Origin of the sequence: Mailhella massiliensis, assembly GCF_900155525.1 — a bacterium.
Lineage (GTDB): Bacteria > Desulfobacterota > Desulfovibrionia > Desulfovibrionales > Desulfovibrionaceae > Mailhella > Mailhella massiliensis.
The window spans coordinates 113,060-207,477 of sequence record NZ_LT706937.1 but is presented as its reverse complement, the minus strand read 5'-3'; the positions used below and the strand labels follow the sequence as shown (position 1 = coordinate 207,477).

General features: G+C 59.3%; 61 protein-coding genes, 1 CRISPR repeat array and 1 riboswitch (1 of these 63 cut by a window edge). Of the genes, 40 read left to right on the top strand and 21 right to left on the bottom strand.

Annotated elements, in window-relative coordinates; translation table 11 throughout:
* Positions 1–970: 970 nt before the first annotated feature.
* Complete coding sequence (locus CZ345_RS01390) at positions 971–1,261, bottom strand: hypothetical protein (RefSeq protein WP_077071408.1); 291 nt, start codon at positions 1,259–1,261, stop codon at positions 971–973.
* 190 nt (positions 1,262–1,451) lie between these two features.
* On the opposite strand from CZ345_RS01390, the gene CZ345_RS01385 reads away from it, so the two are divergent.
* Both CZ345_RS01385 and CZ345_RS01380 read left to right on the top strand, forming a co-directional pair.
* The gene (locus tag CZ345_RS01385) at positions 1,452–1,853 is read left to right on the top strand and encodes a winged helix-turn-helix transcriptional regulator (RefSeq protein WP_077071407.1); all 402 of its coding nucleotides are present in this window, start codon (positions 1,452–1,454) and stop codon (positions 1,851–1,853) included.
* A gap of 626 nt (positions 1,854–2,479) precedes the next feature.
* Positions 2,480–2,680, top strand: coding sequence for a hypothetical protein (locus CZ345_RS01380; protein WP_077071406.1), 201 nt, complete (start codon positions 2,480–2,482; stop codon positions 2,678–2,680).
* Between the two features lie 622 nt (positions 2,681–3,302).
* Here the strand turns inward: CZ345_RS01380 and acpP are convergent.
* A complete protein-coding gene (gene acpP / locus CZ345_RS01375; RefSeq protein WP_077071405.1) occupies positions 3,303–3,539 on the bottom strand; it encodes an acyl carrier protein in 237 nt (78 codons plus the stop codon).
* A 444-nt stretch (positions 3,540–3,983) separates the two neighbouring features.
* Here acpP and CZ345_RS01365 point away from each other — a divergent pair, with 444 nt between their 5' ends.
* The 23 genes from CZ345_RS01365 (at position 3,984) to CZ345_RS01255 (ending at position 43,732) form a co-directional block, all read left to right on the top strand.
* The gene (locus CZ345_RS01365; RefSeq protein ID WP_077071403.1) at positions 3,984–4,706 is read left to right on the top strand and encodes a thioesterase II family protein; all 723 of its coding nucleotides are present in this window, start codon (positions 3,984–3,986) and stop codon (positions 4,704–4,706) included.
* Positions 4,707–4,753: 47 nt separating this feature from the next.
* Positions 4,754–5,458 carry a 4'-phosphopantetheinyl transferase family protein gene (locus CZ345_RS01360; protein ID WP_162274905.1) on the top strand — a complete coding sequence of 235 codons (705 nt, stop codon included), beginning with the start codon at positions 4,754–4,756 and terminating at the stop codon, positions 5,456–5,458.
* Positions 5,459–5,606: 148 nt separating this feature from the next.
* The gene (locus CZ345_RS01355; protein WP_077071401.1) at positions 5,607–6,038 is read left to right on the top strand and encodes an HIT family protein; all 432 of its coding nucleotides are present in this window, start codon (positions 5,607–5,609) and stop codon (positions 6,036–6,038) included.
* Between the two features lie 118 nt (positions 6,039–6,156).
* Positions 6,157–7,191: a TRAP transporter substrate-binding protein DctP gene (gene dctP, locus CZ345_RS01350; protein ID WP_077071400.1), complete on the top strand. Its 1,035-nt coding sequence runs from the start codon at positions 6,157–6,159 to the stop codon at positions 7,189–7,191.
* 12 nt (positions 7,192–7,203) lie between these two features.
* Positions 7,204–7,716, top strand: a complete 513-nt coding sequence (locus CZ345_RS01345) for a TRAP transporter small permease (RefSeq protein ID WP_083717050.1) — start codon at positions 7,204–7,206, stop codon at positions 7,714–7,716.
* Positions 7,706–9,007, top strand: coding sequence for a TRAP transporter large permease (locus CZ345_RS01340; protein WP_077071398.1), 1,302 nt, complete (start codon positions 7,706–7,708; stop codon positions 9,005–9,007). Before CZ345_RS01345 ends, CZ345_RS01340 begins: the two co-directional genes overlap by 11 nt.
* A 255-nt stretch (positions 9,008–9,262) precedes the next feature.
* Positions 9,263–10,864, top strand: coding sequence for a (2,3-dihydroxybenzoyl)adenylate synthase (locus tag CZ345_RS01335; protein WP_077071397.1), 1,602 nt, complete (start codon positions 9,263–9,265; stop codon positions 10,862–10,864).
* Between the two features lie 39 nt (positions 10,865–10,903).
* Positions 10,904–17,560 (top strand): non-ribosomal peptide synthetase, encoded by a 6,657-nt coding sequence (locus tag CZ345_RS01330; RefSeq protein WP_077071396.1) that lies wholly within the window; start codon positions 10,904–10,906, stop codon positions 17,558–17,560.
* 28 nt (positions 17,561–17,588) lie between these two features.
* Positions 17,589–22,259: a type I polyketide synthase gene (locus CZ345_RS01325; protein WP_077071395.1), complete on the top strand. Its 4,671-nt coding sequence runs from the start codon at positions 17,589–17,591 to the stop codon at positions 22,257–22,259.
* Positions 22,260–22,289: 30 nt separating this feature from the next.
* A complete protein-coding gene (locus CZ345_RS01320) occupies positions 22,290–27,572 on the top strand; it encodes a non-ribosomal peptide synthetase (protein ID WP_077071394.1) in 5,283 nt (1,760 codons plus the stop codon).
* 81 nt (positions 27,573–27,653) lie between these two features.
* Positions 27,654–28,412 carry a thioesterase II family protein gene (locus tag CZ345_RS01315; RefSeq protein ID WP_162274904.1) on the top strand — a complete coding sequence of 253 codons (759 nt, stop codon included), beginning with the start codon at positions 27,654–27,656 and terminating at the stop codon, positions 28,410–28,412.
* A gap of 34 nt (positions 28,413–28,446) precedes the next feature.
* Positions 28,447–29,841 (top strand): crotonyl-CoA carboxylase/reductase, encoded by a 1,395-nt coding sequence (ccrA, locus tag CZ345_RS01310; protein WP_077071392.1) that lies wholly within the window; start codon positions 28,447–28,449, stop codon positions 29,839–29,841.
* A gap of 103 nt (positions 29,842–29,944) precedes the next feature.
* Positions 29,945–30,733 (top strand): outer membrane lipoprotein-sorting protein, encoded by a 789-nt coding sequence (locus CZ345_RS01305; RefSeq protein WP_077071391.1) that lies wholly within the window; start codon positions 29,945–29,947, stop codon positions 30,731–30,733.
* Positions 30,734–30,906: 173 nt separating this feature from the next.
* Positions 30,907–32,043: a DUF1302 family protein gene (locus CZ345_RS01300; RefSeq protein WP_144277198.1), complete on the top strand. Its 1,137-nt coding sequence runs from the start codon at positions 30,907–30,909 to the stop codon at positions 32,041–32,043.
* A 158-nt stretch (positions 32,044–32,201) separates the two neighbouring features.
* A complete protein-coding gene (locus CZ345_RS01295; protein WP_239446579.1) occupies positions 32,202–34,481 on the top strand; it encodes an efflux RND transporter permease subunit in 2,280 nt (759 codons plus the stop codon).
* A gap of 102 nt (positions 34,482–34,583) precedes the next feature.
* On the top strand, positions 34,584–34,910 hold the full coding sequence (locus CZ345_RS01290) for an acyl carrier protein (protein WP_077071389.1): 327 nt from the start codon (positions 34,584–34,586) through the stop codon (positions 34,908–34,910).
* The gene (locus CZ345_RS01285) at positions 34,903–36,648 is read left to right on the top strand and encodes an ABC transporter ATP-binding protein (RefSeq protein ID WP_077071388.1); all 1,746 of its coding nucleotides are present in this window, start codon (positions 34,903–34,905) and stop codon (positions 36,646–36,648) included. The genes CZ345_RS01290 and CZ345_RS01285 overlap by 8 nt, the downstream gene beginning before the upstream one ends.
* Positions 36,641–38,401 carry an ABC transporter ATP-binding protein gene (locus tag CZ345_RS01280; protein WP_077071387.1) on the top strand — a complete coding sequence of 587 codons (1,761 nt, stop codon included), beginning with the start codon at positions 36,641–36,643 and terminating at the stop codon, positions 38,399–38,401. The genes CZ345_RS01285 and CZ345_RS01280 overlap by 8 nt, the downstream gene beginning before the upstream one ends.
* A 211-nt stretch (positions 38,402–38,612) precedes the next feature.
* Complete coding sequence (locus CZ345_RS01275; protein WP_077071386.1) at positions 38,613–39,500, top strand: helix-turn-helix domain-containing protein; 888 nt, start codon at positions 38,613–38,615, stop codon at positions 39,498–39,500.
* 99 nt (positions 39,501–39,599) lie between these two features.
* Positions 39,600–41,723: a TonB-dependent receptor gene (locus tag CZ345_RS01270; protein WP_077071385.1), complete on the top strand. Its 2,124-nt coding sequence runs from the start codon at positions 39,600–39,602 to the stop codon at positions 41,721–41,723.
* Positions 41,724–41,866: 143 nt separating this feature from the next.
* Positions 41,867–42,547 (top strand): MotA/TolQ/ExbB proton channel family protein, encoded by a 681-nt coding sequence (locus tag CZ345_RS01265; protein ID WP_077071422.1) that lies wholly within the window; start codon positions 41,867–41,869, stop codon positions 42,545–42,547.
* Between the two features lies 1 nt (position 42,548).
* Positions 42,549–43,001: an ExbD/TolR family protein gene (locus tag CZ345_RS01260; RefSeq protein ID WP_083717047.1), complete on the top strand. Its 453-nt coding sequence runs from the start codon at positions 42,549–42,551 to the stop codon at positions 42,999–43,001.
* Between the two features lie 2 nt (positions 43,002–43,003).
* Positions 43,004–43,732: an energy transducer TonB gene (locus tag CZ345_RS01255; RefSeq protein ID WP_077071421.1), complete on the top strand. Its 729-nt coding sequence runs from the start codon at positions 43,004–43,006 to the stop codon at positions 43,730–43,732.
* A gap of 292 nt (positions 43,733–44,024) precedes the next feature.
* On the opposite strand, the gene CZ345_RS01250 is transcribed toward CZ345_RS01255, so the two are convergent.
* The 7 genes from CZ345_RS01250 to CZ345_RS01210 form a co-directional block, all read right to left on the bottom strand.
* Positions 44,025–44,831 carry a 2-amino-3,7-dideoxy-D-threo-hept-6-ulosonate synthase gene (locus CZ345_RS01250; protein WP_077071420.1) on the bottom strand — a complete coding sequence of 269 codons (807 nt, stop codon included), beginning with the start codon at positions 44,829–44,831 and terminating at the stop codon, positions 44,025–44,027.
* A gap of 166 nt (positions 44,832–44,997) precedes the next feature.
* Positions 44,998–46,134 (bottom strand): isochorismate synthase, encoded by a 1,137-nt coding sequence (locus CZ345_RS16085; RefSeq protein ID WP_239446578.1) that lies wholly within the window; start codon positions 46,132–46,134, stop codon positions 44,998–45,000.
* A 259-nt stretch (positions 46,135–46,393) separates the two neighbouring features.
* Complete coding sequence (locus tag CZ345_RS01230) at positions 46,394–46,711, bottom strand: isochorismate lyase (protein ID WP_077071380.1); 318 nt, start codon at positions 46,709–46,711, stop codon at positions 46,394–46,396.
* Between the two features lie 635 nt (positions 46,712–47,346).
* Entirely contained in the window at positions 47,347–47,652 is a 306-nt protein-coding gene (locus CZ345_RS01225; protein WP_077071379.1) for a hypothetical protein, read from the bottom strand.
* Positions 47,637–48,599: a hypothetical protein gene (locus CZ345_RS01220; protein WP_077071378.1), complete on the bottom strand. Its 963-nt coding sequence runs from the start codon at positions 48,597–48,599 to the stop codon at positions 47,637–47,639. The genes CZ345_RS01225 and CZ345_RS01220 overlap by 16 nt, the downstream gene beginning before the upstream one ends.
* A gap of 392 nt (positions 48,600–48,991) precedes the next feature.
* Complete coding sequence (locus CZ345_RS01215; RefSeq protein ID WP_077071377.1) at positions 48,992–49,951, bottom strand: DUF362 domain-containing protein; 960 nt, start codon at positions 49,949–49,951, stop codon at positions 48,992–48,994.
* A gap of 323 nt (positions 49,952–50,274) precedes the next feature.
* Complete coding sequence (locus CZ345_RS01210) at positions 50,275–51,654, bottom strand: MATE family efflux transporter (protein WP_204224190.1); 1,380 nt, start codon at positions 51,652–51,654, stop codon at positions 50,275–50,277.
* 636 nt (positions 51,655–52,290) lie between these two features.
* Between CZ345_RS01210 and CZ345_RS01205 the strand changes: the two genes are divergently transcribed.
* From CZ345_RS01205 to cas1f, 6 genes are all read left to right on the top strand, one after another.
* Positions 52,291–55,497 carry a CRISPR-associated endonuclease Cas3'' gene (locus tag CZ345_RS01205; RefSeq protein WP_077071376.1) on the top strand — a complete coding sequence of 1,069 codons (3,207 nt, stop codon included), beginning with the start codon at positions 52,291–52,293 and terminating at the stop codon, positions 55,495–55,497.
* A gap of 350 nt (positions 55,498–55,847) precedes the next feature.
* Positions 55,848–56,714, top strand: coding sequence for a hypothetical protein (locus CZ345_RS01200; protein WP_239446575.1), 867 nt, complete (start codon positions 55,848–55,850; stop codon positions 56,712–56,714).
* On the top strand, positions 56,711–57,544 hold the full coding sequence (locus tag CZ345_RS01195) for a type I-F CRISPR-associated protein Csy2 (protein WP_077071374.1): 834 nt from the start codon (positions 56,711–56,713) through the stop codon (positions 57,542–57,544). The genes CZ345_RS01200 and CZ345_RS01195 overlap by 4 nt, the downstream gene beginning before the upstream one ends.
* Positions 57,545–57,553: 9 nt before the next feature.
* Positions 57,554–58,612 (top strand): type I-F CRISPR-associated protein Csy3, encoded by a 1,059-nt coding sequence (gene csy3 / locus CZ345_RS01190; RefSeq protein WP_077071373.1) that lies wholly within the window; start codon positions 57,554–57,556, stop codon positions 58,610–58,612.
* A 59-nt stretch (positions 58,613–58,671) separates the two neighbouring features.
* Positions 58,672–59,196, top strand: coding sequence for a type I-F CRISPR-associated endoribonuclease Cas6/Csy4 (locus tag CZ345_RS01185; protein ID WP_239446573.1), 525 nt, complete (start codon positions 58,672–58,674; stop codon positions 59,194–59,196).
* Positions 59,187–60,140 (top strand): type I-F CRISPR-associated endonuclease Cas1f, encoded by a 954-nt coding sequence (cas1f, locus tag CZ345_RS01180; RefSeq protein WP_077071371.1) that lies wholly within the window; start codon positions 59,187–59,189, stop codon positions 60,138–60,140. The genes CZ345_RS01185 and cas1f overlap by 10 nt, the downstream gene beginning before the upstream one ends.
* A 98-nt stretch (positions 60,141–60,238) precedes the next feature.
* Positions 60,239–61,646: a CRISPR direct-repeat array (repeat unit 28 nt; unit sequence GTTATCCGCCGCGCAGGCGGTTTAGAAG).
* Here cas1f and CZ345_RS01175 read toward each other — a convergent pair.
* Positions 61,647–62,576 (bottom strand): LysR family transcriptional regulator, encoded by a 930-nt coding sequence (locus tag CZ345_RS01175; RefSeq protein ID WP_077071370.1) that lies wholly within the window; start codon positions 62,574–62,576, stop codon positions 61,647–61,649.
* Between the two features lie 229 nt (positions 62,577–62,805).
* Here CZ345_RS01175 and CZ345_RS01170 point away from each other — a divergent pair, with 229 nt between their 5' ends.
* The 6 genes from CZ345_RS01170 (at position 62,806) to CZ345_RS01145 (ending at position 71,932) form a co-directional block, all read left to right on the top strand.
* Entirely contained in the window at positions 62,806–63,789 is a 984-nt protein-coding gene (locus CZ345_RS01170; RefSeq protein WP_077071369.1) for a TAXI family TRAP transporter solute-binding subunit, read from the top strand.
* A gap of 175 nt (positions 63,790–63,964) precedes the next feature.
* A complete protein-coding gene (locus CZ345_RS01165; RefSeq protein ID WP_077071368.1) occupies positions 63,965–65,914 on the top strand; it encodes a TRAP transporter permease in 1,950 nt (649 codons plus the stop codon).
* Positions 65,911–67,548, top strand: a complete 1,638-nt coding sequence (locus CZ345_RS01160; protein ID WP_077071367.1) for an FAD-binding protein — start codon at positions 65,911–65,913, stop codon at positions 67,546–67,548. The genes CZ345_RS01165 and CZ345_RS01160 overlap by 4 nt, the downstream gene beginning before the upstream one ends.
* 20 nt (positions 67,549–67,568) lie before the next feature.
* Positions 67,569–69,245, top strand: coding sequence for an FAD-dependent oxidoreductase (locus tag CZ345_RS01155; RefSeq protein WP_077071366.1), 1,677 nt, complete (start codon positions 67,569–67,571; stop codon positions 69,243–69,245).
* A gap of 92 nt (positions 69,246–69,337) precedes the next feature.
* The gene (locus CZ345_RS01150) at positions 69,338–70,138 is read left to right on the top strand and encodes a sulfite exporter TauE/SafE family protein (protein WP_077071365.1); all 801 of its coding nucleotides are present in this window, start codon (positions 69,338–69,340) and stop codon (positions 70,136–70,138) included.
* A gap of 168 nt (positions 70,139–70,306) precedes the next feature.
* Entirely contained in the window at positions 70,307–71,932 is a 1,626-nt protein-coding gene (locus tag CZ345_RS01145; RefSeq protein WP_239446571.1) for a bifunctional metallophosphatase/5'-nucleotidase, read from the top strand.
* A gap of 127 nt (positions 71,933–72,059) precedes the next feature.
* Here the strand turns inward: CZ345_RS01145 and CZ345_RS01140 are convergent, their stop codons facing one another.
* The 8 genes from CZ345_RS01140 to gcvT all read right to left on the bottom strand — a co-directional run bounded on the left by CZ345_RS01140 (position 72,060) and on the right by gcvT (position 83,948).
* A complete protein-coding gene (locus CZ345_RS01140) occupies positions 72,060–75,740 on the bottom strand; it encodes a phosphoribosylformylglycinamidine synthase (protein WP_077071364.1) in 3,681 nt (1,226 codons plus the stop codon).
* Positions 75,741–75,827: 87 nt separating this feature from the next.
* Entirely contained in the window at positions 75,828–76,865 is a 1,038-nt protein-coding gene (gene purM / locus CZ345_RS01135) for a phosphoribosylformylglycinamidine cyclo-ligase (RefSeq protein ID WP_077071363.1), read from the bottom strand.
* 3 nt (positions 76,866–76,868) lie between these two features.
* The gene (locus CZ345_RS01130; RefSeq protein ID WP_077071362.1) at positions 76,869–78,290 is read right to left on the bottom strand and encodes an amidophosphoribosyltransferase; all 1,422 of its coding nucleotides are present in this window, start codon (positions 78,288–78,290) and stop codon (positions 76,869–76,871) included.
* A 13-nt stretch (positions 78,291–78,303) separates the two neighbouring features.
* Positions 78,304–78,984: a phosphoribosylaminoimidazolesuccinocarboxamide synthase gene (locus CZ345_RS01125; protein WP_077071361.1), complete on the bottom strand. Its 681-nt coding sequence runs from the start codon at positions 78,982–78,984 to the stop codon at positions 78,304–78,306.
* 686 nt (positions 78,985–79,670) lie between these two features.
* Positions 79,671–81,110 (bottom strand): aminomethyl-transferring glycine dehydrogenase subunit GcvPB, encoded by a 1,440-nt coding sequence (gcvPB, locus tag CZ345_RS01120; RefSeq protein WP_077071360.1) that lies wholly within the window; start codon positions 81,108–81,110, stop codon positions 79,671–79,673.
* Positions 81,107–82,426 carry an aminomethyl-transferring glycine dehydrogenase subunit GcvPA gene (gcvPA, locus tag CZ345_RS01115; protein ID WP_077071359.1) on the bottom strand — a complete coding sequence of 440 codons (1,320 nt, stop codon included), beginning with the start codon at positions 82,424–82,426 and terminating at the stop codon, positions 81,107–81,109. Before gcvPA ends, gcvPB begins: the two co-directional genes overlap by 4 nt.
* Before the next feature lies 1 nt (position 82,427).
* Entirely contained in the window at positions 82,428–82,811 is a 384-nt protein-coding gene (gene gcvH / locus CZ345_RS01110) for a glycine cleavage system protein GcvH (protein ID WP_077071358.1), read from the bottom strand.
* A gap of 54 nt (positions 82,812–82,865) precedes the next feature.
* On the bottom strand, positions 82,866–83,948 hold the full coding sequence (gcvT, locus tag CZ345_RS01105) for a glycine cleavage system aminomethyltransferase GcvT (protein WP_077071357.1): 1,083 nt from the start codon (positions 83,946–83,948) through the stop codon (positions 82,866–82,868).
* Positions 83,949–84,085: 137 nt separating this feature from the next.
* Positions 84,086–84,167, bottom strand: a riboswitch (glycine riboswitch).
* 329 nt (positions 84,168–84,496) lie between these two features.
* Here gcvT and CZ345_RS01100 point away from each other — a divergent pair.
* Positions 84,497–84,970, top strand: coding sequence for a GNAT family N-acetyltransferase (locus CZ345_RS01100; protein WP_077071356.1), 474 nt, complete (start codon positions 84,497–84,499; stop codon positions 84,968–84,970).
* A gap of 168 nt (positions 84,971–85,138) precedes the next feature.
* On the opposite strand, the gene CZ345_RS01095 is transcribed toward CZ345_RS01100, so the two are convergent.
* Positions 85,139–86,941: a [FeFe] hydrogenase, group A gene (locus tag CZ345_RS01095; RefSeq protein ID WP_083717044.1), complete on the bottom strand. Its 1,803-nt coding sequence runs from the start codon at positions 86,939–86,941 to the stop codon at positions 85,139–85,141.
* 21 nt (positions 86,942–86,962) lie between these two features.
* Positions 86,963–88,942 carry an FAD-dependent oxidoreductase gene (locus tag CZ345_RS01090; RefSeq protein WP_077071354.1) on the bottom strand — a complete coding sequence of 660 codons (1,980 nt, stop codon included), beginning with the start codon at positions 88,940–88,942 and terminating at the stop codon, positions 86,963–86,965.
* A 967-nt stretch (positions 88,943–89,909) separates the two neighbouring features.
* On the opposite strand from CZ345_RS01090, the gene CZ345_RS01085 reads away from it, so the two are divergent.
* Entirely contained in the window at positions 89,910–90,410 is a 501-nt protein-coding gene (locus CZ345_RS01085) for an AbrB family transcriptional regulator (protein ID WP_077071353.1), read from the top strand.
* A 905-nt stretch (positions 90,411–91,315) separates the two neighbouring features.
* Here the strand turns inward: CZ345_RS01085 and CZ345_RS01075 are convergent.
* Positions 91,316–92,221 (bottom strand): TIGR00269 family protein, encoded by a 906-nt coding sequence (locus tag CZ345_RS01075; RefSeq protein ID WP_077071351.1) that lies wholly within the window; start codon positions 92,219–92,221, stop codon positions 91,316–91,318.
* Between the two features lie 140 nt (positions 92,222–92,361).
* Between CZ345_RS01075 and CZ345_RS01070 the strand changes: the two genes are divergently transcribed.
* A protein-coding gene (locus tag CZ345_RS01070; RefSeq protein ID WP_077071350.1) for a hypothetical protein crosses the window boundary here: on the top strand, positions 92,362–94,418 show its 5' portion. Its footprint extends 118 nt past the window's final position; only the first 2,057 of its 2,175 coding nucleotides appear in the window; the start codon lies at positions 92,362–92,364; the stop codon falls past the right edge of the window.

Sequence of the window (94,418 nt, the reverse complement as noted above, 5' to 3'; positions counted from 1 at the left end):
CAAGCACAGAGGTTTTTGGTGACATTTTATGTCCCTCAATGTGCTATAACTCATTGAAATATAATGGCGGTAGGCGCATGTAAAACGGCTTTCACGCCGTCAACGGCGGTTCAAATCCGCCTGGGGACGCCAAAATTTCAACGGGTTCAATTTTTCCTCAGGAGATTTTCTCTTGAGGAATTTTTGTTTTAAGCGGTCCCTCCGCAAGACGGATGAGGTTCTCGCCGATATTGCCTGGTGGCGGCTATGCCGTTGATCCATTCCCTTCAAAAGAGCTCCGGGGTTCCCGTCCTGCGGGCCTGAGAGCGCTCCGTGCCGGTATCGTCGGCGTAGAAGTCGACGGAAGGTGCCGCTGTTGTCGAGCGCGTCGGGAATATCAATGGGAATCGCATCATTCCGCATCGACGGCCGGGGGATAGGCGTCGAAGATAAGCCGCGCTCCCTGTGTCATGCCTGCCGGCAGCACGCCGGATAGTGCCGTTCTTTGTTCGATACATACCCGCTGTCATTCCGGTTTCCGTATCCTGCCTTTCTGTTTTCGCACGGACTTCGTCGTCATTATCCTTGAAGGCACGCCAACCTTTCGCATAGAGGCTCTCCGCCATGTTTGAAGGTTGTCGAAGGATACAGGCCTTTCGCTCCCTGAAAAGTCAGAAAACAGGGTACACCGGGAAATACGCCGGGTTCATGTCTGACATGGATATGTTCTGTGCCTGTGCGGATTGCACGATTCTGTCCGTCTAGGTACGCGGAGCGTTGCCGCAGCCGGCAGGTTCCGAACTGCCGTGTACACTTCGGAAACCATGCTGTATTCCTATTTCACGAGAGACTGTCGGCAGATAAGCGAATTTTTCCGCAGAAGTATCATGCATATATTGTCTATACCAACAGATGGCATCCTTTCAGGAAGAAAATACTGACGGACGAGATGGGGGAAGCGGGATTCCCGCTTTCCCCATCCTCATGACGACTATGCTGCGGTGTAGATTCGTACTTCAGGATCGGCGCTCCAGAGCGGCTTGAGGCCCTTGACCACATCGTTATTGAAGAGGCTGCTGCTCAGATAGGCAGCAGCGTGCTCGACGGAGTCGAATCCGTGAAGAACCTGCACATCTTCGTCGCGAATAAGCAGCTCCTTGGTGAGCGCCCCCCTGATGGTATTCAGAAACGGGGCACGGTAGTCGGCATAGACTTTTGCTGCTGCGGGACGGTTGGCGTTATCGATCTTCATGGTGATTTCGAGATAAGCTTTGACTTCCATGATATATCTCCTGTGACAGATAAAATGTTGTCGGCGTGTTCGCCACGGGGAAAAGAGTAGCCGGCTGTCGCCAAAAGAAAAGACATCCGCAAATTTATGAGTTACTCATAAATTTCATAGTGGCTTGCCGACGGCGGCATGTCTGCATAGAATGTGCATGTTCGATATCTGGTTCAGATAGAGGAAACACATGTATCAGGCAAAATTTGAGAAAGACATCCGCTGCCCACTGGAATACGGACTGAATGTTTTTGGAGGGAGATGGAAATCGCGCATCATCTGTGTGCTGGCTCATCAGGACACGCTGCGCTATGGCAGGCTAAAGGAAGAAATGACGAATATAACCGATGCCGTACTTGCGCAGAATCTGAAGGAACTGATTGCCGACGGCATGGTCAGGCGTACATCGTTCGACGAAATTCCGCCTCGTGTGGAATACCGTCTTACGGAGAAAGGCCTGTCCGTAGTTCCTATACTTCAAAATATATGCCGATGGTCTGGAGTATACTATAAGAAAAAGGATGAACCGCATACGGCGCAATGTAAAAAATGTGACTATGCGACAGAAATACATTTAAATGGAACGAAATGAAGTTGCAGAATGACGTTTTTTTCTCCATATATTGAATACAGAAAACAAACGGCGTGATTTGTTAAGGCAATGTTCCTCTTCCCCGACGGGACACATGAAAGGGAAACTTGAATATCCGGGTGTGGTATGGGGAAAAAGCGGGCCGGGAAGTTTTCTTTACCGGTCCTGTCGTCTTTTGGAGCATGGGGATTTTCGATAATGTGTTTCCGCTGGATTTTCCAGGGAAGAGGACGTCTTCCGCGTGCAAAAACAGCGCGGTGTGCCGGGAATATGGGAGATGGCGGGGTACTGGCATGGGGCCTTGCATATATCCCTTACCGGGCGATAACGTATGGAAATAGAATGGCGTCAGCCCCATGTAAAACGGCGTTCATGGCGTCAGATGCGGTTTCAATCCGGCGGGGAAACGCCGTATGATGCGATATGCGGCAGGAAAGGTTTTCTTCATGGGAAGCGCTTTTCTGCTGCATTTGGTTTAACATGTTTCTTCATATGAGATTTTTGGAATCCGATGCTGAACGGGCTGTTTTTTCTTGCCGCTGCCCGGACGAGAGATGCGTCGGCAGTAGAAAGGATGGATGGCAAGTCGTACTTGAAGCTGCTGTGGACGGCTGTGGAATATCACCATGAATATAGTAAGATGCATTGACTATATATGGTTTGTGGGTGAATCCTTTCACGGAAGAGAAAAGGCTCCGGGCGATGGGGAAACGCTGCTGATGTGGTGCTGGTACCTGGATGCGTTTCTGCCGCTGCTGACAGCTATCCACGAAGTGGAACCCGGATGGCCGTTCTATGTAATTGCAATGCCCATCCTGATATTTTAAGATATACGGAAAGGCGGAAGAAGGAAATTTTTTCGAGATTTCACGGCAGCTATACAGGAAAACATCTGTTATTGATATGGATGGTCATGATCAGTATCTGCAGCCTTGAAGCCTTTTTAATGCTTCGCTGGAACTGCTGGGAATAATTGCTGCGTCCTCCGTCTGTTCCCAATGCCGTTTTTTTCTTGCTGTTCATCCTTTCTGGAGACGCAGAGACATGTACTCCTTCCTCTCCATGACATGATGGTCTGAAATGTTTTTCGGGCCGAAGTCCGGAACTGTTCTGTTGCTGTTCATGGCCGGAGGGGAGTAGCCGCATTGCGGCAGTATCCGGCGGTACGATGCGGAACCGGCGGGGACACAGGCAGATTCCGCTGTGTTTTGCAGGGATGACGAACATGAGTTTGTTTTTTCCGGCCGCGGATGGACGAAGTGCCCGGAACGGAAAACAGCCGCCGGAGAGATGAGGGGGCGCACGAGGCCTCTCTGAAAAACACCTTTTCGAGAAGACGGAGCGGACTTCCGCGTGTGCTCGAAAAGGTGTTTTCTTATGAGAAGGGAATAAATTTCGCCGCGGAAGAACCGGATACCGAAGCTTCCGCAGGTTGCGCGGCGCGTCGGTTCATCGGCCTGCGGAAGCTTTTACATGGTCTACGGCATCCTGCACCGTGCGGATCATCTGCACCTCGTCATCGGCGATTTTGATGTTGAAGGCTTCTTCCATGGCGATGACCAGTTCCGTGATGTCGAGAGAGTCGGCGCCGAGATCTTCCAGAAGGGAGGCTCCGGGAACGATGGCTTCGGGGGGCGTGTCCAGCTGGTTTCTGATGATGTTGATGACCTGTTCTTCGATGGACATAGATGATCCTTTACAAGGGACGGGTAGGGATTGTGCGGCCTGTGGAATACGGCGCATACCGTACGACACGGGAAAAGCATAGGAGAGACAGGGCCGCAAAGTCAACGGATAAATTATATAACATAGTAAAATTATTAGTAAAATATGGCAAGTTTTTGGTCCGATATGGTATGGCTGTGAACTTGTCGTTTCCTATACTGGGCAAGATGCGGGAAGGAGAGTGAAGGGCGTTTCCCCCTTTCCCTCTTTCTCCGGCGGCGGGCCGGCATACCGGCAGAACAAAAATCGGAAAACGGATATTCGGTCTTCTGCTCCTTTTTCCGCCCGTGCGTCATCCGGCACGCGGCTTTTTGAGCAGCACGCTTTTCAGGAAAGGAGCAGGACCGAAAGCAGCGGATGCCGCGGACGGGCAGATCCGTCCCGCGGCATGATGAAGGAAGAACGATGTCATCCTGGTTTATGCCGGAAACGGTTCCGGCGGCGGCAATACGGCTTTTTTGTTTTTCTTACGCCGGCGGCGGCGCTTCGACGTTTCGTTCCTGGCCCCGGGACGATTCGCTCGGCGTTGTTCCCGTACAGCTTCCGGGCAGAGAAAACCGCATGGCGGAGGCTCCGCTTCTGTCCATGGACGAGATTGTGGAGCAGACTGCGCAGGCCATGCTTCCGTATGTCGATGCCCCTTATGCGCTGTTCGGACACAGTCTCGGCGCACGTGTAGGCTTTGAGGTGGCAAGGTTCATGCGGCGCAGAGGATATGCCCTCCCGGTGCATCTTTTTGTTTCCGGCAGCCGTGCGCCGGAAATTCCTGAGCCGCAACCTCTGCACGATCTGGATGAGGATGAGTTTTTCACCGCTCTTGCCCGGTACGGAGGCACTTCCCGGATTTTTCTGGAAAACAGAGAGGTACGAAAACTGTTCCTGCCCATGCTTCGGGCGGATTTCACGGTGGATGAAACCTACCGGTACAGGGAAGAGGCGGCGCTGCCTCTTCCGGTGACGGCGTTTTTCGGTTCCGAAGACAGGGAGGCCGACGCTTTCGAAGTACAGGGGTGGGAGAAGCAGACCTGTCGGAAGTTCAACTGCTGCGAAATTCCCGGAGATCATTTTTTTGTCACCCGCGCTTCCGGTCTTGTGGTTGCCCGTATCCGTGCGGAGCTTTCCTTATGAAGGAAGGGGAGGGAAACTGGGTAAGACGTTTTTTTCCCGTGCACGGTATGCTGGAGGAAAAAAAGGACGACCGGCCGGAGTGCTGGGCAATACGGCTCGATGGTTCCTATGACAGGGAGCAGGTGTTTCAGGCGCTTTCTTCCGAAGAAAGACGACGGGCGGAACGTTTCGCCACTCAGGAGCTGGTTTGGAACTTTGCCGTGGCCCACTGGAGCCTGCGTATGCTTCTCGGACGCTGGATGAAATGCCGGCCGTGCGATCTTTGTCTGACGGAGGGACGCTTCGGCAAGCCGCGGGTGTCGGGAGGGCCTTTTTTCAATATGTCCCATACCCGGAATACGGCGCTTGTGGCGATTTCCGCATCGTCCGAAGTCGGTGTCGACGTGGAGCATGTGCGCGATTTTCCGGGAAGGGATGAGATAGCCGCCTTTTTTTCCCCTCAGGAACGCCTGTGGATAAACCGGGGAGCCGGGGCGTGGAAACGTTTCTTCCGCTGCTGGGTGCTCAGGGAGGCCTTTGTCAAAGCCCTCGGTCTGGGGCTTTCGCTGCCGCTGGAAGCCTTTGCCGTACACATGCCTTCCCGGCCGGGAGAGACTCCCGGCATAGCCATGACGGACGGTCGTTTTTTCCCCGTGCGGCTGATGGAATGGCAGCCTTTTGCCGATGTCACGGCCGCCGTTGCGGAAGTGGAGGTGCGCGACGCTTCATGCCCTGATGCGCAGAGGGTATGCCATGGCATGTATCCGGGCTGACGTATGTAAAGGGCGGGCGAGTTTTCATGCGTTTTTTCGGCGCCTCCGTCACAGGAAGGGCCGGGAGAAGACGGAGGAGAGGTGCGCGCAGGAGGCGGGAATGGCGAACCGCCCGGAAACGGTATGAACCATAGAACAAGGAGCTGCCATGAAACATGCCTGCATATTCTGCCGTATCGCTGCCGGTGAGATTCCCTGTACCGTGCTTGATGAGAGCGAACATCTTCTGGCCATTCTGGATGTGAATCCCGCCTTTCCCGGCCATACGCTCATTATTCCCAGAGCGCATGAGGAAAATATCTTTCGGGCGGATACGAGTGTCGGCGCAGAACTTCTGGATATGATGCGCCGCGTCGGAGCCGCCGTGACGGAAGCGACCGGGGCAACGGGGCTGAACATCATTCAGAACAACGGACGCAGCGCCTGGCAGACGGTGGATCATCTTCACTGGCATCTTATTCCCCGGCGGGAAGGGGACGGCTTCGAGCCGTGGAAACCGGGGATTTACGACTCGCATACGCAGATGAAGACCATGGCGGAAAAGATACGCGCGGCCATGGTCCGCCGGCGGCAGGGCTGAACGCCCGGAATGCGGTACGCCGGGAGAAGAAGGATTCGACGAAGAGGATGCGGCATGGTCAGGCCTGTCGCGGACACATGGTGAAAGACGGTGGGGAGGAGGTCGAAAAGGAGAAAACATGAAAAGGCTCGTGCATTCGCTGCTCGGTGCGGTGTTGAGCTGCGCCGCGTTGTCGTTTCCGGCTTCGGCTTCGGAAACTTTTGTGTTTAATTTTGAAACGGGTCTCGGCTCCCGGTCCGTACAGCAGGTGCGCACGCTGGAGGCCTGGAGCGCGGCGGTGGAGAAGGCTTCCCGGGGCCGCATAAGAATCCATCTTTATCCCAACGGTTCTCTGGCCAGGCCCAACGTCAATCTGACGGCCTGCCAGGACGGGCTTGTGGATATCGCCTACCTGCATTCCTTCTTCTTTACGGACAGGCTGAAGGCTCTGGAAACACTTTATGTGCCGGGGCTGAATATATCCGATCCCCGGGCTGCGTCTCTGGCCGTATGGGAGCTTATGGAGAGGCATCCCGCCTTCCACGACGAGGCGAAAGGGGTGAAGATTCTCGGTGTGCACGTTTCTCCCATGGTCATAGGCAGCGTGACCGGACCGGTAATGGGGGTGGACGATTTTGACGGTCTGCGTCTGCGCACCAACGGCAAGAGTACGGCCGTGCTTGCCGAACACATGGGGGCCACGGTGATGACGGTGCCCGGACCCGATATTTTCATGAACCTTCAGAAGAAGATTGTGGAAGCGGCCGTAGCCGCGTGGGAAGGGCATCGCGGATTCGGTCTGACGAGTCTGTGCACGTCCTTTACCGAAGGCGATTTTCTTCCTCCCATCTATTTTTACCTGGTCATCAACCGGCATCGCTGGGATGCGCTGCCTCCCGACCTGAAGAAGGTGCTGGAAGAACAGAGCGGTGCACGTTTTGCGGCCCTCGGCGGCGAGACGGAGGCCTTCATTGCCGCCGACGTGAAGGCTGAACTTGCACGTGAAGGCAAAAAGGTGCTGATGCTTTCCGGTAAGGAACGGGAAAGGATGGACCGGGTATGCGCCGAGGTGCGGGAAAGGGAACTTGCCCGCATGGAAAAAGAAGGGGTGGCCGATGCGAGGCGCTACGTCGCGGAATTTCTGGAACTGATGAAGAAGTATGAAACGCGGTAGGAGCGCCTTTCTATGAAAGCTGCTGCAATGTTGCGCGGTGCCGTGAACAGTGCGGCCCGCTGGGGAAACCGGGCGGGCTGCCTTCTGCTGTTCTTCATGGCGCTTCTGATAACGTCGGACGTTGTCATCCGTTCGCTGGCGGGGACTTCCATTCCCGGAGTATTCGAGGTGGCGGAGGTGTGCATGGGGGCTCTCGTGGGCTGCGGGCTGGCCTTTACCGGGGTGACGCACAGTCATCTTGATGTGGAGATCGTCACGGAACTCATGCCGCCCGGAGCCCGGCGATATGCAAGGATATCCGGCCATGTTCTGGGCTTTCTTTTCTGTCTTGCCGCAGGCATGAAGACGTTGAGCTATGCGCTGGACGCCTTTGCAAACGGAGAATGTACGCCGACCACAAGCCTGCGGACGGGGCCGTTCATTTTTGTTTTCGGACTCGGTTTTCTGCTGCTTGCCGTCGTGTTTCTGCTCCATGCCCGCGACGTTTTTTCAGAGGGCGGAAAGGAGGCGCGGCATGACTGCTGAATCAGTCGGCGTTCTCGGCCTTGTCGCGCTGCTTGCGCTTCTTTTTCTGCGTGTGCCGGTGGCCGTTGCCATGGGCGTGGTCGGTGTGGCAGGCATGACGGCGCTGCTCGGTGCGGGCGCGGGCATGAATGTGCTGCGTACGGCTCCGTGGACCAGTGTGGCTTCCTATGACTATGCCGTCATTCCGCTGTTCATGCTCATGGGAAACATCTGCTTTCACAGCGGGATATCCGAAGAACTTTTCCGTATGCTGCACCGCTGGGTGGGGCATTTCCGGGGAGGACTGGCGCTGGCCGCGGTGGGAGCCTGTGCCGGATTCGCCGCCCTGAGCGGAACGACGCTGGCCACGGCCGTGACCATGGGGGCCGTGGCCCTGCCGGAAATGAAGAAACACGGCTACGATCCGGCATTGAGTACGGGAGTCGTGGCCGCGGGAGGAACGCTGGGCGTACTTATTCCCCCCTCTACGGTACTTGTCATCTACGGTATGCTCACGGAACAGAATATTGCCGTACTCTTCATGGCGGGCGTGATTCCCGGCCTGCTTCAGGCTCTTTTCTACGCCGTGACGGTGGCTGTCGTATGCCGGGTGAAACCGGACGCGGGACCTGCCTCCGTTCCCTTTTCCTGGAAGGAGCGTCTTGCTTCGCTGAAAGGCTGCTGGACGGTGCTGGTTCTTTTCGGGCTTGTCATGGGGGGAATATGCAGAGGCTGGTTCAGCCCTTCGGAAGCGGCGGCGGTGGGGGCTGCGGGCGCATTGCTTCTTGCGCTTCTCCGGCGCAGGCTTTCGTGGCGTGCCTTCGGCATGTCCCTTATGGATGCCGTCAAATCCACGGCCATGATCATGGTGGTCATGGTCGGCGCCATGCTGCTCGGCTATTTCTTTTCGGTGACGCGCATCCCCTTTACGCTGGCTTCCGAGGTGAGCGCCCTGAACGTCAGTCCCGTCATGATCATGGTGATGCTTGTGGCCATGTATGTTCTGCTCGGCTGCGTGATGATACCCGTCGCCATGGTCGTGCTCACCATGCCCATCGTGTTTCCCCTCATTACCTCCCTGGGCTATGATCCCGTATGGTTCGGCATCATCGTGGTGCGAATTTTCGAGATAGCGCAGATCACGCCGCCCGTGGGACTCAATGTCTTCGTCATTAAATCCGTGGCGCACGACGTCCCCCTCACGACGATATTCCGCGGGGTATCGTGGTTTCTTGTGGCCGACGTGCTTCATCTTGTGCTGCTTTTCGCCTTTCCGGCGCTGAGCCTGTGGCTTCCCTCTCGGATGAACTGACAGGGCCGGCCGTGTCCGGCGCGGAAGACACCGGGGAAAGTTCCTGGCAAGCTTTTGGTCTGATAGGGGATGTTCAGCCGTGAGGCGGCACGTTATGGTTACTGCCGTGCCTGATATTTCGGGGAAGAATGAGCGGAGCGGGCGCTCTTCGACGTACAGAAACGGCATAAAGTTGATAATGACTTTCATTTTCATAAAAGAAATGACATCCCGCATGTTCATGCCGGTCATGCCCGGAAGAAAGGAGAAGAGAGAGTGTATCAGGTTCCTGAACGGGAATATGTGGAAAAAGGATACTGGCAGCCCAGAACGCTGGGAGAAGAGTTGCGGATTTCCGCGCGCAGACATGCCGACAGAACGGCCGTGGTGGCTCCCGACGGTTCGGTGAGCTACGGCGAGCTGGACGGCATGGCGGACGAATATGCCGCAGGTATGGCAAAGCTCGGCATCATGCCCGGCGACAGGGTGCTGGTGCAGCTTCCCAACCGTCTTTCGCTCATCGTGACGGCGTTTGCGCTGTTCCGCCTCGGCGCCGTTCCCATCATGGCTCTTCCCGCCAGCCGTCAGGCTGATGTGACGGCGCTCTGCGCTCTTGCGGAACCTGTGGCCTACATTACGACCGACAGCTCCGGTTCCGTGGAATACCGTTCCACGGTGGAGGCTCTGCGGCAGGGGCACGACTATCTCAGATACATCATTACCGACAACGGGAAGATTGAAGGCACGATTCCCCTGGAGACTCTGCGCATACGGAACGGAAAACCGGAGGTCCGCGAACCTTCCTTCACGGATACTGCGCTGCTTCTGCTTTCGGGGGGGACCACGGGGACTCCCAAGCTCATTCCGCGTCGTCATACCGACTACGCCTATAACGCGAGGGCCGCATCGGAGCGCCTGCATCTTACGGAACAGGACGTCTGTCTTGTGGTGCTGCCCGCCGCACACAACTTTTCTCTTTCTGCGCCGGGCATCATCGGAACGCTGATGCACGGAGGCAAGGTGGTGCTTGCCGGAAACGCGGGGCCGGAGGAGGCCTTTGCCCTCATCGAACGGGAAAAGGTGACCTTTACGGCGCTTGTTCCGGCGCTGCTCAATCTGTGGCTGGAAGTGCGGGAGTGGGAGGAGGCCGATATTTCTTCTCTGCGCTTTATCGAAGCAGGCGGTTCGGCAGTAGATCCGGGAATGGCGGCCCGAGTGGAACCCGTGCTGGGATGCAGAATGGTCAATGTTTTCGGTACGGCGGAAGGGCTCATCTGCACCACGGCGCTGGAGGATGATGAGGAGATCATCTGCAACACGCAGGGCCGGCCCCTTTCTCCCGCCGATGAAGTGCGCATGGTGGATGAGAACGGACGGGACGTGCCCGCCGGGCAGGCCGGGGAAATGATCGTTCGGGGCCCCTATACCATTCAGGGCTATTACCGCGCTCCCGAGGTGAACCGCCATGCCGTGACGGAAGACGGCTACTACCGTACGGGCGATGTGGCCCGATTCACCCCGGAGGGCCGCATCGTGGTCTGCGGCCGCATCAAGGAACAGATCAACCGGGCAGGAGAGAAGATCGCCCCGGTGGAGGTGGAAACCGTGTTGCGGACCATGCCCGGCGTGACCGATGCCGCCGTTGTGGGCGTGGAGGATGCGGAGCTTGGGGAACGCATCTGCGCCTGGATCATGACGGACGGCGACGGGCCCGCGCTTGCGGACGTGTATGCTCATTTTGAAAAAAGCGGTATGGCGCGCTTCAAATATCCCGATCAGCTTGAAGTGGTGCAGGCCTGGCCCGTCACGAGCGTGGGCAAGGTGGACAAGCGCGCTCTGGCCGGCATGGCCGCCCGGAGAAGCTCCGCACGATCCTGATTTTTCCGGCAGACAATTTTTGGAAACAGGTAGGAATACATGGCAGTGAAGGACTCTGCAGTCATAGAGTACGGCGTTGTCCGCCGGAGTGTGGAACAACTGGTCGCAACGACGGATTTCACCGATACGGACAATCTTGTCGGGCTGGGACTGGATTCCCTGAAGATCATGCGTCTTGTGAGCCGGTGGCGCAAGGCCGGAGTGAAGGTTACCTTTGCCGAGATGATGGCGGAACCTGCGCTCGGCCGCTGGATGGAACTTCTGAAGCTCCGGGCGGGACTGGAGGTTCCGGCGCTCAGGCAGGAAGGCCCGGGAGACGGGGACGCTCCTTTTGCGCTGACGGATGTTCAGTATGCCTACTGGATAGGTCGCAGAGACGGGCAGGCTCTCGGCGGCGTGGGCTGCCATGCCTACATGGAGCTTGACGGGCGCGACGTGGACCCCGTTCGTCTGGCCGGGGCGTGGAACATCGTTCTCGGTCATCATGCCATGCTGAGAACGGCCTTCCTCGAGGACGGCAGGCAGCGCATTCTGCCGGAACCGGCTTCCGATCCTCTGATCGTTCATGACTGCGCCCATATGAACGGAGAAGAGGAATCCGCCTTTCTGGCGGAGCTGCGGGAAAGGCTTTCCTGCCGCAGGTTCGACGTGTCGGCGGGAAAGCTGGCCGGGCTTGAGCTGTGCCTGCTTTCCGGCGGCCGTACGCGCCTGTTCTTTGATATCGATCTGCTGGTGGCGGACGTGCAGAGCTTCTGTATCGTGCTGCGCGATCTGGCGGCCGCCTATGCGCGCGGCGTTGTGCCTGCGGCTCCTCCCGGCTGGCGTTTTTCCGATTATCTGGCGGAAAGGGCGGAGCGGATCCGTGCCGATGCGGAGCGCGACGAGAAGTGGTGGAAGAGCCGCCTTGCCCTGCTGCCCGGGCCGCCCGCGCTTCCGCTCAGGTGCGATCCGTCTCTGGTGGAGAAGGCTGCATACCGGCGCCGGGTCTTCCGTCTCGCTCCGGAAGCATGGAAGGCCGTGAAGGATACGGCCGGGCGCCGGGGCGTCACGCCTGCTATGGTGCTGCTTACGGCCTATGCCGAAGTGCTGGACCGCTGGAGCGCCTGTTCCCGCTTTTTCATCAATCTTCCCCTGTTCGACCGCGAGACGGGAGAAGCCGGCCTGGAAGACGTGGTGGCGGATTTCACCAGTCTTCTGCTGGTGGATGTGGACTGCACGGAAGAAAAGGACTTTTTTGCCCGGCTGAAGGACGTTCAGGCCCGGTTTTACGAAAATGCGGCGCATTCTTCCTTTTCCGGTGTGCGCGTACAGCGGGAACTTGCGAAACTCCGTCCCGGCGAAGCGTTCCTTGCTCCGGTGGTGTTCGCCTGCAATCTCGGTACGCCTCTTCTCACCTCCGAGTGCAGGGAACACCTCGGCGAGATGCACGACATGCTTTCGCAGACGCCTCAGGTCTGGCTGGATCATCAGGTCTATGAGGAAGCCGACGGGGCGCTTACTCTTGCGTGGGATACGGCCGAGGATCTTTTTGCGGAAGGCGTGGTGGAGGATATGCTTCTTGCCTGCGGAAAGCTTCTGGAATGGCTTTCCGAAGACGCCGCGCGCTGGGATATGGTGCCCGATGTGCTGCCGGAACATCAGCGCGTTGCGAGGGAAAGGGACAGGGCGCTGGCCGGGCCTGCGCCAGAACGCCTTCTTCACGCGGAGTTTTTTGCTCTTGCGCAGGAGCGCGGCGACGTTCCGGCCCTTGTGGACGGCGTGACCGGCGAGATGTTCACCTATGCGGAACTTGCGCGCGATGCCCTGTGCACGGCGGCTCTTCTTCGTGAACGAGGCGTGAAGAAAGGTATGCCCGTGGCCGTCACTCTGCCCAGGGGCAGGGAGCAGGTCGTAGCCGTGCTCGGCGTGCTTGCCGCCGGAGCGTTTTATGTTCCGGTCAGTCCTTCGCAGCCTTCGGCAAGGCGGGAGCGCATACTTCGCCGCACGGGCGGCCGCTTCGTTCTCGGTTCCGCCGACGCGGTGGAACCCTCTTCTTTTCCTGACGGGACGGAATTTGTGGATATGGCGGGACGCTTTTCCGTGCCGCCTCTGGACGCTCCCGTGGAAGCGGATGCCGCGGATCTTGCCTACGTCATTTTCACGTCCGGTTCCACGGGGGAACCCAAGGGTGTGGCCATAGAGCACAAAAGCGCGGCGAACACCATACGAGACATCAACGACAGGCTGTGTCTCGGCGAGGGAGACGCCTGCCTTGCAGTGTCCTCCCTGGATTTCGATCTTTCCGTGTACGATATTTTCGGCACGCTGTCTGCCGGGGCCAGACTGGTGACCATGGGTGAATCCATGCGGCGCAGCGCCGAGGACTGGCTCGACCTTGTCCTCCGATGGGGCGTGACGGTGTGGAATTCCGTCCCCGTACTGCTGGACATGCTCCTTGTCGCCGCCGAGGGAAGAGGGCAGAGTCTGCCCCTGCGGGCCGCGCTGCTTTCCGGCGACTGGATAGGACTGGATCTGCCCTCCCGTCTTGCGCTCCGTGCGCCGCAGGCGCGCTTCATCGCCATGGGGGGCGCGACGGAGGCCGCCGTATGGTCGAACATCATGGAAGTTTCCGTCCCCGTGCCGTCCTTCTGGAAGTCGATTCCCTACGGTCGTCCGCTTCTGCATCAGAGCTACCGCGTGGTGGACGGCAGAGGCAGGGACTGCCCGGATCTTGTCGAGGGGGAACTGTGGATCGGCGGGGCCGGGGTCGCTCGCGGCTATCTCGGCGATGCGGAGCTTTCCGCAGCACGTTTTCTCGAAGAAAAGGGCGTACGCTGGTACAGAACGGGTGATATGGGACGCTTCTGGCCGGACGGTACCATAGAGTTTCTCGGCCGGGCCGACAGTCAGGTAAAAGTGCGGGGACACCGCATCGAACTCGGCGAGATAGAGGCCGCCCTCAGGCGGCACCCCGCCGTGAAGGATGCCGTGGCCGTCATCGTTACCGGAGCCAGGGGCATACGCAGGCTCGGCGCCTATGTGGTGAGCGAGGCCTTTGAAAACGGGGATGAGGCTCTTTTTGCCGGGCTCGACGCGCATCTTGCCGGATGTCTGCCGGAATACATGATTCCTTCCGTGTACGGAAGGCTTGATCAGCTGCCTCTTTCCGCAAACGGCAAGCTCGACCGCAAGGCGCTGCCTGCTTTTGAGGAAAAGGCGCAGGAAGAGGCGGGGCCTCTTTCGGCTACGGAACAGGCACTCGCCCTTGTGTGGCGGCGCGTTCTTGATCTGCCCGAGGTGGGAACTCACGACAACTTCTTTGAGCTCGGCGGCGATTCTCTTGTGGCCACGCACCTTGTGGCGGAAATGCGCAGGGAACTGAAACGCGAGGTTTCCCTGGACATGCTGTTCCGCTGCCCGGACATATCCCGACTGGCGGCATGTCTGGACAGCGGGGAAAAGCGGCAGGAAGAGGAGCTGCCCCGCGTGGAGGAGAATGCCGACGGCAGGTTCCTTCCCTTCCCGCTGACGGACGTGCAGCACGCCTACTGGATAGGACGCATCGGGGCGTATGAGCTCGGCAATGTTTCCAGTCACGTCTATTTCGAGTTCGACAACGACGGCATGGATCTTGAACGCCTTGCCCGGGCATGGAACATGCTCATCAGGAGGCACGACATGCTGCGTGCGGTCTTTCTGCCGGACGGAACGCAGAAGGTGCTGCCTGCTGCGGAGCCGTATGCCTTCCGCGTGTACGAACTCGGCGGGGAGGAGAATGCCGGAAGCATCATGACGAAAATCCGCCGGGAGATGTCTTCCCAGATGCTTCCCGCGGACGTCTGGCCGCTTTTCGACATCCGCGCGGCGCGATACGGAGAAAGAGGGAAGGAACGGCTTCGCCTTTTCCTTGATTTCGACGCCATGATCGCCGACGCATGGAGTATTTTTCTTCTGCTTGAGGAATGGCGGAAACTGTACGCCGAACCGGAGACGGAACTTCGTCCGCTTTCCCTTTCCTTCCGCGATTATGTACTGGCGGAAGAGAAACTGGAAGGCTCGGAACGCAGGCGCAGGGACTTCGAGTACTGGAAGGCAAGGCTGGATACGCTTCCTCCTGCCCCCGAACTGCCTCTTGCCCGGCAGCCCGGGGAACTTTCCTGCGCCCGCACGATACGGTTCGCCTCTTCGCTCGAACCCGGCGTATGGACGGCTCTTCAGGCCCGCATACGGGATCTGGGCCTGTCCGCGTCCAGCGTGCTGGCGGCGGTGTATGCCGAGGTCATAGGCCGCTGGAGCGCCTCGCCCCGGTTCACGCTGAATCTCACGGTGTTCAACCGTCTGCCGCTGCACCCCGAGGTGAACGACATCGTAGGGGATTTTTCCTCCGTGGAACTTCTGGAAGTGGATATGGATGCCGAAGCCTCCTTCCTCGGCAGGGTGAGGCGCATCCAGAGCCGTCTGTGGGAAGACATGAGCCATCGCACGGTAAGCGGAGTGCGTGTTCTGCGGGAGCTTGCTGCCGCGGGGCGGCCCATGCGTATGCCCGTGGTGTTTACGGGGGCGGCGGGGTTCGGTGCGGCCGGGCGGGATGCGTCGAGCTTTTCCGGTCTGGGCACGCTCGTGACCAGCCTCACGCAGACGCCGCAGGTCTGGCTGGACCATCAGACCTATGAGCAGGACGGGGCGCTCATGCTCAACTGGGATGTGGTGGAAGGACTTTTTCCCGAGGGCATGGTGGAGGAGATGTTCTGCGCCTATGTGGATCTTCTTCAGCGCCTGTCTTCAGATGCGGAGCTGTGGACGAGGCAGAGCGTCATGACGCTGTCGGATGCGCAGCTGCGTGCCCGCGCTCTTTACAACGATACGGCCTGGGAAACGCCTGCGGGCACGCTGGCTTCTCTTGTCCGCAGGGCTGCGGTCGAACATGCGGACAGGCCTGCCGTGATAACCCCGGACCTGACGCTGACCCATGGGGAGCTGTATCGGCGGGCCTGCGCCGTGGCGGGCAGGCTTGCACAGGCCGGAGTGAAGCGCGGAGATCTTGTGGGCATAGTCATGGACAAGGGCTGGGAGCAGGTGGCGGCCGCGGAAGGCGTCGTGCTCTGCGGGGCCGCCTATGTGCCGGTGGATGTGCATGTGCCTGCCGCACGTCTTGAGCAGATCGTCCGGGAGGCGGGGCTCGGCGTACTGCTTGTGCAGCAGCGTCATGTTCCTGCGCTGAGGCTGCCCGGGGGAATCGGCGTTCTGGCCGTGGACTGCCTGGGCCCTGCCGAAGAAGCCGCGGATGCTGCCGTGACGGAAGAAGACCTTGCCTATGTCATCTATACTTCCGGTTCCACCGGACGTCCCAAGGGCGTGGCCATCGACCACCGGGGCGTGGTGAATACCGTGCTCGACATCAACGGGCGTTTTCATCTTACGCCGGAGGACAGGCTTTTCGGACTTTCCGCGCTGCAGTTCGACCTGTCCGCGTATGACATCTGGGCGGCGCTCCTTGCCGGAGCGGCGGTGGTGCTCCCGGATGCGGACCGTCTGAAGGATCCTTCCCACTGGCTGGAACTGGCGGCGGAAAAAGGCGTGACGATATGGAACTCCGTGCCCATGCTTGTACAGATGCTGGTGGAATATATGGAATTTACCGGTAAATCGGGGAGTATTCCGCTGCGCCTTGTGCTTATGAGCGGCGACTGGATTCCCCTTGATCTTCCAGAGCGGCTGCGCAGAGCGGCTCCCCGGGCGGAGCAGTACAGTCTCGGCGGCGCAACGGAAGCCTCCATCTGGTCGATTTTCTATCCCATAGAGGAGGTGGCTCCCGGATGGAAGAGCGTGCCTTACGGCAGGCCGCTGCGCAATCAGCGCTGGCATGTGCTCAATTCGCGCCTTGAGGATTGTCCCGACCATGTGCCCGGGGAACTGTACATCGCAGGCGCGGGGCTTGCCCGCGGCTACTGGAGAGACCCGGTACGTACGGCCGAGAGCTTTTTCCTCCATCCCGTGACGGGCGAGCGGATGTACCGGACGGGCGACATGGGGCGCATGATGCCGGACGGTAACGTGGAATTTCTCGGCCGCAGGGATTTTCAGGTGAAAATCCGCGGACACCGCATCGAGCTGGGAGAAATCGAGTCCGTGCTGCTTTCCCATGGAGACGTACATGAGGCGGTTGTGGAGGTCGCCGGGAAACATGCGTCGGAACGCAGGCTTGTCGCCTTCGTAGTGACCGGAGAAACGGTGGATACGGAAGAACTTCTTCTGACGGTACGGGAAAAACTTCCCGGGTACATGGTTCCTTCCGGCGTAGTGAAGCTGGAAGCCATGCCTCTTTCCTCCAACGGCAAGGTGGACAGAAAGCGCCTTCGGGATATGGCGGAGGGCTGTTCCGTTCAGGAAAGGCCCGCGGTCGAAGCTTCGTCGGAAGCGGAGAAGAGGATAGCCGACGCCTGGGCCGCCGTGCTGGGACGCAGACCTTCGGGCATCGACGAAAACTTTTTCGATGCAGGCGGCACCTCGGTGCTGGCCGTGAGACTGCACAGGGAACTGGTACGGCGTTTTGCGCGTGAGTTTCCGCTGGTGAGCGTGTTCGAATACCCGGATATCCGCACCATGGCGGCATTCCTTTCCGGTGACGGAGAAGGGGGCGGCGCGGGCCGCGAAACATCCGACCGTGCGGCCATGCGCAAAAAGCGCCTCGGCCGGATACGGCGGGCCGGAAACTGACGGCGGGGAAGAGCGCGGCGGAGAGAACATGGCGGCGGAAAACCATGGAAGAAATGAGGTGACTATGACGGAAGACAGGGACGGTCTCATAGCGGTTATCGGCATGGCCGGGCGTTTTCCCGGCGCGGATACGCTGGAGCGCTTCTGGGAAAATCTGGTATCCGGAGCCGACGTTCGCACGACGTTCACGGATGATGAGCTTGCCGGAATCATTCCCGGGCGGCTTTTGAAAAACGAGCAGTATGTGAAGAAAGGCTATGTCCTCGGCAACGTGGACGGATTCGATGCGGAATTTTTCGGCTATACGCCCAGGGAGGCCGAGGAACTGGATCCGCAGCAGCGTCTTTTTCTGGAATGCGCCTGGGAGGCTTTCGAGGATGCCGGCCATGTACCGGGGGTCGAAAGCTCGGTGGGCGTGTACGCAAGCATCACCCAGAGCAGCTATCTTGTTTCCGACAATCTCACCATGCCGGAACATCCCATGCCTTTTTTCAGCAGACTCATGGGCAACGACAAGGACTATGCCGCCGCGCGGGTAGCCTACAAGCTGGGCCTGAAGGGGCCCGCATTCAGCGTGCAGAGCGCCTGCTCCAGTTCTCTGGTGGCGGCGGCCACGGCCTGTCAGGCCCTTCTGGACTATCACTGCGACATGGCGCTTGCCGGGGGCGTGTCCGTTTCTCTGCCGGAAAAGACGGGCTACCTTGCCGGACAGGACGGCGCGATGTCGCGCGACGCCTGCTGTCATGCCTTCGATCACCGGGCCTCGGGCATGATGTACGGAAACGGCGTGGGCGTGGTGCTGCTCCGCAGACTGGAAGACGCCCTTGAGGCCGGAGATCATATTTACGGCGTAGTGCGCGGTTTCGCCGTGAACAACGACGGTTCCGACAGGGTGGGGTTTTCCGCTCCCGGGGTTCACGGTCAGCAGAGCGTGCTTCAGGAGGCGCTGGATATTTCCGGTGTCGATGCCGGAAGCGTCACCTTCATAGAGACGCACGGCACGGGCACTCCCCTGGGAGATCCCATGGAAATACGCGCGCTGGAAAAGGTGTACGGCGCATCTTCCGTGCCCTGCGCTCTCGGTTCGGTCAAGACCAACGTGGGGCACCTCAATTCCGCCGCGGGTATAGCGGGATTTATGCACGCCATGCTCTGCCTCGACAGAAGAATGCTCACCCCCACGCTGCACTTTGAGCGGGCCAACCCGGAAATAGACTTTGAGAACAGCCGGTTCCATGTGCAGCTCGAAGCCTGCCCGTGGAAGGCGGAAGGTCCGCTCCGGGCGGCCGTGAGTTCCTTCGGACTCGGGGGCACCAACTGTCATATGGTACTGGAGGAGGCACCCTGCAGGGAAGCTTCCCGATCTTCCGGCAGGTGGTGCGTGATACCTCTTTCCGCGGCGACGGAAGAGTCGCTGAACGGCGCGACGGCACGCCTTGCGGACTTTCTTGAACGTCACGCGGATATTCCGCTTCAGGATGCGGCATACACGCTTCAGCGCGGGCGCAGGCATTTTGCTCATCGCCGCGCCCTGGCGGCAGATTCCGTTTCCTCCCTGCTGACTCATCTGAAGGAAGGCCGCTGGAACGAAAACTCCCGGCCGTCTGAGGCAGGCGCGCCCGCCGTGTATTTTCTGTTCCCCGGAGCAGGGTCACAGTATGTGGGCATGGGCAGGGAACTGTACGCGGACGAACCCGTGTACCGCGAGGCCGTGGACGAGTGCGCCCGTATTCTTCTGCCGCTTCTGGGAGAGGATGTCCGCGACGTGCTCTATGCCGAAGGGGCGGCGACGGAAGAGGCCGCCCGGAAAATGGCGACTCCCACCTTCAGCTTCGCTTCGCTTTTCGCCACGGAATATGCTCTTGCCCGGCTCTGGATGCACAGAGGCATACGCCCGGCCGGCTGCGTGGGCCACAGTTTCGGCCAGTATCTTGCGGCCGTCATGGCCGGCGTGTTTTCTCTGGAGGACGCTCTTGCCGTGGCCGTCCGCCGCGGGCAGCTCATGGACAGGGTGGAAGAGGGGGCCATGCTGCTGCTCTATGCCCCGGAGGAGGCGGTACTTCCGCTTCTGGAAGGAAGTCTGTCCGTTGCCGCCGTCAATGCGGAGAAGCTCTGCACGGTATCCGGCCGTCCAGAGGATATGAATGCTCTGGAGGAAAAACTCGGTTCCCTGCGTATCCATTATCGTCGTGTGGCCGCCACAAGGGCCGGACACAGCGTACTTATGGAACCCATTCTGCAGGACTTCAGGAAGATGCTTTCCTCCGTGCACATGCAGAAACCGGTTCTGCCGCTGCTTTCCAATGTTTCCGGGACCTGGATGACCGATGAGGAGGCCGTGAGTCCCGACTGCTGGACCGCGCATATCCGTCGTCCGGTGCGCTACAGTGAGAACATAGCCGCCGTGCTGAAGGACGGGAACGCCGTGCTGCTGGAAGTAGGCCCCGGCAAGGTGCTGGGCACGCTTGCCCGCCGTCATGCCGATCTCAAGGGGCAGCCCATCGTTTTTTCCATGCGCGATGAGGGGCAGAGCATAGGCGACGGTCAGGCCTTCGCCTCGGCCTGCGCGGCGCTGTACGTCGCCGGTGCGGAACTTGTCTGGCCGGAAGAGGGGCTGCGCATTTCCATGCCGACCTACGCCTTTGCGCACAGAAGTTACTGGTCTCCCCAGGCAGGGCCGCGCAGCGCCGTTCAGACGGAAGGCACGGCTCTTGCTTCCATGATGGGCAGGTTCATGGAGAAAAAAAGCAGTATCGACGACTGGTTCGTGCTTCCTCAGTGGCGGCGGACCTTCCTGCCGCGTTTTCCCGAAAAGGCATCTGCCGGGCGTTTTCTGCTTCTTGCCGATGACAGCGGCGTGGCGGATTCCCTTGCCGGGCGCATTGCGCTGCACGGCGGCGAGGCTGCGCTTGTCCGCATGGCGCGCGGAAAGCTGCACGACGGAGAGCTTTCCGCGCGGCCCGGCGTGGAAGAAGACATGCGGGCTGTGCTGGAAACGCTGCGCGATACGGGCTTTGAGCCGGATTTCGTCATTCATGCATGGCTTGCAGGCGGTGAAGACGGGACGGAAGAGGAGATGTATGCCAGAGGGTATCAGAGTCTGGTGGGGCTGGTGCGCGCTCTCTCTTCCCTGAACATGGACGGGAGGCATGTCGGAATCGCCGTGCTTGCCGACGGCGTGCAGACGGTGACCGGGCGTGAACGGACGATGCCGGAAAAGGCCGCCGTTCTCGGACCGTGCCGCGTCATTCCGCAGGAATACAGGAACATGCAGACGTGCAGCATCGACATCGAGCTTCCCGCCGGAGGCGAAGCTCTGCCCGATGATATTCTCGACGCCGTGCTGAGCGATGTTCTTGTGCTGCGGGACATTCTGGAAGAAAAGTCGCCTGCGGCGGCCCATGCGGAAACCATAGCCTATCGCGGGCGTTCACGGCTGGAGGAAACATTTGCCCACATTCCCCTTGCTCCGGGAAGGGAAAACGGAAGTTCCGTGCTCCGCCGCGGCGGAGTCTATATGATCACGGGCGGTTTCGGCGGGGTGGCCTGCGAGCTTTCGCGTTATCTGGTCAGAGGCTGGGAGGCGCGCCTTGTGCTTGTGGGAAGAACGCCCCTTCCTCCCCGCGACAGATGGGATGCGTATCTTTCCTCCTGTGCCGACGACGCCGTCGCCTTCCGCATACGGCATGTGCGGGAGCTGGAAGCCATGGGCGGAGAATGTCTGGTGATGGCGGCCGATACTGCCGATATTGTGCAGATGACGCGCGTGTGCGACGCCGCGCTGGAGCGCTTTTCCGTCATCAACGGAGTGTTTCACGCTGCCTCTACCGTGTCTTCCGGCATGATACAGGCGCAGACCGACGAACGTGCCCGGGCCGTCATCGATACCAAGGCCCGCGGCGCCCGTGTCATCGGGAAGCTGATGGAGCGGACTGCGCCGGATTTCGTGATGCTGTTTTCCTCGCTGTGTTCATGCACGGCGCCGCTGGGCTTCACGGACTATGCGGCAGGCTGCTGCGTGATGGACGCTTTCGCCCGTGCCGCCGCGCACAGACTGCCCTATCGCGTGGTTTCCGTGAACTGGGGCTACTGGGACGGCATCGGCATCGGCATGGAACTTCTGCCGAAGATGATGGAAACCGTGGGCGCGAGTGTGGAGACGGGCGGTATTCTTGCCCATGAGGGCATGGAGTGTATACGCCGCATTCTTGAGCTTTCGGAAGCGCAGGTCATGGTTTCCCCCTCGGATTATCCCACGCTTGCGGCGGAGCTGAGAAACAGCGCCAAGAAGGTGCTCCGGGAATACGCTTCGGGCAGGGCTTCTTCAGCCTGTTCGAAACGACCGCGGCTTTCCGTGCCCTACGTTGAACCCGAAAGCGCCGTGGAAAAGGTGATAGCTGCGGTCTGGCAGGAGATACTCGGTTTCGACGCCGTGGGGCTGGACGACGCTTTTGCGGAACTCGGCGGCGATTCGCTGCATGCCATTCCCATGGTGAGCCGTCTGGAAGGCATATTCCATACCAGGGTGCCCATCCGTGCGCTGATTAAGGAAAACACGGTGAGAAAGCTTGCCGCATATCTGATGGCCGGGGAACGAAAAGCCGGTCAGACCGCCAGAATAGCGGAACTTTTCATCAAAATAAGAAACATGTCGGCCGACGAGGTCAAGGCCATGCTTGCCCGCAAAGGTCAGCTGTGATCCTTCCCCCTTCAACCCTTTGGAAAAGGTATGACGAGCATACATCACGATAAATCCCTGCTGCCCGGCGGCATCGGCCTTTCGGAAGAGCAGGAATCCCTTCTGGCGATGTTTCTGGAAAAGGACGACTTCGCCCTGGAAAAGACCGAGGACAAGGCCCCCGTCATCATTCCGCGCCCGGAAGACAGATACAAGCCCTTTCCCCTTACCGACATACAGCTTGCCTACATGATAGGCAGAGAAAACGGCTCGCTTGGTGCAAGCAATGTTTCAAGTCACGTCTATTTCGAGATGGACACCGAAGATCTGGATGTCGAGCGCTATACTAACGCCTGGCGCAAGATCGTGGCGCGACACGACATGATGCGCTGCGTTATTTATAAGACCGGTCAGCAACAAATTCTTGAGCATGTACCGCCCTTTGAGGTGAGATACTTCGACCTTTCCGGGAAGGCGGAGGAGGAGAGGCAGCGCGTGCTGATGGAAATTCGTGATGAACTGCGCCAGAAAATCAAGCCTGTGGATGTCTGGCCCATGTATGACGTCTATGTTTCCCGCATTGACGAACATACTTTTCGTATGCATGTCAGCCTTGAGGGATTGAATGCCGACGTGCTCAGCCTGCCGCTCATGATGAAGGAACTCCAGGCATTCTATAATGATCCGTCACTGACGCTGCCTGAGCTGGAACTGACTTTCCGTGACTATGTATTGTCTCTGGAGGAGCGCCGCAGTATGGAGTCCTACAGGCAGGCAAGGCAGTACTGGCTCGACCGCATTCCCACCCTTTCCCCTGGGCCCCGTATGCCGGTGCTGAAGGAGGAGCATGTGGGGGAACCCGTGAGCAAGCCGCTAGAGGGGCATCTTGATTCCGTTCGTTGGAGCAAACTGAAGGAGTACGGTACGAAGATAGGCCTGTCGCCTACGAGTATACTGTTGGCCGTATTTTCCGAAGTGCTCCGTCGATGGAATGCAGAGCGTAGCTTCTGTCTGAATCTGACACTTTTTAACAGACTTCCCCTGCACAGGGAAATCAACGACATCATCGGCGATTTTACCGACACGCTTCTTCTGGAAGTGCGCGACGACCCTGATGCGAGTTTTGAAGAACGTGCACTTGCCCTGCGAGATCGTCTCTGGAGTGATCTTGACAACAGGCAGTTCGGCGGCGTGGATGTTCTGCGGGAACTCAATCGTGGTCGTTCCGCCTCGGAACAAGTATACCTTGAGGTTGTGTTCACCAGTACCTTCCTGCTCGGCGACTACGGCGACAGTCTGGAAGGCATGATGTTCGACGGTCATCCGGTGAAAAAGATATTCACTTCCAGTCAGACGCCGCAGCTGCTGCTCGACCATCAGGTCTATGAGTCTGCGGGGCAGCTCAACATTCACTGGGACGTACGTGCGGAATATTTCCATGAAGGCTATCTGGAAAGCATGATGGATGCCTATGTGAACCTTCTTGAGCGCCTTGCCGACGACGAATCGCTCTGGAAGAGGAAGGACGTCGTGGAACTGCCGGCGCGTCAGCTTCAGGCAAGAGAGGCGTACAACGCCACGGCCTCTCCTGTGCGCGACGAATGTCTGCACGGACTTTTTGTGGAAAGCGTCAGGGCTTTTCCCGAACGGCAGGCCGTGGCTGCGCCGGGCCGTTCGCTGACCTACGGCGAACTGGCCGGGCGCGTGTCGGAAGCGGCGAAGGGTATCGACGGCCGTGTCAGACCCGGGGAGCTGGTGGCCGTCATCATGGAAAAGGGCTGGGAACAGGTGGTGGCCGTGCTGGCCGCGCAGTTCGCGGGGGCGGCGTATCTGCCTCTTGATCCCGACATGCCCATGGAAAGACTGACGGCCATCCTTGACGATGCGGACGTGCACTGTGTGTTCTCGCAGTCGCATCTTCAGGAAAAGCTCGGCCTTCTTGCCGGACGTCGTCTGATCTTTGTGGACACGCTTCCCGAAGGAAGCGCGGAGGAACTCTGTGCCCGTACGATCGTACAGAAGAGTTCCGACCTTGCCTACGTCATCTATACTTCCGGTTCCACCGGTATGCCCAAAGGCGTCATGATAAGCCACAGGGCGGCGGTGAACACCATTGCGGACATCAATGCCCGCTTCCGTGTGGGGCCGCAGGACAGGGTGCTTGCGCTGGCCAGCCTCGGCTTCGATCTGTCGGTATGGGACATCTTCGGTATGCTTGCCGCCGGCGGTACCGTGGTCATGCCCGATGCCGGACAGCTCCGTGAACCCGCACACTGGCTGGATGTCGTGGAAAGGCAGCGGGTGACGGTATGGAATACCGTTCCTGCCATGATGAAGATGTTCATGGAGTACAAGGAGGCGCTTCACGGTTCCGCAGAGGGCACGCTTCGCCTTGTACTGCTTTCCGGCGACTGGCTGCCGGTGGAGCTTCCCGGCCGCATCCGCAGGCACTACGGGGCCGAGGTGATAAGTCTGGGCGGTGCGACGGAAGCCGCCATCTGGTCCATCTTCTACCCCGTGGGCGATGTGGACGGAGATCGGGAAAGTATTCCCTACGGTTATCCTCTGGCCAATCAGAGTATTCATGTCCTTGATGAGTGCATGAGGGTCTGTCCCGAGTATGTGCCGGGTGATCTGTACATAGGCGGCGAAGGCCTGTCCGACGGCTACTGGCATGATAGGGAAAAAACGGCGCGTTCCTTCGTCAGACATCCCGTTACGGGAGAAAGGCTTTACCGTACGGGCGACAGGGGCTTTTTCCACCCCGACGGCCATGTCGTTTTCCTTGGAAGAGAAGATAATCAGATAAAAATCAATGGATTTCGTGTGGAACTCGGCGAAATTGAGCATACTCTGCTCAGGCATCCCGGTATTCGCGAGGCTGTGGTGCAGACCTACGGCGAGAAGAAAAGTCCCCGGGTTGCGGCGTACTTCACGAGTCTGGGCAACGACGGACTGCACAGCCGCCGCAAGGTGGAGTGGAACGACGCCGACGCCATGTGGGAGAAGGTTTCCCGCATGGACGAGAACATCGCGGGCATTGCGGAAGAGCGCCGGCGCAAGGATTACGCGAAGAACATGGGAGTGGGGGCGGCCCTGTATGAGGCGGCCGTGCAGGCTTCTCTCTACGAACTCGGCGTATACAGGGAAACGGGAGAAAGCCGCGACGTGGAGGAAATTCTCCGTATGACGGGCATACGCCCCCGCTATGGACGCTGGCTGAAAAGAGCGCTTCTCAATCTTGAGGAGGCGGGCTTTCTTTCCCGTCGTGGCGAGCATTTCCGCCTGGAGAAGCCCTTTGCCTTCACTTCGGCGCAGGCCGTGCAGAACGCCTTTTCCGGTTCAGGACTCGGTTTCCTCGCCTCGGAGGCGAAGAGCATGACGGATCTTCTGCTTGAGAAGCGTCATTCCGCGGAAGTCTATGCCTCGGGCAGTGTCAAAGGTCTCTATGGAGCCGTATTCCGGTATTCTTATCAGATTATCCGCGATGCGGTGGCGGCCATGGCAGAGGATCACCCTTTGAATATTCTGGAAGTCGGTGGTGGCCATGGCGGAGCGACGGGCGTGGTTCTTCCCGTCCTCCCCGATACGACGAAAGGCTTCTGCTTTACCGATATTTCGCGTTACTTTCTTCAGAATGCGGAAGAAAAATTCGGGGCACGGCCGTTTTTCCATTGTCGTCTCTTCGATCTTGACGAAGACCCCGTGGTGCAGGGATTTGAGCTTCATTCCTTTGACGCCATCATCGCTGCAAGCGTGCTGCACGACGTGAAGCGGGTAGCCCCTTCCTTGGCGGCTCTTCGTAGGTTGCTCAAGCCCGGCGGCGTGATGTTTATCATCGAGCAGACCATATTTTACAAGGATCACGACATCACTATGGGACTCCAGCAGGGCTTCGACGTGTTCGAGGATACGGAGCTCAGGCCGCTGCATCCCCTGCTCGACGGAAACCAGTGGGAAGAGCAGCTCAGACTTGCTGGTTTTGACTGTGTGAGGCAGTGCCGTACCGTGGACGGTGCGGAGCAGAATGTCATCATCGCCCGTTCACCGTTGGAGGTGTGGGAATTTGAGCCTGAAAAAATGGAAGCTTTTCTGAGAGAAAGACTGCCCTCGTACATGATTCCCTCGACCTTTGTGGAGATGGAAGCTATTCCGCGCAATCGCTCCGGCAAGACGGACCGCAAGGCCCTGCCCGTGCCGGAAGCCGGTATTGTGCAGAACAGAACGGTGCGTCCGCCGGAGAACGACGTGCAGAAGCGTCTGGCCCGCATGTGGGCCGCCGTGCTTCAGGTCGACGAACCTGGCCTGGACGACAGCTTCTTTGAACTCGGCGGCGATTCCCTGCTGGCTACCGTGCTCATAGCCCGCATTCATGAGGAATTCGGCGTGGAACTCGGCGTGCAGGAACTGTATTCGCTGAACACGCTGGAGCAGATGGCTGCATATGTGTCCGGTCCCGGCACGGCCGGACAGGTGCTGCTGCCTATGCAGGAAAACGGCAGAGAGAAAGTGTGGATAGGTATTGCCGAAGGCCGGGGCCGAGTAGGCGAGATTTTCTCCGACTTTGCCCGTGCCTGCCGGGATGAAGCGGACTTCTACGGCTGTATCCTTCCGGGGAAAGACGACAGAAGCGTTGAACCGCTGCGTACTGTGGAAGAACTTGCGGCCTACTGGGCACAAGGTGTGCTGGATCTTGTACGCCGCAGGCCGGGCATACGCATTTCTATTGCGGGCTTCTGCGTTGGCGGGATGCTGGGGTATGAACTGGCGGTGCAGCTTGAGCGGCAGGGCGTACAGGTGGAGCATCTGCTGGCTTTCGATACGGGTGCGCCGGGTGCAGCCTTTTCCCACAAGCTCAGCCTGCTGTTCATGTATCTGGGAACCTATTTTTTGCCCATGAACATCTATTCCGGTCTCGAGAACGATCCTATTCTTTGTGTACTGAAGCAACCGGACGTTGTCCCCGATGCCATGGAGCTGGAATCGCTCATGGCCATGAGCCTGGATGACTGCATAAGAACCATATTCGATTACGTCACTTCGCATAATCTGCTCTCCGACGAGATATCCTTTGAGGACTTCGTTCATCAATACAGGCTGTTTGAGGCTACCGTAGGCTCCGCCAAGACCTATACGCCGAATCCATACCAAGGGACGCTGGTGTACTTTTTTGCCACGGATCTTCTTCAGGGGATTCCCGACCCGAGGCCCTTCTGGAGAACCATGCCTGCAAAGCGTGTGGAAGTCATCGATGTGCCGGGCAATCACTTTAACTGCATATTGGGAGAACATGTTCCCGGTATCATGCGGATCATACGCGATTTGAAGCCGTAAGGTGGCAGAACCGCCACCGGCGGATGAGGGCCGTCGTTCTGGCAGTTTTGGATTTCTGGAACGACGGCCATGGAGAAAAGCGTGCTGAATAGTGAAGAGAGTTTGAGCTGGGTGCGTTTTTTCAGACAAGCTCCCGACGAAAGGGTGAGACTGTTCTGCTTTCCCTTTGCGGGAGGAGGCGCATCCGCATTTCTACCTTGGAAAAAGCTTCTGCCCGACTACATCAGTCTTGTCCCCGTACAACTTCCCGGACATGAAGACCGTTTCGAGGAGAAAGCGATAATGAATGCGGAACGGATGTACGAGGCTATGTATGAGGGACTGCGGCCGTATTTTTCCTCCGCCATGGCTTTTTTCGGGCACAGCATGGGCGGACTTCTGGCCTTCCAGTTCGCCCGATATCTGCTCCGACGCGGCGAAACGCCTCCGGTGCATCTTTTTCTTTCCGCCGCTCCCGTGCCCGTGCGGCCGCCGGAAATGACCGGACGGCCCTCGGAGGAAGAGGAGTTTCTGCGCCGCATCCTCCAGTCGGGCACGGTGCCGGAGTCCGTCTTGCTGGATGAGGAAAGCCTGCAGATCGTGAAGAGAACGCTGCTCAGTGATCACGAACTTCTGCTTTCCCTGCTCGACGGGCGGACGGAACCGCTGGCCGTGCCCGTGACGGTCATGGCCGGGGAACGGGACCTGCTCGTCCCTCTGGAAAGGGCGAGAGCGTGGCAGGACTTCACTTCCAGATCGTGCAGCATACTTACCTGGCCCGGCGGTCACTTCTATGTGCGCCGCTGGCTCGACGACGTCGTCGCGGTCATAGATCAGTCCCTTCTCATGTACGTTCTCTGAGGACGTACCGAACTTCTACCCGACGGAAACTGCCATGAAAGCAGCATTGAAACATCTTGTGGAACTTTCGGAATCGAAGTCCGCTTCTTCCGAGGACTTCGCCCATCTTCCCCTGCCCGACACCATGAGCGCCATGACGGTGCACCGGGACGAAACGGACATGTTCCGCGGTCTGGCCTTCCATGAGAAGGACCCGCGGCGTTCCCTGCATTACGACGAGGTTCCGCTGCCGGAAGTGGGGCCGGGCGAGGTGCTGGTTGCGGTGATGGCTTCGGCACTCAACTTCAACAACGTCTGGTCCTCTCTGTTCGAACCTTCTCCGGGATTCAACTACATCGGCGAATATTCCCGCTATTCTCCGGTGAACGCCAAGCACAATCTCGATTACCATATTCTCGGCACCGACGGTGCGGGAGTGGTGGTGCGCACGGGTTCTGCGGTCACGCGATGGAAGCCGGGCGACAGAGTCATGATCTTCGGGCCTACCTGCGACGTCTCCTCTCCCGAAGTCTTTGACGACGAAATACGCGACCCGCATCTCATGGCTTACGGTTTTGAAACCAATTTCGGTTCGTTTGCGGATTTCACGCTGGTGCGTGAACATCAGCTTCTGCCCAAGCCTGAACACCTTACCTGGGTGGAGGCCGCCTCCATGACGCTCGTGGCCACTACGACCTACAGAATGCTGGTGTCCAAGAACGGCGCGCAGATGAGCCAGGGCGACAACGTCCTGATCTGGGGAGCCTCGGGCGGACTCGGCACCTTCGCCATTCAGTTCGTCCTGAACGGCGGCGGTATTCCCGTGGGGGTGGTTTCCAGTGAGGAAAAGGCCGACATGGTGCGCAGAATGGGCTGCGAGAGGGTCATCGTACTGCCCCGGGGCAATGGGGAAGACCGCTTTCTCGATGAGCACGGGCACACGAAGAACCGCCAGATACTCCGGCTCAAGGCTCAGATACGGAAACTCACCGGAGGCGAGGACCCCGACATCGTATTCGAGCATACGGGCCGTTCCACCTTCGCTGCCAGCGTCGCCGTGGCCCGTCCCGGAGGCAAGGTCGTGACATGCGGTTCCACCTCCGGCTACGACCATGTGTTCGACAACCGCTATCTGTGGCAGACCGTCAAGCATATCATAGGCTCCCATGCGGCGAACTATTACGAGGCCGTGCAGACCGCAAGACTCATAGGCAAGGGCTTTCTGTATCCCACGCTTTCCAGAGTCTTTCCTCTCTCCGAAGGGGCGGAGGCCTTTTCCATGCTTCACAAGGGCACGCACATGGGCAAGCTCGGCTTTCTCAACATCGCCCCGGATGAGAATGCGGGCGTCCGGGATCATGAGCTCAGGCAGAAGGTGGGAGAGGAAAAAATACGCCTGTTCCGCCGTGGCGACGGGATTTCTCTGGAAGACCGGAGTGTCGTGGCCTGAAAAGAGCTGCCGGTAATAATTTAATTTGAAAATGATTTTCAACTTCATTATGTATGTGTGCGGAGCATGTTTTCCGCAGGTACGGAAAAACAGGAGGTTTTTTATGCGCAACCGTATCAGGAGCGCACTGGCGCTGCTTGCGTTTGTGCTGCTGGTCATACCTTCCTTCGCAGGAGCGGAGGAGCTGACCGGCGCGGACGTGATCATGAAAATGAGGATGCGCCCCGACGGCGAAGACCGGAAGGGCACCGTCAGCATGACGCTTGTCAACAGGCGCGGCGCAAAACGTGTGCGGGTCATGGAGCAGACCGCCAAAGACTACGGAATGGACAGAAAGGCGATCATCGTCTTCAAAGAACCTGCAGACGTGCGTGGTACAAAGTTTCTTTCCTGGACATACGACGCCCCCGGCAGAGATGACGACAAATGGCTCTACATTCCTTCCATGAAAAAGGTCCGCCGCATCAGCGGCTCGGCGAACAACGACTTTTTCATGGGCAGTGACTTTACTTATGACGATATAGATATGGGCAGGCGCAATGTCAGCAAAGATACCCACACCTATCTGGGAGAGGATATGCGCGGCGTTTACGAGTGCTGGAAGGTGGAATCCGTCCCCGTGGACAGGGATGATCCCGTCCGCCGCCGCGTATTGTGGGTAGATAAGAAGACCTGCATTCCTGTGTACCTGGAATATTATACGGATCAAGGACTTTCCCGAGTGTATGAGGTGCTCGAACTTCAGCAGCAGCAAGGCTTCTGGAATGTGAAAAGCGCAAGAATGCGTAATCTTGAGACAGAGCATCAGACACTTATGGAGTTCAGTCCGTTTGTCTATGATAGCGGTGTGGATGACAACCTTTTCCAGGTCGCGGTATTGCAGCGCGGCTGATGCCTGGCGTCATGTGTTGCAGAAGTATATTGTTTTCTGTTTTTTTGCTGCTGTCCCTCCTCCCCTGTCGTACGCTTGCGGATACGGCCGGGGAGGAGGGGGGATCGTCACGTCTGGATGCAATTTCTGATTTTTGGAACGAGCACTTCAGTTCTACCGGCTGGATTGAGCTTGTGCAGTCTATGCGTACCTACGCTCCGCATGATGAGGTGACCTCCCGCGTGCACGGAAGGCTTGAAGTTTCGGGAACTGCCGGTACGTTCAACGGATTTCTTTCTCTTGATGCGGAAAAGAACTGGACCATTCCGGCTCTCGACGGGCTTTCCGTCCGCGAAGCATGGCTTGAGCATGTCGGTTCCGGCTGGGATATACGGGTAGGGCGCCAGCTCATCATCTGGGGCAAAGCGGACGGCGTACGTATTACGGACAATGTCTGCCCTACGGATTTTTCCGACTATCTCAACAGAAATATCGACGAGATGCGCATTCCCGTAACCGCGGCCAAGCTCAGGTTCCTCAGTAATACGCTAATTACGGAATTTATATGGATTCCTGAGTTCAAGTCCGCAAAGCTTGCAACAGGAAACAATCCTTGGGCGCTAGAGCGTTCTTTCCCTTCTGCTTTGCCGGTAAGGACGAACAGCGCTGGGGAACCTTCCTCCTGGTCGCTGGAGGACAGTGAGTTCGCCCTGAGGGTCTCATCCTACATGGCGGGCTTCGACGTATCTCTTTCCGCCTTCTATACATGGGATGATACGGCGGCCTCTTCCGTGTCTGTGCGTGATATTAGTGGGGGAAGGTGGGAAATAGTCATGGAGCAGGATTATCATAGAATCCTGATTTACGGTTTCGACTTTGCTAAACCCTGGTCGGACTTCGTATTCCGAGGAGAGGCCGCATATTTCCAAGGAAGGTACCTTTCCACATCAACCGGAGGAAATGAAAAGCACGATGTACTCAAGTATCTGGTGGGAGTGGACTGGAGTCCCGGCGGCAACTGGAGTGTGACGGCGCAGCTGCTGGATGAGTTCATTATGAATTACGACAGGGGGCTTGTCGCAGAGGAACATAGCCCGCAGGCTACACTCAATGTCTCCAAAAATTTTTTCAACGAACAGCTTACCGTTTCCGACATGGTCTATGTGTCCCTGAATGACGGAGAGTTTTTCAACCGTCTGCAGGCGGCCTACGAGCTTGCCGACGGCATGGAACTCACCATCGGCTGGGACAAATTCTACGGAGACGACGGTTCGTATGGAGTCTACCGACGTAATTCCCAGATATGGGGAAAGCTACGCTTTAGTTTTTAACGATGTGCCGCACCGCCATCTGAATTGCAGACATGAAGTCCGCATGGACGGAGCGCGATGCAAGTGAGGGATATATGCTGAATATCGAGGCTATTAACGAAAGATTTGTTGCATTCAGCAAAGTGATTCTGAAATTCAGGGCGGTTATTCTTGTGGCTATGGTCCTGATTCTGGCGATATCCTTTTATGGGCTGAAGCAGCTCAAATCCGATACGGATGATTCTCACTACTTCAATGAGGGGGACGAGCTTCTGTTGGCCAGGGATTACATGGCCTCCATATTCGGCAACGACAACTTCTGCGCGGTGCTCGTGCATGTGGACGATGTGTTCACGCCCCGAGTTCTTGCGGGCATACGCGAGATGGGCAGGGAGCTGGAAGCCCGGGTTCCGTATGTGGACGACGTGATTTCCGTAACGGACATGGAGTTCACGCGGGGCGACGAGGAAGGACTCGAAGTTTCCGACATCGTACCTGATCCTGTTCCCGATGATCCCACACAACTTGCGGAAATACGCAAAGCCGTCATGGCGAAGCCCTCGCTCAGGAATCAGATCGTTTCCGAGGACGGACGATACGCATGGATCATGGTGCGCCTCAAGCACATACCCTCCGGTACAGTGGACGAGCATGGTGAGTTCATCGAAATGGTCATAGGCCGCACGGTCAACGAGATCGCCGGACAGGAGAAATACGCCTGGATGAACCCGGAAACCACAGGCTGGCCGGTCATTAACCTGGAAAAGCGCGACTTCATGGCCGGAGAAATGCCGAAACTCATAGGGCTTTCCCTGCTGTCCATCGTTCTTGTACTTGCGCTTGTGCTCCGTAACGTGCGGGGCGTCATTTTTCCCGTGTTTCTTGCCGGGGCCGGGCTTTCCATCGTGCTCGGCATACAGGGGCTGCTCGGTGTGGCCACGGACCCCATGGTCATGCTCATGCCCATATTCCTCTGCATTTCCATGGCGATATGCTACTCCTTGTATTTCATCAACTTTTTCCGATGGGAGTTTCAGAAGAAGGGCGACCGTCTGTGGGCGCTGGAACATGCTGTAGGGGAAACCGGCTGGCCCATATTCTTCAGCGCATTCACCACCATGGCTTCGCTGCTGTCGTTCTGCTTCGTGAACCTGCGACCCATAAGCTGGGTGGGCATGACCTCCGCCTCCATGACCATGCTGCTTTATGTGCTCACCATCGTGCTGCTGCCCGTGCTTTTCTCCTTCGGGGGCAACAGAAGGGGGAAAACGGGGCGCATCGTCGAAAGGAAAGTGCTTCTCGACAGGCTCATGGAGTGGATGGGCGGCCATGTGCTCGATCATCCCCGCATCATTTTCACCATTGCCGCGCTTGCACTGGCGGCGTCCGTCGCAGGCATTTTCCGTGTGGAGGTGGCGTTTGACCTGCGTCGTTCCTTCGGTACCGAGGTACCGTACATCGACCGTATCTGCCGCATCAGCGAAACGCCCCTCGGTTCCCTGTACTCCTTCGGCGTGGGCATAGAGTTTCCGAATCCCGACGAGGCCCGCCTGCCCGAGAACCTCAGGAAACTGGAAATTCTGACCGAGCGCATCCGCGAATTTCCGCTGACCAAGAAGGTGCACAGCGTGCTTGATGTGGTGAAGGATCTCAATCAGGTGCTGGATGCGGGTAATCCTGAAAGCTACGCCATACCCCGGACCCGCGAGGAAATAGCGCAGGTGCTGCTTCTTTACGAGAACGCCGGGGGCACCGAGGCGGAACGATGGATAGACTATGAATACCGCCGTCTCCGCGTGATGATAGAAATCGACGACTACAACTCCGGCGAGGCCGTGAGGGAGCTGGAAGCCATCCGTACATGGGGAAAGGAGCTTTTTCCCGGGGCCAGGGTCATCCTTACCGGTACGCTTTGCCAGTTCACGCAGATTCAGGATTATGTGAGCTGGGGGCAGGTGCAGTCCATTCTCATTTCCATGGTGGTCATATCCCTGCTCATGGCCGTGGTTTTCGGCAGTCTGAAAATAGGACTCATCGCCATGATTCCCAACATCCTGCCCGCGTTCTTCGTCTGTGCGGTGATGGGATTCTGCAATATTCCTCTGGACATGATGACGGTCACGGTCATTCCCATGCTGCTCGGCCTTGCCGTGGACGATACCATTCATTTCATCAACCACTGCCAGCTTGAGTTCATGCGTACAGGTTCCTACAGGGAGAGCGTGCGCATCACCTTCCTGAGCACGGGAAAGGCCATGCTGCTCACCTCGTCCATCCTGTGCCTGAGTTTTGCCGCATACATGTTCTCAAAGATGATCATTTTCGTGCACATGGGAATACTGGTGATCATCGGCATTCTGGCGGCGTTTCTTTCCGACTACTTCATTACGCCCAACCTGATCGTAAGGCTCAGAGTGTTCGGCGAGGAGCGCTGCGCCGGAAACGGGAAGGAAGGATAGCATGTCGGCCTCTGCCGCCGCACATCACTTTTTTGCCGGAAAAGGCGTGAAGCGGGCCGCAGCCCGCCCCGCGCACAACGGAAAAGCTCAAGGAGAGTTCATATGTCTGTAGAATCACGAATCAATGAGCTTATCGCCGCCCATTTCAGCGTTGGTACACAAAGCATCCGTCCGCAGACGGATTTCTATACGGATCTGGAAGCCGACGTGCTTGATCTGCCGGAACTCGCCATGGAGATGGAAACTGAGTTTGCCGTAGCGCTCGACAGCCGTGTGCTGGAAGGCGTGAAGACCGTGGAGGATCTGGTGAACCATGTGCACGACAGGCTGGAAATAAGACGGCAGGAACTGGCGCTGGCATTTTTTGAGGCCAAGGCCCGTGTGGATGCCGCCATGGCGGTCCATTGCCCGGGAGGAAGATGTGAATAACGGAATACGGATATTGTGCGAACTGCCCGATGCGGCAAGCCGCCGCAGGCTTGTGCTTTCAGGGGTGCTTGCCGTGGTCGGGGCCGCGTTCAGCCTGATGCCCATGCTGGGGCTTTACCTCATGCTGAAGGCGCTGCTTTGTGACGCAGGGAATGTCGCCGGAACCTTTACAGGCGTCGGAGTCGCGCTCATGGGCATTTTTCTGCAGGTCGTGTTTCATGGACTGTCCACCCGGCTTTCCCACAGGGCGGCCTTCGACACGCTTTACGCCGTGCGGAGGGACATACTCCACAGACTTTCCCGCGTTCCCCAGGGGGTGCTTGACGAAAATCCGGCGGGCAAGCTCAAGAGTCAGATTTTCGACGACGTGGAGAAGCTGGAAATGTTTTACGGGCATCACTACCCGGAGATCATCGGCAATCTCCTTGTTCCCGTGGGCATGATCGTGCTGGTGTTCTTCATGGACTGGCGCATCGGAATGGCGCTTCTTGCCCCCATCGTCATCTATGTGATGTGCCTGGGGACCATGGGCAGACTGGCCATGAAGAACTTTCCCCTCATGGAAGCCTCGACTCAGAAGCTGAACGCCGGACTTGTGGAATATGTGCGCGGCATGAAGGAAATACGCATGTTCGCCGGCAGCGCGCGCTGGAAGAGATTTGAACAGGCATCGGAAGAGTACTGCGACTTCATGCGGCGCTGGTTTGCCGACTGCCGCCACGGCATGACGATAAATTCCATCGTCATGAGTTCGGGCATCGTTTTCGTGTTCCCCGTGGCGGGCTGGCTCTTCGTCTCGGGAAAGGCCGATCTTCCCTCCGTGCTTTTCTATATGTTCGCCGCGCTCTGCTATGCCGCGCCCCTTACCAGGATAGGGCGCTACGGCGATGAAATGAACATCTGTATGCAGGTGGGGGCCAGACTCCGGGATCTTCTTTCCATGGAAGAACTTTCCCCCGGTACCTGCGCGGACATGCCGGAGCGTTTTGACGTGGAGTTTCGCAATGTTTCCTTTTCGTACGGGGAAAAGCGCGTTTTCCGTCGCCTCTCCTTCACGGCGGAGGCCGGAAGCGTGACCGCGCTGGTGGGCCCTTCCGGCAGCGGCAAGAGTACGGCCGCACGGCTTGTGGCCCGATTCTGGGATGTGCAGGAAGGTTCCGTGAACATAGGCGGAGTGGACATCCGTTCTCTTACGGCGGAGGCGCTCGCTTCCACGGTGGCCTTCGTCACCCAGAACAACGTGGTGTTCGAGCGCAGCGTGCTCGACAACATCCGTCTCGGAAAGCCCGACGCCACCATGGAAGAGGTGGAGCGTGCGGCCAGAGCCGCACGCTGCCATGACTTCATCCTTTCCCTTCCCGAAGGGTACGATACCGTGCTCGGCGCGGGAACGGCGCTTTCCGGGGGAGAACGCCAGCGCATCGCCATTGCCCGGGCTCTTCTGAAGGACGCTCCCGTTCTCATTCTGGACGAAGCCACCGCCTACTGTGACCCCGACAACGAGGATGAGCTGCAGAAAGCCCTTTCCGCGCTGGCGAGGGGAAAGACGGTGCTGGTTATTGCCCACAGACTCAGAAGCGTGATGGATGCGGACAGGATCATCGTACTGCGGGAAGGCCGCATAGAGGCTTCGGGCACGCATGACGGCCTTCTGAAGGATTGCGGAGTGTACCGGAATATGTGGAACGCTCTGGAATCTTCTGAAAACTGGACAGCCGGAGGAAACTGCCATGATTGAGATGATACGCCGTATTTTCGAGCTTGCAGGCCCGCAGCGCGGCAGGCTTCTGGCGGCGGCCTTGTTGAACATCGTTCAGAACTGCTGTACGGGAGGCATCTGTCTTACGGTACTTTTTGCCATGGTGAGACTGCTTGAGGGGCGCTTCGTCACGGAAACGCTCATTCACTGTACGCTCGGCATGGCGGCGCTGCTGGTCGTCCGCTATGTGCTGGAGTATGTTTCCACCTCCATGCAGTCGTCACTCGGTTATGAGATCATGCGCGATGTGCGCATCCGTGAGAGCCGTCGTCTGGCGGAACTGCCTCTCGGCGTTTTTCAGGCGGAGGAGGCGGGAGCTCTTTCTTCCGTGTTCACCAACGACATGGCCTTTGTGGAAATGCGCTGCATGGCGGCCGCGGCGAATTTCATTGCCGGCATGACGTCGGTGATCTTTCTCTCCCTCGTCATGCTGATCATGGATGTGCGTCTTGCCTTCATCGCCATGGCGGGTTTTGTTCCCGCATGGTTCGTGTACAATGCCACGAAACGGGCTTTCCATGCGGCCGGCGTGAAAAGGCAGAGCATGGAGCGCGATCTTATCGGCGCCATTCTCGAATATGTCTCGGGTATGGAAACCATACGTTCCTACCGGATGAGCGGTCATGTTTTCGGGCGGATCAACGACCGTCTGGCGGGCTACAGGGACGCCGCTGCCGCCTACGAGCTGAAGGCTCTGCCTCCCATGATGCTGTATCAGCTCTTCGTACGCATGGGGATGGGGCTGATTTTTCTCTGCGGCCTTGTCTTCTATCTCAACGACATGGTGAGCCTGCCGGTGTTTCTGTTTTTCGCCGTCATCAGCGGAACCTACTATCAGCCTGTGGAAGCGCTGCTCGGAGAGTTCGGGCTGCTCAACATCATGACGCTGAGTCTTGACCATATCGACGCCCTGCATGACCGTTCCGTCATGCCCGACAACGGGGCCGTGCATCCCCGTCATGCCGTTCCCCGGGCGGAGCATGTGGAATTTTGCCATGCTTCGGCCGAGACGCCCGCGTTGAACGATGTGAGCGCCGACTTTCTTCCCGGTACGCTCAATGCCGTGGTCGGCCGGTCGGGCAGCGGCAAGACCACGCTCCTCATGCTGCTTGCGCGTTTCTGGGATGTGAAGAAAGGCCGGGTGTGTTTGGGAGAGGCGGATGTGAGGGATGTTCCCTTTTCTCATCTCATGTCGTCCGTCACCATGGTGTTTCAGGACGTGTATCTTTTTTCCGGCAGCGTGGCCGACAATATCCGCATGGGCAGAGCCGAAGCCACCTCGGAAGACGTCGTGCGGGCAGCCCGTGCCGCGGGATGCCATGACTTCATCGTGAATCTTCCGCAGGGCTACGCCACGCCCGTGGGCGAGGGCGGATGCAACCTCTCCGGCGGAGAACGTCAGCGTATCGCCATAGCCCGGGCCATACTCAAGGATGCTCCCGTGCTGCTTCTCGACGAGGCCTTTTCCAGTGTGGACCCGGAACATGCCTGGGCCATACAGCAGGGGCTTTCGGCTCTCACTCGGAAAAGAACCGTGATCATGATAGCTCATACGCTGAACCATATCCGCCATGCGGAGAGGATACTGGTGATGGATCGGGGCAGAATTGTGGAAAGGGGAAGGCACGACGAGCTGCTGGCGCTGAACGGCATGTACCGCAGACTGTGGGAGAGGGAATGTTCCGTGAAGTCATGGAAGCTTGAAGTTTCGGATTCCGCATCCTGCCGTTGAGGCGGCAGAATGCGGGGGGCGTTTTCCCGGGCCGTACGCCGCGCCGCGGACTTTCCTCAGGAGCAGCGCATTTCATGCGCGGGGGAAGATTTCCTGCTGCCGGCATCCGGTCGGAGCCCGAGCCCCTTCGGGGCGCGGGACCGGGATGTTCGTATGATTGTCATATTATGAAAATGAATTTCTTTTTCATAATAAGGGAAAGGGTTTTTTCATGAGTTCCGTCAAGTGCCTTCTGGATGGTACCGGTCGTTTTGGTCTTGAAATACACAGGTTTGAACTCAGCGGGGGAGAATATTCCCTGTACGGAACCGAAGCCTTTCTGAACAGGCTGGGCTTCGGCTATGTGGTTGAGGGGGAAATGCTGCTTCATGCGGGAGGGGAACATGAGCTGCGTCGTCATACGCTCTGCGTGTGGGGGGGCGGGCAGGGGAACGGAGCCGTTACCGGCCGTTCCGTGGACGGGACGTGCGTTTTTCTCGGCATTACCGTTGCCTACGAAGGGATTTTTGATCTTTTCAATAGGGAAAAGGAGAGTCTCAACCGCAAGGCCGCCTTTCTTACCGTTCACAGAAGTCTTGAGCCTTTTCTCTATACCATACCGGCTTCCGTAACGGCGCAGCTTCTGCTGGGACAGCTTCTGCATGTCCCCTATCAGGGGCATCTGGGACAGATCTACCGTGAGATAAAGGGCATGGAGCTTGTGCTTGAGAATCTGCATCAGTTTTTCCTGCAGAGGGAATACAGTTGCGAAATGTGCGCCATGCACAGCAAATGCGTGCGCGTATGGCAGATGATGCGTGAAAATCTTGAGCGTCCCATGTCCATAGGAGAACTGGCGCGTTCCGTGGGCATGAGCGAAACAAGCCTGAAGCGTACCTTCCGTGCGATGTACGGCGATTCCATTTTTTCCTCCTTTCAGCGGCACAGAATGGGAGAGGCACGGAAACTCCTTGAGGAGAGCGGCTACAGCGTGGCCGAGGTTGCCTATCGCGTGGGATATGAATCGCCCGGGCATTTCTCCCGCGCCTTTTCACGCTTCTACGGATGTTCGCCCTCGGTCTGCCGCCGGGAGGGGCGCAAGAATGTCCGCGAGGGATGAGACCTGATAGGGAAAGGTTTTGGCCCTTTCGGATACTCTCTTTTATATGGTGTCTTTTTATCATTGTTCATTATCATCCAACAGAGGAGTTTTTGCATCATGGCAAAGAAGAGAACAGGAAAACTGGCGGCCTCCGCAGTATGCGGCATGTGTATGCTCGCCGGGGCATGGGGGGAAAGCCGGGCGGAAGAGCTCCTGGTTCTTCCGGAAGTCACCGTTACCGCCAACAAGATTGCGGAAGATCAGCAGAAGGTGCCTCTCAGTGTGTCCGTCATCAGCGAGGATGAGGTACGGGATGCGGGAATGGATTCCCTCGACGATCTTTCGGCACGAGTGCCCAACCTGGTCATGCCCACCGGCGGCCTGTCCATGATGAAGTTTCCCTCCATCCGTGGCTCGCAGTCCATCGCCCACTCCTATGTGCCGTCCGTCATCACCTACATAGACGACGTTCCGCTGACCAGCACCACCGCCTATGATGCGCCTCTGTACAATATTGATTCCATCGAAGTGCTGCGCGGGCCTCAGGGTACCCTGTACGGGAGGAACGCAGCGGGCGGCGTCATAAAGATTACCACCAGAAAACCTGATAATGAAATTCATGGTCAGGTTGGTGTGGAAGTCGGTACGCATAATCATGTGAAACCGAACATCGCCCTGTCCGGCCCCATCATCGACGACAGACTCTTTGCCGGCGGTTCCTTCCAGTTCTACAACCATCGCGGCAACGTGTGGAATGATCATACCGGCACCTATGTGGACGACCGCAGAAACTACAGCGGCCGCTTCAGTCTGCTTTTCACTCCCACGGAAGACTGGGAGATCCGCCTTTCCGCCGGCATGACCAAGTATGACGAAGGCACGTTCAGCATGTATTCGCCCAACGCCTTCGCCATATACGACAAGGTCTACGGCTCCGGGATGACGCAGATGTACCACGACATGAACGGCGGTACCCGGACACCGAGGCATGTGACCTCCAACGAGAACGGCTACAACAGGACCATGCTCAATGACCAGTCCCTGAGCATAAAGTATCATGTTTCTCCTGCATGGACGTTCACCTCCGTGACCACCCGCAGCGAAGCCGATATACGCTTTCTTGTGGACTACGACTTCGGCCCGAACTTTCTTCCGCTGGAATACGGCATGGCCTCGGAAGATCTCAACAACAGCGGCATGTACGACTTCGGGCAGGAATTCCGCCTGACCTACGACGAGGGCGGCGTGAACGCCGTCATCGGCGCGGCCTATTCCCATATCGACCGCCGTCAGCGCTACGACTACTACAACTCCGTGGGCGCGACCAATGCGCGTGACATTACCAATACCTATTCGCTCTTCAGCCAGGTGAAGCTGCCCTTTGCCGAACGCTGGGCCCTCACTCTTGGCGGCAGACTGGATTACTATCATACCGGCGCATGGGCGCACGCCAAGAGGGCGGGCATGGGGATGCAGGCTCCGTATTCCGGGGAGGAAAGCTGGTTCAACGTGTCTCCCAGAGTGGCGCTGGAATACGCGATTACGGACAGCAACATGCTCTACGCCAGCTTCTCCGAAGGCTACAAGGCCGGCGGTTTCGATTCCGCCTATGCCACGCCCGGCCATGAGAAATATGATGAGGAACATGTGTATTCCTTCGAGCTCGGCTCCAAGAACCAGTTCCTCGACAACAGGCTGCGTCTGAATCTCGCAGTCTTCGCCAACAAGTACAACGGGATGCAGGTGGAGAAATTCACCTCCGGCATGGGCGGCTATATCGACAACGCCGGTAATCCCTGGGCTCTGGGCGCGGAAGGGGAAATCGCCTGGATGGTGCTGCCCGGTTTCGAACTGTTTGCCGGCGTGGGCTATACGCATCTGCGCTTCGACGACATCACCGACGATTTCTACGGCAGGCTGAACGGAAACCATGTGCCCTATGTGCCGGAATGGACCTACAGCGTGGGCGCTTCCTGGCGTCATGAATCCGGTTTCTACGCCCGTGTGGACGCCACCGGCGCCACCAGGTCCTATCTCAACATCGACAACAGCGGCTACATTCCCTCGCATACGCTGGTCAACGCCCGCGCAGGCTATGAATTCGACAACAATGTCGACGTGTACGCCTATGTGAACAATATCTTCGACAAGAACTACGATTACGTCCGCAGCTTCGGCGGCGCCTACTGGGTGGCCACCGAAGGTGTGAACGGCGGTGTGGGCATTTCCTACCGGTTCTGAGCCGGGCGGCCCGTTTTCTGAAGCGCCGGGGCGGAGAGGGGGCGCCCACTCCGGCGCTTCGGGGAACGAGGCCTTTCACTTTTTTTTGTGTGTGCAGTCTCATCCGTCCCTTCCGGACGGGCAGGGAGTTTTTCGTCGTGGATATGATTTTTCATGCCGTTATGCAGGCTACGCTGGTTTCCAAGCTGGTTCTGGCGCTTCTTTTGTTCATGTCGCTGGTGAGCTGGGCCTACATGCTGGGTAAATGGCTTTGCCTGCGCGGGGTACGCAGGCAGGTGCTCCATGGCCTTGAAGTCATGGATTCGGACGATCTTCTGGAGTCTCTGGCGGAGCTGGAACGCCACGGACGTTCTCCCCTGTATGGCATCACGCGCAGGGGGGTGCGTGAATTCAACCGCATCAGCCGCACCGGAGACGCCGAGCGCCTGATGAACGACAATGTAAGAAGGGCGCTTCATTTCGGCATTGCCCATGAAATGGCCCGGCTGAGATCTTCTCTTTCCCTTCTGGCGACAACGGCGAGTACCGCTCCGTTCATAGGGCTTTTCGGTACGGTATGGGGCATCATGTATTCCTTCCAGTCCATAGCGGTGATGAAGAGCGTTTCCATCGCCACCGTGGCCCCGGGCATAGCCGAGGCGCTCATCGCCACGGCGGTGGGACTTTTTGTGGCCATTCCCGCCACATGGGGGTTCAACGTGTTCCGGGCGGGGCTTGCCGCCATTGAGAATGAGTGCATCACCTTTGCCGGGCAGCTTCTGAACCGTATGCAGCATGAGGCCGGACTCCATGCGGGAGGCATCCGTTTCGGAGAGGGCAGGTAGCATGGGCGGTCCGTCTTCCGATGATTTCGTGGCCGACATCAACGTCACTCCTCTTGTGGACGTGATGCTGGTGCTGCTCATCATTTTCATGGTTACGGCGCCCATGATGACGGAGGGGCTGGAGGTGAATCTTCCGAAGGTGGAGGTTTCGGAAACGCTGCCTGCGGACCATGAGCACGTCATGCTCACCGTCAGGGGCGACGGTTCCGTTTTTCTTGATGAATACGAGACCGCTGCGGAAGAGCTCCCTTCCCTGCTGAACGTTCATGTCGTCGCGCCGGGAAGGCGCCTTTTCATTCGTGCCGACCAGCATGTGCCCTACGGCGTGTTCATGAACATCATGGGGAAGATACGCAAGGCAGGCATTCGTGACGTGGGGCTGGTCACTCTTCCCGCGGAAGGCGCGGGCAGAGACGGCGAAGCGGCGGAGAGCTCCGGCGGGCAGGGTGCATGACCATGCATCGATGCGTCAGAGCTTCCACAATGCTGCTTTCGGCCTGTGTACATGCCGTATTGTTCGGCGGCGTATATGCGTTTTCCCGGACGGGGGATACAGCCCCGGAGGATGAACCCGTCTATCAGGTCGCACTGGCGGAATTCGCCGCTCCTGCTGCGCCTGCGGCGGAAAGCGTCGCTCCCGCTCAGGAGGCCGCGCCTGATACAGGACCTGAGCCTGTCCCGGTACCGGAGCCGGAAGCTCCGCCCGGGTCTGAGCCTGCGTCCGTCCCGGAGAAGGCCGTATCGGAAGTCGTCGGGCCGAAGAAGAAAAAGGAACCAGCGCCCCTGCGGAAAAAGGAAGCGCCGCGGCCTGCTCCTCCCGTACCCGTGCCGCCTTCGGCCCATGTGGGGCAGGGTTCCGCAGCTCCCGTTCCCGGCCGCGTGGGAGCTTTTCTGGCCTATGAAACGGATCAGGTGGATCAGCGGCCGTCCATCGTCAGACGTTCTTCCGTGGAGTATCCGTCCAGAGCCCGCCGCCGTGCGATTGAGGGCAGGGTTGTGGTGCAGCTTGTGGTGGATACGGAAGGCAGGGCGCGGGAATGCCGGATCAGAAGTGCGGAACCCGGAGGCTGGTTTGAGGATGCCGCCCTTGCCGCAGCGGAAAAAATGCGTTTCATGCCGGGCAGAATCAAGGGAAAGGCGGTCAACACCGTGGTGCTCGTTCCCTTCAGTTTTTCTCTGCGGTAGGAGGTTCCCGGCGGATGAGCCGTCAGACCGGGGAAATGACGTCCGGCTGTTTTCCTCTTACCTGATATTTTTCTTGCGGCGACACGTTGCGGCCCATCCCCGCCGCAGTTCTTGCGTTTTTCCTCCTCCCCCTTTTTGTCGTGCACGGGGCTGCATGGTACGCGTCGTTCCTGTGGGGCGGAAAGGGGACTTTAAGAAAGGCCGCGGCCGTCGGAATTTCCGCTACGGCCGCGGCTTAAGAACACGGGCGCTCATTTCCGGGGGAAGAGCGCCCGTCGTTCGTGTCCGGCGTTTATAAAGGTGTTTTTCCCTCTGCAAGGGCGAGGCTTTCCTCAACAGAGATGCCCCGGCGTATCATGCGCCCGAGCACGCGAACCAGACGACGTCTGTCGGAATGCTGAAAAACGTTTCGTCCCACGGAAAGTCCTGCGGCGCCTGCGGTGATCGCCGCATGGGCGGTCTCGAGAAACTGCCGGAGCGTTTCCGATTTCGGACCTCCCGCAATGACCACGGGAATATCGCAGCATCTGATGATGTCGGCGAAGTTTTCCGCATTTCCGGTATAGGGAATCTTGACGATGTCCGCTCCCAGCTCCATGCCGACCCGGGCACAGTGGCCCACGACATCCGGGGCGTATTCGTTGTCGATGCCGGGCCCCCGGGCGTACATCATGGCCAGAAGCGGCATTCCCCAGCGTTCGCAAGTTTCGGTCACATAGCCCAGATCGGAGAGCATACGGCTTTCCTCGGCGTTGCCGAGATTGACATGGAGGGAAACCGCATCCGCGCCCAGGCGGAGGGCTTCCTCCACCGTGGAGACCAGCACCTTGGCGTGCTGTTTCGGGGAAAGCTCCGTGGAAGCGGAAAGATGCAGTATTCTGCCGATGTCTCTGTCGGATTCCACAGGAAGGCGAAAGGCGCCCTTATGGACGATGACGGCGTTTGCACCGCCTTTTGTCATGTCTTCCATGGCGTCCGTCAGCGACCGGAGCCCTGTGATGTTGCCGCCGGTAACTCCGTGATCCATGGGAATGATAAGCGTTCGATGCGTTTTTTTATCAAAAAGACGATTGAGCCGGATGGCTTTGCCGGGATACATAGACAGTCCTTGAATGATGTCGGTATGCGCACGGGCCGGAGGGATGCGCCGTCCTGTGCTTCTTGTACAACGCGCGTTTTCCCTGCGGCGGCCTGTTCCCGGCACGGGCAGAAAGTGACCGGGGAGAGTTTTCTCACGGCTTCTTTCCGTGCCGGGAACATGTTCTTCAATCTCGGGAAGATGCGGCTGCCTGCGGGGGAAGCACGGCATCAAGCATGGTCTTCAGCTTGAGTCCGGTTTCCCGGTATTCGTTTTCGGCGTCGGAACCGGAAACGATGCCGCAGCCGGCAAAAAGGTCGGCGTGCGTTTCGCCTGCCAGGCCCGAGCGCAGAGCGACCATGAATTCGCCGTCTCCCTTCATGTCCAGCCAGCCGACGGGGCCCGCGTACCATCCCCGGTCGAACCCTTCATGTTCACGCAGAAATGCTGTGGCCTGCTCGGAAGGAAGTCCGCCTACGGCCGGAGTAGGGTGAAGCCGTTCCACGATATGCAGCAGACTCCTGCCCGGTTTCAGTTCTCCTTCGAAACGGGTGATGAGGTGCTGTACTCTGGGCAGCCTGTGCAGGGAGGGACCGGCGTCGACCCGGATGTTCCGGCAGAGCGGTTCCAGTGTTTTTTGAACTTCCCGGACAACGAATTCGTGTTCTTCTCTCTCCTTCCGGCAGGAAAGGAGGGCTTTTCCCAGGCGCTGATCTTCTTCGGGAGTCTTCCCCCGTGGAGCGCTTCCGGCAAGGGCCATGGTTCGGAAAAATCCCCCTTCCGCCCGGAAGAGTATTTCGGGAGTGGCGCCGAGAAAGCAGGATTCCGCTCTGCCGAAGGCAAAGGTGCACGCCGCCGGATTGTTCCGGTGCATACGGCGCAGGATGGACGCGAGGGGAAAGGACGGAGATGCGGTAAGGTGCAGAGGGCGGGCCGCCACCACTTTTTTCAGTTCTCCCCGGCGTATGGCATGAAGCGCCCGGGCGATGAGCGTATTCCACCGTTCTTCGGCGTCCGGGCTTTCGTGGATGTCGACAGCATAATCTTCTTTTCCGCAGGTACGGTCGGAAGCGGCATGTTCTGCAGGAACATCTCTGAAAAAGGAAGAGGCGTCTTTTTCTTCTCCCGGAGCAAGAAGACCGGCTCTGATACGGTACCAGCATTCTCCTTCCCTGAGAATCGTGTATTCGGGAAGGGTCAGCTCTCCGTCGGAAAATTCTCTCCAGAGCGGAGAGCGCGTTCCTTGTTCATCGAAACGGAAACCTCCGAGAGCAACGGGAGGATGGGCCCCGAGACGATGGCCTCCTCGGCAAGCCGATTCCAGCGGCAGGACAGGTCGTGAAAGCGTGATGCCCCTGCTGCGGAAAGCGTGCAGGCGTCTCCGGCCCCCAGCAGGGAGCGTGTGCCGGTTCCCAGCCAGAGGAAGACCTTTTCCCGGAAGGCAAGACTCTCAAAGACTGCGAGCAGGTCTGCCGGTCGTACCTGTTCCGAGATTGCGATAAGAACGGGCCTGCCGAGAAGAGCCGCCTTTTTTCCCGCCTCTGCAAGAAGTTGCGTCATGTTCTGTTCCGACGTTGCGCCGTTCATTCCGAAGCCTCCGTCAGACCATGTATGCGTTTCCAGTGAGAGGTCTGTTCCGATATGTACCAGTGTATGACGGGAAGAAAAACTTCGTCGACGAAGCGGGGAGGCAGGCCGCAGGCGGCCGCCCAGTGCTTTCTTTCCGGGAGCATGGCGGCGACTCTTTCCGGAGCAGGGATGCTTTCCAGCGTAGGCTTGAAGCGTGAGGCCGCGAGTACATAGGCAAGTCGCCTTCCGAACAGTTCCATGATGGCCTTGTCCATGGCGTCGATGCCGCAACGCACGTCGTCCAGCCCGGAGCACTCTTCAGGGGTTTTCATGAGAATATCCTTGAATGTTGTTGCTCTATGATAAGCAGTTATAAAAAGAACTGGGCGGCTGCGGATAAGGAAGCATAGGGACTTGCCTGCGAAAATCCTATGCCCGATCGGTTCTTTTTCTGAGCATAAAGTCCTTCTTCGGAGACCCAGGGCGGAAACGGCCGAAGGCGTCCGCATGGCGGCGGGAAGGCCGGAGGCGGTATGTGAAGCGGATAGTATGCGCATGTTCTCCGGCGTTCGGGCGAAAAGGCGGCAGCTCTGCGAAACTCAGCGGCGTTTTCGTGGATATGACGCCATGCCTGATGCTTTTTAACGGGCGTGATGCCGGGAATGCGGCAGAGGAAACTCCGGCCAGTCTGGAAGAACGGTACCGTTTACGGAAGAAGCGTGTTCCGTCCATGCAGGCGCCGGGGAGTCGGAAGGATATTTGCGCGCAGTTCTCCTCCTTGGAAAGGGGGCTTCGGCAATGTGCCGGGAGCAGGGCGAACGCGCTTTTTCCACGGCAGGCCTGCGGCTTGTTCCACGCCCTTCCGTCTGAAGGTCTCATTCACCGGAATGATCGACACGGCGATGACGAGGGAACCTGTTTCGGCCGCCTCACCCAGCATCCGTTTGTTTCGTCGGGCGGTAAGGGTTTACAGGTCCACGCCGTCCCCGGTCAGTTCAAGGACGCCTTCGGACGTGACGGTTGCCCTGATGCGCGTTTCATATTCGCCCACGGAAAGACACCGGGCGGCCCCCTCGGCGGTCATTTCTTCAAACGTGGTGCGAAGCTGCTGCGTCAGCAGGTCGGCAGCGTCCATGTTTTCCGACGAGCCCCTGGGAAAAACAGCCCTTACGTTGCCTTCGGCAAGAAAACTTTTCTCGTTATGGAATGTTCCGTTCAGGGTGAGAGAGGTTCCGCGCCATGCAAGTACGCATTCGTTCACGCTGCCGTGCACGGGCCCCTGCTGCAGGGCATGGAACGTTTCCCCGTTTCCGCAGCCGGGGAAGGACAGATGCCCGGTATCATCGACCAGGATGAGGAGAAAAGAAGCTGCGAAAGCGCGCAGGGAAGCCAGAAGGAGGGCGGAGAGGCGAGCGTACCGGAAAAACGGATGTCCACAGGGGGCATATCCTCGCCCGGAAGCGTGAGGTTTCTGGCATTCAGGTCGAGGGAGGCCTGATTTTCCTGACGGTTTCCTTCCCCGGAAGCGACGGCGGATAACGAGAAGCGGAGAGGCCCCGAAAGGAAGAGGGGAGGGGCATCCTGCAGAATATCGCCCCCGCTTTCATAGGAAAGTTCCATGCGCCGCGGGGCAGGCTCATACGCATAGGAGAAGTTTTTTTCGCCCAGAGAGAGGAATCCGCCGCTGTCCAGGCGGCTTTCGGAAGGCGCAAGACGACCCTTCACCCGTATGCGGGCGACGCTGTCCGCCGCAGGTTCAAGGCAGGCCGTTATGGCGCCTTCGCCCAGCGTATCGCGATCTGTGGTGGCTTTGTTCCAGCGGATGTCGGCTTTCAGGAGAGTCATCCCCATGCTGAAGTCGATACGGACTTTCGGTTCCGCCTCAAAAAATACGTCCGCTTCCGCCTTGTCCGGGGGAACGGCATGAAGCTTGAGGGAAGGGGAAAGTCCGGGTCGGAAGGAGCCCTTCAAGGTGAGAAAGGCCTCTTCCATGCCTTGTTCTCCCGGAAAGCCCAGGCGAAGTTCCAGCCCTCCGTGCAGAATGCCCTTGTCGAGAAATCGGCCTTCCAGAACAAAGGGGCCGAAGGGGCGCGTGGATACGGCTTCGGTCATGGTGCGGAACGAATGCGTCTGCCACAGAAGAAGCCCCCCGAAGAGGATGACGCAGCCGATCAGCAGTCCGAAGAGTCCCTGCGTTCTGCGGGAGATGTTCAGCGACATAAGGCGGCCTCCATGGCGGGAGCTCTGCGGGGAGGAGGCTTCCCGGGGCGGGGAAAAGAGAGTTCTGGTATCGGCATAGCGTATGCTCCTTGCGACTTCAAGACCGGATATGTCCGTTATGCCGGTCCCGGAACGGGCGGGACCATACGACTAAGGGGGGGAAAAGGGCGGGGAAAAGAAGGACGATGAGGCCGGAAAGCTCGTTTCATGGAGAAACGGCGTGTTGCCTCTCGGAAGAGACGGGCAGGCACACTCCGGGGGCGTATGCCTCTGCGGCGGAGGAAAAGGCCGGAACAGGAAAAGCCCGGGCAAAGGTGTTGCTGCCTTTCCCGGGCCTGTCTCTCGTGCAGCGCCATGTGTCCTCCTGAAGGCGTCATGCGCAGAGGCGGCGCTTATGAGACGGTGACAAGTTCATACCGCTCGCTCCCCATGCCCAGTTCCTTCATGGCGGAGAGCTGCCGCAGGCCGGAACGGGATTCGATGCGTTCCACCATGGGAGCGCGAATCTCTTCCGGCAGGGCATAGATCATGTCCACGGAAGCCTTGTCGATGGCGAGAAGATCCGTAGAGGCGAGAATCCCCAGATCGGGCAGGCGTACCGGTTCGGCGTTCACCCCCTCGCAGTCGCAGCTGACGGACATGTTTCTGAGCACGTTGATGTAGGTGATGCGGTTGCCGAAGTAGTCGGCGACAGCCTTGCCGCCTTCCGCCATACGTTCCATGAACAGCGGGCCTCCGACCCAGAGCCGGTTTCCATCGCTGTGTATCTGGCGTTTTCCCGTTTTTCCTGAGGCACAGCCTATGGAGATATTCTTGAGGGAACCGCCGAAGCCGCCCATGACATGCCCCTTGAAATGCGTGAGCACCACCATGGAGTCGTAATGGAGCAGGTGGCTCCCCACGGCCACTTCCTTGAGATGCCTGCCGCCCCGGACGGGGAGCGGGGTATCGCCGTCCTCATCCATGATGTCCACGGTGGTGAAGCCGGTCCATCCGTTCTGTTCCAGCGTTCTGCGGTGCCCTTCCGTGGTCTGTCGGGGGCTGTCGTACAGCACGTTGCATTCCACGATGGCTGCCTGCGGAACTTCGGCAAGAAAAGCCTTGACCCATTCCCGGGGCAGAATGTTGGGCCCGTCCGGTTCCCCGGTATGCAGCTTGACGGCCACCCTGCCGGTGATGCTCCGGCTGACCATGCCGTACAGCCTGAGCAGGCTTTCTGCGCTGAGTTCTCTGCTGAAATAGACTTTGGGAATGTGGGATGAACCCGGGGCGGGAGAGGGAACAAGGCCGGTAGCCACGGCTCCGGCGGCAAGAAGCCCCTGTTTGACGAAGCTTCGACGGGAAATGCTCATGGTGTTCCTCCAGAGCGCCGGAACGGAGGCGGAACGTCGTTCCGGCAGGACAGACGGTACGGAGCGCGGCGGGGAGAAGCCCCGCGTTTCGCGCACGGGAGATTCTGCCTGTGATGTTAAAAGGAGAGAAGACGGAAATAAAGGTGTGATCGCCTCAAATAGTTGCCTGATCGTGCCGTAAGAACGGACGCAGGCGTTGTGCCGGAATGGACCGGCTGCAAAATTCCCCCTGACGGAGAGCGGCGCGTTCCGGCAGGGGGAAGATGTGTTTTTACCGGGCTCGGGCTTTTTCCGGCGGCCGGCTGAGGAGAAGGGGGGACTCGCTAGAAGTCCAGAGGCTTGCAGTAACCGCCTTCGGAGCGTTCGGAGAACAGCTTTTTACGGATGAGGAAGTAGGCGACAAGCATGATGAGGCCGGTGATGGCCCACGAAACGGGGTAGACGGAGAGCAGCATTTCGTAGGTGGGAACCATGCGGAAGACGGAATAGACCCACACGATGCGCAGAATGCAGGAGCCGACGAGGGTGACGATGGCCGGGAGCATGGATATGCCCATGCCGCGCAGGGCCGCGCCGCTGATTTCATAGGTTGCCGAAAGCCACTGCATACTTTCCACGATGGAGACCCGCGTTACCGAATGGCGTATGACTTCCGGATCGCTGGTATAGAATCCGGTGAACCAGGCCGCCCCCAGAGTGAAGATGAGGCAGGTTGCGCCGGAAAGCAGAATGCCGCAGGTCATGGCTTCGCGGAAGATTTTCCTGCACCGGCTGAGGCGGCACATGGCGTAGTTCTGGCTGGTGAAGGTAACCGTTGCCTGGCAGAAGGCGTTGATGAAGAAGTAGGAGATGAATTCGAAGTTGATGGCCGTGGCGGAGCCTGCCGCCGTGCTGGAACCGAAACCGTTGATGCCGGAGAGAATGCAGACGTTGGACAGGGAGAAGATCATGCCCTGAAGGCCCGCCGGGGCGCCTATCTTGATGACTCTGACAAGGTGTACTCTGGCGATGGACAGCTTGCGCAGAGAGAGGCGGATCAGGTCGTCTTCATTCAGAAGAAAGTAGACCACGAGCCCGGAACTGACGACGTTGCCCGCCAGCGTGGCCAGACCGACACCGGCGACGCCCATGTTGAAGACCAGCACAAGAACAAGGCTCAGCGTGACGTTGACGATGCCCGCCGCGATCAGACTGTACATGGGGCGTTTCGTATCGCCCACGCTGCGCAGTACCGCCGCGCCGAAGTTGTAGACCATGATGCACGGCATACCGAGGAAGTATATCCGCAGGTACAGTACCGCCAGATCCATGACGTCTTCCGGCACATCCACGAGCTTCAGCATGAAAGGTGCGAGCACCTGCCCGGCGACAAGCAGAAAGAGACCGCTCAGTATGGAGACGGCCATGACGGTATGTACTGCCGACTGGCAGCCTTCTTCATCTTCCCGGCCGACGTACCGGGCAATGACCACGTTCGCCCCGACGGAAAGACCGAGAAAGAGGTTGATGATGAGGTTGACGATGGGGCCGTTGCCGCCCACGGCCGCCATGGCCTGGGCGCTGACGAAATGACCGACGACGGCGACATTCGCGGAAATAAATAACTGCTGCAAGATGCTGCTGAAAGCGATGGGAAGGGCAAACAGAATGAGTTTGCCCATCAGCGGGCCATGCAGCATATCCATGTGCTGGGAATGTCCCATGGTCTCCTCCACGGCAGGGGCTTGCTGTTTTTTTTGAAGCGGGTGGAAATGATGACAGAAACGTATCACTTTCTTGTGCCATGTCCAGCGTGAGCGCAGGGGGTGAGTTGTGCGCAAGTGCCCGCACTGTGTAATAAAATCAAGCTTCTTGGGAAGAAGAGGAGGCCGGTTGCACGCGCCGATGCCGTGCCCGGCATCTCCTCATGCCGGAAAAGCCTTGGGGCGGAACGGAAATGTATTGTATATTCTCGTACAGCACGGAAATCTTGAAGTAACAGCCGGGATGTTTTTTTTTTGACGTGGAAAAAAGATGGGGAAAACGTCGTCAGAGGAGGGCCGTTTTTGAGAACAGCGATATGCGGAAAGATGACCGATGCGAGATTGTGAATGTTTTGGTTCTGCGGAAGATTTTGAGAAAAGTCAGACGGGGAGCAGACTGTGCAGGAATAAGAAGATTATGGAGCACGGGGATTAAGACTTTTGTATTATGGCAATGCTTTTTCGAGTAGCGTAGATGTGTTTTCCTGTTGAAAGGGGAGAGGGGATTTTCTATGCTTGCTTGAACTCGCTAAAAGTTTTTCCAAGAAGAAAGAGGAAAAGTAACTCTATGATACTTCATATATAAAGGGGGCAAGGGTGCATGTGGTTTTTATTTCTGCATGTTGCAGGAAGGCGGTTCGCCGGACACGCAGAATCTTGGACAGTTATGCGTTGCGGGCGGGAGAGCGATGCTGGCTTTCTCCCATGACGGAGGAGGGGCTTCAGCAGGTGCGTACGGCACTTGCCTCGGAAGCCACAAGACAGACGGCGGTGGCCTGTTATCGGAATGACGGCGGGCGGCGAATGAAGCTTTTGTGGATTGTAGGGTCGCGCCGTAACTTCGGACCGGACGGCAGATTTCCCGCAGGGCGTCGCCGAAAAAAAGCGCCTGCCGGACTTTTTCCAGAGTGGCTGCGTGTGGCCGGTCTTCTGGTACGCCTTGCCGGTTTGCTGCACGATTTGGGAAAAGGCTCATGCAAATTTCAGAAAAAGCTGAGAAAACTTGCGGAAAAATCCGACGCCGTGCGCCATGAATGGATTTCCCGCATGCTATGGGGAGAACTGCGCCGAGGAAAAAGCTGGCGGCAGGCATGGGAAGGGCTGGAGAAGATACGTTATACGGAGACACGCCTTGGCGAAAGAACGCTCTGCAATGCCTCTCGCTACGGCATTTCCTCTGCCGGAGAATGTTTGGATGCCCTTATTGCTTTGCATCACGGACTTTTTTCTTCAGAACTGCCTTCGCCGGAAGGAAGACTGGTACGGAAGGGAAGTTTCATCAGCCCGGAAGAACTTAAGGATCTGTTCAGTCCATGGGGAGATGTTGAGGAAAGCCTTATGGATGAGGTGCATCGCCTGCATCGCCGTCTGGAGAACTTGGCGGAGCGGTATCAGGGAGAAGAGAATACGGCTTACTGGAGGGCTCTTTTTCTCTACGCGCGTGCTGCGCTGATTTTTGCGGATCATACCGTATCCGCCGTGAATATGCCTTCGGATACGGAACTGAAACGCATGTTTGCCAACAGCGGAAATGGGGCTGGAGGGCTGAATCAGCGCCTGGAACAGCATGTACGGATGGTGTCGACGCGCGCTGCGGATGTACTTTACCGTATGGCATTTCTTGTACGGCAGCCGGACAGGGAACTGGACGGACTTTCTCCCTCTGCTCTGGAGGCAGTGATGCACCATGCCGGACCGGGGCGTTTTTTCTGGCAGGATGTTGCGGCCGATGCTCTCGGGCAGATAAGGGAGGATTACCCGGAATGCGGCGTGCTGCTTTTCAATATGGCGGGAACCGGCAGCGGCAAGACCCGTATGAACGTACGGGCGGCATGCATTCTTTCCCGTATGGCGGAACCTCGCCTTTCCATTGCTTTGAACCTGCGCAGCCTGACACTGCAGACGGGGGCTGCGCTGAAGAAGCAGCTCGGCATAACGGATGAGGATATGGCTACGGTGGTGGGCGACGCGGTAAGTTGTGCCCTGTTCCGTGCTGCGGAAGAGAACTGCGCTGACGGCTGGAATGACGACGACGGCAACATTGCGGAAATGGAGGCAGCGACTTTCGGAGGGCACTGGACATTACCGACCTGGCTGGAGCCATTTTTTTCCCGTCCGCAGGAAAAGCGTGTACTGGGAGCACCTCTTTTAGTTTCCACCATTGACTATCTTGTCGCAGCGGGAGAACCGCAGTTGCAGGGGCATCACGTCAAAGCGCTTCTGCGCCTCATGAGCGCAGATTTGGTGCTGGATGAGGTTGATTCCTACGAACCCGAGGCGCTGGTTGCGGTACTGCGGCTGGTACAGTGGAGTGCTTTTTTCGGGCGCAATGTGATCTGTTCCACGGCTACGTTGTCCCGCCCTGTGGCTGAGGCTGTAGAGGATGCCTATGCCTCTGGTGCGGAGATGTCCAGATTGCTGAGGGGAGGGGCCGGGGAAGGAACTCTTTATGTCAGAGCATTTGTGGATAATCTGCTTGCTCCTGAAAGCAGGGCATTTCCCGCAGCCCTTGATCCCATGGAACGGGGAAAAACGGCACGACTGGATTATGAACGCCGTGTGCAGGCGCAGCTTGAGGCACTGCATCGGGAGAAAGCCTGTCGTATGGCGCGCCTGTACCGTGTGGAAGAGCATGAAAAAGGCTGGCAGGAAGCCGTGCTGCGGGCGGTACTTGATCTGCATGCCGCCCATGCTCTTGCCGACAGGAGTACAGGCACGCGCTATTCCTTCGGCCTTGTCCGTGTAGCCAACGTGGCTACCGCCGTGGACACAGCCAGGTTTCTTGCCGTCTCTCTGCCTTTTGCCCGCGTGGCCTGTTATCATGGCAACGACTGGAAAATAGCCCGTTTTTACAAAGAGCTGCGGCTTGATTTTCTTCTTTCCCGTGCAGGAGGCGAAGGCCATATCACGGAGGATGCCGAGGTTCATGCGATACTGGAGCAGGCCGCCCGCAGCGGCGAGGATGTCCCCTTTGTGGTTGTGGCCACGCCTGTGGAGGAAGTGGGGCGTGATCACGATTTCGACTGGGCAGTCATAGACGTGTCCAGTGCCCAATCTCTGGTGCAGACAGCAGGGCGTGTCAACCGGCATCGCTGCACTCCCTGTCATACGCCCAACATCGCGGTACTGCAGTTCAACTGGAGGCATTGCCGCAATGAGGAGAGAGGGCGCCATATGCTTCCGGCCTTTTGCTGGCCGGGGTACGAGAGGCCGGGCAGAAGGAGCAGGTATGAAACGCATGATCTGGGCAGACTGCTTCCGTGGAACGGCGAAACGCTTGCCGTTTCAGCAGCACTTCGCCTGAATACGGAATGGTGCGGTCTGGCGCGAAGGGACGACCGTGCCATCATGGAACGCCTGCGGGAATATTTCGCCCTGGAGGGAGGAAGGAGGCTTTTTTCCAGCAGCATTGTTCCGGCACAACTTCTTTCCGAGCGTATTTACAAGGATACTCCGCTTCGTGATAGAAGCGGAACGACGAGCGTGTGGCGTGCTCGAAGTGATGACGACGGAACCGTGTTTGAAGAATTGATCGTGCGTGCCGGACCAAAAGGTCCGAAAGAGGACTGGCTGGCAAGAGATGAACGATTCTGGACTGTTGCTTCTGCACCAGAGAATGCATGGCTTAATCTTAACGTAGATGAAATGTGTCTGTTATGTGAAAAAATGGGTGTACATGGCGAAAAATCCATGATAGTAGAATTACAAAATTATGATAATATAAAAAATGGTGAAGTCGTACATGTGAGATGGGAGTATGATGAAGGCTTTGGAATAAAAAGGATGATAACGGATATGGAGTAAAAAATATGGATGATGCCGAAGCCATTGGGCAGAATGTCGAAGAAAAGAAGCATGGGGAAAAGGGATGGAAGTCTTATTCTTTTGAAGAGTATGCCGAAGTTTCTTCTGCATTGATTCATTTTTCTTCCAAGACGGTCAATTCCAATACGAAACTCTCCGGTGTGCGGATTACGGAAAAAAAGGCATGGGATGCTCCTTATGTTTCCGTAAGGACACTTATGTCCCGTGGTGTACGGCTGGCACTCGACTATGGGGAAGGAGGTGCAAAAACAGCCGGAGTGTACGCTCAGATGCGTGCTGTGCTGAATGGAGAGGAACGTGCAAAATTGGCCTCTGCGGAAGAAAAGAACATGATTCGTGAAGAAGTGGAAAAAGCCTATGGAAACTATTTTACCGTAGGGACGGACTTTGTGGATCATCGTCTGCGGCAGGTGCTTCTTCCCTGTGAGCGTGTGGAAGAAGGCTTTGTTGCCGTGACGCCCATCACCTCCGGCGGATTGTGCGAGTTTATTTGCGGTGCGGAGAAAGGACTGGTATCCCGCCACAACAAGAAGGCGGATGACGACGGAAAGCATGAGGAAGAACAGAGCGGGCAGGCCTCGCTCCGGCGCATACGACAGGGGCAGTTCGGTATAGGCGGTTCCAATCCGCAGAATATAGGCGGGCTGGTGAGGGCCATGCAGAAACCCCTGTTTATCGACGCCCCGCGTACTGCTTTCGGCATAAGGGAAGCGCTTTTTCTTTATCATCACGGTCTGCCGCTGGATTTTTCCCGTCCCGGTTCCATGAAGGATTGCCTTCTTGACTATGCACGGTTCCGTTCTCACCATGGACTGGACAATGAGTCGGCTCAGGAAGGACGCAGTCGTCTTGATGTGAGGCAGGAGGAGGAGCGCCTTCTGAAAAAGCTGGCGGAAGCTGTACTTTCAGCAGGGGATGATGCACGCGGGCTGTTGCTGGAATGTGCGGACAGACTGCCCGAGCGTTTCGATGTAAAGACGGGGCGGCGCATTCTTGTTGCCGAAAGTGTGGCCTCGTCGGCGACGGGAGGACTGCTGGAACCGGAACTGCGCGATGGAACATGGCCCCGCCGCATGGCACTGGCCATTATGGACGCGGCGGAAAGGGCACTTTACCTGGACGGAAGCCGTATTCTGGCACTTGATGTTACGGCAGGATCTACGGTAGCCGCTGTTCTGGAGGCAGCTCTGCGATGAAATATCTTGTTTTTCCCCGTATACGCGTACAGGCTGCCAATATGATGTCGGCATCCTTTCTTATGGGCGGGCCGCCTCTGTGCGCAGCGTATGGTCTTGGCGAAGCGCTGTGCCATCATGTGGGCGGAGGTGCGAAGGTAACGGGCGTTGCCTTCATTCATCATGACCGTGAACCTCTGGGGCAGAGTTTTTTCGGCGTTTTTTCTCCGCAGCAGAGGCGGGGAGCGGCGTTTACCTTCGGCAGTTCGTCCAGAGGAAAAGATTATTCTTCCAAAAATGAACATGCGCTTTCCCTTCAGCCCGTCGCCTGCGCACACATGAGCGTCAGCATGATATGGGAGATGGAAAACATGGAGGACATGCGCGCGGCCGAGATATTTTTGCATAATGCGCATTTTGCGGGCGGCAGTATCATACGTCACGGACCTGTCGGCGAGTATCGCAGTATGGATGATGCATTGCGCTGTCTTGGCGGCGGCTATGTGCTGACGGATCGCAGGGATATGCTTGAAGGAAAGGGGAAAGATCAGGCTGCACTTCTGGTGGAGGCTCTGGGGGCAGCTCCGGATGCGGAAAAAGGGAATACCTGGCTTGCTGCAGCCTGCGTAGGGTATGCTGCCGTTACTCCGTTTGAGCACAGAGCCGGAGCCAGAAACGGTTTTCTGCATGCGTTTGCCGAGCCCCTTGTAGGTATGGTGCAGTACTGTTCCCTGAGATCGTGGCTGCGGGAAAATGATGCGGAAGACGCCCTGTGGCGTCCTCTGTGGCCGGAAGAGGCTGGCGACGTATTTGTCCTTCAGCAGGACAAGGAAGCATATAATGAGTGGTAAGGAGCAGATATGGCAAAAATAAAGAAACTTCCCGGGGTATTGTCGTTTCAGCGTTGTCTTGTGATGACGGACGGCCTTTTTTACAGTGAAATGAAGGATGGAAGTGTTGTTCCTCTGCCTGTGATGAGGCACGGCATACGGGGAACGCAGAATGTGAACAAGGCAAGTAAAAAGGGGGCGGAATCTGCCGCAAGCGCCAAGCGCGAGGAAGTTTCCAATATTCAGACTACCGACAGCGCTAAAACCGCCGCCGGATCCGTGGCTGCTCAGGTTCGTTTTTCTCTGCGCGGTGTGGATGTAGACAAGGCTCTTTTTGCCTGTGCGCCCGGACAGAAAGACGATATGAAGGAGATCCTTGCCTTCAAGGAGGAGATCCGAACCTTCCTTGCCGGGGCCAAAGCCGGGGATGCTCTGGACAGGCTGGCCCTGCGCTATGTCCGTAACATTGCCAACGGCCGTTTTTTATGGCGCAACCGTGCCGCAGCTGCCGCGGTTTCCGTGCGAGTGGATATGCCCGAAGGATCGTCCTGCATATTTGATGCGCTCAGTATCCCGCTGCATTCTTTTACCGACTTCAGCGAAGATGAGAAAAAGGCGGCATCGGTACTGGCCCGCGGCTGGAAGGGCGACACCCATGCAACGCTGCGGGTGACCGCCCGTATGGATTTCGGCATGGAGGGCCCCGTAGAGGTATTTCCTTCTCAGAACTATCTGGAGAACAAGGCTCGTGGTTTTGCACGCCCCCTGTACTGCGTGGGGGCGGTTGCCGGAGAGCAGGACAGGCATGCCGTGCGCATCATGGGGCAGGCGGCGCTGCGTGATCAGAAAATCGGCAATGCGCTGCGTACAGTAGACACATGGTATCCCGGTTTTACGGAAAGAAATATTCCCATTCCTGTAGAGCCCAACGGCGCAAGTCTGGATGCTCAACTGTTTTTCCGTAACCAGGGGGATGCTTCCGGTTTCAAGCTGCTGTTGCGTGTGGCGGAGCTTGATCCGCTTTCGGATGAAGGGCAGTTCCTGCTGGCATGTCTTATCCGTGGCGGCGTTTTTTCCGGGAGCGATTAGAGATGAAGCCGTTATGGTACTGCACGCTTTCTCCGATAGTGGAGGGCGAGGATTCCGGTATGAGCGCGGCCTTCATGCGGGGCCGTATTCTGGCCTGCCTGCACAGTGTTTTTTCTCAAAAAAAAGGGCTCTTTGCCGTAGCCGTACCCTCGCCGGGCAGCGTGGCGGAGAGGGCGGGGCAGCTGCGGGTGTTTGCGTCCGACCGTGAAGATCTTGAGCTGCTTCAGCGGGAGCTTGCCGCCTTTCCGTGGTTCAGAGATTATGGGCGCTGCGAAATCCCCCGCAGAGTACCGGAAGATTTTACCGGCCCATGGTTCAGTCATTCGCGGTTTCGCATTCCTACGCTTGCCAGTGACAGGCATGAAGGCGCGGAGCATGGCCTTTTGCGCGAGAGGCGCATGAGACAGGCAAGAGCGGAGGGGCTGGTATTCTTCATACTCAGAAGCGGCAGCAATAAGAGCCGTTTTTCTCTGCATGTGCGGCGTATGGAAGGAGAAGCTCCCACTGGGGAGTGCGTCCCCAACGGGTACGGATTCTGCGGAGCAGAACACCGGTTCTGCCTGCCGGAGCTGCCATGGCTTTGAGAAATAAAACGGAACCCCGCCCGCTTATGCTTTCCAAAAGGGCCAATGTCTTTTATTTGGAGCACGCGCGGGTAATACAGCAGGATGAACGTGTTGTTTATCTTACGGATGACGGCGGCGAGTTCGAACAGATATTCAACATTCCCGAGCGGAATACGGCCTTTCTGCTGCTGGGAAAGGGGACTTCCATTACCGATGCCGCGATGCGCAGGCTGGCGGCATCGCAGGTACTGGTGGGATTTTGCGGGTCTGGAGGTTCCCCTTTGTCGGGGGCGGTTGATCCGGTCTTTCTTGTCCCGCAAAGTGAGTATCGCCCGACTCACTATATGCAGGAGTGGAGCAGGCTCTGGTTTCAGGAAGAGAAAAGACTGGAACTGGCCCGGTATTTCCTGAAGGAGCGAGTGAGGCTGACGGCGGAAGCCTGGCGGGATAATATCTCTTTGTCTCAGCTTGGCATATCTGTTTCAGAGGCGCTTCGGCAGCAGGTGGATGCGGAGTTGAGTCGGGCAGAGGGAACGCAGGAGCTGTTGCTTGTGGAAGCTCGCTGGGCCAGACGCCTGTACGCCGATCTTGCCGGAGGGCACGGTTTTCCCTTTAAAAGAGAGGAAGGAAAAAGAGCATCTTCTTCTCTTGCAGATATCTGCAATGGTTTTCTGGATCATGGCAATTACATAGCCTATGGCTATGCGTCGGTAGTTCTTTGCGGACTGGGGATCAGCTTTGCCATGCCGGTGCTGCACGGCAAGACACGTCGGGGCGCGCTGGTGTTCGATCTGGCCGATATCATCAAGGATGCCCTGGTTATGCCGCTGGCGTTTGAATGCGCTCAGAAGGGGGCTTCTCCGCAGGAGTTCCGTCTGAGTCTTATAGATTTGTGTCAGGAAAAGGAGGTGTTGGACTTTCTTTTTGACTTCATGGAGAAAGCTTGTAAAAAAGTTCAATAATATAAGTATGATATGTGGATACCCTCAATGGGGAAGACTTTTAGGCAAAAAGTGTCGCCGTATGCTGAAATAACAGAATTTTTTAGCAGAAAGCTCTAGTTATCCGCCGCGCAGGCGGTTTAGAAGTTCCTCGCTGCCGAGCACCTGCGCCGCCTGCTGTTATCCGCCGCGCAGGCGGTTTAGAAGATGACCTTATCGACGCTGCGCTCTTCTTTGATGTTATCCGCCGCGCAGGCGGTTTAGAAGGAGGGGAAGGACAAGCGCAGTATGGACGGCTGGTTATCCGCCGCGCAGGCGGTTTAGAAGTGAAGTGTCCTGCCATGCACGAAATGGAAAACGTTATCCGCCGCGCAGGCGGTTTAGAAGTGCTCGACGTTCTGGATGCCCTGCATGGTGTAGTTATCCGCCGCGCAGGCGGTTTAGAAGGTGAACGTGCCCGTCTGGGTGGACACCACCTTGTTATCCGCCGCGCAGGCGGTTTAGAAGGCCATGCCGCGCACCACGGGCAACGTGGGAGCGTTATCCGCCGCGCAGGCGGTTTAGAAGTACTTTTGGCGACAAACACTCGAACGTAGTGAGTTATCCGCCGCGCAGGCGGTTTAGAAGGACAACGCCAACAAAGAACGGAATGGGCCCCAGTTATCCGCCGCGCAGGCGGTTTAGAAGTACAGCTTCGCACAGCGTCGCGTGCAGCTTGCGTTATCCGCCGCGCAGGCGGTTTAGAAGATCACGACAGACAGGGCCTGCCTTGCACCACCGTTATCCGCCGCGCAGGCGGTTTAGAAGGTCAGAAGCATCCCTTGTTTGCTAAAGGGGATGTTATCCGCCGCGCAGGCGGTTTAGAAGAACTCCATGCGCGATTCCATCATGGCAATGGTGTTATCCGCCGCGCAGGCGGTTTAGAAGAGTTCCCCCGGCTTCGGCTCCCACTTCGGCGTGTTATCCGCCGCGCAGGCGGTTTAGAAGAGCTGCTGGAAAACGGCTATAACGTATATGCCGTTATCCGCCGCGCAGGCGGTTTAGAAGTATGCCATCACGCCCGTGGATATGGGCGGAAAGTTATCCGCCGCGCAGGCGGTTTAGAAGTTGCCGATGAAGCGCAGACTGGGGCGGCGGGAGTTATCCGCCGCGCAGGCGGTTTAGAAGCCATTGATAACTTCGAGAGCACGCAGAAGAACGTTATCCGCCGCGCAGGCGGTTTAGAAGACGATCATACCCCGTGCGATGGTTCATCAAGAGTTATCCGCCGCGCAGGCGGTTTAGAAGGTGGTCGTGTCCACGTCGAGCCTGCCGTAGTCGTTATCCGCCGCGCAGGCGGTTTAGAAGAGTCCGCACCGCTCATTTCTGCGGCTCCTGCTGTTATCCGCCGCGCAGGCGGTTTAGAAGCCACACAGAAAACGGATGCAGGTTGCGATCACGTTATCCGCCGCGCAGGCGGTTTAGAAGTGCAGGATTGTCACTCCTGCCATGGTGAGAAAGTTATCCGCCGCGCAGGCGGTATCGAGATCATTCTTCACTGAAGAGCTGGGAGAGATGATCCTTCCTGTCTTCCGGGGAGCGGAAGCGTTCGTAGAGAAACTGGATGACACGGTACGCCGCGTGGGAAATGTACGCCTGTCTGAGCACCAGAATGACGGGCAGGGTGCACAGCTCGCTGAAGTGCACCCTCCGGCATTCCAGAGTGCAGTTCTTCGGGACTTCGCTTTCCGGCAGAATGGCGGCGGCGTTCAGCCCCCGGCTGAGAAGTTCCACCATGATGCGCACATCCTGCGTGTCGGCAAAGACCTGCGGCACGATTCCTTCCTTCTGGAAGGTTTTCATGATCTGGTTGTAGCTGCCGCCGTCGTCTCTGCGGCGGGAAAGAAGCAGCGGCACATCCTTCAGGTCGGCAGGGCGCACGCTTTTTTTGCGGGGAGCGGCAAGGCCGGAGCCGTAAAGCGCGCAGTAGTGTGAGGAACGCAGAGGAATGATCCGGTAGTTCTGATTCTTGAGCGGAAGCTGCGCCAGGCACAGATCCAGATGCACTTCCTGCATGTGCCGTTCCAGACTCTGATTGTCCATGAGCCAGAGCCTGTAGGTAAGCTGCGGGTACAGCTTCTGCAGTTCCGGCAGAGCCTCAAGCATGAAGGAATTGCAAGGCGGGCATACGCCTATGCGTACATGACCGGAAACAGGATCGCCGCTGCGCAGAAAATCTTTCTCAAAGGCGTGAATGTAGGAAAGGATGAACTGGGCGCGGTGATAGAGTTCCTCCCCCGCAGGAGTGATCTGAAAGCTCCGGCTGGTGCGGTGGATGAGCGTAACGCCGAGCTCCTCCTCCAGTTCCTTGATCCGCTGGGAAAGCGGAGGCTGCGAAATGTGAAGGGAAGTGGCCGCCTTGCTGAACGAACCGAATTCCACAAGCGAGCAGAAGTATTCCAACCTTTTGAAATCCATGACTTTCTCCAAGTTCTTACGGGGAAACTCCCGGGGCGGGGCTGTATGGCGAAGCCATGAGAAAAATAGTTTTAAGAAAGAGTTTTTTTATGCATTCTACTGAAATTATTGAAAACAATACTTTCGATCTATTTCTTTTCGATATGATTTTCGAGACTAAAAGATATTTTTCCTCCTGTCTATTTTTCATTACAAGATGATATATGAAAATTTTCACCAGGAGGGATGTATGAACTCTCTTACCAGAACATGCCTGAGTCTTTTCATGGCGGGTGTTTTCGCCCTTCCTTCCGCCGCGACCTGCCGTGCGGCAAGCCATGACATGACCATTGTGGGCGGCGGTTCCGGCGGCCTCTGGGCCATCATTACCGAAGGTGTGGGGGAAACCGTCCGCCGCAGCTTTGAGGGCGCGCGCGTGACCACGGAACCCGGCAAGGACGGCCCCAATCAGGTCATGGTCAACAAGGGCGACGTGCAGTTCGGCATCGCCAGCGATCTTCTGACCATCCGCGCTCTGAAGGGCGAGGCTCCCTTCAGGGCGAAGATGGACAAGCTCCGCCTTGTGGCCGTGCTGAACCCCATGCAGGCCCTGCAGTTCTTTGTGGATGCGAAGACCGGCATCGAGAAGGCTTCCGACATCAAGGCCAAGAAGTATCCCCTCAAGGTGACCGTGAACCGTCAGGGCACGGTGATCGACATCATGTCGGAAAAAACGCTGGAGCTGTACGGCGCCCCGTATAAGGACATCACCTCCTGGGGCGGCAAGATTTTCAAGATTCCCGGCCCGGAAGCCACGGATCTGTGGGACGCCGGCCAGATGGACGCCATCATCGAAGTCTGCCAGTACCCTTCCAGCCGTTTCTTCGAGCTGGGGCAGAAGCATGACCTGCGCCTGCTTTCTCTGGACGAGTCCGTCATTGAAGGGCTGAACCGGGAACTCGGTTCCACTTCCATCACCATTCCCGCCGGAACGTACCCCTTCCAGAAGGAAGACTGCAAAACCGTAACCACGCAGCTTCTGCTCATCACCAGTATCGATACGCCCGATGAACTGGTGGAAGGCGTGCTGAACGCCATGGAACAGAACCTCGACTACCTGCGTACCGTGCACTCCAACCTGAAGGATCTCTCGCTGGAGGCCATGGCCGCCAATACCGCCATTCCCATGCATCCTGCGGCGGAGAAGTTCTATGCCGCGAAGCTGAAGAAGTAGTCCTCCCGGCGGAAGGGATTCCAGGCTCCCTTCCGCCTCCCTTCCTGCGGGGAATTCCCCCGCAGGAAAATTCCCCCGCTCTGTTTTGTTCTTTCGGCCGCCGGAACATGTGTCCGAAGCGGTGAGGGACGTTTTTGTCCCCACATTACCAGAATTCTCTTTCCGGAGAAAAACTATGACACTCGGAATGCTTTTCAAGGAAGGACGCAGAAGGAACCTGTCTCCGCTGTGGGTGAAGATCACCGGCGTGCTTGTTCTGATATTTTCCGCCATCGAACTGTACGGCGCGCCGTTCGGGTTCATTGATTCCTATATCCTGCGCGGGCTTTTCGTTTCCTTTGCCGTGGCGCTCACCTTCATCTGCTTCACTCCGGTGAAGAGCGAGCCGAAGGAATCGGAGAATGTGCCCGTAGCGGATATCATTCTCGCCGTCGCGAGCCTCGGCATAGGCATGTACCTTACCGTGAACGGTACGGACATCATCAACCGCTGGACCGGCGTCGATCCGCTGCTGCCCGCCGACTGGGTGGTCACTTCCGCCTGTGTTCTGCTGGTGCTTGAAGTGACGCGCCGCACCGTGGGGCCCGTGCTTCTCGGCATCATCCTCGTCTTCATCGCCTACAACTTCGTAGGCAAATACCTGCCCGGCTACTGGGGGCACCGCGGCTGCTCGCTGGAAACCTTCCTCGACCGCATGGTGTTCACCTACGACGGCATTTTCAGCACTCCCCTCGGCGTGGCCTGCACCTATGTGTTCATGTTCGTGCTCTTCGGCCACACCTTCAACGCCGCAGGCGGCGGAAAGTTCTTCTTCAGCCTTGCTGCCTCCATCGCCGGACGTATGCGCGGCGGCCCCGCCAAGATCAGCGTCATCGCCTCCGCCCTGTACGGTACCGTTTCCGGTTCCCCCGTTTCCGACGTGGTGACCACCGGCAGCATCACCATTCCTCTTATGAAAAAGCTCGGCTATACGCCGGAATTTGCGGGCGCCGTGGCGGCTTCCGCCTGTTCGGGCGCGTCCATCCTGCCGCCCATCATGGGCACGGCCGCCTTCCTCATGGTGGACGTGGCGGGCATTCCCTATATCGACATCGCCATTGCCGCCGCCATTCCCGCCGTCATCTACTATGTGGCGCTCATGCTTCAGGTGCACGACCGTTCCGTGATGCAGGGAATGCGCCCCATCGCCGACGACGAACACCCTGTGGACCCCGCCGGCAAGGTGCTGCGTGAAAACTGGCTCTACCTCATTCCCATCGTGATTCTGGTCACCCTCATCGTGCAGCGCGTCAGCCCCACCGTGGTGGGCCTGTGCGCCACGCTGGCCGTCATCGTCGTCAGCTGGTTCATCCCCGGGCACCGCATGGGCATAAAGGAACTCTACGGCGTGCTGCGCAAGACCTGCCTTGGCATTCTTACCGTGGCCAACGCTTCCGCCGCTGCGGGCATGGTCATAGGCGGCATCATGCTTACCGGCCTCGGCGGCAAGTTCACGAGCCTTGTTTTTGCGGCTACGGGCGGCCAGAGCGGACTCTGCCTCGCCATGGTGGCTCTTGTGTGCATCGTGCTCGGCATGGGCATGCCCGTGCCCGCCGCCTATGTGCTCACCGCCACGCTTGCGGCTCCTGCTCTTCTGGAATTCAAGTTCTCCCTCATGGGCGCGCACCTGTTCATCGTGTACTTTGCCGCCATTTCCGCCATAACCCCGCCCGTGGCCGTGGCCGCCTACGCCGCCGCAGGCATATCGGAGGGCAACCCCAACAGCACGGGCGTGCAGGCGGTGAAGCTTTCCATTGCGGCATACCTTGTGCCCTTCGTCTTCATGTACCGCCCGGGCCTTCTCATGGACGGTTCTCTGTTCGACATCGCCTATTCCACGGTGGTGACCACCATAGGCGTGGCCTGCGTGGCTTCCGGTCTGGAAGGCTATCTGCACGGTCCCCTGCGTTCCCGCTTCTATCGCCTGCTGCTCATCGCGGGCGGGCTCATCTTCATCTGGCCCGCCGGCTGGTCCGACATCGTGGGCTTCGCCATCTTCGCCTTCATCTACGCGCATCAGTACATCATCAGAAAGAACAACCCCGACCCCGCGCTGCGGGACAGGGTCATCCGGGAGGCAGCATGACCATGAATCCTCAGATTATCCGCCTGGAAACGGATCTTCTCATCCTCGGTACGGGCGCCGCCGGCTGCGGCGCGGCTCTGGCCGCCCGAAGGGCCGGAGTCAGGACGCTCATGGTGGACAAGGGCAAGCTGGAAAGTTCCGGCTGTCTGGGCGGCGGCAACGACCATTTCGTCGCGGTGCTCGGTACCGACGAGCCGGACGACACCATCGACGACCTTGTCCGTGTGCACAACAAGCCCGGTTCCGGCGTTTCGGAAAAGCAGATACGCGACTGGGGCGAAGTCATGCCCGACATGGTGGCCTTTCTGGAAGCGGAGGGAGTGCACCTTCTGCACAATCCCGACGGGAGCTACCTGCGCACCGCGGGCCGCGGGGAACCGGCCTGGTACATCAATATCGCCGAAGGGCAGAAGATCAAGCGCCTCATCGCCCGAAGGCTGCGCGCCATGGGCGCGGACGTGCTCGACCATGTGATGATCACCCGTCTGCTCAAAAAGGACGGCTGCATCGCCGGGGCCGTGGGCTTCAACGTGCTGGACGGAACCAGATACGTCATCGCCGCATCCACCGTCATTCTCGCCCTCGGCAACAGCTGCAACCGTGCCTCCGCCAATTCCACGGGCAACCCGTACAATACCTGGCACAGCCCCTTCAACACGGGCAGCCAGTACGCTCTTGCCTACGAGGCGGGCGCGCGCATCATCAACATGGACGTGAAGCAGCAGGCCACGCTTATTCCCAAGGGCTTCGGCTGCGCGGGCATGAACGGCATCAACGGTTCCGGCGCGCACGAACTGAACGCCCTCGGCGAGAGGTTCATGCCCAGGTATCATCCGCAGATGGAAAACTGCCCCCGTCAGTTCCAGATCAACGGCACGCACAGGGAACTGGTGGAAGGCCGCGGGCCCTTCCATATGGAAATGCGCCACATCGACCCCGAGCTGCTCCATCACCTGCAGTATGTGCTCATGCCCGGCGACAAGGCCACCTTCCTCGACTACTGCGAGCAGCGCGGCGTGGACTTCGCCAAGGCCCCCATGGAAATCGAGATAGGCGAGATTGAATTCAGCGGGATGCTCGCCACGGACGATCACTATGAAACCACCGTGCCCGGCCTGTACAACGGATGCGTGTTCTACACCTTCTCCGGTTCCCTGTGCAGCGGCTACCTTGCCGGACGTTCCGCCGCAGGCCGCCTTGCCGCGCCCGTGGACCTCGGTGATCTGGAAGAGGAGATACAGGCCGAATGCGCCCGTATCGGCGCGCCTCTTGCCGTGAAGGGCGACGTGATCGACCAGGCGATGTTCGAATCCTCCATCCGGCAGGTCATGTCGTACTACATGGGATATGTGCGCAATGAGGCGGGCATGGACATCGCCCTGGAGCGCCTGGGCTTCATTGCCACCTACATGGGCCGGGTAAAGGCCTCCAACATGCACGAACTCATGATGGTGCATGAGGCGGAACACCTGCTTTCCTCCTGCGTGCTTTCCACCCTGTGCACCCGTGAGCGCAGGGAAAGCGGCAGAAGCGTGTACCGCCGCAGCGACTACCCGGAAAAAAGCGACGCCTACAACGGCAAGATTCTCGCGGTGATCAAAAAAGACGGCCAGCCCAGCACGTTCTGGCTGTAATGGCGGAAGGAGAGAGAACAATGCCCCCTATTTACAGCAAGGAATGGAAAATCCCTTTCATCCAGAACAGCGGCGACTTCCGCCAGACGCGCACTTCTCCCTGTGAGAAGGCCTGCCTTCTCGGAAATTCCATACAGAAAGTTCATACCCTTCTGGCGGAAGGCCGTGTGGACGAGGCTCTTTTGTGGCTGCATGTCCGCAACCCCTTCCCCGGGGTGACGGGCCGCGTATGTCCTCATCCCTGCGAGGGAAAGTGCAACAGAACTTCCTATGATGAGCCCATGGCCATACACAGCCTGGAGCGTTTTGCCGCCGATCACGGTCGAGGCCTCAGGCTCCGTCCGCTGCCGGAAAGCGGCCGCCGCATCGCCGTGGTGGGCGCGGGCCCTGCCGGACTTGCCGCAGCGCGTTTTGCCTCCCTTCTGGGGCATGGCGTGGACGTATATGAATCTTCGCCCGTCATGGGCGGAGCGCCCCGTCAGGTCATTCCCGACTTCCGCCTGCCCAAGGATGTGGTGGACCGTGAATGCGCCGCGGCCGTGGAAGGCGACGTGCAGGTCTTCACCAACGTCACCGCAGGACGCGACGTGATGGTGGCCGACCTTCTGGAGCGTTACGACGCCTGCCTCATGACCACGGGCCTGTGGAAGGAACGCATTCTCGATATTCCCGGCAGGGAGCACCTGAAAACGGCCGTGAACTGGCTCAGGCGCATGACGCTGGAGCGCGAGAGCCTTGAAGGGCGCGACGTGGCCATTCTCGGCGGCGGCGGCGTGGCCTTCGACTGCGCCTTCACCGCAAAGCGTCTGAAGGCCCGCTCGGTGCATCTCATCTGCCTTGAGGACGATTCTTCCATGCGCGCCCCGGCCGAGGAGGTACGGCAGGCCCGGGAAGAAGGGATATGCCTTCATCAGTCGCTGCTCAGCAGGAGCGTGGAAGAGACGGACGGACGCCTGCGTGTGAAGGCGGAAAAGGTCTCCTCCTTCCGCTTCGATGAAACGGGCCGTCTTCATGCGGAAATGGCCGATGAAGCCGCCTTCCTGCTCGACGCCGACCTTGTGATATGCGCAAGCGGTCTCAAGCTCGACGAAACGGCGCTTTGCGGCATGGATGTGGAACGCACGCCGCGCGGCATGGTGAAGGTGGACGACGACTTCCGCACCTCCGTGCCCGGCCTTTTCGCGGCGGGGGATATGGCCTCCGGTCCCGGGCTGGTGGCTTCCGCCATAGGCGCGGGCCGCAGGGCCGCCGTGGCCCTGCACTGCTTCCTGTGCGGAGAGCAGGCCCCCCTCGACATTTTCATCGACGAGGAAGGGAACGTGTGCACGCAGAAGGCGGAAAGCTGCGTGGAACCCCATGTGGTGGCCTTTGAGGAAATGATGAACATCGACTACCACGAACATGCGCCGAGGCAGGTGCAGCCGGTGAAGGACGCTGCGCCCGGCGTGGCCTTCCATGAACTGGAGGACGGGCTTTCCCCGGAACAGGCGGTGAAGGAGGCCTCGCGCTGTATGCACTGCGGCCACTGCATGGAATGCGGTTCCTGTGTGGAAAGCTGCCCCGGCCATATTCTGGAAATGACGGACGACGGTCCCGCCGTGGCCTATCCTGCCCAGTGCTGGCACTGCGGCTGCTGCCGTATTGCCTGCCCCACGGGGTCCATTGCCTACAAGTTCCCCCTGACCATGATGCTGTAGCATCTCTCTCCGTATTGCAGTGAGAAGGAGGCCCTCCGGGCGTGCGCCCGGGGGGCCTTTGACGATGAAGTTTCGGAAAAAAGGGGGGGAGAATGCTGTTTCTTGTTGCTTCATGCATGGTCGGCGGCGCGTTCATCGGCCTGCTCAACGGCCTTCTCGGCATGGGCGGCTCGTTCATCGTCATTCCGCTGCTTGATGAAGTGTTGCCGCGCCTCGGCGTTTCTCCGGGCATGGCGCATGTGATGGCCGTGGGCACGGCTCCGGCCACCATACTTCTGACCTGTGTGTCCAGCGTACTGGCCCACAGGGCGCTGGGGTCGCTGCGCGGAGATCTTCTCCGGCGCATGGGACCGTATGTGTTTGCCGGGAGCATGGCCGGGGCATTTCTGGCTCCTCACATGCCCGCGCTTTTTCTCAGGCTGCTTTTTGCCGCCGTGCTCATGCTCATGGGGGTGCACATTCTTCTTCCGCAGAAATCCCGGGAGCCCTGCAGGGAGAAAACGGCCTTTCTGGAGGTGGCGGCGGCTTTTTTCGGGCTGCTTGCCAGCATGAGCGGGCTTGCCGGAACCTTGATCTGCGTTACCTGGCTGCACTGGAGAGGCGTTCCCTGGCGTCAGGCCGTGGGAACGAGCGCGGGCATCGGCCTTGTCATTGCCGCAACCTCCACCTGCGGATACATGCTTTCCGGCTGGGGAGAGGCGAAGCTTCCCGCGTGGTCGCTGGGATATCTGTACCTTCCCGGGGCGCTGTGCCTTCTTGTTCCCTCCGTGGTGACGGCAAGGTTCGGGGCGTATCTGCTTCATGCCGAAAACATGCCGCTTGCGGCCATGAAGAAGGCCGTGGCCGTCATGAATATCGTCATGGCGCTGCATGTCGTTCTTTCCGTCTTGTGACATTGTTCTCCGGGAGAAAAAAGGAAGCGGAGATCGCGGTTTTCATTGCCGCGCTTTTCTGTTTTAATCCCCGCGGCCGTGGAAAGCGGCTTCGCGGAACGGCAGGCGCGTGCTTTTCATGGAAGAAGCGCCCCCCTGTTGCCGGGCATGAGGAAAGGAGAAAGAACCATGAAGAGAAGAATACGGAGCGGTGCAGGGCCATGCCTTGCGCTGGTTCTGGCCATGGCATCCGTTCTTGCCGGATGCGGGGAAAAATCGGTTCCGCAACGGCAGGAAGACGGTCTGGAGCTGGTGATTCTGCACACCAACGATACGCATTCCTTCCTTGCCGGTATGGACGGATACGGCAACGCCTGTCTGGAGAACGGAGACTGTGCCGGGGGGCTGGGCCGTGTGGCCTTTGCCGTGAAGGCCGCGAGGGCGCAGAAGGACAACGTCATCGCCGTGGACGCCGGAGACCAGTTTCAGGGCACGCTTTTCTACAGTGTGAACAAATGGCCCATGATTGCGGATGTGGACCGCGTGGTGCCGTGGGACGCCATGACGCTGGGCAACCATGAGTTCGACGAAGGCTGCGGGGAACTGGCCCGCTTTATGGAAAAGACGCCTGTGCCCGTGCTGGCCGCCAATCTGAATCCTGAAGAAGGCTGCCCCCTGCATGGGGGGAGAAGGCTGCCGCACATCGTCAGAAACGTGCGCGGGGAAAAGGTGGCCGTTGTGGGGCTTGCCAACGATGAGGTGACCGCCCTGGCCTCGGCCTGCGCGCAGACGCGCTTCGACAGGGCGGAGGATGCGCTTGCCCGCGAGGTGAAGGAACTTGAAGCGCAGGGCATACGGCACATCGTGGCAGTGACGCACCTCGGTCTTCCCAGGGACAGAGAACTGGCCCGCAGCGTGGACGGCGTGGATATCATTGTGGGCGGGCATACGCACAGCTATCTGGGACCCGAGCCTTCCGACGGACCGTATCCCGTGGTGGAGCATTCGCCGGACGGTTCCCCCGTTCTGGTGGTCACCGCCGGGCGCGGGGCAAAGTACCTCGGCGAGCTCAGCGTGAAGTTCGACGGAAAAGGCGTACCCGCATTCTGGAGCGGGGCCGCCGTGGAGCTTGGCGCCGACACGCCTGTGGACCCCGCGGTGAAGGAACTTGTGGACCGCTACGGGGCGACGCTCAGGGCGCTCCGTGCCGAAGTGGTGGGAGAGCATCATCTTTCCCTGCCCGACGGCATGGACCTGTGCCGGGAAAAGGACTGCCTCGGCGGCATGATCACCACGGACGCCATGCTGGAGGCGGGCCGTCCCTTCGGCGCAACCGTGGCGCTCTGCAACGGCGGAGCCGTACGCGCGGCTCTTCCCGCCGGGAAGATCACGCGGGGAGACCTGCTTTCCGTTCATCCCTTCGGCAACGTGTCCGTACTGCGTGAATATACGGGCAGGGAGATTCTTGCCGCGCTGGAACACGGCGTGGCGCAGGAAGGGGCGAAGGGGCCGCGTCTTCTCCAGACGGCGGGCCTGCGCTATGAGGTGGATTCCACCCGTCCCGCCGGTTCCCGGGTGCTGAAGGCGGAAGTGCAGGATGAAAAGGGAACGTTTTCCCCTCTTGAGCCGGACGGGCGCTATATCGTGGCGCTTGCCGATTATCTTGCCGAAGGGGGGGACGGTTATGCCGTGCTGGCCGGAGGAGGCGCGGTTCCTTCGCCCGAGAGTCTGGTGGTGGATGAGGTGGAAGCCTGGATACGGACGCATTCCCCGCTGCCCGAGCCGGAGGGCGGGCGCATCATCCGTGTAAGATAGGCCGCTTCATGTAAAAGAAAGGCTCCCGACCGTATGATGCGGCCGGGAGCCTTAGTTTTTCTGAACGCCGCAACCTCAGGCGGACCCGTGAAGCTCCGCTCGGGGGAGACGGACTCCCCCGGAGCGCTCAGATGCTGAAGTAGTCCTTCGCGGATTCGAAGAGGTGCAGGTCGTAATCGCCGGGCACGTTTTTGTAGAGGCCTGCGCCCGTGCGTTCGGAGTGGCCCATTTTGCCCAGCACGCGGCCGTCGGGCGAGGTGATGCCTTCGACGGCCCAGATGGAGCCGTTGGGGTTGAAGTCCACATCCATGGAGGGATTGCCTTCAAGGTCCACATACTGCGTGGCTATCTGCCCGCCTGCACGCAGCTTTTCCAGCAGCGCGCCGTCGCAGAGGAAGCGGCCTTCGCCGTGGGAAACGGGCACGGAAACCACATCGCCCACGTTCACCCTGCCGAGCCACGGAGACAGGCGCGAGCAGACGCGCGTACGCGCGATCTTCGACTGATGGCGGCCGATGACGTTGAAGGTGAGGGTGGGGCAGTTCTCGTCGGTATCGATGATTTCGCCGTAGGGCACGAGACCGAGCTTGATGAGCGCCTGGAAGCCGTTGCAGATGCCGAGCATGAGGCCGTCGCGGTCCTTGAGCAGGCGCATGGTGGCGTCCGCCACTTCGGGATTGCGGAAGAAGGCGGTGATGAACTTGCCGGAACCTTCCGGTTCGTCGCCGCCGGAGAAGCCGCCGGGCACGAAGATGATGTGGCTGTCGCGCGCAGCGCGGGCGAAGCGGGCGGCCGATTCCGACACTTCCGCGGCCGACTGGTTGCGGAGCACCATGATTTCCGGTTCAAGGCCTGCACGGAGCACGGCACGGGCGCTGTCGTATTCGCAGTTGGTGCCGGGGAAGACGGGAATGAGCACCCTGGGCCTTGCCGCGCCCACGCGGGGCACGGCCACCGGGCTCTTTTCAGAGGCGATCACGGGCACGGGGGCGGCTTCGGTTTCGGTACGGCTCGGATAGATATTTTCCAGCACGCCTTCGTTCAGAGCGAGAAGCTCGCTTACGGAGGCGCTGTCCTTACCGAGGCTGATCATGCCGTCGCCGGTGGTGGAGCCTATCTTCAGGCCGCAGGCGCAGTCTTCGGAAAGTTCCGCCACGATGGCGCCGGGCATGGGCCTGTGCCATGCCACGTCGGCGCAGGCGGCAAATCCCGTGCCGTTGCCGAAGGACATGTTCATGACGGCTTCCGCCACGCTGTTTTCCACGGCCCAGGCAGCCTTGACGATGCCCTTTTCCCGCAGGGCGGCAAAGCCGTCCCAGCAGGCCCTGAGAGCGGAGGCGTCTTCGCTTTCAGGGGCGAAGAGGTACACGCCGTGTCCGGCTTCCTTGAATTCGGGAGAAAGAATGTCCCCGACCTTGGCCGGAGCGATGGCGAAGGAAATGAGGGTGGGAGGCACGTCCATGTCGAGGAAGGAACCGGACATGGAGTCCTTGCCGCCTATGGCCGCCACGCCGAGACCGAGCTGGGCGTCCAGCGCGCCGAGCAGGGCGGAGAAGGGCTTGCCCCAGCGTTCGGGGTCGTCGCGCAGCTTTTCAAAATATTCCTGAAGAGAAAGGTACGCCTTGCGGTAATCGCAGCCTGCCGCGGCAAGACGGGCCACGGAGGTGACCACGGAGCGGTAGGCTCCCCTGTACGGGTCGACGCACATCTGATCCGCGTCGAAGCCCCATGCCATGACGGAGCAGTCTTCGGTTTCCTGTCCGGGCAGTACGGGCAGCAGCGCGGCCATGGCCTGTGCGGGCGTGCGCTGACGCACGCCGCCGAAGGGCATGAGCACGGAACCTGCGCCGATGGTGGAGTCGAAGCGCTCGGCAAGGCCGCGGCGGGAGGCGCATTTCAGGCTGGAAGCCGTTTCGCGCAGGCTGGAGGCCGCGGGAGCGTCAAGAGCGGAACGGTCCTTCGCGTTCACCTTGACGGTGGTGTGCTTGGACGCGCCGTTGGTATCCAGGAAGGCGCGGGAAAGGTTCACGATGGTCTGGCCCTGCCAGGTCATGACCATGCGGGCATCTTCCGTGACCTCGGCCACCTGATAGGCTTCGAGATTTTCCTTCTGCGCCGCGGCGATGAAGGCTTCCGCATCCTTGGCGGCCACCACGCAGGCCATGCGTTCCTGCGATTCGGAAATGGCGAGTTCCGTACCGTCCAGCCCTTCATACTTCTTGCGCACCGCGTCCAGGCGGATGCTCAGACCGGGGGCGAGTTCGCCTATGGCCACGGACACGCCGCCCGCGCCGAAGTCGTTGCAGCGCTTGATGAGCCGGGTGACGCTGCCGTCGCGGAACAGGCGCTGTATCTTGCGTTCTTCGGGCGCGTTGCCCTTCTGCACTTCCGAGGCCATGGTCACGAGGGACTTGCGGTTGTGGCTCTTGGAGGAGCCGGTGGCGCCGCCTATGCCGTCGCGTCCCGTGCGGCCGCCGAGGAGGATGACCACGTCGCCGGGAGCGGGGCGCTCGCGCACCACGTTCGCGGCCGGAGCCGCGGCCGCCACGGCGCCGACTTCGAGGTGCTTGGCCACATAGCCGTTATGGTAGACTTCGGAAACCATGCCCGTGGCAAGACCTATCTGGTTGCCGTAGGAGGAATAGCCTGCGGCCGCCGTCTGGGCCAGCTTGCGCTGGGGAAGCTTGCCCGGAATGGTTTCGGAAACGGGCGTGCGCGGATCGCCGCAGCCGGTGACGCGCATGGCCTGATACACATACGCGCGGCCGGAGAGCGGGTCGCGGATGCAGCCGCCGATGCAGGTGGCTGCGCCGCCGAAAGGCTCGATTTCCGTGGGGTGATTGTGCGTTTCGTTTTTGAACATGAGCAGCCAGTCCTGCTCTTCGCCGTTCACCGTGGCCGTGACGTGTATGGAGCAGGCGTTGATTTCCTCGCTCTGATCCATGTTGCCGAGCAGACCGCGCTTTTTGAGCGTCTTGGCGGCAATGGTGGCCATGTCCATGAGGGTCCGGGGCCTTACGGCCGCCTTTTCCTCGCCGTACACCTCCACACGGGCGGCAAGGTAGCGCTCGTAGGCGGCGCGGGTCTCGTCGTCCAGAATCTCCACGGAGTCGATATGCGTGGAGAAGGTGGTATGGCGGCAGTGGTCGGACCAGTAGGTGTCCACCACGCGCACTTCCGTGATGGTGGGATCGCGCTTTTCCTCGTCGCGGAAATGGGCCTGAAGAAATTTGAGGTCGTCAAGATCCATGGCGAGGCCGAGGGAATCGAGCAGTTCTTTCAGACCGGCTTCGTCCATGGAGATGAAGCCTTCCACGGTGCTCACGCTGCTGGGCACCTCGTATTCCATGCGCAGCGTTTCCACGGCGCCGAGTCCGGCTTCGCGCGCTTCCACGGGGTTGATAAGGTAGCGCTTGATTTTTTCCACATCGGCTTCGGAAAGGTCGCCCGAAAGCAGGAAGACCCGCGCCGTGCGCACGGCGGGCCTTTCTCCCTGCGTCATGAGCTGGATGCACTGACTCGCGGAGTCGGCACGCTGGTCGAACTGGCCGGGCAGATATTCCACGGCGAACGCCGTATGGTCGCCGGCGGGAAGCTGTTCGCTCACATCGTCGACCTGCGGTTCGGAAAACACGGTCTTCACCGCGCGGCGGAAGGCTTCCTCATCCAGTCCTTCCACGTCGTAGCGGTTGATGAGCCGAAGTCCGGCAAGGGAAGAGATGCCGAGCAGGGTGCGAAGCTCGGCAAGCAGCGCTCCGGCTTCATGCCGCAGGGCGGGCTTTTTCTCTACATAGATGCGTCTTACCATTCTCGAATTCCTTCGCAGCGGGCGGACCGCCGCATGTCGTGCAGGGGGCAGCCGGGCCGCGCCCGCCCGTGCGGGCGCGGCCTTGTCTCAGGCGAGGACGACCTTTTCCTCGCCGGAAACGATTTCTCCAAGAACATAGGCTTCGCAGCCCTGAGCCTTCAGGGCGGCAAGGGCCTTGTCCGCCGTATCGTTCGACACGATCACGGTCATGCCCACGCCCATGTTGTAGGTGTTGAACATATCGCGTTCGGGGATGTTTCCTTCGCGCTGCAGCATGGAGAAAATGGCCGGGGTACGCACGGCGGCCTTCTCCACTCTGGCGGCAAGCCCGTCGGGCACGCAGCGGGGGATGTTTTCATAGAATCCGCCGCCGGTGATGTGGCTTATGCCGTGCACGTCGGCGGCGGCAATGGCCGCAAGCACGGGCTTCACATAGATGACGGTGGGAGTGAGCAGCGCCTCGCCCAGCGTCATGCCGAGTTCGTCGCAGTAGCGGTGAAGGTCGGCGTTTTCCACGTCGAAGACCTTGCGTACCAGCGAGTAGCCGTTGGAATGAAGCCCGGAGGAGGGCAGCGCCAGAATGACGTCGCCTTCCCGCATACGCTTGTGGTCGATGATCTTTTCCCGATCCACCACGCCCACGGCAAAGCCCGCGAGGTCGTAGTCGTCCGCGGCCATGGTGCCGGGGTGTTCGGCCGTTTCGCCGCCGATGAGGGCGCAGCCGGCCTGCACGCAGCCTTCCGCCACTCCGGAAACGAGGGTGGCCACCTTTTCAGGTTCGTTCCTGCCTATGGCGATGTAGTCGAGGAAGAAGAGGGGCTTTGCACCGCAGCAGACGATGTCGTTCACGCACATGGCCACGCAGTCGATGCCCACGGTGTCGTGCCTGTTCATGAGCTGGGCGATGCGCTGCTTGGTGCCTACGCCGTCGGTGCCGGAAACGAGCACCGGACGCGCCATGCCGGCGGTGTCGGGCTCGAACAGGCCCCCGAAGCCGCCGAGATCGGACACCACACCGGGAATGAGGGTGCGTTCGACATGGCGCTTCATGAGGCGCACGCCTTCATAGCCGGCTTCGATATTGACGCCGGCCGCGGCATAGGAAGCGGAGTGGGAATTGTTCATGGCTTATCCTTTTCCATTCCAGCAATAGGTGCAGATCTTCTCTCTGTCGATGCCGATGGCTTCAAGCAGACCGTCCAGCGACTGATAGCCCAGCGAGTCGAAGCCCATCTTCTTGCAGATGGCGGCCAGCAGGCTTTTACCGCGCGCCGTGGAGGCGTCGGCGTATTCCTCGAGGTGGCGGTGCCCCTCGTCGCCTTCCAGTTCCTGGATGATGCGCCGGGCCAGAAGGTCCATGTCGGAATTGCCCCGGGAGAAGTTCAGGTACTTGCAGCTGTACATGATGGGCGGACAGGCGGAACGCATGTGCACTTCCGCCGCGCCGGATTCGAACAGAAAGTCCACCGTTTCCCGCAGCTGCGTACCGCGCACGATGGAATCGTCCACGAAAAGCAGCTTCTTGCCCTGAATGAGTTCGGGCACGGGGATCTGCTTCATCTTGGCCACCTGATTGCGCACGGCCTGGTTGGCGGGCATGAAGGAACGCGGCCAGGTGGGGGTGTACTTCACGAAGGGCCTTGCGAAGGGAAGCTTGCAGTGGTTGGCGAAGCCTATGGCGTGAGGCGTGCCGGAATCGGGCACGCCCGCCACATGATCGACGTCCGGCAGCGTTCCCCGCGCCATTTCATTGCGCGCCATGATCTCGCCGTTGCGGTAGCGCATGACTTCCACGTTCACCCCTTCGTAATTGGAGTTGGGGTAGCCGTAGTACGTCCAGAGGAAGGCGCATATCTTCATGGGCTTTTCCGCGGCAGAGAGCGTTTCATAGCCCCCGGCCGTGATGCGCACGATTTCGCGCGGCCCGAGCTCGTAGGCGTCCGCGTATCCCAGCTTGTGATAGGCGAAGGATTCGAAGGAAACGCTGTAGCCCGTGTCGCTTCTGCCGATATGCACCGGCAGACGCCCCATCTTGTCCCTGGCGGTGATGATGGCGTCTTCCGTGAGCAGGAGCATGGTCATCGAACCTTCGATGACGTCCTGCGCATAGCGGATGCCCGAAACGATGTCGTCCTTCTGATTGATGAGCGCCGCCACGAGCTCGGTGGGGTTCACCTTGCCGGAACTGGTGGCCATGAACTGATGGCCGCAGTTGGAAAAGTAATCCTTCACCAGCGTTTCGGCATTGTTGATGATGCCGACCGTGCAGATGGCGTACAGGCCCAGATGGGAACGCACCAGAAGCGGCTGAGGATCGATGTCGCTGATGCAGCCTATGCCGGCGCATCCTCTGAACTCGGCGAGGTCCTTTTCGAACTTGGTTCGGAAAGGCGTATTTTCAATGTTGTGGATCTGCCGCTGAAAGCCGAGTTCTCTGTCGTATATGGCCATGCCGCCCCGGCGCGTGCCGAGGTGGGAGTGGTAGTCCACGCCGAAGAAGATGTCCAGCACGCAGTCGCGCCTTGAGATGGCGCCGAAGAATCCGCCCATATGCGTTCCGCTCCTACGCGAAGAAGAGCTTGGAAAGGGTCATGGGGTCGATGTATTCCCCGTCCTTGTACACACGCATGTTGCCGGAGGCGATTTCGTCGATGAGCATGACCTTGCCGTCGGCGTCGTAGCCGTATTCGAACTTGATGTCGTAGAGGGTGAGGCCCTTTTCGGCCAGATCGTCGGCCACGATGCGGGTGATCTTCTGGGTCATTTCCTTGATGTCCTCATACTGCTGTTCGGTCATGACGCCGAGCACCACGAGGCCGTCCTTGGTGACCAGAGGATCGCCGAGATCGTCGTTCTTGAAGGTGGTTTCCACATAGGCGGGCAGATCCGCGCCGGATTCCACATAGTCGCCGTAGCGGCGCAGGAAGCTGCCCACGGCCTTGAGGCGGCAGATGACTTCGAGGCCCTTGCCGAACACCTTGGCGGGGAGCACTTCCATGGTGGTGTCGGCGAGGTTCGCGTTCACATAGTGGGTCTTGATGCCGGCGGCGTTGATCTTTTCGAAGAAGTAGATGGACATGCGCAGGTTCACGTCGCCCACGCCTTCGATGGTGAGGCCGACGGAGTTTTCGCCGGGATCGAACACGCCGTCCTTGCCGGTGCAGTCGTCCTTGAACTTCAGAAGATAGTTGCCGTTGTCCAGAGCGTAAACGTTCTTGGTTTTGCCGGTGTAGACAAGATTCATGAGAAATGCCTCCCTAGGGGTGTTGGGGTGTGAATGCGGTGAAGGGCGCACCCGTTCCGGGCCGGAGGAGCGATGCCGTGCTTCCCCCGTTCCGACGGCGTGTCGCGCCGAAAAGAACGCAAAAAGGGCAGCCCTGCGTCTGGCGTACAGGCTGCCTCTCTCCGGTCCACATGATGCACCATGCACCCGTGCCCTCTGTCGTTGCGGGAAGGATTCTTTTTGCCGAGCCTTCATGACGAAGGGCGGCATGCGTGCAGGCAGCCTCAAGGCGCGCGCGAAGGCCGCAGGAAAAGGCCGCGGTATGCGTTCCGGCGTTATGGCCGTTCGTGCAGAAGCTCCCGGTGAGGGCCGGTTGAGTGCTCATCGCGTTCATGGTGTTAGATTGAAGGAAAAACAAAGGGGCAATATAGCCTGTTTCAGGACGCTTCGCAAGAGGCGGGCGGGGGCTTCCGGCTGCAGAGGCGCTGCGGAAGCGGCCAGGGAGCCGTGTCCGCACGGCAGAGGGAGGAAAAAGCATGACTCCGGTACGCGGTCCAGAAGCGGCGGTGCGTGCGCAAGTCCGCGCCGGAGCACGCTTTTTGATGCGCTTTGCCAGGTCTGAGGGCAAAAGCGGAAAAAAGCCCGGAGAAAGGGTTGTGCCTTTTCTCCGGGCTTTCTTCATCGGGCAGAAGGGGCCTGCCCCGGCGTCAGTTCTTGTCGAACTCATAGCGCAGCACGGGGGTACGCGCGGCGCGCACTTCGTCCGGCCTGCCTATGGGGCAGCGGTGCGGCGCTGCGTGCAGGTAGGCGGCGTCGGTCTTCGCCCTGTCCAGAATGGCGATGAAGGCTTCTGCCGCATCGTCCAGGGTTTCGGGACTTTCGGTTTCCGTGGGCTCCACCATGAGCGCCTCATGCACGATGAGCGGGAAGTACATGGTCGGCGGATGGATGCCGTAGTCCAGCAGGGATTTGGCCACGTCCATGGCGGTGACGCCCATGTCGTGCTTCTGCCGTTCCAGCGACATGACGAACTCATGCATACAGAGCGTATCGTAGGCCATGTCGTAATGTCCGGCGAGCTTCTTCATGAGGTAGTTGGCGTTGAGCACGGCCACGGCCGAGGCTTCGGGAATGCCCTCGCGTCCCAGGGTGAGAATGTAGGTGAGCGCCTTCACCGCCACAAGGAAGTTGCCGTAGAAGGAACGCACCCTGCCCATGCTGTTTTCCGGCCTGAAGAAGCTGTAGCCGTCGGCCTCCTTCCGCACGCGGGGGCCGGGCAGGAAGGGTTCCAGAAAGGCCTTGCAGCCCGCCGGGCCGCAGCCGGGTCCGCCGCCGCCGTGAGGCGTGGAAAAGGTTTTGTGCAGGTTGAGGTGCACGCAGTCGAAGCCCATGTCGCCGGGACGGGCGTGCCCCATGACGGCGTTGAGGTTCGCGCCGTCGTAGTAGCACAGGCCCCCCGCTTCATGCACGATGCGCGTGATGTCGAGGATGTTGGGGTCGAAAAGGCCCACCGTGTTGGGGTTGGTGAGCATGAGGCCCGCGGTATCGGGGCCCACGGCCTTCTGCAGGGCCTCAAGATCCACGCCGCCCTCGGCATTGGAGGGCACGGAAACCACCGTGAAGCCCGCCATGGTGGCCGAGGCGGGATTGGTGCCGTGGGCGGAATCGGGCACGATGATCTTCGTGCGGGCCGTGTCGCCCCGCGAGAGGTGGTAGCGGCGGATGAGCAGAAGGCCCGTGTATTCGCCGTGCGCTCCGGCCGCAGGCTGCATGGTCATGCCGTCCATGCCGGTGATTTCGCAAAGCAGGCCTTCCACCTTGTACAGCGCTTCAAGGCAGCCCTGCACGCTTTCTTCCGGCTGGAGGGGATGAATGTCGGCAAAGCCCGGCAGGGCGGCCATTTCCTCATTCAGCCTGGGGTTGTACTTCATGGTGCAGGAGCCCAGGGGGTAGAAGCCCTTGTTCACGCCGTGGGTCTGGGAGGCAAGCTCGGTATAGTGACGGCCGAGGTCCACCTCCGCCATTTCCGGCAGGCGGGGAGCTGAGGAACGCAGCGCGGAAGAGGAGAACTGCACCTTTTCCACATCGCATTCGGGCAGGAGGCTTTCGCAGCGGCCGGGACGGCTTCTTTCAAAAAGGAGTTTCATTGTGCGCATACCTCCCGGATGGCGGTGACGAGTTCATCCATGTCGTTTTTGCTGCAGAGTTCGGTGCAGCACCACAGGATGCCGCCTTCCACGGGCAGACCGCCGAGTATGCCCTTCTTCGCGAGTTCCCGGCAGAGAAGTTCCGGGTCCACGGGGCATCCGGTGAGAAATTCGTGGAAGAATTCCCTGCCTTCATGGCGCAGGCCGAAGCCGGGAATGCGGGCAAGTTCCGCCGCCAGATAATGGGCGTGGGCGGCGGAGTTTTCCGCCGCACGGCGCAGTCCCTGCGGACCCATGGCCGCAAGGTAGACCGATGCCGTCATGGCGCAGAGCGCCTCGTTGGAACAGATGTTGGAAGAGGCCTTTTCGCGGCGGATGTGCTGTTCGCGGGCCTGCAGGGTGAGCACGAAGGCGCGGCGGCCTTCGCCGTCCACGGTTTCGCCCACAATGCGGCCGGGCAGGCGGCGCATGAGTTCCTTCTTGCAGGCCATGAAGCCGAGATAGGGCCCGCCGAAGCCGAGCGGCATGCCCAGAGGCTGGCCTTCGCCCACGGCAATGTCGGCCCCGTATTCCCCGGGCGTTTTCAGAAGGCCGAGGGAAATGGGGTTCGCCCCCATGACCACGCGGGCTCCGGCTTCATGCGCGGCGGAAACAAGGGCGTCCATGTCTTCCAGCACGCCGTAGTAGTTGGGGCTCTGCACATAAAGGCAGGCCGTGTCGTCGGAAAGGGCCGCGCGCAGATCTTCCACTGCGGTGGCGCCAGACGAGACGGGAAGCACCGTAACGGGCACGTTGCGGCTTTCGCAGTAGGTTTGCACCACCTCGCGCACCTGCGGGTCGACGGTTCCGGCAAGGATGACGCCGTTTTTGCGGCGTTCAAGGCACATGAGCACGGCTTCGGCCGCAGCCACGGCCCCGTCGTACACCGAGGCGTTGGATACGTCCATGCCGGTGAGCTCGCAGATCTGCGTCTGGTATTCAAAAATGGACTGAAGCACGCCCTGGCTTATTTCCGCCTGGTAGGGCGTGTATGCCGTGACGAAGTCCTCCTTGGAGGTCACCGTCTTCACAATGGAAGGAATGTAGTGGCGGTATGCGCCTGCGCCGCGGAACACGCTGCGGAAGCGCACGTTCTTTTCCGCAAGAGCGCTTACCTTGCGCGCCGTTTCCATTTCGCTCAGTCCGTGGGGGAGGTTGAGCTCATGCACGCGCACCTTTTCGGGCACCACGCGGAAGAGCTCCTCCTCGGACGTGAGGCCCAGGGAAGCGAGCATGGCCTTCCTTTCCTCCCCGGTCGCGGGGATGTAGCTTCCCATGCTAGGCCTCCTCGGACTTGCACACGGCCTCGTAGCCGGCCGCGTCGAGCAGTTCGCCCACGGCTTCCGCGCCGGAAACCTTGATGAGCCAGGCGTCGTAGGGGGATTCGTTCAGCAGGGCGGGGTTGTCGATGAGCGCCTCGTTCACGGCGGACACGGTGCCGGTCACCGGGCTGAACACGCCGGACACGGCCTTCACGGATTCCACGTCGGCAAAGGAGTCGCCCATGGTCACGGCGTCGCCTTCCTGCGGAAGTTCGATGAACACGATGTCGCCGAGGGCGCTCTGCGCAAAGTCGGTGAGGCCGATGACGTAAACGTCGCCTTCGGTTTTGATCCATTCATGGGAAGCGGTGTACTTGAGTTCGGCGGGAATCTTGGACATGGCTGTGCTCCGTAGGGGATAGATGGTTCAAAAAGGAGACGGAAAAGGGCCGGTTCAGCGTTTGTAGAAAGGAAGAGGAACGATTTGCGCGCTCACGCGGCGGCCGCGCACGTCCACATCCACAAGGGTGCCGGGGGCGCTGTGCGCAACGTCCACAAGGGCCATGGCCACGGCCTTGCCCACGGCCGGGCAGTGGGTGCCGGAGGTGGTTTCGCCGATGCGCTCGTCGCCCAGAAACACATCCTGATGTTCGCGCGCGATGCCGCGGCCCGTCATGACGAGCCCTACGCGCACGCGCGAAGGCTCTCCCGCCGCCGCAAGGGCGGCTTTGCCGATGAAGTCGGGCTTTTCCATCTTCACACCGAAGGAAAGCCCCGCTTCAAAGGGAGTGATGTCTTCGTTCATTTCATGGCCGTACAGGGGCATGGCGGCCTCGAGGCGCAGGGTATCGCGTGCGCCGAGTCCGCAGGGGATGAGCCCGTATTCCCTGCCGGCTTCACGCAGCATCTGCCAGAGACGGACGGCGTTTTCCGGCGCGGTATAGATTTCATAGCCCGTTTCGCCGGTGTAGCCCGTGCGGGACACCATGCACGGAATGCCGCCTACCGGAATATCGCGCACGGCGGTGTAGTACTTCTGCGGCAGCTTTTCGGCAGGGGCGAGCCTGGCGAGAATGTCGGGCGAGGCAGGGCCCTGCAGGGCGAGCTGCGCCACGGAATCGGAAATATCCTCGGCCTTCGTGCCGGGCAGAAGGTTCGCCGCCATGTGCGCGTAGTCCTTGTGCCGGTTGGCCGCGTTCACCACGGCAAGATATTCCTCCTCACCGAACTTGTAGATGACGAGGTCGTCGATGACGCCGCCTTTTTCATTGCACATGACGCTGTAGCGCACCTTGCCCACGGGCATGTTCGTGAAGTCGTTGGTGAGCAGGTGATGGAGCGTTTCCAGTGCGGAAGGGCCGGTAAAACGGATTTCTCCCATGTGGGACACGTCGAACAGGCCTGCCGCCCGGCGCACGGCCATGTGTTCCTTGATGACGCCGTCCGCATACTGGACGGGGAGCAGATAACCGGCAAAGGGGACGATCTTGCCGCCTTCCGCGATGTGCACGTCGTAAAGAGGGGTTTTCTGTTCCATGGGCCTTCTCCTCGAAAAAGGGAATAAAAAAGAGGCACAGATAACGAACGACTTCGTCATCTGTGCCTCTGTTACTGACCTGAAAGATTCTCCGCCGGGCGGATTGCCTCATTGGTGCATTGCTGCTTTCCAGAGTTTGTCCAGAACCGGTCCTTTTGCCTGAGAGTTCTCGCGGCCCCTTCGGCGTCGCCTTCCGGCGCTCTCTCCCGGTTCCTTCATCCAAATCCATGCACGGCCCTATTCGTTTGAAAGAACCACAGAAAACTGTCGTTCCAAACTGCTTGTCCAATATCACGGGCATGGAACAAGGTCAAGATATGTTGCCGGAGCGGCGCGGGAACTCTTTTTTTCCTCACCGTTCCGGCGCTCGGGGAGAAGGCGGCGTTTCGCCTTTGTTTCCGGGAAGATGGAGCAGTACCTTCTTCATGGTTTTCGTGCGGATACCTTTCGGCGTGCCGGGGAGTGAGGGCATGGCATACCGGCGGTTTCCCCGGCGGGCAAATTGCGTTAGAAGAGAACCTGCCGTACGGGCAGGGAGGAGATACGCCGTGGAATTCGGTTTCAGATTTGCGGAAAGAAAGGATACGGCCCTGATTTTGCAGTTCATCAGGGAACTTGCGGACTATGAGAAGATGCTGCACGAAGTCGTCGCGGATGAAGGAACGCTGGAAGAGTGGATTTTCGACAGAAAGAAGGCGGAAGTCATCTTTGCGCTTGAAGACGGCAGGGAAGTCGGCTTTGCCCTGTTCTTCCATAATTTTTCCACCTTCCTCGGCCGGGCGGGCATCTATCTGGAAGATTTGTACGTCCGGCCGGAATACCGCGGCAGAGGATACGGAAAGGCGCTGCTGAAGAAGCTGGCCGCCCTTGCCGTGGAGCGCGGCTGCGGCCGCCTGGAGTGGTGGTGCCTCGACTGGAACAGGCCGAGCATTGATTTTTATCTTTCCCTCGGCGCGGAATCCATGAAGGACTGGACGGTGTACAGAATCGCCGGGGAGACGCTGCAGAATCTTGCCCGGTAAGGCGATGCTCCGGCAGAGGGCCTTTTGCCGGAAGATGAGAAGCTCCCGGCATGGCCGGATTCCGCGCAAAAGGCGTAAGGAACCGCCTTGCATGCATCTCCCGGAGAGGGAGAAGAAAAAGAAGGGCCGCCCCGGAAGGGCGGCCCATGTTCATGCCGAAGAGCCGGATCAGGCCGACTGGTCGGTGAGGGTCAGCTTTTTCTTGGTGGCGGAAATGCTTTCCGTCTGCACCTTGCTGCGGTCGGTGTAGTGGGTGTGCAGCAGATCGTGGGCCTTGTGGGAATTCGGCTCGCCGAGGAAGTCCTCATACAGCCGGATGATCTGCGGGTTGTTGTGGGACTGGCGGCGCGGCATGTTCTTGTCGATGGTGAAGAGTCCCTGCCTGCGGTCGCGGGCATGGGGGTGATAGTCCTTCTTCACGCGGCAGGTGCCGCCGCCGTCCACGCAGCCGCCGGGGCAGGCCATGACCTCGATGAAGGTATAGGGGGAATTGCCCGCCACGGCCTGTTCCGCCAGCTTTCGGGCATTGGCGAGCCCGTGAACCACGGCCACCCTGATGACGCCGTTGCCTTCGCCGAGGTCCACTTCCGCCTCACGCATGCCTTCTTCGCCGCGCACGGGCACAACGTCCACACCGGGCAGTTCCTTATGATTGAGCACGGCGTACACGGTACGGACGGCGGCTTCCATCACGCCGCCCGTGGTGCCGAAGATGACGGCCGCACCGGTGGAATCGCTCATGTAGGGGTTGTCGAACTCTTCCGGTTCCATTTTCGCAAGATCAATGCCGCAGCGGCGGAAGAGGCGGGAGAGTTCGCGCACGGTAATCACCACATCGGTATCGGGCGCGCCGTTGACATGGAGCTGGGGCCGTGCGGCCTCATCCTTTTTCGCCGTGCAGGGCATGATGGATATGGCACGGATTCTCCGGGGAGAGAGGCCCATTTTTTCGGCAAGATAGCTTTTGACCAGAGAACCTGCCACCGCCTGCGGGGAACGGGTGGTGGAAACGTAGGGCAGCACGTCCGGGCAGTGCTTTTCCGCATAGTTCACCCATGCCGGGCAGCAGGAGGTGAAGAGGGGGAGCTTGCCGCCGTTTCTGATGCGGCTGAGCAGTTCCGAACCTTCCTCCATGATGACCACGTCGGCGGCGAAATCGGTGTCGATGACCACGTCGGCGCCGAGGCGGCGCAGCGCGGCCACGATTTTGCCCTGAACATTTTCACCGGGAGCAAGGCCGAACTCCTCGCCGAGCACCACGCGCACGGAAGGAGCAAAGGAAAACACGGTGGTGAGTTCCGGGTTGGCGATGTAATCGAGCACGGCGTCGTTTTCATCGCGCTCGGAAAGGGCGCCCGTGGGGCAGACCAGGGTGCACTGACCGCACTGTATGCAGGCGGAGGTGTTCTGGCTGGGGGCCATGCCCACGCCGATATGCGCGCCTACGCCCGTGCCGTCCACGGTAAGGGCGGCCACCCCCTGCACCTTGCGGCAGACCTCCACGCAGCGCAGGCAGCGCACGCATTTGGTCATGTCGCGCACCATGCCGCGCATGGTGTCGTCGAAGGGGCGCACGGAAGGCATACGCGGGGCGAAGCGGTTGGTGGAAAGGCCCACGTATTCGGCCAGATCCTGCAGCTCGCAGTTGCCGTGGCGGGCGCAGGCTCCGCAGTCCTGATCGTGGTCGGCAAAGATGAGCTCCACCTGAAGGCGCTGCATGTCGCGCACGCGGGCGGAGCGGGTGTTCACCCGCATCCCTTCTTCCATGGGAGTGTTGCAGGTGGTCATCATTTCGGTATGGCCGTTTTTGTCCGTCACTTCCGCAAGACACACGCGGCAGGTGCCGGGCTTGTGGTCGAGAGGCTGGAAGTGGCAGAGCGTGGGAATGAAGATGCCGTTGCGCCGGGCCACCTGAAGGATGGTTTCCCCGGCCTCGAAACTATAGTCACGTCCGTTGATGGATGCATTCATGGCAGATTCTCTCAGAAACGGTTAGGCTTTGAAACCGGGGATGGGGGAGCGGGTGACGACGGACATGATGCGGTAGCAGCGCATACAGCGTCTGGCTTCCTTCCACGCCTCTTCCTGACTCATGCCCAGTTCCACTTCCTTGAAGTTGCCTGCGCGTTCGGCGGGGGCGAGTTCGCTGAGCTTCACGCGGGCTTTCTTTTCCTGCCCGCATACCGGCTCGTCGCCGAGCAGGTCGGCCTTGCGGATGAGTTCGCTTATGCGTTCGCGGGCAAGGAAGGGAGGCTTGCCGTATTCAAGATAGCTCACAATGGCCTGCGCGCCGATGGAACCCTGAGCCATGCCGTGGATGAGTACGCTCGGGCCCTTGGTGCGGGGACCGGTGGTACCGTCGCCGCCGGCGAAGACGCCGGGCCGGGAGGTGGCCTGATATTCGTCGACGATGATGCAGTTCTTGCGGTCGAGGGCGATGCCGTCTTCACTGGTGAGCATGGCGGGATCGCTCTTCTGGCCGATGGCGGCGATGACGTGGTCGCAGGGAATGACGAATTCCGAACCGGGGATGGGCGTGACGCCGCGGCGGCCGCTTTCATCGGGTTCCGTCTGCTGCATGGCCACGCAGCGCAGGCCTTTGATCTTTCCGTCTTCCACCACCAGGGAATCCTGGCCGGAAAGGAAGTGGAACTGCACGCCTTCGCGCATGGCTTCCACGATTTCCTCTCTGTCGGCCGGGGCGTCGGCTTCCGTGCGGCGGTAGACGAGGTGCACCTTGCCGTTTGTCATGCGCACGGCGGAACGGCAGCAGTCCATGGCCACGTTGCCGCCGCCCACCACGACAACATCGCCTTCCATGGAGGGCGTGACGCCGGTTTCCAGCGTGTCGTGCACCTTTTCCAGAAAATCTATGCCGTTTTCATAGCCGGGGAGCGAGGTGTCTTCCCCTTCCATGCCGAGATAGCCGCCCAGCGGGCAGCCGGTGGCGATGAACACGGCCTTGTAGCCCCGGTTGAACAGGTCGTCGATGTGGAAGTCGCGCCCGAGCTTCTGCTTGAAGAAGAACATGCCGCCCATCTGCTTGACGAGTTCGTTTTCCTGCAGGAGCACGTTCTTGGGCAGGCGGTAGAAGGGTATGCCGTAGCGCACCATGCCGCCGGCCTTGTCGTGGGCTTCATAGATATCCACGGGATAGCCGGTTTCCAGAAGCTGATAGGCGCAGGTGACGCCCACGGGGCCCGCGCCGATGACGGCCACGCGCTTGTTCTTCGTGGTGGGGCAGGGTTCCGGCTTCAGAATGCCGGGCACGATGGTCTTGTCGGCGGCGAAGCGCTTGAGGTTCTTGATGTCCACGGGAGCATCCACCTGGGCGCGGCGGCAGGCCTTTTCGCAGTAGCGCACGCATACGCGGCCGCAGCTTCCCGCGAGAGGGTAGTGGTTGAGCACCACGCCTGAGGCAAGGTCGTTATGGCCGTCCTGCAGGTAGTCGATGTAGCGGGGCACGTTGACGTGGCTCGGGCAGGCTTCGATGCAGGGGCTTGTGGTGACGGAATAGAAGCCCGCGTTCCCGTGGAAGGGGAAGGGGCGCAGCTCGTCGGGGAAATGGGCAATGGCGTTGAGAAGAGGCGTCGTGCCCGTGCGGCCCACACCGCAGAGGGAGGTTTCGTGCATCTGTTCGGTGATGTCGCGCACTTCTTCCCAGTTCACCTCTCCGCCGTGGCAGGCCTTTTCCAGCTCCTGAGCGAGAATGTGCGAGCCGGCGCGGCAGGGCGAACACTTGCCGCAGGATTCGGCGGCAAGGCGTTCATGATGCTTCCACAGCGCCCAGGCGAGACTGGCCGTGCGGGAAAAGACCAGAAAGCCCCGGTTGCTGAGAAAAACCTCCGTGGGATTTCCTTCGTTGAACTGATCGAAAAGTTCCAGCGGCAAATCCTTCGGAGAGGTGGGAGCAGCGGAGCCGCGATTGTCGTACACGACATTGTCCCAGACTCCGTAAATCAGCTGCGGCATAGGGCAGAGCCTCCTTGAATGGTGCATGTGGCATGTTGGACGGTAACGGGGGCCTTCCTTTTTTCACGGAGCGGGACCTTTGCTTTTTCGGGGCCTTTTTCCGTAAAAGGGAGTTTTCCTGCCGAGAGGCGGGGAGCCGCCAACAGGTATATTGCTTGTATGTAGGGAAAAAAAAGGCGTTCGTAAAGAGAGGAGAAAAAAGCGCAGGAAGAATGTCGCCGTGTTCTGCCGCCGGGCAGGGGAGGCGGCCCTCGACGGGCCGTGTGTCCGTGGCCGTATGGGCGCTCTTCGCAATGGCGGTAAAACATTGCAGGCCGGAATGCGTATCATGCGGATTTTTCCGTCCGTCATCAGCGCCGTCATGCTTTTTTTCGCGCGGCTTCCGCGGCCGGTTCTCCCGAGGACATACGAGACGAGTTTTTCTCCGGCCCGTCGAGGGGCTGGATGCGTTCCCCGACGGGAAGGTCACGGACCCTCGCCCCTGGGGAAAGCCGTTTCTGCAGAAAAGAGAGGCCATGGCCGTTGCCCCACAGGCCATACTTCTATGAAAGAAGAATAATGCCGCGAGGTTGATGTGAAAAAAGACAGAGAGGAAATATCTTTTTTTGTAATACTGCATCTCCCGGCGGAGAATAGCTTTCTCCTGTGCGGCGGCGGGACATTGCAGGGAAAAGACATGCGATGCAAAGGGGGGAAAGAAAAGAGCGCTGTCCGCTTCTTGTCGCGCATGAGTCGGACGTCGCAGCCCTGCGGGAAAGGTTTCGTCGTGCGGAAGAATCGTCTTTTCCTTCCTTATGAGGGGTACGGAGAGCGGAAGGAGTTTCCTCCTGCGCAGGTACGGTGTTCTGCAACAGTCTGTACTGCGCGCCCGAAAATATTGCAGCGGACGCGGGCGACAGGCTGCTCATGTTTACAAAAGACATGATTTCAAGGTATCCTGCATGAATATTCAGCGAAGAGGTCCGCTATGAATCATCAGATACTTATGCTTGTTGTCAGCGGAACGGCCATGGGCTGCCTTTTTAAATACCTGAACATTCCCGGGGGCTGTATGCTCGGCGCCGTCGTGGGCAGCATGATCGTCAAGCTTCTCGGCCTTTCCGGGATGCAGATGCCCTCGCTTTTTTACAACGGCGCGCAGATAGCCATCGGTATCTGCGTCGGTTCCATGATTTCTCTGGATATGCTTTCCAGCATGAAGGATCAGATTCCCGTCATGGTGCTGAGTACGGCCATTCTGCTTCTGGCAGGACTCGGTTCGGCCTTTGTGGTGCGGCACATGACGGATCTGGACGTGACAAGCTCCATTCTCGCCACATCGCCGGGCGGACTCAACGCCGTCATCGGCCTTGCCGACGCGGCGGAACATCTGCCCAAGATCATGGCCTTTCAGATGACGCGTTTGTATGTGGTCATCCTGCTGGTGCCCGTGTTCTGCTGGTGCATGAAGTTTTTCTTCCATAAGTAGTCCCCGGCCTTGTACGGGACGGGCGGAAGAGAATCCGTTTTTTTTCGCGCCATGCCGGGTAAGCCTCCGTTCGGTCCGGTCTTTTCTGCATGAGAAGGAAAAGAGGCGTGCCTTTCGCGTGGTTGTGCCCTTCCGCAGGGATCTCCGTCGTAGAAGGAATACGCAAGGCCCCGTTTCCGCTCATGCGGAAACGGGGCCTTGCCGTGTTTTTACGGTGTCCGTCTTCTGTGCGAAGGAGAGGGGCGGGCTTTTGCCCATGCCGCTCCTGTAGCGGGCAGACGTGCAGGAGAGCTTTTCCTATCTGTGGCCGCGATGGATGAAGGTGGGCGACGTGGAACCTCCGGGACGGGCCATGGAAGGACGGGGAGGTCTTCCTCCCGCAGGGCGCGCCATGGGCGGCCGCGGACCGTGACCGCCCGGGCGCATCATGGGAGGTCTGGGGCCGCCGCGACCACCGAGATCTACACTCTTTCCCTACACGACGCTCTTCCGATCTCGGGAGGGCCGGGGGGCCGTACGCCGTGCGGAGGGCGATGCGGCGGAGGAGGCGGAAGCACTCCGTGCGGAGGCCTGTGAGGACGGGGATGCACGACGACCGGGGGCGGCAGTACGGGGAAGAGAAGGGAAGTGCCGTAGTATCTAGGCGTATAATATCCTCCCGTGCCGACGCTGACGCCTCCGGCATAAACGCCGCCCGTACCGAAGGCCACGCTGCCCGAAACATCCGGCCCGTAGGGGTCCGGGGCGCAGCCTGCAAGAAGGGCTGCAAGCATGACGGCAAGAAGTCTGCGTTTCATGGGATTCTCCTTGTAAGAGAACACTGAAAATCCTGCCTGTACGTTTAAAAAGGATAGGCGTTTTCCGGGAAAAGACAAGTTTCGTTTTCTTGCAGGTGGAAGACTTCGTTACTTTTTTGCCGCGAGGGCTTCGCGTATGCGGCAGACGCCGCATACTTCCGTGGAGGTGGGGTAGCCGCAGCGGGCGCAGGGCTGAAGGGTCTGTCCCTTTTTTTCCTCCTCCTGTCGGAAGGCGGGTTTTCCGCGTTCCAGAAAGCCGTGATAGAAGTCCATTTTTCTGCCGGGCATTTTTTCTTCCAGCTCAAGCCACAGGCCCTTCAGCGTGGAAAAGCTGGCCCCTTCGCTGTAGGGGCAGGGCGCGTAGTGGTTTTCTATGCCCATGAGGAAGGCGTAGTTGGCCGTTTCGAACTCCGTAACGCGCCAGAACGGCTTGACCTTGCGGGTGAAACCGTCGGAATCCTCCAGCAGGGGCCCCTGATCGCTGAGATAGGCTCTGTCCCAGCGCAGGGTGTTGCTGGTGAGGCGTGCCACCTCGTCGTCGAGATTGTGGCCGGTGGCGAGCACGTTGAAGCCGCCTTCGCGCGCCGTCTGATTGAAGTAGTAGCGCTTGATTTTTCCGCAGGCGGAACAGACGGGGCGGCGGAGTGCGGCCTTCACGTCGGGAATGGCCAGCCCTTCGGCGGCCATGTCGCGTATGATGAGGGGAAAATCGTACTTCTGGCAGAAGCGTTCCACCACGCCGCGGGCCGCCGGAGAGGACTGCGGAATGCCGAGATCGATATGCAGGCCCGTGACGTTGTAGCCCTGTCTGCCGAGTTCCAGCATGAGGGCGAGGGAATCCTTGCCGCCGGAAAGGGCTACCAGAACGCGGTCTTCCCTGGTCATGAGCTTATGTTCCCGTATGCCTCTGTCCACCTGGCGGGAAAAGAAATCCAGAAAGCAGTCGGGGCAGAAGGCGGTATTATGACTGGGCAGGGAAACAACGGCGCGGGCATGGCAGCGGCGGCACTTCATGGGAAAACCTCGTAACGGCGGAAAATGGCTCTGGGTACGGAGTTCCCCGGCATCCCGGCGGCATGGGCCGTGAGGGGAGCACGGGGCGCGGCACTTCACAGATGCAGAGGAATACGCTAAAAAAAAGGAAGTGTAAATTTATGCCAACCCGCCCGGCCCGCCCGGGCAAGACGGAGCTTTCTCCCATGGCCGAACCTTCCCGTTCCTCCCGTAAACTGGCCGCATGTCTTGCCGTTTTGCTCTGTGCGGGCGCAGGGGCATGGCTTTTTTTCTTTGATGGCGGAAGTCTCTCTCCCGAAGAGGCGAAACAGGCTGTTCAGAGCCTGATGGGAACGTCCCGGGAAGAGACGCAGGGTGTCCCCGTGAGGGAGGAGACTGCCTCCGAGCCCGGGAAGAGCGCCGCTCAGGAAGAGAAGAAGGGCGGAGAAGTTTCGGCCGCCATCAGTACGCAGCCGCGTCCGGCACCTTCCGATCCTGCGGCGGAGCTTCTGGCCCGTGTGGAAAAGGCCATGGAAGAGACCGGGCCTGCGCTTCCCGGCGGGGACAGCGCATCGGGAACGGTGGAGAACAGGCCGCCTGCTGTGGATGAGACCAGGCAGGATTCCGTGGTGACGGGCGCATTCGTGCGCGACCTGGCCCGCTGGCTGGCCGCAAGCTATGTTCCCTCCCGCAGGGAAGACCGTAGCGGGCGCAGTACGGCCACGCTCGTGCAGGGAAATTTCCGTTACAGCAATTCCGGTACGCTCCGCAGCGTGGAACGCGATCCGCTGAAGGGGCGTTCCGGCGTGCTGAACTATGTGTTCACGCCGGGCATGCTGGAGGCCTTGTACCGCATGTACGCGCCGCGCCTTGTGGAGGAAATGGAACTTGCCGCCCGAAGCAGGGGCAGGCAGTCTCTTTCCGACGCACAGGTGGCGGACATGTTCATGGTGTATGCCGGAGAATTTCAGCGCTTGTCCGTTTCGCTGGAGGCGGCATCTGCCGTGGATCTTCCCGCGCTGGCCGCGTCCATCCGCAGAGCTGCGGAAAAGGAAGCCGACGCCAACGACGATTTCGCCCGTGCCTATACCGCGCTTTCCATGGCGCGCGAGGCGGGAAACAGCGACGAAGTGGCCATACAGAGCCGCCGCATGGCGGAAAGTTCCCATGTGGCGGGCATGTATGCCGCAAGGCAGGAAAGAGCCCGGGACGACATGGCCTATGCGCTTCGCCGAAAGGCCGCAGGCAAGGCTCTCCCCGATGCGGAACTCGTGTTCCTCGGTGAATGGCTGAGCCGCCGTCACGCTTCCGTGGAAGCCATCCGTGCGGCGGCGGATGTGTGCGGCCGTATGGCCGGGCTTTGCGAAGAGCGCGCCCGTGCCGTGACTGCTCCCCATGACGCGGCGGCGGAAGAGCCTCAGCCCGTGCAGCAGCCTTCCGCTCCGAAAAAGACGGAGGAGCCCGCGCCTCAACCTGCCGCAGCTCCTGATCTTTCTTCCGTGAAGCCGGAGGCGGCGCCTGCCGAAGAAGGGATGGACGCCGTGCCGCAGAAGGCCGCGGAAACTCCCTCACCGGCTCCCGCAACGGAGCAGAAGAAAGCGTCTTCTTCCTCGTTTGTGAGGGAGGTGTCCGGTCCGCTTTCCTTTGAGCCTCTGCCGAAGAGCGACCGGGAAAAGCCTGCGGGCGTGGCGGCGCAGGAGCCTGCCGCAGCAGAAGAAGCGAAGCCTTCTTCCGCCGGAGAGGCGGCGAAGGACAAGATGAGTGCTGTCCAGCCCGGGGCCTCCGTTTCCGGGGAAGAAAAGAGCGCATCCGCTCCCGTACAGAACGCAGAGACGGAGAAAAAAGCGCCGGAAGCCTCTGCCTCCGGCCATGTTGTGCCTTCCTCTGAGCAGAAGGCTCCGGTCACGCAGGCGCTTTCTTCCGCGCAGGAGCAGGGCAACGCTGCGCAGGCCGCTTCCTTTGCATCGCAAAAGCCTGCGGGCGTGGCGGCGCAGGAGCCTGCCGCAGCAGAAGAAGCGAAGCCTTCTTCCGCCGGAGAGGCGGCGAAGGACAAGATGAGTGCTGTCCAGCCTGAGGCCTCCGTTTCCGGGGAAGAAAAGAGCGCATCCGCTCCCGTACAGAACGCAGAGGCGGAGAAAAAAGCGCCGGAAACCTCTGCCTCCGGCCATGTTGTGCCTTCCTCTGAGCAGAAGACTCCGGTCACGCAGGCGCTTTCTTC

Coding starts and splice junctions, on each gene's coding strand:
- CZ345_RS01390 (WP_077071408.1), bottom strand. CDS start 1,261: ATGGAAGTCAAAGCTTATCTCGAAATCACCATGAAGATCGATAACGCC.
- CZ345_RS01385 (WP_077071407.1), top strand. CDS start 1,452: ATGTATCAGGCAAAATTTGAGAAAGACATCCGCTGCCCACTGGAATAC.
- CZ345_RS01380 (WP_077071406.1), top strand. CDS start 2,480: ATGAATATAGTAAGATGCATTGACTATATATGGTTTGTGGGTGAATCC.
- acpP (WP_077071405.1), bottom strand. CDS start 3,539: ATGTCCATCGAAGAACAGGTCATCAACATCATCAGAAACCAGCTGGAC.
- CZ345_RS01365 (WP_077071403.1), top strand. CDS start 3,984: ATGTCATCCTGGTTTATGCCGGAAACGGTTCCGGCGGCGGCAATACGG.
- CZ345_RS01360 (WP_162274905.1), top strand. CDS start 4,754: ATGCTGGAGGAAAAAAAGGACGACCGGCCGGAGTGCTGGGCAATACGG.
- CZ345_RS01355 (WP_077071401.1), top strand. CDS start 5,607: ATGAAACATGCCTGCATATTCTGCCGTATCGCTGCCGGTGAGATTCCC.
- dctP (WP_077071400.1), top strand. CDS start 6,157: ATGAAAAGGCTCGTGCATTCGCTGCTCGGTGCGGTGTTGAGCTGCGCC.
- CZ345_RS01345 (WP_083717050.1), top strand. CDS start 7,204: ATGAAAGCTGCTGCAATGTTGCGCGGTGCCGTGAACAGTGCGGCCCGC.
- CZ345_RS01340 (WP_077071398.1), top strand. CDS start 7,706: ATGACTGCTGAATCAGTCGGCGTTCTCGGCCTTGTCGCGCTGCTTGCG.
- CZ345_RS01330 (WP_077071396.1), top strand. CDS start 10,904: ATGGCAGTGAAGGACTCTGCAGTCATAGAGTACGGCGTTGTCCGCCGG.
- CZ345_RS01325 (WP_077071395.1), top strand. CDS start 17,589: ATGGCGGCGGAAAACCATGGAAGAAATGAGGTGACTATGACGGAAGAC.
- CZ345_RS01320 (WP_077071394.1), top strand. CDS start 22,290: ATGACGAGCATACATCACGATAAATCCCTGCTGCCCGGCGGCATCGGC.
- ccrA (WP_077071392.1), top strand. CDS start 28,447: ATGAAAGCAGCATTGAAACATCTTGTGGAACTTTCGGAATCGAAGTCC.
- CZ345_RS01305 (WP_077071391.1), top strand. CDS start 29,945: ATGCGCAACCGTATCAGGAGCGCACTGGCGCTGCTTGCGTTTGTGCTG.
- CZ345_RS01295 (WP_239446579.1), top strand. CDS start 32,202: ATGGTCCTGATTCTGGCGATATCCTTTTATGGGCTGAAGCAGCTCAAA.
- CZ345_RS01290 (WP_077071389.1), top strand. CDS start 34,584: ATGTCTGTAGAATCACGAATCAATGAGCTTATCGCCGCCCATTTCAGC.
- CZ345_RS01280 (WP_077071387.1), top strand. CDS start 36,641: ATGATTGAGATGATACGCCGTATTTTCGAGCTTGCAGGCCCGCAGCGC.
- CZ345_RS01275 (WP_077071386.1), top strand. CDS start 38,613: ATGAGTTCCGTCAAGTGCCTTCTGGATGGTACCGGTCGTTTTGGTCTT.
- CZ345_RS01270 (WP_077071385.1), top strand. CDS start 39,600: ATGGCAAAGAAGAGAACAGGAAAACTGGCGGCCTCCGCAGTATGCGGC.
- CZ345_RS01265 (WP_077071422.1), top strand. CDS start 41,867: ATGATTTTTCATGCCGTTATGCAGGCTACGCTGGTTTCCAAGCTGGTT.
- CZ345_RS01260 (WP_083717047.1), top strand. CDS start 42,549: ATGGGCGGTCCGTCTTCCGATGATTTCGTGGCCGACATCAACGTCACT.
- CZ345_RS01255 (WP_077071421.1), top strand. CDS start 43,004: ATGCATCGATGCGTCAGAGCTTCCACAATGCTGCTTTCGGCCTGTGTA.
- CZ345_RS01250 (WP_077071420.1), bottom strand. CDS start 44,831: ATGTATCCCGGCAAAGCCATCCGGCTCAATCGTCTTTTTGATAAAAAA.
- CZ345_RS01230 (WP_077071380.1), bottom strand. CDS start 46,711: ATGAAAACCCCTGAAGAGTGCTCCGGGCTGGACGACGTGCGTTGCGGC.
- CZ345_RS01220 (WP_077071378.1), bottom strand. CDS start 48,599: ATGTCGCTGAACATCTCCCGCAGAACGCAGGGACTCTTCGGACTGCTG.
- CZ345_RS01215 (WP_077071377.1), bottom strand. CDS start 49,951: ATGAGCATTTCCCGTCGAAGCTTCGTCAAACAGGGGCTTCTTGCCGCC.
- CZ345_RS01210 (WP_204224190.1), bottom strand. CDS start 51,654: ATGGGACATTCCCAGCACATGGATATGCTGCATGGCCCGCTGATGGGC.
- CZ345_RS01200 (WP_239446575.1), top strand. CDS start 55,848: ATGATTCGTGAAGAAGTGGAAAAAGCCTATGGAAACTATTTTACCGTA.
- CZ345_RS01195 (WP_077071374.1), top strand. CDS start 56,711: ATGAAATATCTTGTTTTTCCCCGTATACGCGTACAGGCTGCCAATATG.
- csy3 (WP_077071373.1), top strand. CDS start 57,554: ATGGCAAAAATAAAGAAACTTCCCGGGGTATTGTCGTTTCAGCGTTGT.
- CZ345_RS01185 (WP_239446573.1), top strand. CDS start 58,672: ATGAGCGCGGCCTTCATGCGGGGCCGTATTCTGGCCTGCCTGCACAGT.
- cas1f (WP_077071371.1), top strand. CDS start 59,187: ATGGCTTTGAGAAATAAAACGGAACCCCGCCCGCTTATGCTTTCCAAA.
- CZ345_RS01175 (WP_077071370.1), bottom strand. CDS start 62,576: ATGGATTTCAAAAGGTTGGAATACTTCTGCTCGCTTGTGGAATTCGGT.
- CZ345_RS01170 (WP_077071369.1), top strand. CDS start 62,806: ATGAACTCTCTTACCAGAACATGCCTGAGTCTTTTCATGGCGGGTGTT.
- CZ345_RS01165 (WP_077071368.1), top strand. CDS start 63,965: ATGACACTCGGAATGCTTTTCAAGGAAGGACGCAGAAGGAACCTGTCT.
- CZ345_RS01160 (WP_077071367.1), top strand. CDS start 65,911: ATGACCATGAATCCTCAGATTATCCGCCTGGAAACGGATCTTCTCATC.
- CZ345_RS01155 (WP_077071366.1), top strand. CDS start 67,569: ATGCCCCCTATTTACAGCAAGGAATGGAAAATCCCTTTCATCCAGAAC.
- CZ345_RS01150 (WP_077071365.1), top strand. CDS start 69,338: ATGCTGTTTCTTGTTGCTTCATGCATGGTCGGCGGCGCGTTCATCGGC.
- CZ345_RS01145 (WP_239446571.1), top strand. CDS start 70,307: ATGAAGAGAAGAATACGGAGCGGTGCAGGGCCATGCCTTGCGCTGGTT.
- CZ345_RS01140 (WP_077071364.1), bottom strand. CDS start 75,740: ATGGTAAGACGCATCTATGTAGAGAAAAAGCCCGCCCTGCGGCATGAA.
- purM (WP_077071363.1), bottom strand. CDS start 76,865: ATGAACAATTCCCACTCCGCTTCCTATGCCGCGGCCGGCGTCAATATC.
- CZ345_RS01130 (WP_077071362.1), bottom strand. CDS start 78,290: ATGGGCGGATTCTTCGGCGCCATCTCAAGGCGCGACTGCGTGCTGGAC.
- CZ345_RS01125 (WP_077071361.1), bottom strand. CDS start 78,984: ATGAATCTTGTCTACACCGGCAAAACCAAGAACGTTTACGCTCTGGAC.
- gcvPB (WP_077071360.1), bottom strand. CDS start 81,110: ATGAAACTCCTTTTTGAAAGAAGCCGTCCCGGCCGCTGCGAAAGCCTC.
- gcvPA (WP_077071359.1), bottom strand. CDS start 82,426: ATGGGAAGCTACATCCCCGCGACCGGGGAGGAAAGGAAGGCCATGCTC.
- gcvH (WP_077071358.1), bottom strand. CDS start 82,811: ATGTCCAAGATTCCCGCCGAACTCAAGTACACCGCTTCCCATGAATGG.
- gcvT (WP_077071357.1), bottom strand. CDS start 83,948: ATGGAACAGAAAACCCCTCTTTACGACGTGCACATCGCGGAAGGCGGC.
- CZ345_RS01095 (WP_083717044.1), bottom strand. CDS start 86,941: ATGAATGCATCCATCAACGGACGTGACTATAGTTTCGAGGCCGGGGAA.
- CZ345_RS01090 (WP_077071354.1), bottom strand. CDS start 88,942: ATGCCGCAGCTGATTTACGGAGTCTGGGACAATGTCGTGTACGACAAT.
- CZ345_RS01085 (WP_077071353.1), top strand. CDS start 89,910: ATGAATCATCAGATACTTATGCTTGTTGTCAGCGGAACGGCCATGGGC.
- CZ345_RS01075 (WP_077071351.1), bottom strand. CDS start 92,221: ATGAAGTGCCGCCGCTGCCATGCCCGCGCCGTTGTTTCCCTGCCCAGT.